Origin of the sequence: Actinoplanes sp. CA-051413 (genome assembly GCF_050955795.1) — a bacterium.
In the GTDB taxonomy this organism is placed as follows: domain Bacteria; phylum Actinomycetota; class Actinomycetes; order Mycobacteriales; family Micromonosporaceae; genus Actinoplanes.
Map to the genome: position 1 here is coordinate 2730838 of NZ_CP192100.1, position 112181 is coordinate 2843018.

Below are 112181 nucleotides of genomic sequence, written 5' to 3' on the forward strand. Positions count from 1 at the left end.
GAGCGCCGCGATCTCCGGCGGGGCGCCCTGTTTCACCAGAGCGTCGAGCCCTCGATTGGTGAGTCCGTCGATGTCCAGCGCGGCGAAGACCTCGGCGGTGATCCGGTCGGCCACGGCGTCCTGAACGGCCGCGTTGCGGGCCAGGGGTGCGACGGTCTGCACGTACCGGTCGGTGTCGAAGACGACAGCCCGCGCCCACAACGCGACCGCTCCGACCGGCAGCAGCAGACAGCCGATCACCAGGAACACGGTCGCCGCACTCCACCGGGCGGCCCGCCGGGCCCGGTGCGGTCTGACCTGCGGGGTTTCCGGACGCGCCAGCATCGTCCTCAGACGCTCGTTCTCCGCCCGCAGTTCTCTCAGTTCCCGCTCGGCGTCGAAGACTTCGGCATCCATGGGAACCCCTTTCGGATCGGGATGAACAGGGGTTGACCGTAGGTCCGGGGTAGATGGCCGCTCTTCCTCCCGTGCGGATGGGAGCGCGCTGGGCGCGACCGGCAGGCCGTCCGGATTTCATCCGCTCGTGGTGAGCCGCGATGATCGGCGCCGATGCGACATTGGCTTCCGGTCAGGCGTTCTGTCGTGACCTCACCACCGACTCCACAGGAGGGGCGATGTCCGCTTCAGCTCCCTACCCGCCTGAGACGTACCCGGCTGAGCCGCTTCGGCCGGACGCCTCCACCGCGGCTTCGCCGGTCGTCCTGGATGCCGGGGAACGCTCCGTCCTGTGGCTGGCTCTCAGCGCATCCGTCCTCGGTGTGGTCATCGGCATCATGATGATCGCGTGGCCGGAGGCGACGCTGAGGGTCGTCGCCGTCCTGTTCGGTCTGTGGCTGCTGGTCCACGGTCTGGTGCGGATCGTGCAGGCGATCGCGGGCCGTGGCGGACGCGACGGTGCCGAGCGGGCCATTCTCGGCGTCATCGGGCTGTTCTTCGTCATCTCCGGTGTGGTGGCCCTGCGCAACCTGCTCGCCTCACTCGCGCTGATCATCACGGTGATCGGGTTGATGTGGCTGATCGGCGGGCTGATGGAGCTGATCTCGGCGTTCGGCGGTGCCCGCGGCTCGTACCGGATGTGGCACGTGGCTCTGGGCGCCCTGAGCATGCTCGCCGGCATCGTCGTGCTCGTCTGGCCGGAACTGTCGCTGAGCACGCTGGTCTACGTCACCGGCATCTGGATGATCGTCATGGGCCTGATGCAGGTGATCATGGTGTTCATGGTCCGCCGCGCGGTCACCGCCTCGGCGAGCTGATTCATCACCGACCTCGACGGCCGGTCCGCTCACGTCGACGCGGGCCGGCCGTCCTCGTACCGTGTGGTGCTCCTAGTGATGCAGTGCCGTCTTGAGCAGCACGATCACCAGCCCCAGCAGCAGGTTGACCACGGCGCTCAGCACCACCAGCGGGGCACCCGCGCCGGTCCGGATGGTGGTGATCGTGGCCCAGCCGACCTGGCCGGCGATCGCCACGATGAGCGCCGCCCAGGCGGCCGCCGCGTTGCTCGCGCCCAGCAGGCCGAAGAGCAGTGCCGCGGCCGCCGGTGGCAGCGCCGCTTCGAGCAGCGGCCATTCACGGCGGACGACCCGGCGGATCTGCCGGAAGTCGAGAGCCGAGTGCCGGATGCGCTGACCGACCAGACGGGCGTACCCGTGCGCGAGCCAGAACACCAGACCCGTGACGACCAACAGAATCGCCAGCCGCAGGGGCCGGAGGTCGGATTCGTCATGCGCGCCGACGGCTGCCCCGACGATGACGGACGCAGCCAGGAGCGAGCCATAGATGGCGCCGGTGTAATCCGGCTGCTGCGCCTGCGTGGTTCCCTCGGCGGCTCCGACGTCACCCGTTCTGGTCATCTGTGATCCCCGATCATCGTCAGCCACCTGTGGTGCACGGATTCTCATCCTGCTGCTGCGCCGGCATCCGGCTCCTCACCCGCTCCGGGTGAGCCGGGTGTCGCGCCGTCGCGACCTCGGGTCGGGCCCGGCGCGCTCATGCGGAGGGGATGAGTCGCTCAGGGGCCGCGGTGGGCTTCGCTCAGGCCGAGGACCCGCGAGACACCCGTGGGCCGTGGGCCTGCTCGTCGGCACAAGCCGGGCGAGTGACGGGAATGGGAAGGACTGTCATGGCTACTCTGGTCGCGATCGGCTATCCGGACGAGACGACCGCCACCGCGGCGGCGGAAGAGGCGCATCGCCTGGCCCGGGATCTGATCATCCAGCCCGACGCCATCGCCGCGATCCGGCGCGATGCCGACGGCAAGTTCCACGTGCAGACGAGCCACAACGCGATGGGCGCGGGCGCGTCGTGGGGGATGTTCTGGGGTCTGCTCTTCGGGGTGATCTTCTTCATTCCGTTCCTGGGCATGGCCCTCGGCGCCGGCCTCGGCGCCCTGATGGGCAAGGTCGCCAAGAGCGGCATCGACAAGAATTTCCAGGACCAGGTGCGCGACCTGGTGCAGCCGGGCACGTCGGCCCTGTTCCTGATCCTGGAGAGCGTCACACCGGACAAGGCCGTCGAGTCCCTGAGCCGTTTCGGCGGTACGGTCCTCAAGTCCTCGCTGTCCAAGCAGGCCGAGACGGAGCTGCAGGAAGCGCTGCACGGCTCGCCCGACGCCACCGCCCGCACCGCCGTCTGATCGGTCGGGCCGGCGCTCTCGTGGCCCACCCGGCCACGGGAGCGTCACTGCATCGCCGAGGGTGTCCGCAGGTGACGGCGCTGCCCGATCTCTTCCAGCCAGCGCACCAGCTGATGATGCACCGCATCGGCGCCGATCAACGGGGTCTCGGCGAGCGGCCAGTCGGCCGGGTGGATGAGCACCGCCTCGCTCTGCCAGCCGCCGAGGCCGCCGTGGCAGCCGACGAGTTCCTCATAGGCGGCGACCTCGTCCGTCCCGGGGTCGATGGGGCTGTTGATGACCAGATCGCCGACGTGCGCCAGCGTGTCGTGACGCCGCACGTCGGCGATCGCCTGCGGGCCGAACGCAGCGAGCGGGTCGTCGCCCTCGACACGATCCTCGTCGAGGTAGCGCCGCCCATTCTGGCCGAGCACCACGGCGCCGTGGTCACGGGTGCGGACCACGATGAACCCGATCCCGGCATGCGCCGTGAGCGTGCCGACCAGTCCCGGATAGAGCTGCTCGATCTCGTGCAGGAAAAGCCGTCCCGGTTGCCGGGTGAAGTAGATCATCGACAGATTTCCCGAGGCGATCAGCACCAGGTCCCCAGCGGCGGGTTGCCGGGCAACCCGCCGTCGCGCCCCGACATCCACTTGACCGTCGTGGGTCCGGGACCGGAACGTGCGCCTGGTGATCCGGCCCGCCGTGCCGCCCTGCTGCTCGATCTGGGTGAGGAACGTGTTGACCGGGCCGACGGTCTCGTCCAGTCCCGTCGCTGCGGTCACCTCCCCGGCGGCCATCGTCCGGCGGACGAGATCTTCCAGGGTCATGCCGTAGCGCTGCCGGAAGGTCGCGCCCTGACTCTGCCCGTGGTCGGAAAGCACGACGAACCGATAGGGGCGCGGCGCCCGGGCGGCGAGGTTCTCGAGGACCCCGATCAGGCGGTCGATGCCGGCCAGCGAGGCCAGCGACTCGGGGCGCGTCGGCCCGGCGTGGTGTGCGATCTCGTCGTAGTCGGTGAAGTCGCAGAAGATCGACGCGGTACCGGCCATCATCTGGTCGGCGATCAGACCGGCGTTGAGGTCGCGCAGCAGCACGTTGGTCACCCCGCGCAGCAGGACGTACGAACCGTGCCGGCGGATCCGGGGTTCCACGCCGCGTACCCGCTGCAGACGGGACTGGTGCAACTCCTTGATCATCTCGGCCGCGGTGAGCACCACCGACCGGGTCAGCCCGTAGGGATTGATGAAGAACGTGGCGAAACTGCGCGACGGTCCGCGCCGTGCGGCCCGGTTCACCAGGCCGCTCATGGTCAGCAGGCTGGTGGCGGCGTCGCCGGAGAAGATGTTGGAGATGCTGACCCCGCCGTCGGCGAGCAGCCCGCGGCCGTCGCTGAGGCGCGCCTGGATCACCGCGGCATCCTTCGGGCGATTGGCGACCAGCAGCGTTCCGCTCTCCTTCTCGTACCAGCGGAAGGCCGGGACCTGGTCGCTGCGGCCGTGCAGCAACCCGGCCTGGCTAGCCGGCGTGGTCGCCGGTAACTGCGCGTGCCAGTCCGTCAGGTGATGCCCGCCGGAGCGGATCCACCGGCTGAGCGTGGGCAGATCGCCGGAGCGCACCGCCCAGCGCAGCAGCGGTGCGGCCAGCCCGTCGATCTGCAGGAACACCACCCCGGGCCCGGTAGCCGGCGCTCCGGCGGCCTGGGACGACTGGCGCACCAGGTGGGTCAAAAAAGCGGCGCTGTCGCCGGCGGTCGCCAGCCAGGTGATGATGCTCATCAGGAAGGCGAAGAGCCAGGACGCCCAGAACGCGTTCCAGAAGCCGTCCACGTGAATGCCGGGAGTAAGGCTCAACGCCAGGTAGAACAACAATGCCTGCGCCCCGAAGCCGGCCGCCAGGACGCCGGCCCAGCCCAGGAGCAAGGCGAAGGACGTCATCAGCGGGCGCAGCCCGGCGGCCAGCAGGCCGAGCAGCGCGGTCGCCACCAGCACGTCCGCCGCCACCCCGGCCGACACGCCCGGCACAACCCGGATCGTGAACGCCATCGCCAGCCAGCCGAAGATCAAGGTCATTGTCCACCGGCGGAGTTCGGCCCAGCTCAACCGGCGACTCCGGAGCAGCTGAAGGCTGCTGCGGGCTCGCGATCTGTCGCCTTGTACGTCCACGTTGATCGCCCGTCTCCGAGGTGTCCGGCAATGCCGCCATTGCACGCGATCCGGCCACGGAGCTGAACCATCCCGGCCGGGTGAACCTCGGCCGCGCGGGTTCATGCGCCGGGGGTGATGGCAGCGCGGCACGGACGGCGCAGCGTGATCTGATGACTCGCTCGAAGATCGCACCGTTCGCGGACCGCACCGTGGCGGATCGGGTCCAGCTCGGCAAACACGCGCGCAAGGCCACCCCCTTGGACTCGCATGCCGATCTGACGATCCGCTCCGACCGGGATCCGGTCACCATGCTGGTGGCCGAGGACGCCACCCGGGTACCGGAACTCGTCCCGATCCGCTACGGCCGCATGCTCGTCACGCCGTTCACCTTCTACCGGGGCGCGGCCGGTGTGATGGCCGCCGACCTCGCCGGCACGCCGATCTCCGGCCTGCGCACGCAGACATGCGGGGACGCCCACCTGTCGAACTTCGGCCTCTTCGCCTCGGCGGAGCGCACTCTGGTGTTCGACATCAACGACTTCGACGAGACTCTGCCGGGTCCGTGGGAGTGGGACGTGAAACGGCTCGTCGCCAGTCTCGCCATCGCGGGCCGCAACAACGGCTACTCCGCGAAGCAACGCCGCCGGGTGGCGGTCGCGGCGGGCGCCGCCTATCGCACGGCGATGCGCGATTTCGCCCGGCGGACCAACCTGGAGGTCTGGTACGCACAACTCGCCATCGAGTCCCTCGTCGAGCAGTTGGGCACGGTCCTGGAGCCCAGCCAGGTGAAGCGCACGAAGGAAGCGCTGCAGAAGGCCCGGACCCGGGACAGCCTGCACGCCCTGGACAAGCTCTCCTCCGTGATCGACGGCGAGCGTCGCATCACCGCCCTGCCTCCGATCGTGGTGCCGGTCGAAGATCTGCTCCCGGACGCCTCGGCGGACAAGCTGTTCAAGGAAATGCAGGACCTGCTCCACGGTTACAGCCGGACGCTGCCGCCGGAGCGCCGGCAACTGCTCGCCCAGTTCCGCCTGGTGCACATGGCCCGCAAGGTGGTCGGGGTCGGCAGTGTGGGCACCCGCTCGTGGATCCTGCTGCTGCTCGGCCGCGACGACTCCGACCCGCTGTTCCTGCAGGCCAAGGAGGCCGAGGCGTCGGTGCTGGAGGAATACGTGGGCGCGAGCGAGTTCGCCCATCACGGCGAGCGGGTGGTCGCCGGCCAGCGCGCGATGCAGGCCAGCGGCGACATCTTCCTCGGTACCCGCCGGGTCCAGGGCATCGACGGGCAGGACCGCGACTTCTACGTGCGGCAGTTGCGCGACTGGAAGGGGTCGGCCGAGGTCGAGAAGATGCGCCCGAGCGGCATGGCTGCCTATGCCTCGCTCTGTGGCTGGACACTGGCCCGGGCGCACGCCCGGTCCGGGGACCGGGTCGCGATCGCGGCCTATCTCGGCTCGAGCGACCGTTTCGAGCAGGCCGTCGCCGCATTCGGCGAGTCCTATGCGGATGTCAACGAGAAGGACTACGCGCTGCTGATGGCAGCCGCGCGAGACGGCGTGGTCCCGATGCAGACGGGGATGTGACGGTGCTGACGGGACCGGTCAGCTCGACGCCGGAGCGCTGGGTCCGAGGTCGGCACAAGCGGGGGCCGCACCGAAGGCGCTTCGGACGACCTGAGTGCGACTGTCCACCGAGCTGCGTACGGCGTTCAGGTAGGCGCCGACGTCGGCGCCCGTGGCGGACAGGGTCGCGGTCAACGACAGCAAGGCTGTGGTGGTCTGCGTCGCCGTAGTCGCCGCGGTCACCTTGCCCGCGGCCACCCCGAGCTGGTCCACCGCCTCCCGCGCACGCTGCGACGCCGTCTGCAGTTGCTGTTGCTTGGCGACCAGGTCGGGGTCGGCGCCGGCCGGGAGCGAGGTCAGCGCCGTCTGCACGGAGGCCGCGGACTCCTGGACGGCGCCCACCCGGACGCCGACCTGTGCGCGGATCTGCTCCGCGGTGGTCGAGGAGCTCGACGGGTCGGTCGGCACGGCCGCGGACAGCTGCTGGACCGACTCGCGCAAGCCGGTCGATGTCACGCAGACCTGCTGAGCCCAGGCGACGGACGCGCCGGCGGGCACGGCTGCCGGTGCCGTCGTCGAGGCCGGTGCAGGGGCACTCGACGAGCCCTCCGGGTGGCCGCATCCCGCGAGGGACACAGCCGAGGACAGGGTGGCGATGATGATGGTGGTACGACGGAAAGCCATGCGGCGAGCTTCGTGCGGCCTTCCCCGCCCGGCATCATCCGAGCCGGGTGAAGGGCGGCGGTAGTTCATCCGTACCGGACGATCCGCGGTTGCGGTCCCAGGACTGAACTGGTTTCCGTGACGACCACCGATCCCACCACTCACCTGGTCCCGGCGGACGCCGGGCAGGTAGCCGCGGCGCCGGCGCCGGCGCTGCACGCCGGGATCCCGCGCTGGGTCATCAGGTCCGGCATGACCGGATGGCTGCTCCTCGGCCTGGCGGGCTTGGCCGCCGTCATCATCCTTCTGCTCGCCTACGCCAACCGGCTCGTCACCCCCTTCCTCGCTGCCATCGTGCTGGCGATCGTCTTCTCGCCGGTCGTCGACGCACTCCAGCGGCGTCACGTGCCGCGGATCGTCGGTGCCACGGCCGTGCTGCTCGGCCTGCTGGGCTGCACCGTCGGTCTCGTCTGGGCGATCGGGGCGGCCCTGGTGGACCAGGCGCCGGAGATCGCCGCGCAGTTCAAGGCCGCGCTCGTCGATGTGGCCGGGCGGCTGACGAGCCTGGGGCTGAGTACCCGGACGGCCACGCAGGCGACGTCCGCCGCGCAGGATGCCGGGACATCCACCACGTCGTTGTTGCTCGGCGGGGTGTTCTCCGGGCTGCGCGGGTTGTCCTCGCTGTTGTTCGGGCTCTTCATCGGCAGCGTGATCTTTCTGTTCATGCTGCTCAACGGCCGGCGGTACGCCGACTGGGCGGCCGGGCGCAGCGGCCTGGCGCCGTCGGTCGTCGACCCGGTGATGTCCGACTTCGGGTCGGCGATCCGCGGCTACTTCCGTGGCACGACCATCATCGCGGCCAGCAACGCCGTCCCGGTCGCGATCGCGGCCTGGGCCCTGAACGTGCCCCTGATCGGCACGATCGCGCTGATCACCTTCATCACCGCTTACGTGCCCTTCTTCGGAGCGATCATCGCCGGCGTCTTCTGCTGCCTGATCGCCTTGGGTGCACAGGGGCTGCCCGCGGCGCTGATCCTGCTGGCCGTGCTGCTCTTCGTGAACAACGTGCTGCAGAACTTCTTCGCACCGGTCGCCTACGGTTCCTCGCTCAACCTGGATCCTCTCGTCGTGCTGCTCGTCACGACGGCGGCCGGGCTGGTCGGCGGGGTCGGCCTCATCGTGCTGGCCGCACCCCTGACCGCGGTGATCAGCCGGACCACGCGGCGGCTGGCAGCCGCCCGCCAGCTGCACCAGGACCGGGCGGGCGGCCCGTCGCCCGCCTGAACGCATCCATCCATCCACACTGCCTCGAGGTGATGATTCATGACGAATGCCAGACCAGCCCCTGCCCGGGTCGACGCCGGCACGCTCTGGGCCGGCGGCGCCGCCGCCGGGGTCGTGGCGGCGCTGATCGTGGTCGTCGGCATCCTGATCTGTCGGGGAATCCTGGACATCGCGGTCCTGGCGCCCAAGGGCGAAGGTGTGTGGGGAGACGCGGACACGGTCACGTACGCCGCCGGCGCCTTCCTCGTCGCCCTGGTGGCCACCGGGGTCATGCACCTGCTGATGCTGGCGACACCACGACCCGCCACGTTCTTCGGCTGGATCGTGGTGCTCGCTACGGCCATCGCGGTCTTCGCGCCGTTCGCGGTGAAGGCCTCGACCGAGAGCCGGGTGTCCACCGCCGTGATCAACTTCGCGGTCGGCCTGGCCATCGGCACACTGGTCGCCGCCTCCGCCCGCAGCGCGGCTCGCAAGGCCGCGCTCGCCGGACGTCCGCCGCTCGCACCGCCTACCTATCGGACCAGGTAGCGGGAGGGGACCGTGCCGACAACCTCTGATCGGGTGCGCGCCGAGCCGGCGCAACCCAGCACCACGGCCCAGAGATGGCTGGCCCGCGCCGCCTTCGCGCTGGCCGCCGCCTCGGTGACGGTGCTGCTGGGATTCGCCGGGCTGCGGGGGCTGTCGATCGTCCTGGTGGGTGCCGCCGGGCTCGTCGTCCTCGTCGCCGGCGGGTACTGGTTTCTGGCCGAACGCGGCCTGCTACGGCTCGGTGCGGCCGCGCTGCTGATACTCGCGCCGGTGACCGTGCTCATCCTCTACATCCGGGCCGAGCTGTTGTGGGTGGCGCTGCTGTCACTGGCGTTCTTCCTGCTCGCCGGCGTCGCGGGGGTGTCCGCGCTCGCCGCCGACCGGGAGGAGACCGGCATGGCGACGTACGACGCACCGCCGGCCCAGCGACCCTTCCTGGTGATGAACCCCCGCTCGGGCGACGGAAAAGTGGTCCGGTTCGGGCTGCAGGCCAGAGCGGAGGCCATGGGGGCGGAGGTCGCCCTGCTGGACGGCCCGGGCATCGTGGACGTCGCCGCCCTCGCCCGGGACGCCGTCGCGCGCGGTGCCGACCTGCTCGGCGTCGCCGGCGGTGACGGCACGCAGGCGCTGGTGGCCGGGATCGCCGCGGAGCACGATCTGCCGTTCGTCGTGGTGAGCGCGGGCACCCGCAACCACTTCGCGCTGGACCTGGGGCTGGACCGCGAGGATCCCGCCACCTGCCTGCAGGCTCTGGTGGACGGAGTGGAGACCCGGGTCGATCTGGGGCTGATCGGTGGCCGTACGTTCGTCAACAATGCCTCGTTCGGGGCGTACGCGGAGATCGTGCAGAGCCCGCAGTACCGGGGCGACAAGACCCGTACGACGTTGGATCTACTGCCGGACCAGCTCGCCGGGCATCGCGGCGCTCGGCTGTCCGTGCACGTCGCGGACGTGACTGTCGAGGGGCCCCAGGCGGTGCTGGTGAGCAACGACCCGTACGGCTCCACCGATCTCGCCGGGCTCGGCCGCCGGTCACGCCTGGACAGCTGCGTGCTCGGCGTCGTCGCCGTCTCCGTGGCCAGCGCTCGCCAGGCGGTCGGGCTCCTGCGCCGCAGTCGTCAGCAGGGCCTCGTGCGATTCACCGCGGCGGAGGTCGTGATCGACGCCGACGCGGCCGAGATCCCGGTCGGGATCGACGGCGAGTCGGTGCTGCTCCGCACGCCGGTGCGCTGCTGTACGGTGCCGCGCGCGCTACGGGTCCGATTGCCGAAAGGCCGTCCCGGTGTGCCGCCGGCCAAGCCGGCCCTCGACTGGGTCCGGTTACGCCAGTTGGCGTTCACCCGGCCGCACCGGGCGATCACCCCGGGCGGGTGAGGACGCCGACGGCACCGGACACGAGGCTGGGAAACACGATCGCCGGGGTCACTCCGGCACCGAGAAGAGAGGTCGGGCGATGGCCGGCGTGGAGATCAAGAGGAAGATCAGGATCAGCCGCAAAGAGGCGGGGGCGCGCCTGATCGAGCTGGGCAAGGCCCTGACCGCGGCACCCGAGGCCGAGCTGGAACTCGACGGTGACTCGATCAAGTTCACTGTCGCCGACGACCTGGCCTGGGAGTTCGAATTGGAGGTCGACGGCAACGAGGTCGAACTCGAGATCGAGCTCAAGTGGTCGCAGGCGCCGGTCGCCTCGCCGGCGCCCGACCCCGCGCCGCCAGCGAGGCGTGCCCGCAACTCCCACCGCGGTAACACCGGCTAGCGCAGCTGGTCGAAGGCGGTCTCCCGGGCGGTGCCGGCGGCGGCCAGCGCGAGTGCAGCCACCCCGGCCAGATAGGCCGGCACGGCCCACCACGCGCCGGCCTCCGCCAGCAGCGTCGCGACAAGCGGTGCCGTCCCGCCCGCGACGGCCGTCGCGACGCCGTAGGTGACGGCGATCCCGGTGGCCCGCACCGACGTCGGGAACAACTCCCCGATGACCGCGGTCACCGTGAGCATCCCGATCACACAGCCCATCACGATGTCCGATACCAGTAGCCCCAGGCCGGAGTGGCCGGCGAGCAAGAAACCGGGGAAGGCGAAGCCCGCCAGGGCGAGCGTCGACGCCACCAGCACCGGGCGACGCCCGACCCGGTCGGAGAGCCGGCCGGCCAGCGGGGCGGTCACCGCGGCGCTGGACAACCCGAGGATGCTGATGCCGAGAGCCTGGTAGAGCGGCATCGCCCCGGTTGCGGCGAGATGGCTGGGCAGGAAGACGAACCACAGGTTGAACGCCACCGAGAGGGCCGCCACCAGCACCAGGCCCCGCGCGATCCGCCGGCCGCGTCCACGGAGCACATCGCGGACGACCCGCGGCGAGGCCGGATCCACCACCGCCTCGAACATCCGGGTCTCGTCCAGCCGGCGCCGGATGAAGCGGGCCACCAGGCCCAGCGGCGCGGCGATGAGGAAGGCCAGCCGCCAGCCCCAGTCCCGCAGCGCCGGTCCCGAGCAGAGCGCGGTGAGCAGTGTGGCGATCCCGTAGCCGGTCGCCATGCCGATCGCGATGCTGGCGGTGTGCCAGCCGCCGTACCAGCCGCGCCGGCCGGGCGGCGCGGACTCGAGCAGGAACGTCACCGAGCTGGGGACCTCACCGCCCGCGGAGAATCCTTGCAGGAGCCGCAGAAGCAGCAGCAGGACGGGCGCCAGCACGCCGATCATCGCCCACGTCGGCAGCACCGCGATCGCGGCGGTCGCCACCGTCATCAGCGCGATCATGCTGCTGAGGGCGCCGCGCCGCCCGAGCCGGTCCGAGCGTCGTCCCACGATCGTCGCGCCGAGCGGCCGGACGATGAACGACGTCGCGAAGATCGCGAAGGTCACCGCCAGCGCGGCCCGGCTGCCGTTCGGGAAGAAGACCTGGGCCAGCACGGTGGAGAACGCGCCGAAGATCGCGAAGTCGTACCATTCCACGGCATTGCCCACGCACGCGCCGATCAAGGTCCGTCGCGAGCTGCCGACATCTGCCCTGGTCACCATCTTGATCACCGTACGGAGGGGTGACGCTCGCCGATGTCCCGGGCGAACGTCGAAGAGCCGGTTCCGGCTAGCCGATCGGGTCGTGCCAGGTGGCACCCTCGGGCAGCAGCTCGTCGGCGTCCTTGGGACCCCAGCTGCCGCGGACGTACGGCTGCACCGGCACCACGTCATCGAGAATGGGGTCGACGACCCGCCAGGCCGCCTCGACCGTCTCCTGGCGGGCGAAGAGCCAGCGTTCGCCGGTCAGCGCCGCCTCGATGAGCCGGTCGTACGGACGCATGTCGGAGCCGGGCAGCTGGGCGAACGCCAGCTCGTTGGCCTGCGGGACCCAGCCCGCCCCCGGCCGCTTGCCGTTGAGGCGCAGTCCCGTCTCGGTCTCCGGCCAGATCCGGAACCGCAGCACGTTGGGCAGCAGGGGTGCGTCGAAGCGCGGATGCTGCTGCTCCGGCCGGTGGAACCGGATGGTCACCTCGGTCGCGGTGACCGGCATGCACTTTCCGGCCCGGATCGCCACCGGGACCCCCGCCCACCGTGGCGAGTCGATCATGAGCCGCAACCCGACGAAGGTCTCGGTGCCGGACCCCGGGGCGACACCCTCGACATCGCGGTAGCCGTCGTACTGCCCGCGGACGACATCGTCCGCAGCGGGCGGCCGGATCTGACCGATCAGCCGGCCCTTGCCCGCGCGCCAGGAGTCCTGGCCGCTCACCGTGGGCAGGTCTGCCAGCACGCTGGCGAGCACCTCCAGCATGTGGTTCTGCACCACGTCCCGGATGGCTCCGGTGCGGTCGTAGAACGCGCCGCGGCCGGCGACGTCGAACGCCTCGGCCATGGTGATCTGCACACTGTGCACGTGGTCGCGGTGGAGCAGCGGTTCGATCACCGTGTTGGCGGTCCGGGTGAACAGCACGTTCGCCAGGGCGTCCAGCCCCAGCCAATGATCCACCCGGTAGACGTGATCCTCCGGGAAGTACATGTTCATGGTCCGGTTGAGCTCCTGGGCGCTGCCGAGGTCGGAGCCGAACGGCTTTTCCACCATCACACGTGCGCCGGCGGCCCGTCCGCAGCCGGCGATACCCTGGGCGATCCGCGCGAACAGCGGTGGTGGCACCTCGAGATAGAACAGCGCTGTGCCGTCGCCGCCGATCTGCTCGGACATGGCCGTGTACGTGGCGTCGTCGCCGAGGTCCCCGTCGACATAGCGGAGCAGCGCCAGCAGCTTCGACGCCGCGGGAGTGGCCGCATCGATGCCGTTGAGACGCAGCGAGGCCGCGGCGTAGTCACGGAACTGCTCCAGGCTCCAACCGCTGTTCGCGACGCCGATCACGGGAACGGTCAGCACACCGCGCGCGACCAGGCCCACCAGGGCGGGAAACGTCTCCAGTTTGGCCAGGTCGCCGGTGGCCCCGAAGATCACCAGGGCGTCCATCCGATCGGTCATGGTCACGAGAACTCCTGCTGGAACTCGGTGAGGATGATCCGCGCCGCCGCTTCGATCAAGGCGAGGTGGGAGAATGCCTGGGGGAAGTTCCCCAGGTGGCGACCGGTCTCCACATCGAATTCCTCCGCGTACAGCCCGAGCGGCGAGGCGACCCGCAGCAACCGCTCCATCAGGTCACGGGCCCGCTGTTCCTCGCCGGCGATCGCCAGCGCCGAGACGAGCCAGAACGAACAGATGAGGAAGGTGCCCTCCCGGCCGGCCAGGCCGTCGTCAGTCTCCTCGGTGCGGTAGCGCAGGACGAACCCGTTCTCGGTGAGCCCGTCCGCGATCGCGTTCACGCTGGCGAGCAGCCGCTCGTCGCCGTGCGGGAAGAAGCCGAACATCGCCGCGAGCAACGTGGACGCGTCCAGCGAGTCGGTCTCGTAGTGCTGGCGCAGGACGCCCGCGTCGGTGACGCCGTGGGCCAGGATGTCCTGCTTGATCTCCTCGGCGGTCGCCCGCCACTGCTCGGCGAGCGCACGGTCGGAGCGGATCTCGGCGAGCTTGGCGGCCCGGTCGAGGGCGACCCAGCACATCAGCTTCGACGAGACGTAGTGCTGGGGTTTGCCCCGCGCCTCCCAGATCCCCTGGTCCGGCTCGCGCCAGACGGCCGTAGCGCAGCGGGCCTGGGACTCGACGATGGCCCACAGCCGTCGCGGCAACCGCTGGCTGCGGCGGTTGTGCAGCAGCACCGAGTCGAGGACCGCGCCGAACACGTCGTTCTGGCGCTGGTCGAAGGCCCCGTTGCCGATCCGCACCGGGTGAGCCCCGGCATAGCCGGACAGCTCCTCGCGGATCGACTCGGTCAGGTCGCGACGGCCGTCGATGCCGTACATGATCTGCAGCGATCCGTCGTCGTTCGGTTCGAGGTCGGCGACGAACTGCATGAACTCGTTCGCCTCCCAGTCGAGGTTCAGATAGTGCAGCGCCTGCAGGGTGAAGGTCGAATCGCGCATCCACGTGTAGCGGTAGTCCCAGTTGCGCTCGCCGCCGGGCGTCTCCGGCAGCGATGTGGTCAGCGCGGCGACCGTGGCGCCGGTCGGCATGTAGGTCAGCCCCTTGACGACCAGGGCGGCGCGCTGGATCGGGTCGCGCCAGCGATGATCGGGCAGGCGGGCGCGGTTCAGCCAGGACCGCCAGTACCGCGTGGTGGCGGCCAACCGGCGGCGGGCGTCGTCGAGGTCGGGCACCTCGTCCGCGCCCCAGGACAACGCGCAGTAGATCTCGTCGCCGACGGTCAACGCCCGGCGGCCCCGTACCCGGTCGCCTTCCTGTCCGAGCGCCAGGTCCGTCTGCAGCCGGAGCGTCTGCCCGGCACCGGTCGCCTCGGCCTCGTGCCGGCCGCCGTCGGCCTTGACGGACCATTCCGCCGGTGTCCGGCCGTAGTCGAAGGCCGGCTCGCACACGAGCTCGACCTCGACGGTGCCCTCCAGACACCGGGCGGTACGCACCAGCAGGTGGTCGGCGTCGTCATCCGCCGGCGGACGGGTGTGCGGAGTCACCATGTCCTCGTCGGTGTGCGGACCGACGGTCAGGGCGTCGCGTACCTCGATCCACCCGGTCGGTGTCTTCCACGTGGTGACCATGACGTTGGTTCCCGGCTCGTAGGCACGCGCCGCGGGATGGTGGATGCCGAAGGGACCGAGCCGGAAGTAGCCGGCCTGCCGGTCGAGCAGCGTGCCGAACACACTCGGCGAGTCGAAGCTCGGGACGCAGAGCCAGCCGACGCCGCCGTCCGGTGCGATCAGCGCCCCGGTATGGCAGTCGGAGAGAAACGCGTGGTCGGCGATCGGCGGGAACGGCGATGGCGCGGCCGCACTCTGTTCGCGCGGCGCACGGTCGTTGGTGGCAGTCATGACGCCTCCTTCGGACGTCATCGTCGTGCCCGCCGACCGGACACCGCCTCATCCGGACAGGGTGAGGGCCGGGCGGACACTCATGGCGATGCTGACAGAGGGCCGCGACGACCTTGACGGGTCGTGAACCACGGCTGAACAACTCACGGGAGGAGGGGCTACCGATGACGCTGGTCGGACTGCCACCGCTCGACGCTGTCGTCGCCGGGGATCCGCTCTCGGAGATGATCGAGGCCTACGAGCAAGCGGTACGCGAGCTGCAGGCGCTCAAGCACGATCGCAAGCGGGTGGCTCGTAAGCTGCGCGCCGAGGAAGAGCTCCGGCCCTGGCAGGTGGAACTGCTCAAGTTGCAGAGACATCTCGAGCAGCGCCGCATGAGGATGATCGTGCTGTTCGAGGGCCGCGACGCCGCCGGCAAGGGCGGCACCATCCGGCGCGTGACCCGGTACATGAACGAGAAGCACTACCGCGTCGTGGCGCTCGGCAAGCCGACCGAGGACCAGCGCTCGGAGTGGTACTTCCAGCGGTACGCCGCGCAACTGCCGGCCGGCGGTGAGATCGTCCTGTTCGACCGCAGCTGGTACAACCGCGCGATGGTGGAGCCGGTCTTCGGCTTCTGCACGGACGAGGAGTACCAGAACTTCATGCTCGGGGTGACGGGCTTCGAAAAGGACCTGGTCCGGCAGGGCACCGTCCTCGTGAAGCTGTATTTCAGCGTCACCCGGGAGGAACAGCGGCGCCGATTCGCGCGTCGGCACACCGATCCGTTGCGGCAGTGGAAGTTCAGCGAGATAGACGCCCAGGCGCAGGACCGTTGGGACGAGTTCACCGAACGCAAGTACGAGATGATCAAGCGCACCGACACGGCGAGCGCCCCGTGGGTGGTCATCCGCTCCGGCGACAAGCAACGGGCCCGGTTGAACGCCATGAAGGTGATGCTCAACGCGGTCGACTACCAGGACCGCGACGAGAGCCTGGACTTCGCACCCGACACCAGGGTGGTGACTTCCGGGAAGCAAGAGGTCTATCTGATGGAGGCCGAGCGCGTGCGCAGCGGCAGGTTCACCAGCTGAGCACCGCGTCCTCCTGTTCATCCCGGTCGGATGAGTTCGCGGAATCCTCAGCTGGGGAGCCTTGACTCCAGAACTTCCCGCGTACGAGCGAAAAGGAGCCATCATGGTGCACACGCAGGAGCCCGCTGCCTCGGCGGCCGGCAGGCGGGAGACTCACGAGGTGACCGGATGGGTCGGCTGGATACTCTTCGCCGGCATCATCATGTTCACCGGCGGTTTCTTCAACGTGATCGAGGGCATCGTCGCCCTGGCGCGGGACGACTTCTACCTGGTCGCCTCGAGCGGTCTGGTCATCGACGTCGACTACACCGCCTACGGTTGGGCACTGCTGATCTTCGGCCTCATCCTCGTGTTCGCCGGATACAGCGTCATGGCCGGCCGGACCTGGGCGCGGGTGACGGCCGTCGTCCTGGCCGTGGTGAACGCGATTCTGCACATGGTCTTCATGCCCGCCTATCCGCTGTGGTCCATCATGGTGATCACGCTCGACGTGTTCGTCATCTATGCCCTGGTCGTACACGGCAGGGAGATGAAGGACTACAAGTCGTAGGTCCGGCCGGGGTCCGCCGCGAAGCTCGTGGTGACGTGCTGGCCCGGTACCCGCTCCTGCCGGCGCGCCAGGAGCACCAGCGCCCGCTGATCCATCGCCGTGAGTTCGGCATCCGTGAGGCCGCGTGGGGAGAGCCCTTCGGCGGCCACGGTGGAGATCTCGACACCCAGCACGAGGGCCTGGCTCATCAGATACAGCAGCGTGAAGACGCCGACCACCGTCGCGAAGCTGCCGTACACCAGCCCGGCCCGAGTGATCAGGGCAGGAAGGACGGTTGCGGCAGTGTGGAGGAGGGCGGTGACGGTGGTGGCCGCCACCGCGCCGCCCACCCACATGTCGCCCAGCCGCACCGGCCGGCAGACCAGCACCTTGTGGACCACGACGATCACGGCGAAGACCGCCACGCCGGTCGCTATCCCGCCGGCACCCCGCTGAACGGCGGGAAGCCGCAGGACCGTGTCGGTGACGACAGTCGATCCGGCGGCCAGCACGCCCGTCACGAATGACAGGGCCAGCACCAACAGCACCCTGGTCCAGCGGCTGACCAGTCCGAAACGGTCCCGCCAGGCAACCCCCCACATCTTGTTGACAGCGAAGTACACGGCCAGCACACCACCGGTGCCGGAAAACAGAAGACCGACCAGACCGACAGCGAACGGGACGCCGCTCGACGGCAGGTCGGCCAGGGCTTGCTCGACGCCGGGCCGCAGCTGCGGCCTCACGAGCCGATCGAGCACGAGGCTCCGCCACTCGGGCTGCCCGCGCAGCAGCTCGGTGACAGCTGCCGTGGCCAGCAGGAGGAGAGGGAACACGCTGAGGAACCCGTAGTAGGTCAACTGCGCCGCCAGCCGGGGGCCATCGTCGTCCGAATACTTACGAAACACCGCCCAGGGAAAGCCGAGAACGCGGTGACGGCGCTGAACCATGTCGAGCCGATGCAGGATTCGCGACATCACTTCCGCCATCCGTCGGCCGATCGCCGCCACCAGGTCTCGGCGAGGGTTTCGAAACGGTTCGCCCGCCAGCGCCTGACCCGCAGCAGCAGACGCTTGCCGGAGAGCTCGAGCACCGTGTAGGACTGGCTCTCACCCGCGCGGATCCGCCGGGAGCAGGCCGTACCGCTCATCACCCCGATCATGCGACGCCGCAGACCCGGCCAGGCCTGCGACAGATCGACCTGGGCCTGCACATGGTCGTGTCCGCACAGCACCACATCGACTCCGACTCGGGCGGCCGCATGCAGTGCCCGCTCCGCACCGCGCACGACCCGCTCACGGGGGCGTTGCCTCGACCGGAACACCGGGTGATGCGTCATCAGCACTCGCAGCCGAGCCGGCTGCGCGAATGCGGTGCCGATCCGAGCCACCTGGCCGGCGTCGATCCGTCCACCCTTCCACAGGTACGGCCGTGGAGTACTCAGCCCCAGGACCTGCAGACCACCGAGGTGGAGCAACGGTTCCGGATGGGCGTCGACGACCCAGCGATAGCCGCTGAGCGGACGCACCGCCCGGATCAGCGGCCGGTCCAGGGGCAGGTCATGATTGCCGGGAACGCTGGTCCACGGACAGCCGATCGATTCCAGCCATGCCCGTGCCGCATGGAACTGCACGGCCCGCGCGCGCATGGTCAGGTCGCCGCTCACCAGCACCCGGTCCACGTCCTGGCGGACGAGATCGGCCCGTAGGCCGGCGACCACCGCGGGATCCTCGGTGCCGAAGTGCAGATCCGTGACATGGGCGAGGCGGATCGGCTGCATCAGGGCATCATTCGGCGGACGCGCGGTGTGAGGCTGTCTGCAGCACCGTGCGCCGCGGAACCAGCGAGTGTGGGCCGAGCCGGCCACCGAACCAGGTGCTGATCCCGGCCACCGTCAACGCCAGCGCCTCGACCAGCAAGAGCCCGGAATCCGTCCCGCGGTACTCGGTGCGCAGCCGGGTCAGCACGATGACCGTAAAAACGATCAGCACTCCGAGATCCAAAAGCACTCCGAAGGTGCCGAGCCGGGCAGCGCCAACGGGCCGGGTGGCCATGACGTCGACACTGATGATCCCCACCGCGACCGCCCCACCGAGCAGACCAGCGATGATGGTCCAGTAGGCCACCGTCCCGAGCAGCCGTGGCGCCCCGGCCAAGGTGGCCACATCGAAGATGATCGCCATCGTGAAGAGCCCCAGCGGGAACATCAGCAGGAGGGGCTGCACCGCATTGTCCGCGACCCGAAATCGACTTTCCACGCGACCGTCACTTCCCTCGCCCAGCTCCGACTCTCCGAGCTTGGGCCGCCGAGGAGACCGGCACGTCATCCCCTGCGAGCGAGAAGATGTGACTCGCCGCAGACGCTGCCCCACGGCGGAAGGTCGACGTAAGGCCGGCCGAGGCCAGTCCGACGCTGTACCGATCGAACACCCGGCTTTCCAGCGAATCGGTGAGCCGCCGGTCGCGAGCGCTTCGCAGGACTGGCCCGGCGCACCGGCGCCGACATCAGCATCCCGACGGCCGAGCGCGGTCCTGCAACCGGCACACGGCCGGGGCCGGAACTGATGACCGCGGCATGCAGCCGCGGGCGTAACACTGCCAGCACAGACACTCCTGCAGCGCCGCCCGTACCGTTGAGTGCCGGAGCCCGCCCGCTCGGTTGTGCGAGAAGGTGAAGGGCAAGCATCCGGGTCTGCGGGGAGCGTGGCGGACGACGTCTGTATGTCTGAAAGCAGGGAGCGCCCGTCGACCAGCCATCCGACACGCTCGAGCTCTGGCGCGTACCGCTGACGCTATCGCCGAAACAGCTGAGGACAGCGTCCACGTCCACGACGAGGCGGTCGGACATCTGCCAGGGGCGGGCAGAACACGCCGACCGCGACCGCCGTCTCGCTGCCGCTGAACGCCTCCGCACACGCTTACCGCAACCACCAGGTCCCGTCGGACGAGGTCCGTCAAGTGATCCGCGAGGCCCGTCCCGACGGCGGCGCGCAGGATTCTCCAGAGATTAGCCACCGCGATGGCCGCTGAGCAGGTTGCCGGGTGACCTCCTCGGATTGCGAGCCATCTGGCATGCGGACCTGCCACCGAGCGTGCGCGCCGGCCGTCGAGAGCGGTCGCGCGGCGTGATCGGCGCCGGCCTGGCTCGGGCGCACGCTTGTGCCAAGAAGAGTGTGTTGCCGCGCATTTCCTATGACCGGCACCCACTGTCCCGGACTCAGGGGGTAGCGGGTAACCCGGCGCGGCACAGCTCAAGTGCGTCCCGAGCACCACGCAGGGCTGCGATCACGTTGGGCGAGGGCCGCACGTGCACCTCGGCAAAATCGAGGCCGGCTGATCCCTCGGGGATCGGGTAGGCCAGCTGCTCATGCCCCAGCCGGAACTGAGCGTCGATGCCGGTGCGGTTGCCACGCGGATCCTGGCGATGCCAGCGGCCCCCGAGGTATACGGCGACGAGGCCGTGCAGGAAGGGTTCTCGCCCGGCGGTCAGCTGTTGGTAGCACAACCCAGCCGGAACGCTGGCGGCCCGGGCCACCGCCACCAGCAGGTGCGACTTGGCATAGCAGAGGCCGACGCCGGCGCTGAGTACCTCGCCGGCGGTGACAGTGATCCGCGGATCCTGGGCGTCCACGGAATGCCGGATCCGGTCACGAACCCATTCGAAGGCGGCCCGCGTGAAGTCGACGTCATCCGGATGCGCCGCGCGCAGTTCACCAGACAACGCCCGCACTGCCGGATGGTCCACCTCGACGACCATGTCACCGACCAGGTACTCCATCGGTTCGCCCGCGACCAGTTGCATAACTGTCCCTTCCCCGCGGCTGGTCGGATCAAGGCTCTCCATCGCGCCGTGGACCCGTCAAGGCCGCCGCCGTCAGCCGATGCACCCTCTTCGGCCTTCGAACGAACATACTCATCTAATAGGTCCTGTCAGCGTCGCCCAATCTTCAGTCCTCCGGTTACGGCTCAAGCCTGCCACCGAACTCGCCGACCTGATCGCCACCGAAGAACTCGGCTGGCCAGATGCTGGCGCCGAAACTCGTTGCCGCCGTACGGCGGGGCGGGCGCAGCACCTGGCTGTACTCAGCCCTCGCAACAGTTCTGTTCCGGCGCGCTGGACGTGGCGGTAGAGGCGTTCGCCAGCGTGAAAGCGGGTTCGCCGGTGCGAATCCCCAGGGCGGGCATTCCTGACGTGGTCGCTACCCTGCTGCCGTGGCAGAGATCGACGGGGACCCCGCAGGCGACAGCGCTCGGCCACACCGGCTGGCGATGCCGGTGTCCGTCGTCGTCCTGGCGATCGTCCTCGCCACGGTGTCCATCGGGCTGCTCAGGAACGCCTTGCACGGGTCGCCGGCCGGCCCGGCCGAGCCGGCGGTTGCCGCTTCACCGGCACCCCCTGCCCCCTCGGGTACGGCACCGATGGACCAGACCGCCTTCATGTGCATCGAGCAGACGAACAACCCCCACTGCGCACGCTACGTCTCCGACCTGGCGCGGCGGAGTCCTCTTGATGGCTCCCAGCGTGCGGCTGCCGACACCGGCCGCGTCCGCATCGAGGCGGCCTTTCCGCCGGACCGCGAAGGACCCTGCGAGTACGACGAGACCGGCGAATTCTGCTCGATGGAGATCCTGCCGCCGACGATAACGCAGGTTCGTCTGGCACTACGGCGGGCGGGGATCGCTGGAGCGGTGCTCCGCACGGCTCGCGCGGACGATCCCGCCCCGGTGGGGAGTGTCCTGCTAGCGGTGCCGGCCGGCCCGGCATGCCTGCTGGCGTATGACGACGGTGACGGACTGCAGCAATGGACCGCGGGACAGCTACCGGACGGCACCTGCCTCCCTCGGTGACAGACCACCGAGCTTCCACGTCGCCGCGCGTCGGGCGGCCGCAGATAATCGACCGGGCCGACCGATCCGGCTACCCACGAGATGACCTGTCCTGCGACAACGGCATGGACCACTTCCGGAGTTGCGGCGGGAATCGCTCCAGCGCGTCACGGGCCTGCTGGAGCGCCGCGAACAGTTCGGGGCTGCACTCCTCGAGCTCGGTGAGGTCGCCGCGCAGGTGCAGCGACCGGGCCCACAACACTGACCGGCCCTGCTCGAGCAGCTGGACAGCCACCTCGGCTTTCGCTGCCGTGATGGCCGCGCCCGCCGGGGCCGACGCCAGCCCCTACCAGGCAGCCAGGTGGCCTTCCCGGGCGGTGCGGTCGAGACCGTGCCACGCGACCTGGGGAAGCAGCTCCAACGCGGCAACGGACCTGGACCGGCTCACCCACGAGGGACCTCTCGCCACGGCTCTGAGCACGCTCGACGAACCGGCGGTCCGGCGCTGACCGAGCGCCGACGCGTCACCGCCCAGCTGGCCTGAGGGAAGCGGCGACTGAGCTCCCTCGGGTAGTGCCGTCTACGAGCGGCCGGACCGTCTTCGCCGGAGGACGACGGAAACGGCCATGCCCAGCAGGATGACCCCGGCGGCCGCGACCAGCGGTAGGTGCGACCCGCCGCCGGTCGGTTGCTGCTTAGCGACGGGCGGCGCGGCGGCCGGTTTCGGTTCGCCGCAGCGGGTCGAGCCGGGCCGGTCGGGTCCGGCACGCTGCACGTCGACCAAGGCCGCGCAGTGACCGATGCCGGGTGCTGCGACGTCGATGGTGACCTGCCAATCGCCTTCGGGGAGCGTGCCTTCGTAGACGGCGGTGGAGGTGCCCTCCAGGCGGGTGAGCGCGCTCGGGCCCACTTGGGTGCCCGCGGACGACACGGCGACGAGGGTGCCGGCAACCGGTTCGATGACCGGGTGCCCGTCGGCCCAGAGAAGGTCGACGGAGACGCTGCCCCGGCCGTCGTCGATGACGGTGAGGATGATCCCGGCGTGTGCCTGCGCCGGGGCGGCCGTACCCACCGCGATCAGCACCGCCGCCAGGACGCCGCACCACCAGCTTCGCCGGTGGTGCGGCGGTGCTCCGGTCGTTCCGATCACCTGACGTCGGCCGACCATGCCTGTTGGCGTACACCTGACGGTTTCTGCAGGGCGAGCAGCGGCCGGCCTGCGTAGGTGGCGTTGCCCGGGCCGGCCACGAGGCCGCCGGTGGTCAGGGTCAAACCCGCATCGGTACGGGTGACTTGCCACGTCGCCGCCGTCGCGCAGTCCTTCTGGACCAGCACAGCACCGGCCACGGCGGACCCCAGCGGGCTGACGCACTTGCCGGTCGCCTTCGACACCAGCTTGCCCCCGTCGAGGCGCCACGACTGGCTGGCCTCGCCGGTCGCGACCTGGGTCACCAGGGGCGTGCGGTCGGCGCTGCGGGCCCCGTACACGTCGGCGGTCTCCCCGGTGAGGGCGTTGGACAGCGAGAACCATTCACCGGCCGGCGGCACGGCCGCCGCCGGGGTCGAGACCGCGACCTCGTCGGTGTAGTCGGCCGACCCCTTGGTGATCTTCATGCGGTAGGTGCGTCCGGGCGTGAGGCCGGTGATCGTGACCCCGGCCGAGCGGATCGTGCCGAGCGTACGACCGTCGACGACGACCCCGTAGCTGCTGCCCGAACCCGCCGACGGCCAGCTGAGCCGAGCCGACGTGGCGGCGAGCTGCGCGACGGTGAGCTTGGCCGGCGCGGGACCCGGATCCGCGCTGGGCCTGGTCGGGCTCGGCGCGGGCGTGGTCGGTGCCGGCTGGGAGCCGCTCGGGCCGAGCGTGGGCGGCGTGGTGCGGCTCGCGGACGGCGACGGGACCGGCACGCTCGGCGTGCCGGACGGACCGGCCGACGGCGTGGCCGAGGGTGACGGGCTGGGCGTGGGCTCCGGCGCCCCACCGGTCTCGCCGGCGATGAGGAACTCGTTGCTGGCGACGTTCCAGTGCGAGGCGAGGTAGCTGCCGGGCTGCGGATCGGTGCTGTAGTAGTCGTCGTGGTTGCAGTCGAGCCGGTTCTCCTTGGCCCGGTCCGTACACACGATCTTCACCGTGGTCTCCGGTGCGTCCTTGTAGCACATGACGTCGTAGTCGTCGACGCAGTGACCGGCCTTGCTGGAGTTCGGGGCGCTGTTACTGACCGCGCCGAGGTTGTGCCCGAGCTCGTGAGCCGCCACGCTCGCCGCCCAGCAGCCGGTGTCGCTGCGGCCGTACGACGGGCCGGCGTTGCTGCGGTTGCGCGCCGAAGCCTGGTCGTCGCCCGCGAAGGTGCCGATGCCGCAGTACACGTTCGATTCGGCGAAGATCATGTACTTGCGGTCGGTGCGGTTGAAGCCGAGAGTCTTCAGCGCGCTGATGGTCTTGCTGAAGTCGTCGAGCTGGCCGTCGGGCACCTCGACCTCGCGGACGTCCACCCGGCAGTCCGAGGTGGTGACGTAGCGCAGGTGCCGGTTTCCCCCGGTGTCCTGGGCGCTCGCGTCGTAGATGGTGTCCACGCCGGCGGCCCACGTACGGAAGGAAGCCTCGTAGGCGGCGAAGCGGCTCGCGGTGGCGGCGGCGCGGACGTACAGGACCTGGACCCGCTTGCCGCTCTGCCCGTCGCCCTCGCAGACCACGTCGCCCGCGGCGGCCGCCGCGCCGGCAGCCGTGGGGGCGGCGGCCGGCGTCAGGGCGAGCGCGTCGGGCTGGCGCAGGGGAGCCGTCCGGGACGGCAGTGCCGGTTCTTTGCGGACCGCGGCGACCGGCGGAACCCGCTTCTTCACGCTGAGGCCGGGAGGCGCCTCGTCGGGGCCGTGCGAGCACCGGCCGGTGCCGATCACCTCGTACTCACCCGCGCAGGACGTGCCTTTCCCGCCGGGGCGCAGGCCCTTGTGGATTAGGCCTTCGCCGGGATCGTCGGCGGGCACGGAGGTCAGCGGTTCGGGTTCGGACACCGCTACGGTGCGCTCGCCCTGCGACGACGTCGAGGGAAGCAGCCAGGCGCTGCCGAGGGCCGAGGGAATACCGACGAGCCCGACCGCCAGGACACCGGTCGCGATGAGCGCGACGCGGCGCAGGGGGCGTCTGCGGCGGGGAGAGGACATGAATGCGGAGCCTTCCGGGGTGGGACGGGCAGGCCTCGATCGGCGCCGTGGTGGCGGACGCCAGGAGGGGCCCCGACGGTATCGCCGCATCGACGCACGTCACCGCTCTTAACTGAGACTTAATGTCGGCCTAGGCCACGTTTGAGTCGTCTCGCGCGGCTGATGCCAATACGTCGCCAAGTCGTGATCTACGGACGTGTGCCGGTGGCGGTCACGGCAGTATCGGTCACCGCTATGACCTCGCCGACAAATAGCCAGCTTCAGACTGCCTCAATGATCGTCGGCCTTTTCGTCGGGATCATCACGATCGCCACGTGCGCACGCTGAGCGGGGCACGTGGAGTGTCTCCGTTCCGCCAGGCCGCCTTCGCCCCTCCTCCCGTCCGTCAGTTCGGCTGCTGCTCCGTTCGAGGTCGTGGCGTCGCGGGGGACTCGGGGGGTGCCGGAAGGGACGTGCCTCGGTCCGGCGTACCGGTGCAGTTTGAGCTTCTCGTGGATGACGGCTGGCGGTTTCCGGGTGGTTCGGTACGCCAGGTCCTCCAGGTAGATCCACAGGTTGCTGTTGCGCTTATCTCGTTCGGCGCGCACGAAGGGCTCGATCGTCTCCCAGATGCGTCGGGCCTGAGGGCCGTTGGAGCCAATGACCAGCTCCTCCTTGACGATGCCGTGTGCGACCAGCTTGCCGAGGTCGTCGTAGAGACCGCCGACCATGCGCAACTGGGACCGGGCCTCCAACGACAGGTCCGTGTACGGCCGGACCGGTTGCCGCGGAAGCTCGTCGAAGATGAACTGTTGAGCGTCGAAGAACTCCTGGGTCCGGAACCGGCTGAAGACCTGGAGCACGACTGGCAGGGCGTAACCGTCCATCGTGGTTCGTGTCTGCCGGAGCGCGAGCGTCCCGGAGACGATCAGGGAGCCGACGGAGATGGCGATGGAGATGAGGGAGATCGCTGTCTTGGCGTCCACCGATCCAAGGTAATCGATCCTCATGGCCGGCCTTTGTGATGGCGTCGAGCTGGTCGCGGGGCATCCGCTGAGGTGGCGCCTCGGTCAGGCCCAGCCGGTCTTGGGCCGGGTGGTGGAAGTTTCGTTCACGGCGCATCTCGATGACGTGGTCGGTGAAGGCGCTGTGCAGCGCCTCCGCGCGCCACCACGTCGGCGACGGACATCGGGGCGCCGTTGATGACGACGGGATCGGCGTAGAGCTGGGCGAAGGCCGCGCGGTCGGCGGCGACCGGCACCGCCCAGGATCGCGCTGCGCGGCCTGGCTGGAAAGGCCGCACCGCGAGACGGTTCCCTTTCGGAGATCCGGGCGTAATTTGTGGGGTAGCAGGTCGTCCCTCCGGCACTCAGCGGCGAGGAGTCACCGATGAACCAGCTGATCAACAACCCGGCGAATGTGGTCGCGGACGCGCTCCGCGGCATCGCCGACGCCCATCCCGAGCTTCACGTCGATCATGAGAACCGCATCGTCCGCCGCGGCGACGCCCCGGTCGAGGGCAAGGTCGGGCTTGTCTCCGGAGGCGGCTCGGGTCACGAACCGCTGCACGCCGGCTTTGTCGGTCCGGGCATGCTGGACGCGGCCTGCGCCGGCGAGATCTTCACCTCCCCGGTGCCCGACCAGATCATGGCGGCAACGAAGGCCGTCGACGGCGGTGCCGGGGTACTGCACATCGTCAAGAACTACACCGGCGACGTGATGAACTTCGAGATGGCGGCCGAGCTCGCCGCGGCGGAGACTGGCGTCACCGTCCAGGCCGTCGTGACCGACGACGACGTGGCGGTGCAGGACAGCCTCTACACCGCCGGGCGTCGCGGGGTCGGCGTGACCGTGCTGGTGGAGAAGATCGCCGGTGCCGCCGCCGCGCAGCGGCGGCCGTTGGCCCAGGTGGCCGACATCGCCCGCAAGGTCAACGCGAACGGCCGCAGCATGGGCGTGGCGCTCTCCTCGTGCACGGTCCCGACCGCCGGCAAACCCACGTTCGACCTGCCGGACGGCCAGATGGAGGTCGGCATCGGCATCCACGGCGAGCCGGGACGCCGCCGCGTGCCGCTGGCGCCGGCGGCCGAGATCGCCGAGATGCTCGTCAGCCCGATCCTCGGCGACCTGGACTTCACCGGCCGGGACGGCGTGATCGCCTTCGTCAACGGCATGGGCGCCACCCCACTCATCGAGCTGTACGTCATGTACCACGAGGTGGCGGCGATCCTCGCCAAAGCGGGCGTCTCCGTCGCGCGCTCGCTGGTCGGCCCGTACATCACCAGCCTCGACATGGCCGGCTGCTCGGTCACCCTGCTCAAGGCCGACGACGAGATCCTGCGGCTGTGGGACGCGCCGGTGCGGACCCCGGCCCTGCAGTGGGGGACCTGACCCGATGGACGGCACCGTGGACACCGTGGCGCTGACGAGCTGGGTGCGGGAGTTCGGCCGGCTCGTCGCGGCCGAGAAGGAGCGGCTGACCGAGCTGGATTCCGCGATCGGCGACGCCGACCACGGCGTCAACATGGACCGCGGGATGACCGCGGTCCTGGCGGTGCTCGCCGGCGAAGCGCCCACCACCCCGGCCGACGTGCTCAAGCGGACGGGGATGACCCTGGTCAGCAAGGTCGGCGGCGCCAGCGGCCCGCTGTACGGCACGGCGTTCCTGCGGATGGCCGCCGCGGCCGGGGGCGCCGACGCGCTCGACGCGCCAGGTTTCGCGAAGGTGCTGCGGGCCGGGCTCGACGGGGTGGTCGCCCGCGGCAAGGCCGAGGCCGGCGACAAGACGATGTACGACGCGCTGGCTCCGGCGGTGGACGCCCTGGACGGGGCGCTGGCCGCCGGTCAGCCGCTCGGCGAGGCGTTGCGGACGGCGGTCGGTGCCGCCGAGCGGGGCCGGGACGCGACGATCCCGATGGTGGCCCGCAAGGGCCGCGCCAGCTATCTGGGCGAGCGTAGTGCCGGCCACCAGGATCCGGGTGCGACCTCGGTGACGCTGCTGCTGAGCGCGGCCGCGACCGTGCTCGGCGGGGACTGAGGCCGTGGTCGGCCTGGTGGTGGTCAGCCACAGCCGGGCCCTGGCCCGCGCCGCGGTAGGACTCGCGGCGGAGATGATCCGGGGCGCGGCGGTGCCGATCGAGGTCGCTGCCGGGCTCGACGACACGGCGTTCGGCACCGACGCCGTCGCCATCACCGAGGCGGTGGCCGCCGCCGACCGTGGCGACGGCGTGGTGGTGCTGATGGACCTCGGCAGCGCCGTCCTCTCCGCGGAGCTCGCGCTCGAGCTGCTGGCGGACGACCTGCGCGATCGGGTCGTGCTGTGCCCGGGGCCGCTGGTCGAAGGTCTGCTGGCCGCCGCGGTGGCCGCCGCGGGCGGAGCCGGCCGCGACGAGGTCGCCGCCGAGGCCGACGCCGGGCTGGCGGGCAAGCGATCCCAGCTCGGCGTGCCGGTCACCGATGCACCGGACACCGGCGGCGGGAACGGGGACGGGCCGTCGGCCACGGTCACCGTGCTCAACCGGCACGGCCTGCACGCGCGGCCGGCCGCGCGGCTCGTCACCCTCGCCCGGTCGTTCGACGCGGAGGTGCGGGTCCGCAACGCCGAGACGGGATCGCCGTGGGTGCCGGCGTCGAGCCTGTCGCGGATCGCCACCCTGGGCGTGCTGCACGGACACCGGATGCAGGTACGCGCGTCGGGCCCGCAGGCGCGGGCGGCTGTCGAGGGGATCGTGGCGCTGGCCGGGCGCGCGTTCGATGAGACCGAGCCCGCTTCCGCCGAACCGGAGGGCCCGGCCGCGCAGGGACGGGCGGCGTCACCGGGGATCGCCATCGGGCCGGCCCGGCACCTGTCCTCCGCACCGCTCGACATTCCCGACCTGCCCGCGCGCGGACCGGCGCAGGAGAGGCAACGCATCGACGACGCCCTCGCGTCCGTGCGGCAGGACCTGGAGAAGCTCCGGGCCGGCGCCGGCTCCATCTTCGACGCGCACCTGCTGCTGCTCGACGACGCCGATCTGCTCACCGAGGTCCGATCGCGGATCGACGCCGGCGAGGCCGCGCCCCCGGCCTGGGCGGCGGCCACGGCCCGGGTCGCCGGCGAGTTCGAGGCGCTGGCCGACCCGTACCTGAAGGCGCGGGCGGCCGACGTCCGCGCGGTCGCCGACCAGATGCTGCGCGCCCTGCTCGGGGTGCCCGCCGCGGTCACGCGGGGGTCCGGCGTGCTGATCGCCGCCGATCTCACGCCGGCCGAGGCCGCGGCTCTCGATCCGGTACGGGTCGCCGGTGTCCTGCTCGCGCTCGGCAGCCCCACCGCGCACAGCGCGATCCTGCTGCGAACCCGCGGCATCCCCGCCGTCGTCGGTGCCGGGCCGGCCGCGCTCGAGGTCGCCGACGGTACGCCGGTCGCGCTCGACGGGGGCACCGGCGAGGTGCTGGTGGCCCCGTCGGAGGCGGCGCTGGCGGCATTGCGCGAACGGGCCCGCGGGCAGGCTGCGCGCCGCGAGCAGGCGGCCGGCCGAGCCTCGGCGCCGGCCGTGACCCGCGACGGCGTGCGAGTCGCCGTCGGCGCGAACGTGGGGTCGGCGGCGGAGGCACGCGCCGCTGCGGAGCACGGCGCCGACCTGATCGGGCTGATCCGTACCGAGTTCCTGTTCCTGGACCGCGACGCCGCGCCCGAGGTCGAGGAGCAGGAGGCCGCGTGGCGCGAGATCGCCCAGGCGCTCGGCGGACGCCGGATCACTGTGCGGACCCTCGACGTCGGCGGCGACAAGCCGCTGCGCTATCTGCCGGCACCGGTCGAGCAGAACCCGTTCCTGGGCGTCCGCGGCCTGCGGTACACCCTGCGGCATCCCGGGCTGCTCGCCGACCAGCTGCTGGCCGTCGTCCGGGTGGCCCGCGACGTGCCGGTCAGCCTGATGTTCCCGATGGTCAGCACCGTGGACGAGGTGGTGCACGCCCGCCGGATGCTCGACGAGGCCGTCGCGCGGGAGGGCGGCGGCGAGCCCGCCGGCCTGCAGGTGGGAATCATGGTGGAGGTTCCGGCCGCCGCGCTCAAGGCCGCCGCGTTCGCCCCGTACGTCGACTTCCTGAGCATCGGGACCAACGATCTGACCCAGTACGCGCTCGCGGCCGAACGCGGCAACCCGGCGCTGGCCGCGCTGGCCGACGGCCTGGACCCCGGCGTGCTGCGGCTGATCGAGGCGGTGTGCCGGGGCGCCGGCGAGCGGGTCACCGTCGCGGTCTGCGGCGAGCTGGCCGGAGACGAGGCGGCGGTGCCGCTGCTGACCGGGCTTGGCGTGCGGGAACTCAGCGTGGCGCCGCGGAGCGTACCGGCCATCAAGGAGGCCGTCCGCGCCACGGACCTGGCCACGGCCGCCGCGCTGACGCGGGTGGCCCTGGAGATGCCGGACGCCGCCGCCGTGCGGGCTCTGCTCGACGGCCCGGGGTGAAGGAAGCGCGGAGGGCACAGCTGTTGGTTTCGAGCGGGTGGTGGCCGCTGCCGTCGGGGACATCTACGCGGCCTCGCTGACCTAACCGGGTGGCGGACGGCAACGGCGTACCGAATGATCGGACGGTGGCTCCCGTCAGCATCCGCGCGTCTTCGCCCCGCCGCGTCGTCGTTCTGGTCAGCGTGATCGTTCTGATCGACGTGTGCTTCTTCTCGGCGGTGGCGCCTCTGCTGCCGTCGTACGTGGTTGAGCTGGGCCTGTCCAAGAGTCAGGCCGGTGTGTTGGTCGGCGCCTACGCCGCGGGGACGCTGCTGGCGTCCCTGCCGGCCGGGCGGCTGACCGCGCGGCGCGGCGCCCCGCGGGTTCTGGTCTCCGGGCTGCTTCTGCTGGCGATGGCCAGCGTCGCGTTCGGTGTGGGCTCCTCGTTCGCGGTCCTCGCCGGTGCGCGCCTGCTGCAGGGGGTGGGCGGTGCCGCATCGTGGGCCGCGGGGCTGACCTGGCTCGTCCAAGAGGCGCCACGCGAACGGCGTGGCCAGATGATCGGCACGGTTCTCGGAGCCGGCGTCGCCGGCGCGATCGGCGGTCCCGTGCTGGGTGCGCTTGCCCACGCCAGCAGCCCTCGGCTGGTCTTCGGCGTGGTCGGGGTCGTGGCGCTCGGTCTGGCCGCCGCCGTGGTGCTGACTCCCTCCAGTAAGCACACGCCGCAGACCGGGACGCTGCGCCAGGCGTTGCGTCAGCCGGCGGTACGCGTGGGGGCCTGGCTCACCGTCCTGCCGGCCATGTACTTCGGTGTCGCCGGTGTCCTGGTCCCTCTGCGCCTCGACGAGCTGGGACTCGGCGCGACTGGTGTCGCCGTGGTGTTCCTCTGCGCCGCCGCGGTGGAAGCCGCGGGCAGCCCGCTGGTGGGTCGGCTCTCCGACCGCTTCGGTCGGCTGCTGCCGCTGCGGGCCGGTCTCGGCGGCGTGCTGGGCGGCTGCCTGCTGCTGCCGCTGCCGGGCCGGGCCGTGCTGCTGGCCGTGGTGGTGGTCTTCGCGGCGGCCATGAGCGGGATGCTGATGACCCCGGCGTCCGCGCTGCTGTCCGACGGAGCCGAGGCGTCCGGCCTGCCCCAGGGGCTCGCTTTCGGCCTGTTCAACTTGGCGTGGGCGGCAGGCCAGGGCATCGGCTCGGCGGGAGGATCACGCTTCGCCGAGAGCGTCGGTGACACTGCGTCGTATCTGGCGGTTGCTGTCCTGAGCGCCGCGACGCTGGCCGTGCTGGTCGTCCGGGCGCCCACAGGAGTGCGCTGACGCTCGACGTCGTGGCGATGCGGCTTGTATTTCGCACCCTGACCACGCCGCACGGGAGGGACGGCCGTATGTCAATCGGGTGGCGTCGACCGGGGCTCTGCGGCCCCGAAATGCTCGGCGGAGTGCGGCACCCGGCCGGTCACCCGTTGCCACAGCCAACCCGACGGGACGGATCGTCCGGTCAGAACGTACTCGCTGATGGCATGGTGGGTCATGGTGTCGAGCAGGGACCGGCGCGCCGAGGGTCGTCCGACGATCAGGAGCTGGTCGCCGGGCGCCAGGATGATGTCGCCGTTCGGGCCGAGGATGCTCTCGGAGTCCCGTTGCAGCAGCAGCGGCACAGCGGCGAGGGGCCTGCTCCGGTCCTGCGGGCTGTTCAGCATGTCCCCCAGCCGGGCGTCGCCAGCACGCAGCCAAGAGACGAGGGCGGGCGCGTCGCGATCGTTCAGGGTGACCTTCCAGACGCTGCCGAGGCGCCGGCCGCACTGCTGACGAAGACGGCCGATGACTTCTGCTGCCCAGTCGTCGCCACGTGCCGGCATGTTCTGCAGGAAGCGCCACAGCAGTGGGGTGCTCAGCTGGGCGTAGACCTCCCGCGCCACCATCTCGGTCGGCACCAGCAGCCGGTCGACGTCCATCGCCGCGAACAGCGGTGCGCTGGCGGGCCGGTTCTGCCGCGAGGCGATGAACAGTGCGGGGTTGACTTGGCGGGCAGCGGCGATCAGGGACAAGTTTGTCGTGTCGTTGTCGGTGCCGGCGACGAAACCCACCGCCTGCTCCAGGTCGGCGCGCGCCAGCACGGCGGGCTCGGATGCGTCGCCCACGACGACCGTGGTGCCCGCCAGGCCGTCCGGCTGCCGGTCCAGGATGACCACGTCCAAGCCCTCGGCGCGCAGGTCCTCAGCGAGCTTCCTGCCGAAGCGGCCGTAGCCGCATATGACCCAACGTCCCGCAGCCGGCAACCGACCCGGCTCGGGCAGATCGGCGCCCGGGCCGCTCTCCAGCCAGGACATCAGCTGGTACGACGCGGGTGAGCGCACGGCTAGCCCCAGGTGGTCGCCGAAGCGGTCGAACGGGTTGACGACCGTCGGTGAGCCGAAGGCCCGCATCCGGTGCTCGATCGCGGGCGAGATGGTCCGGGCGATGACCGGTAGGTCCGGGCGGACGAGAGCGGCGGTCATCGCGACGACCAGGTTGACCTCGTCGTTGTCGGTGAGTGCCAGCACTCCTTCACACCGGGGGTGCTCCAGACCGGCGACGGCCAAGGTGTGCGGGTTGCCGGCGTCTCCGGCCAGCCCGGGTACGTCGGCGTGGTACGAGTCGACGTCCAGCGAGTCGACGCGTTCCCCGGACATGTCGAGCACGACGAAGCGCCGGCCGATGGCGTCCAGCGAGCGACCGAGCAACTGCCCGGTTTGTCCGTACCCGACGATCAGCAGGAACGGCTCGCGCAACCTGCTCACCGTACGGGTGAAGCGCTGCAACCTCAGCGCCTGCCGGAACGCCCGGTCCTGCAGCAACGTGAGCAGCGACCCGATGGCGTACGCCCACCCGATCACCGTGAGGTAGATGGCGGCCATCACCCACAGCCGCTGGGCGCCGGTGAACGGTTGGGGAATCTCGCCGTACCCGATCGTGGTGGCCGTGTAGCTCATGAAGTAGAACGCGTCGAAGAACCCCATCCGGGTGGGGTGTCCGGCGGCGTCCCGGCCGGGAATGAGGGTCAGGCCCAGCACGCTGACTGCGAAGATCGTGATCAGGACGATCAGCGGGGCCCGCATGCGGCGCAGGATCAGGAAGACCGTGGACGACGTCTCCGCTGACCGGGCGGAGAACGCCCGCCGGGGTCGCCAGTGCCGCCGGTCATCGCGGTCCCGGAACCGGTGCTGCCTCGCCGAATCAGCCACGACTCCTCCCCGTCACCGGCGGTGGAACGACACGGTCTCGATCACCAGGAGCACGACCGAGACGAGATTGGCCAGCAGTGCACCCCCGGACAGCGACACGACGCTGGCCATCGCCGCCCCGTTGAGGCCGCTAGACGCGATCTGGGAGGCGTACCCCCAGGCCAGCGCGGCGGCGATCAGCTGCAGGTCGGCGACGAGGCTGGTGGCCAGGTGCACCGCCCCGATCTGGGTACGGTCGCCGAACTTCAGCACGGTCGCGATGAGACTGACCACGATCGCCGCGAACAGCTCGTACACGTTGTGCAACGACGGGTCGGACAGGTCGCCGATGAAGAACCCGAAGTTGAGCGTCGCGGCCAGCAGCACGAAGAAGCCGAAGATCACCTTTTCGAGACTCATGCGTGCCTCCTCCGGGTCGGAAACTCACGCTAGCTCGATACCGCCTCAGCCGCTGCGCGACCACGGTGGACGTGGCGACAGCCTGACGTATCGAGCGGCGGCCCTGGAAATGCTGGAACGCCTGGACGAGGCGACCGCCGCCATCACCAGGGCTGCCGTCACCGGTGACCGGTGGGACGTAGAAGCACGGCGTACAGGTCGCGGGAGCCTGGCTCGTGGACGTTTCCGTCGGCATCACGTCCGAGCGGAGCCGACTCGCCGGTAGATGGGAAGTACCAGACCTCCTCCACATCAGCCAGCGGTGAACAGTCATCCCCTCCTGTTTCGTCCAGGCCGACGATGACGACGGCCTCGCCGGGAAGGTCGGCCAGAATGTTGCGCAATTCCGCGACGGTGATCGTCCCGAGGGTGAGCATCGGATCCACGCGCGCATTCTGATCCCGAACGTAAGTGTTGTCCTCGGGCACACTGACTCCGCTCGCTGTGACGTCACCATGATGTGTCGCTGTTTGACGATAGATGCCGAGGCTGCACGAGGTGTGCCGTAGGCGCACTCTCATGCCGCGTCAAGGGCGTTGAAACTTCCGCAGGCGGCGATGCACCGCGAGGTATGCCGCCTTCTCTGCTCCGGTCCAACCCGGCACGGGCCGTCCTTGATCGAACCAGGCCGTCACCCAGCTTTGTGATACTCCAGCAGGAGATCCGCGCTACGTCTCGGTGCAGAATCGCCACCGGCATCGTGGTGCCGGTCCTCGACCTCTGATCGTGGCTCCGTCCGGCGGACCTTTGGTGACGACCGTCCGTATGCCGGCGGACAGGCATGGCGATGCTCAGCTCCGGCAGGTACTGACGTGCCACCACCAGGCTGGCAGCCACGAAGGAGACGGCGCCGACCAGCCATGGGCTCGGGGCGGCGGCCGGCGGCCGACGACGAAAATCGCCACCACCAGCGCGAGGATCACGGCGCTGGTCCCGGCGTACTGGGCGGCCGAGGCAACGAACCCGTCCGCATCGATCTGCGCGACCGCCGGGAACAACGAGCCGAGGACGAACACCAATTTGCTGCGGACGGTGACCTGGCTGTAGCGGTCGACGCCATGCCCGAGCCAAGGCCGGTCTCGAACGCCTCGTCCGGCAGCGGCGCCAGCCGGGGCTGCTCGAGCCCGGGTGTTGAGGCTGGCTTGGGCGTACGGGGCACGGCTCTGGGGAGTCGGAGCGGTTGGTGAGCTGGTCGGACCGGTCGGCTCAGGCGTTGTCCACCAGGTAGAACAGAGTGCTGGTCAGTATCACGCCGAGCAGGCCGGTCAGCACCATCAGGATGATGAAGGCGACGGTGTGGCTGCGCTTCTCGCCCGAGGGGGGCAACGGTGCGGGCAAGGACGGAGTCGGCCGGGGCTTCGCGGCCGGGAGTGTCGATCGAGGGCTCAACGGGGGCAGGGGCGTCCGGTGTGGTCTCGGGACAGGGGCCGGCGCGATGCCGAGCAGGGTCTCGAGGAGCTGGCGTGCGGTGGGCCGGTCCTCGGGCCGCTTGGTGAGTGCCTGGGCGACCAGGTTGCGCAGTACGCCGGTGAGGCCCGTCAGGTCGGGAGGCTGAGTTGCGATACGCAGGGCTGTTGCCGGCGGCGTGTTCGCGGTGAAGGGCGTGCGCCCGGTCGCCGCGTAGGTCACAAGCACGCCCCAGGCGAAGATGTCCGCGGCTGCGGTCACCGGGCCACCCGCGGTCGTGTCGAACGACTCGGGTGCCATGTACTGAACCGTGCCGATCATCTGCCCGCTCGCGGTGTGCTGGCTCGTGTGGTCCAGTGAGCGGGCGACACCGAAGTCGATGATTTTGATACTACCCAAAGTGATCAGGACATTGTCAGGTTTGAGATCCCGGTGGACCACCCCGGCCTGATGGATCGCGACGAGCGCCGCGGTGACGCCGATGATCACACCGGGCAGCCCGTCCGAGCTGAGTGGACCGTTCTGCTGAACCTCCGCGGCGAGGCTCGGACCGGAAACATAGTCCACCACCAGGTAGGGCGGATCATGGTCGGAGTCGGCGTCGAGCACTGCCGCGGTGCAGAACGACGGCACCTGGCGCAGCCGGTTCACTTCGCTGCGGAAGCGGCCCCGCAGTGTGCTGTCCCACGCGTACTCGGTGCGGATGGTCTTCACGGCGACCCGTCGCCCGTTGTGCCCGCGGCCGAGATACACCGTGCCCATCCCGCCGGTGCCCAAGCGGCCGACCAGCTCATAGTCGCCCAGGCGGGTGGGATCGCCGGCGCGCAAGGGCGTGATCATTTCCCTCCTGCCAGTCGCGGGGCGCTGAGGTGATCGAGGCTACTCGCCGGCCGTACCTGCTACCGAGAACGGGTCGAGTCCACCGCAGGTCAGGCCGCGACAATCTGTAGCTGTTGCCGCTGCGAGACGCGATCCGCGTGTACGACGGAGAGCGGGGAAGGCCTACGCGCACGATCCGACCCACCGGGGTGTTCGTCGCCGGCTCCTCGCGCATACCATTCCGGAACGCGCCGACCAGGTCGCCCGCCGAGCTGCCAAGGGCAGCCAGGTTGGACGCCCGCCCGGTTTCGACAAGGGTCGGTAGATGCCTATCGAGCGTCAGCACTTCCGGAAAGCGCTTCGATCACGTTCGGGTGGTGTCGATCGAGGACACCGAGGCGCAAATCCACCACGCCTCTCGCGCCCCGACGTCTTCTGATGCCCCCGCAACGCCACGTACCCCTCCCGGTCGGCGGCCGTCAGATCGCAGCGCAGCAGCCGTACGTCCGCGCGGATCGCCTCCTCGTCGACGATCTCGGTTTCCGGGCGGTGCGTGACGATCCGTCCGGTCGCGCCGACAGAACCCCCTCGACACGGCCCGGATAGACCCCGAGAGGTCCCCAACGGGAAGCCACCGCTGGGGGCAGACGCGCGGAAGCCGGGCGGTTCAAGGGCTCCCAACCGCCGTTACATGGCCGGTCATGTGGCGGGCGGTTTGTTCCGGCGCCGCCGGGCCGGGGCCGGCAGAGGCGGCTTGCGGGCGGCGTGCCCGATGATCAACGCGGATGCCAGGACGAGCCCAGCGGGCAGCAACCACACCGCGACGCTGTCGTGCCGCTGTGGGGCGGCCTCGGCGGTGTTGTCGGGATCGTCGACACCGCTGGGGGTAGGTCCGGTCGTCGCGCCGGTCGCGTCGGGTTTGTCGCCGTGGCTGGTCTGGGCCAGCAGTTGCGGGTCGGGTCCGTTCGTCGGTGCGGTCCAGCCGGCGGGGGCCGGCGTGGCCGGGCCGTTGTAGTGGAACCTGACGCTGCCCATTACCGCCATGGGTCAGCCGATCCAGCGGAGCGGCACCGAAGCCGCTATGCGCGACCGACAATGAGTCACCTCAACAAGCAGCGCCGCCGGCACTTCCGCTGTCGCCTCTGCCTCGAACTTGGCAGCACCAACCAGCTGCGGCGCCCCGCACGCCCGCCTCGACGACCCGGTCCCAGATGTCACCACCGACTCCGTGCCGAGCTACGTGGCTGCGGACCAAGGGCTACCCTGGCAAGCCGGAGGTGTCGAACATGCCGCTGCTGGGCAACCTGCTCGAGCAGGGCGTCCGGGACATGGTGCGGATCTGCGACGGGCGGATGAGTGGCACGGCCTACGGCACGGTCGTTCTGCACGGCGCCCCCGAAGCAGCTGCCGGAGGACGACTCGGCAAGGCCCGCACCGGCGACATGCGCGACGCCCTGAACCGACACCTGGACGTCGACGTCTCCGCCGCGGAGCGGGAAGCCTGCGAGCTGGCCCTCGAGGCGGTGACGGCCTACTCCGCTCACCGCCGCGGCTGGGAACGGGTCCACGTCGAACACCGTCGGGCAGGCCAACACTGGCGGCGCGCTCGACGGTCTGCTCGGCTCAAGCGGCGACCGTGCGTCCCGCGAGTCCGACTGACAGACAAGGACAGCTCATGAGCGCATCCCGTACCGCTGTCGTCACCGGCGGCATGAGCGGCCTCGGCGCGGCGGCCGCTACCCGCCTGGCCGCCGACGGCATCAAGGTCATCACCCTGGACATCGCCGACGGCGCCGACCTGCACGTCGACGTCACCGACGCGGCCGCTGTGCGAGCCGCCGCGGAACAGACCGGCCCCGTCGACATCCTGATCAACTCGGCCGGCATCGTCGGCCCGAACGCGCCACTATGGGAAGTCCCGCTCGACGGCTGGGCTCGCACCTTCGCCGTCAACGTCAACGGCACCCTGCACACCTGCCAGGCCTTCGTACCGGGCATGCGCGAACGTGGCTGGGGCCGCATCGTCAACATCGCCAGCATGGCCGGCAAGGACGGCAACCCCAACATGTCGCCCTACTCGGCCTCCAAGGCCGCCGTCATCGCCCTCACCAAGTCCCTCGGCAAGGAACTCGCCACCAGCGGCGTCCTCGCCAACGCCATCGCCCCGGCGGTGATCGAGACCCCGATGAACGCCAGCACCGGAGCGGAAGCGCTCGCCCACATCACCAGCCTGATCCCGATGAGGCGGGTCGGCCGGCCCGAGGAGGTCGCCGAGCTCATCGCCTGGCTCGTCTCCGACAAGGTCAGCTTCTCCACCGGCGCCGTCTACGACATCAGTGGCGGCCGCGCCACCTACTGATCTCCGCGGCCAGAGTCCTGGGAGGCGATGATGGTGCATGATTCTCGGCTACCTGATGCACCGATCCGGACTCGGGCATCGCCATCATGCTCGGTGCCACCGGACGCGGGTCCGCACTGCCGGGCGTCGCAACGATCCCAGAATTCATCTGGGAGCTGTCGTTCGGCGTCTACCTCATCGCCAAGGGCGGCCTAAGCGTCGAGGCGTCGGGTGGCGCGTCGGCGGCACTGATCTTCGCGTCGATGGCGGTCGGGTCGTCGATCGGGTGGTGGCCCTGGTGCCCGCTCGGGAGGGCTGCGCCGGCGTCCGCGCATATGTCATGGACGTCGACAGGGTCGAGGCCGCATCATCGCTTGGTGACCGGCTCCGACCGTGACCTGTTCGCATCCTTCGCCCCGAACGAACGCGCGCTGTTGGCTTGGGTGGCCCCGCAGCTGGACGCCGCCGCCATCGAGGAGATCGCCGAAGCCGACTACGGCGTCGACGTGCCCGAGTACCGTCGGGCCCTGACCGACCTGGTGCACAGCCCCTGGCTGCCCGATGACCTCAGAAGGGATCCCGCCGAGGTCCTGGCCCTGACCCGGTGGACAACGCCGGCCGGCCGGCGCGACCACCTCCGGCGACTGTTCGCCTGCACGCTCCTGGTCCGGGCAGTGACCGCCGGCGGCAACCCGGTGGACTCTCTCGCCCCGTTGGTGGACTCGGCATGGGAACTCGGAGAACCGGCCCGCGATGCCGCAGTGCGCTTTCTGGCCTGGTGCCGGCTGAACCTACCGGGCGACTGGCGCGACGACTCGTCCGCGCCGGTGTTCCTGACCCTCGCAGTGCTGCTGCTGTCGGCGGAAACGGCGACCGCGGCAGCACTGGCGGCGGTCCTGGTCGAGGAACTGGACGCAGTGCTGACCGACCCGGAACTGCCGTGGCGGCGACGTCCCCGGTCACCCCTGTACGTCCGCCGCGACACCGACTCCGCCTCCACCCGCCGGCTGTGGTCGGCGCTGGTGACCCGCTGCCTGGTGGACAACCCCGCGGTCGTCGATCCCCGGCTGACCGCGCTGGGCAGAGCCCTCGATGGCAACGCCGCCACCCCGATCACCGAACTCCGCGCACTGTTCACCGGCACGACGTAGCGGGAGGGGTGTTGGTAAGGAATGTGCCTCGCCGGCATCACGGGCGAGGTTTCGGGCTCTTGACCGCGAGCGTCTGATTGCGTAGACATGATAGCGCAGTCATACAGGCTGTGGCCCGGCGGTGGGAGGTGCCATGACGCGACTGACGAGGCAGGGCGGAAGCCCTCCGCCGCCGCGCAGCGTGGACGTCGCGCGGCTGGCCGGCGTCTCCCAGAAGACGGTGTCCAGGGTCCTCAACGACGAGCCGTATGTCTCGGCCGACGTGCGCCGGCGGGTGCTGGACGCCGCTGAGGAGCTCGGCTACCGGCGCAACCAGGCGGCCCGGGCGTTGGCCTCGGGGCGGACCCGGTCGATCGGCGTGGTGACGCTCGGCAGCGCCTTGTACGGGCCGGCGTCGCTGCTCGTGGGCATCGGGCGGGCGGTCCGGGAGGTGGGCTACACGCTGCGGGTGGCCGACACGATCGAGGGCGACCCGGGCGGCATCGCGGGCGCCCTGGCGTCGCTGCTGGACCAGGGCGTGGACGGCGTCGTCATCTCCGAGCCGATCGACGAGGGGGTCGGCCTCATCAGCGTCGACGTGCCGGTCCTGGTCCTCGGCGCGCCGTCCACCTTCGCGGCGCCGCAGGTGGTGACCGCCAGGGTCGGCGCGGGCCTGCTCGCGCGGGCCGCGACCGAGCACCTGCTGGAGTTGGGGCACTCGACCGTCCATCACCTGGCCGGTCCGCAGCGGTGGTATTCGGCACGGGACCGTCTCGCCGGTTGGCGCGAGGCGCTGCGAGCCCACGGCGCGGACGAGCCGCCGGTCGTCGAGGGCGACTGGTCGGCCGCGTCCGGCTACGCGGCGGGCCGGGAACTGGCCGGCGACGGCACCGTGACCGCGGTGTTCGCCGCGAACGACGACATGGCGATCGGTTTCATCCGCGCGCAGCTCGAGGCCGGGCGCCGGGTGCCCGAGGACATCAGCGTCGTCGGGTTCGACGACATCCCGGTCGCCGCTTACGTCAGCCCCCCGCTCACCACCGTGCGGCAGCCGTTCGACGAGGTCGCGCGGCAGGGCCTCGCGCTGCTGGTACACGTCATCGAGAAGCCGGATGTCGAGCTTCCACCGGCGGCCGACCAACCGGTCGAGCTCGTCGTCCGCGCCTCGACGGCGCCACCACCGCTCCGGCCGATCCCGGGACGTGGCCGCCGAGCGATCCCCCATGCCCACGGCGGCCCGCACGGTCAGCCCGCCGGCAGCGAAGTCCCCTCCACCCAGCCCTGATCAGCTTCGATCTGTCCACCTACGGCGGCACGTCACCCGAGGCCCGCACCGGCCGTCGCTGACGAGCGGCGGTAACACCCGCGCGGACGCGCACCTCTCTCGGTACCCCCTGTCCTCAGCACGCCGTTGCCCGGCGCGCCGGTCCACCCTGCCCTTTGACGGGAGTTCACCATGGCCATATCGTCCCGACAGTTCCCGGTAAGCCGCCGAACCTTGCTCGCCTCGGCCGGAGCGGTGTCGTTGAGTGCCGCGCTGGCCGCGTGCGGCGGCGACGACGACAAAGGCGGCGGTACCTCCGCCGCCGCGGCGGTGAGCCAGGCCGACATCGACAAGGCGATGTCGACCGCGACCGAGCTGACGTTCTGGACCTGGGTTCCGGACATCGCGCAAGAGGTGGCGCTGTTCGAGCAGAAGTACCCGGCCGTCAAGGTCAAGGTGGTCAACGCCGGCCAGGGCGCCCCGGAGTACACCAAGCTGCGCACGGCGTTGCAGGCCGGCACCGGTGCTCCCGACGTGGCGCAGATCGAGTTCCAGTACATCCCGACCTTCACCATCACCGACAGCCTGCTGGACCTGCGCCCGTACGGCGTGGCGGCGCTGAAGGACAAGTTCGTGGACTGGACGTGGGCGCAGGTCAGCGGGCCCAACGGCGAGGTCTGGGCGATCCCGCAGGACACCGGTCCGCTGGGCATGCTGTACCGCAAGGACATCTTCGACCGGTACGGCATCCAGGTCCCGACGACCTGGGACGAGTTCGCTGCCGCGGCCCGCAAGCTCCATGCCGCCAACCCGAAGGTCTACCTGACCAACTTCGCGCCGAGCCAGCCCGCCGCGTGGCACGGGCTGGTGTGGCAGGCGGGCGGCAAGCCCTACGTGAAGTCCGGCAAGAGCACCATCGCCATCCACGTCAACGACACGACGTCCCAGAAGCTCGCCGCGTACTGGGGCGGGCTGGCCAAGGAGGGCGTCGTCGGGACCGAGCCGGACTTCACCGATCCGTGGTTTGCCGCGCTCAACAGCGGCAAGTACGCCACCTGGCTCACCGCGGCCTGGGGACCGGTCTTCCTCTCCGGCTCGGCGAAGTCCACCTCGGGCAAGTGGCGCGCTGCCCCGCTGCCGCAGTGGGACGCGTCCACGCCGCAGTCGGGCAACTGGGGCGGTTCGACGAGCGCGGTCATCAAGTCGACCAAGAACCCGATCGCGGCGGCGGTGTTCGCCCAGTTCCTCAACTCCGACCCGGACAGCGCCAAGCTGTTCGCCACCAAGCAGTTCCTGTTCCCGGCGACGAAGGCGCTGCTCGCCGACCCCGGCTACCTCGGTGACACCCCCGCCTTCTACGGCGGCCAGAAGGTCAACCAGCTCTTCGCCGGGATCAGCAGCACTGTCAACACCACGTTCCAATGGCCGCCGTTCCTCGACCGGGTGGAGACGGACTTCAAGGAGACCGTCGGCAAGTCCCTCACCGACAAGACCGACGCCGTCACCGCGCTCGACCAGTGGCAGACCCGGATCACCACCTTCGCCAAGGGCCAGGGCTTCACCGTCCAATAGCAGCCGGCGGGTTCCGCGGCCGGCGCCGGCCGCGGGACCCGGCACCCTCGACCGAAAGGCCCGACGATGAGTGTCATCACCGCACGGTCTTCCCGGCGCACGGCCGGGCCGCTGTTCGTCGCCCCGTTCCTGCTGCTGTTCGTGCTGCTCTTCCTCGCCCCGCTCGGCTACGCCGCCTACCTGAGCCTCTTCGAGCACAAGCTCATCGGGGGCACGACGTTCGTCGGGCTGGACAACTACGTCACCGCCGTCAAGGACCCGCAGCTGATCCACGGCGTGCTACGGGTCGCGACCTTCTTCCTGATCCAGGTGCCGGTGATGCTGGTCCTGGCGCTGCTCTTCGCGCTCGCGCTGGACAGCGGCCTGGTGCGGCTGGCACGCGTGGTCCGGCTGGGCATCTTCGTGCCCTACGCCGTACCGAGTGTGGTCGCCTCGCTCATGTGGGGCTACCTCTACGGGCCGGACTACGGCCCGTTCGCCCAGCTGGGCAAGGCGTTGCACGTGCCGGTCCCGCACTTTCTGAGCAGCGAGTGGATGCTCGGCAGCCTGGGGAACATCGTGACGTGGGAGTTCGTCGGGTACAACATGATCATTCTCTACGCCGCACTGCGCGCCATACCGCAGGATCTCTACGAGGCGGCGGCGGTCGACGGCGCCGGCGCGTGGCGGATCGCCTGGTCCGTCAAGATTCCCGCGTTGCGGCCGGCGCTCATGCTCACCCTGGTGTTCTCGGTCATCGGCAGCTTCCAGCTCTTCAACGAGCCGAACCTGCTGCAACGCCTCGCCCCCGGGGTCATCGACAGTGCCTACACCGCCAACCTGTACGCCTACTCCCTCGCCTTCATCAACCAACAGATCAACTATGCGGCCGCGGTGTCGTTCCTCCTCGGGCTGGTCATCGTGATCGTCTCCTACGCCGTCCTGCTCACCGCGAACCGCAGGAGGACCTCATGACCACCACCGCCCCGGCCGTTCCGAGCGTCGCGGCGACCGGCCGGGCACGCACCGCCAGGCGGCGCCGGTCGCCGGGCAGGCGGCGCAGCACCCCGCTGACCATCGCCATGCTCGCCGCCCTGGCCTACTTCCTGCTGCCGCTGTTCTGGTTGGCGGTGGCCTCGACGAAGAGCACGCAGGACCTGTTCAGCACATTCGGACTGTGGTTCTCCCGGTCACCGCAACTGCTGTCGAACATCCGGGCGACGCTGACCCACGACCACGGGGTCTTCCTGCACTGGATGCTCAACACCATGCTGTACGCGGTCGTCAGCGCGGTCGGGGCCGCGCTGCTGGCGGCCGCCGCCGGGTACGGGTTCGCCAAATTCCGGTTCCGTGGCGACCGCGCCGGATTCAACCTGGTGCTCGGCGCCATCATGGTGCCGACCACCGCCCTGGCGATACCGACGTACCTGCTGTTCGCGAAGGTCGGCCTGGTCAACACGCCTTGGGCCGTGATCCTGCCCTCGCTGGTCAGCCCCTTCGGCATGTACCTCATGCGCGTCTACGCGCAGGACGCCGTCCCGGACAGTCTCATCGAGGCCGCCCGCATCGACGGCGCCGGCGAGGCTCAGATCTTCTTCCGGATCGCCCTGCGGCTGCTGGCTCCCGGGCTGGTGACCGTGGTGCTCTTCACCCTCGTCACGACCTGGAACAACTACTTCCTCCCGCTCATCATGCTCAGCGACCCCAGCCTGTACCCGATCACCGTCGGCCTCTCCTCCTGGGCCTCCCAGACCGCAGGGGGCGGATCCGGTGCGAACAGCGACACGGTCGTGCTCGTGGTGACCGGGTCCATGCTCTCGATCGTCCCGCTCGTCGTGGCCTTTCTGCTGCTGCAGCGGTACTGGCAGAGCGGGCTGGCCACCGGCAGCGTCAAGCAATGACCAACCGCTCCACTTCGGAGGTTCCCCCATGGCGGTGCTCCCCGCCCGCGTCCTCTTCGGCGCCGCGTACTACGTCGAGTACCAGCCCTACGAACGGCTCAAGACCGACCTCGACCTGATGGTCGACGCCCGCTTCACCGTCATCCGGGTCGGCGAGTCGGTCTGGTCGACCTGGGAACCGGAGAACGGACGGTTCAACCTCGAGTGGCTCCAGCCGGTGCTCGACGGCGCACACGAACGCGGCATCTCCGTCATCCTCGGCACGCCCACCTACGCCGTGCCGCCGTGGCTCGCCCGGCAGTACCCGGAGATCGCCGGCGAGCGGGCCACCGGGCAGCGCATCGGATGGGGCGCGCGGCAGGAGGTCGACTTCACCCACCCGGGCTTCCGGTTCCACGCCGAGCGGGTCATCCGGCAGATCGTCGGCCGGTACGCCGGCCACCCCGCGGTCATCGGGTTCCAGGTGGACAACGAGCCCGGCAACGAACTGCTGCACAACCACGGCGTCTTCCAGCGATTCGTGGACCACCTGCGCACCACCTACGGCGACGTCGAGACCCTCAACCGCGAATGGGGCCTGGTCTACTGGTCGCACCGCCTCTCCACCTGGGCGGACCTGTGGACCCCGGACGGCAACGCCCAGCCCCAGTACGACGTCGCCTGGCGGGCGTTCCAGGCCCGCCAGACGACCGAGTTCATCGGCTGGCAGGCCGGCATCGTCCGGGAGTACGCGCGTGGCGACCAGTTCGTCACCACGTGCCTCTCCTACGGCCGGCCCGCGATGCACGACGACGAACTGACCGAACGCCTCGACGTCGCCGCCGGCAACCCGTACTACGTCATGCAGGACGCCCTGGCGCTGCCGGACCGCGACCACGACGACGTCGAACAGCGCTGGAAGACCACCGGGGTGTGGGCGCTGTACCAGACCGCGGACCGGATGTTCTCGTCGCGCCAGGCGCCGTTCCTGGTCACCGAGACCAACGCCATGTCCATCGGCATGCCGTGGGACAACCGGCCGGCGTACGACGGCCAGTGGCGGCAGGCGGCTTGGGCGCTCGTCGCGCGCGGTGCACGGATGATCGAGTACTGGCACTGGCACACGCTGCACTTCGGCACGGAGACCTACTGGGGCGGGATCCTTCCGCACAGCGGCCGGCCGGGCCGCACGTACGCGGAGCTGTCCCGCCTCGGCGCGGAACTGGACGCCGCCGGCTCGCTCGTGGCCGCCCTCGAACCCGACGCCGACATCACGATGGTCTACTCGATGCCGAGCAAGTGGCTCATGCAGAAGTACCCGCCGCTGTCGGCCGCGGACGGTGGGCCGGACGCCGCGGCGTACCACGGCATCTTCGATCCCTTCTACCGCGGCGCATTCGACGCCGGCCGCCAGGTGCGCATCGTCCACGCCGGGCAGTTGCACGACCCGAGCGGTGAGCGGGCCGGCTCGGCGCCGGAGTCAGCCGCGCGACGGCATCCGGTCCTGGTCGTCGCGGCGCTGTACGTCGCCGACGACGCGACGCTCGACTGGCTCGCCGCCTACGCGGCCGCCGGCGGCCACCTCGTGCTCGGCCCGCGGACCGGCTACGCCGACCACGAGGCCCGCGCGCGACACGAGCCGGCGCCCGGACGGCTCGTCGAGGTCGCCGGAGTCCGCTACGAGGAGTTCAGCAACCTGGTGCGCGACGTCCCGGTCCGGGCCGCCCCGGGCGGGCCGCTCGACCTGCCGGAGCGGGCGGCGGCGACGCGCTGGGCCGACGGCCTCACCGTCGTGGACGCCGATGTGCTCGTCGAGTACGACCATCCGCACTTCGGCCGCTGGCCGGCGGTCACCACCCGCCGCCACGGCGCTGGCCGGGTCACCTGCGTCGGCACGGTACCCGGACGCGACCTCGCCCAGGCCCTCGCCGCATGGCTCGCGCCGGTGCCTTCCGGCGGATGGCGCCGCCTCCCGGCCTCCGTCACGGCCACCACCGCCACCTCCCCGGACGGGCGCCGGGTCCACGTCGTGCACAACTGGAGCTGGGAACCCGTCGCGGTCGAGGCGCCGGTGCCGCTGACCGACGCCCTGACCGGTGCCGCGGTCGCGCCGGGCACGGCGGTGCACCTCGGCGCGTGGGACGTACGCGTCTTCGCGTCGGCCGGAACCGAAGCTTCTGGCTGACCAGCCGCGGATGAACCGGTGAAACCAGCCAGGTCGCGTCCCGGGGCGGTCCAGCAGCTGAGGCGGCTGACGTGCCGGCGGCGTGCCGGTCGTCTGCTCGTGATCTTCACAGTCGCGCCGGTCGCGGCTACTGCGACGCGTCCACGGCTGTTCCCGGGGTTCTGCGGGACACCGCGAACGGCAGTTTGCTCGAGTTCGCCGCGACGGCATGCAACAAAGCCGGTCCCCGGCGTGTAATCAAGGTATGAGAGGTGCGGACTTCGAGGCGTACGTGCGTGAGGTCAGCCCTGGGCTGCTTCGTTTCGGGCACGTCCTGACCCTCGATCGGTCCGAGGCCGAAGATCTCGCGCAGGAGACGCTCATCCGGGTGGGACTGGCCTGGTCGCGCGTGCGGCAGGACGGCAACCCGGTCGGCTACGCCAACCGGACCATGGTCAACCTGTTCCTCAACCGGCGCCGCGGACGCGTTGACATTCCCGTCGCGGCGATGCCGGAGCGGGGCCAGGAGGATCTCGGCATTGCCGCCGTCGATGCCGCGGGCGCCCTGCGCGACCTGCTGGCCGGGCTGCCACCGCGGCAGCGGGCAGTGGTCGCGTTGCGGTATGTCCACGACATGCCGGACGACGAGATCGCCGCGCTGCTCGGATGCAGTCCGCAGACCGTGCGCTCCCAGGTGTCCCGGGGCCTGGCCACCATGCGCTCCCACCGGCCCGACGAGGAGGTGACGTCATGACCGACCGTGAGCTGGCCGAGTTCGACATCCCGGTGCCCCAGGATTTCGTGCAGCGCGTGCAGCGGGGCGTGCGTCGCCGCCGCCTGCTGCGGGCCGCGGCGGTCGGGAGCGCCGCGCTGGCCGTCGCCGGGGTTGTTGTCGGCGGCTTCGCGCTGGCGCAGGGCGGCTCGCCGCAGGCGCCGGTCACGCCGCCGGCCGCCGCGTCGTCGGGGAGGAGCGGGCCGGCCGGCTCCGCCCTGGACGGCTATGTCGTCACCTCGCTGCCGCAGGGCGCGGTCCGAGCCGGTGAGGACAGCTTCTATACGGCCCGGGTCACCGACAAGGGCATGGTCAACGACGGTACGGGACCAGGGCCGGGTGACCCGAGCGCGTCGGTGACCATGCGGCGCTACGACCGGACCGACGGCGCCAGCTTCTTCGTCACGGTGATGCGGCCGGTGACCGGTGACGCCGCCACCGTCGGGGCTCAGCTGTTGGCGGGTGCGACGGCCGGCGTGACGCCGGCCGCCGCCAGGTTCGACACGTCGGTCGGTACAGCTCAGATGTTCCGGAGCGTAGGTAACGAGATCACCACGTATCGGGCGGTCGTCGCCACCCCGGAGCACGTGGTGATCACGGTCGAGGGCAACGGGAAGGCCCGCGCCCCGGAGATCCAGGACGTGGCCCAGAGCATCGACCGCTGAGCTAACAGCGGGGGATCGTTCCACTCGTGACGCTGATCTGACCGGAATGGCTGTACCCGGTCACGCCGGTGGCCCGGTTGCGGTGGTAGTACCAGATGTTGGTTCCGCCGGTCTGTTCGCCCAGTTTGTAGCAGGTGATGCTGGCGCCCTGGCCGGGATACCCGAGGCCGTGCACCGCGCAGCCGGAGGTCGTCTGCGGACATTTGCGGATGCGTACGCCCGAGCCGGTGTAGTCGCCGCTGGCGGCCGCGAAGGCCGGGGTGGCCGGAATCAGCGCGACCCCGCTCAGCAGCACACCGGCCGCGGCCGTGCCCAGTATTCTCCTCGTTCTCATGGCATCTCCTCTTCGCTAGGTCACTGCATGGATCACGCCGGCGACGGCCAGCAGCGTCGTCGCCACCGTCGTCAGCCGGAACGGCCGGCCGGCGACGCTGTACCGCCTGTCCCAGTCGGAGCCGTCGCTCCAGCCGAGCCGGACCAACGGCATCACCGCCCGGCCGGCCCCGAACGCGGCACCGGCCAGTAGTGCATAGGGCCACCAGGCCAGCAGAGCCACGGTCAGCGCGGCCAGGTGCGGCACACTGCTGGTCATGAACGTGCGCAATCCGGTGCCCATCTCGAAACCGAACTGCCAGGCGCCGATCCGGCCGCCCTCCTGAATCACGGTGGACGGCACCTGCCGGCCGTTCTGAGGCAGCCACACCCGTACCAGACCGGACTCGTTGCCGACCACCACGACCGCGAGCAGCCCGATCAGGACCAGGCGCAGCCAGGTGGGCAGCACCGGCCGCAGCAGCGACCCGAGCAGCACCAGCAGCGCGCCGGTCGTGACGCCACCCAGTACCTCTCCGGCGGCGAAGTGCCACCGTGCGTTTCCCCGCCAAACTGACGAGCTCAGCAGATCTGCCGAGTTCAGGCTTCAAACGGAGCCGGAGATGGCGTACCCGGACACCAGCCCGAGCAGCAGCCACCACATGACAGCGACCGGCGGCCCGCCGGCCAGGACCGATGCCGCGGCGGCGGATGCCGCCGCGGCGAGGACGACGGCCGGTGTCCACGGATGGAACAGGGGCCGGACCAGGAGCATCAGATGGCCGTCCGGCAGATGCTGAACGTGTTGCGGGACGTGCTGCCGTCGCGATAGACGGTCCAGCCGTCGGAGCACTTGCGGTGGACGCCGCCACCGGTCCAGCGCCACGCGTTCCGGCTACTGCAGCTGGTGTTGTCAAAGGTGTAGTTGTAGGTCACGGAACTGCCGGAGTAACTGTCGTTGCGGTGCCAGGAGCCGTTGCAGGTGCTGCTGTACCAGGCGCTCGCGGGGACGCACGTGGACGGGGAGCCGGAGTAGTAGCTGCGGCAGTCGTTCCACACCGACAGCACCGGGTTCGGGTTGGTGGCGCGGCTCGGCAGCACCCGGGTGACCAGGTCCAGGGCGGTCAGGCCGAGGCCCAGCGCGCCACCGCCGGCCAGCCGCAGCAGGGTGCGCCGGCCCAGGCGGGAGCCGCGGATCGTCGCGGTCACCACGCTCGGGGTGGCGTCCGGGGGCGCGGTGTGGAAATCGGGCAGGGCGGCTGCGGTGATCGTCATGACGGGACCTCCGTGGTGGGCGTGGATGTGGGGTCGAGGGCAGCCTGGAGCGGTCTCAGGTCACCACCGGGAACCGCCTCGATGACAGTGCCGTCGGCGGCGATGACGACGATGCCGGGCGACCAGGAGGGGGCGAGGTCCCGGTACGCCTGCGCGTCGACCAGCACCTCCACGCCGTCCGACCGCTGGTAGTCACCGGACGCGGCGAGGACGGCGAACTCGGCGACGCCCGCGTACGTCGCGGCCAGCTTCCGGAACTCCGGCAGGACCTCGGCGCAGATGCTGCACCCCGGCTCGGCCGTGAACACGTACCGGCGGGAGGTGGTGAGCGGGCGCAGTGACCGCGCGGACTCGGGCAGGCCGGCGCGGGCGCCGGCCGGCAACCGCAGGGCCGCCTGCAGAATACGGACCTGTTGCAGCAGTGCCGCAAAGCCGAAGGCGAGCACGATGATCGCCAGCCAGGCGAGGATCAGGGCAGCGGTGGTGAAGTTCATCTCAGAGTGTCCTCCGGGGTATCGGAGCGGCGACGGCGGTCAGGATGAGGGCCGCGCCGGCACCCACCATCGCGGTGAGCGCGGCGAGCAATCGCCAGCCGGCGATCTCGGTCAGGGCAGGCGCCAGCCACGGCGAGGCCACGGCCGCGCCGGCGGCGACCATCGCGACCGCCCGCAGCAGCGACCGGCCGGCCCGTTCGCCGGTGGTGCCGAGGCACCCGCAGGAGGCGGCCGGGTCGCGGTAGGTCAGGACGGCCAGGTAACCGGCGAAGATCAGGTAGACGAGCGCGACCGCGGCGCCCGCCAGCCGCGCCGCACCGGCGGAGTGCACCGGCGCGATGGCGGAGGCGACGCCGATCCCGACCGACCCCGTCGGCAGCAGCCGGGCGACCGCGTCGATCCACCGGCGGGGAACGATCCGGTGCGCGCGCAGGTGGTGGCGCAGCATCGCGGGGTCACGGTGGTGCCGTAACCCGGCCACGACCAGCAGAGTCGCCCCAGCCTGAACGACGATCAGCAGGACCAGGGCCGCGAGCGCCGCCACTACTTCCAGTGCAGTGCGCTGAGTCCGGTCAGGAAGGCGAGGGCCTCGTCCTCGGAACTCTCCCGTGGATTCAGCGTGGCCACCGCGGTCGGCGTCGCGCACACCAGCACGGGCTTCGGTGCGGCCTCCTTGGCGTCACTGATCTGCCGCCACACCTCGCCGACCGCCACCCGGTGACCGGACCAGGCCGGGAGGCTCGCCTCTTCGGTCGCCGCCTTGCGGACGGTGAGGTAGCCGACCGGTGGCAGGTGCTTGAACGCGGTGATCCGCTGCCACGACTGCCCGGACGGCAACTCCACCTGGAGCCCCGCCGGGGCGTCGGCGAAGGTGAGATCGTCCAGCTTGCTCAGCATCTGCGCGTGGGTCGCGCGCGGTTCGTTGACCCAGCAGTACGCCTCATGCCAGCGGCCCTGCCACGCGACGAGGCCGACCGATCCGTCGACGTTGGCAGCGAGCAGAAAGGTGCCGCCCTGGGCCGGGTACTCGGCGATGTACTTTCCGTTCAGCAGCACCGCGACGTGACCGTCCACAGTGCCCACCGGGCCGGTTTCGAACGCGCGTCCCCCGATGTTGCTCGCCTCGGGAGTTCCGCTGAACCGGACCCGGTTCTCGGTGAACCACGGTTCGACCAAGCCGGAGTCCGCGTGTTTGACGGTCAGCGTGCTGCCGTCGGGCGCGACGAGTCGTCCGCCGGATCGTGGGCGCCACGCTCGGACCGCGTCGCGATCGATCGTCCGCACTGCCATAGATCCCCCGCTCACTCTTGGTGTGACACACGTTACGGAGCGGAAAGATCCTTATCGATCCCCGGGCGGACATCATCCACAAACGACAAAGCCGCGCACACCGACCGATCCCCGCGTTGTTCGGATCGGACGCGTGGCCGTAGTGCTTCCGTTCGGATCGAGCGCGATGTGACTGTCGGGCTCGCGGATGCGTTTCGCTGGGATACGTGCGCGATGCCTGGCGGAAGACGCTGTGCTCAGCTGTCGTCAGCCGCGTGTGTTGTCCAACGACTCAACCCACCGGCCAGCCCGGTGACGCCGGTTGTATCGGCATTGTCATGATCGGCCGCTGCCGGGTCCCGGCTGCCTATAGTCGCTGCTGTGCGTGCTCATGTGCTGGTCGCTGAGGATGACGCCCGGCAGGCCGAGGTGGTCCGGCGGTACCTGGAGGCGAGCGGGTATCGCGCCTCCGTCGTGCACGGCGGCCGGGATGCGATCGAGCAGGTTCGGCTGTCTCCGCCGGACCTTCTCATCCTGGACGTGATGATGCCGCAGCTGAACGGCGTCGAGGTCTGCCGGGTGCTGCGCCGGGAGAGCAACGTGCCGGTGCTGATGCTGACCGCCCGGCGCGACGAGGACGACCTGCTGCGCGGCCTGGACGTGGGTGCGGACGACTACCTGATCAAGCCCTACAACCCGCGGGAGTTGATGGCGCGCGTCCGCACGATGCTGCGCCGCAACCAGTGGGCGCCGGCCGAGCGGGATGCCGCGCTGCGGGTCGGCGAGATCGTGGTCGACGTCCGGGGCCGGCATGTGACCAGCGGCGGGCTCCGGGTGGACTGTACGCCCGGTGAGTTCGAGATCCTGGCCGCGATGGCCGCCGCGCCGGACCGGGTGTTCACCCGCGCGCAGCTGCTGGAGCGGACCCGTGGTTTCGAGGCCGCGGCCACGGACCGTACCGTCGACATGCACGTCATGCGGCTGCGCCGCAAACTCGAGCCGAATCCGCGCCGCCCGGCCTACCTGCTGACCGTCTACGGCGTCGGCTACCAGCTCACGGACGGGTCGCGGTGACGCGCGTCCCGCTGCACCGCAGCCTGGTCGCACGGCTGCTGGCCCTCTCGCTGGTGGTCATGCTGTGCGCCGTGGCGGCCACCGCGTGGCTCGCGGCGCAGAACACCACGCGCGCGATCGTGCAGGCGCAGTACCACGGGATCTCCGACGACGAGGCGATGATCTACGACGAGGTGGTCGCCTACGCCGCGTCGCACACCGACTGGTCCGCGGTGCGGCCGCTGCTCGTCGAACTCGCCGCGCGGACCGGCCGGCCGATCTCGCTGTCCTACCCGGAAGGCGAGTTCCTGGCCGGCTCGGAGACGTCGACGGTCCTGCCGGCCCGGCGGTCGGCGCTGGTCGACCCGCTCTACCTCGAGGGCTACCTTTCCCCCGAACCGGCCGGGCGCGGTATCGACTGGCGCGCGGTCGGTCCGTACCGGCTCACCGAGGCCGAATTGACGACCGTCTCCGCGCGCATGCTGGCGGCAGAGTCGTGCCTGCTCGGCAAGGGCCTCGACGCATGGGTCACCCGTGAGACCGGCGGCCGGCCGACGCTGCACTCGGACGGCGCATCGGACGCTCAGCTGGCCGACTGCGCGCGCGAGTCCGGCGCCGACGTCCCCACCGCCACCGAGCAGCGGGCGCTGGACGAGCTGACCGCCCTCACCAACGCCTGCCTGGGAGACGGCACGGTCACCGTGCTGCTCGGCTTCACCTGGACCGGGGCCCCTGCGGGTTCGGACACGCGGACCTGCATCGATGATGCCCTCCGGATGCAGCTCCGGCCGTACGTGGCCCCGCGCGCGATCCTCTACATCCACGACGCGGCATCGGTGACCGGCCCGGTTTTCGACCTCTCCCGGGCCAGCACGATGGGGATCGCCGGCGTCTCGGCGCTGGTGCTGGCGGTCGCCGTCGCGATCACGCTGCTGGTCGGCGTACGGATGTCCCGGCCGCTGCGCGCGCTCACCCGCGCCGCGGAGCAGGGTGCGGCCCGCCTGCCGATCCGGGGCCGGGACGAGATCGGCCGGCTCACCGCCGCGTTCAACGACCTGACCGAGCGCCGGGAGGCCGGGGAACGGCAGCGGCAGGCCATGGTCAACGACATCGCGCACGAGCTCGGCACGCCGCTGACCAACATCCGTGCCTGGCTGCAGGCCGCCCGGGACGGGGTGGCGGACCCCGACCCCGAGCTGCTGGATCTGCTCGCCGATGAGGCCGACGTGCTCCAGCACATCATCGACGATCTGCGCGACCTCGCCGCGGCCGACGCCGGGCAGCTGCGCCTGCACCCGGAGCTGGTCTACGTCAACGAGCTGCTGGACCAGGTCGCCGCCGTGCACGGCAGCCGCTCCGGGGACGTCACGATCGTGACCGAACCGGTCGGCGATCCCGAGGTGATGCTCGACCCGCTCCGGATGCGCCAGGCCTTCGGCAACCTGCTCTCCAACGCGGTCCGGCACTCCCCGCCGGGCGCCACCGTGACCGTCCGCTCCCGTCTCGACGGCGACGATCTGGTGATCGAGGTCGTCGACGCCGGCGACGGGATCAGCGAGGACGATCTGCCGCACGTCTTCACCCGCTTCTGGCGCGCGGACCGGTCCCGCAGCCGGCACACCGGCGGCAGCGGCCTCGGCCTGGCCATCGTCCGCGATCTCGTCGGCGCGCACGGCGGCACCGTCACCGCGACCAGCCGCGCCGGCCACGGCAGCACCTTCACCATCCGCCTGCCCGCCCGGGACTGACCCACCGCTTTACCCCCTTCCGCACCGTCGGTGGCTGCGCCACTCGCGGCGATGGACTTTACGCAGAAACAGACAGGAGGCGGCCGATCATGGCTGCGACGAAGGATCGCCTGCTGGCCCTGGACGGGCTGCGGCTGCTGTGCGCGCTGGTGGTGGCCGCCCATCACCTCGGCATGGCTCGGTCGGTGGACGGGGTACGGCCGACCAGCACGCATCTGCCGCAGGCGGTGAACTCGGTGCTGATCTACGGCAACCTCGGCGTGGAGGTGTTCTTCATGATCAGCGGTTTCGTCATCTGCATGAGCGGCTGGGACCGCAGCCCGCGCGCCTTCCTCGCCTCCCGGGCCGGCCGGCTCTACCCGGCGTTCTGGGCGTGTGTGCTGATCACCACGGCCGTGATGACCTGGTTCCCGCTCACCGAGGGCATCCCGCTGCCGCACGACCTGACCGGCGGTGACGTGGCCGTCAACCTCACCATGCTCGCCGCGCCGCTGAACGTGCCCTACGTCGACACCATCTACTGGACGCTCTGGTACGAGTTGCGTTTCTACCTGCTGTTCATGGTCATGATCGCGCTGGGCCTCACCCGTGGCCGCGTGCTCGCGCTGGGCGTCGGCTGGCTGGCCGCCTCCGTCGTCGTACCGGCCGGGGTGCCGCTCGCGGAGCTGGTCATGCCGCAGTACGCGCCGTACTTCGTGGCCGGCATGACGTTCTACCTGATCCGCCGGCACGGGATGACCCTGCCGCTGGGGTTGCTGCTTGCCGCGTCGTGGGTGCTCAGCCTGGTCCGCGTGCGGGAGCGCGTGCTGATCGCCAACCCCGGCTTCGCGGTGCCGGTCGGGCCGGGGCTGCTGATCATCACGCTCGGGTTCGCGGTGCTGCTGGTGATCGCGCTCGGGCACACCGACCGCTGGAGCTGGCGCTGGCTGGCCGTGGCCGGGGCCGTGTCGTACCCGTTCTATCTGCTGCATCCGCGCATCGGCTACACGATGATCCGGTACGCCTACGATCGCACCGGTCTCCCGGTGCCGCTGCTCGTCGCCGGCGCCATCCTGGTGCTGCTCGTCGCCGCCTGGCTGGTCCACCGCCTGGTCGAACGCCCGCTCGGCCCGGCGCTGCGCCGCCTGATCGCCACCGGACCGGTGCGGTCCCCGGCCGGCGTGTCGATGGCCGATGGACCCAGCTCGCCGGGCGGCGCGCTGGGCCTGCGGATCGGCGCGCCGGGAGAGGACGGCGGGGGTGTCCGACGGGCCCACGGGTAACGGCCCGTCGAGCGCCGCGGGCGAGGCGCGTGTGCGCGGCGATCCGGCAGAGCCCGTCAGCGAAGGCACGGCAGGTGCTCGATGCGCGGCCGCGTTGTCAGCGTGTGGTACCCGTATGGGGACATCGGGCGGGATGATTGCCCGGCACAACGGGGGAAACAGTATGGATTTGCAACAGGGCGCTGCGCCGGGTGACTTGACGCCCAGGCTGCTGCGGGAGTCGCAGTGGTCCGACGCGATGGTCGAGGAGTCCGGCATCGAGGTCCGCGACATCCCGTTCGTCAGCGTCGGCGGCGGCATCGGCTCCTTCGTCACCGTCGACTATCTGCGCATCGCCGGGGTGCCGACGAACCGGATCGCGGTGCTGTCGAACATCGACCATCCGTGGCAGACGTACCAGTATCTGACCCGGGTGTCGCAGATCCCGAAACCGGAGCGGATCCGCTCGGACTCCTCCTCGCGGCCGGACAACATCTGGGGCTTCCCCTCGTACGCGCTGGCCGAGGCGTGGCGGGACCGGACGCTGCGACCGCTGGTGCACGTGCTCGGGGAGCCGATCTTCGCCGACTACTGGACCCCACGGGCCGGCGCCGTCTTCGCCAGCCTGGAGCGCGAGGCGGCGCGGATCGCCTACCCGGAGATGCTGGTCAAGGGTGTGGTCCGGATGGTGCGTCGCCGGGTCGGCGGCGGCTACTTCACGATCGTGACCCCGCCGGCGGGCACGAGCGCGACCAAGCGGATCGCGTACCGGTCCCGGTTCGTGCACCTCGCGGTCGGCTATCCCGGGCTGCGGTTCCTGCCTGACCTGCAGGCCTTCCGCGAGAAGTACCGCGACTTCCACCACGTGGTCAACGCGTACGAGCCGCACGAGCACGTCTACGAGTTCCTCAAGACCTCGCCCGGCACGGTGATCGTGCGGGGTGGCGGGATCGTCGCGTCCCGGGTGCTGCAGCGGCTGATGGACGACCGGGAACGGCACGGGCTGCAGACCGAGATCGTGCACATCTTCCGCACGTTCGTGACCGGCGCGCACGGCCCGCACCTGTGGTCCCGGCGCCGGGGCGGCCACGGCTTCGCCTACCAGGGCTTCAACTATCCGAAGTCGGTCTGGGGCGGGCAGCTCAAGGCCAGGATGCGCCGGCTCGAGGGCGACGAGCGGGCTGCCGAATACCGCCGGATGGGCGGCACCAACACGCCGAAACGACGCCGCTGGCAGCAGCAGATGCGGTCCGGCCGCAACGCCGGCTGGTACCGCGCCTTCCAGGGCACCGTGGAAGAGGTCCGGCCGGGCCCGGAGGGCACCGTGCTGAGCATCGTGCGGCGCGAGGACGGCCTGCAGAACATCCAGTCCGACTACATCATCGACTGCACCGGGCTGGAGGCCGACATCGCGGAGCACCGGGTCCTCGACGACCTGCTCACCCACGGCGGCGCCGGGCGTAACCCGCTCGGCCGGCTCGATGTGGAGCGGACCTTCGAGGTCAAAGGCACGGCCAACGGTGACGGGGCGGTCTACGCCTCCGGCACCGCCACGCTCGGCGGCTACTTCCCCGGCGTGGACACCTTCCTCGGGTTGCAGGTGGCCGCCCAGGAGATCACCGACGACCTGGCCCGCCGTGGCTGGTGCAAGCGGCTCGGCCCGGTGCGGTCGACCGCACAGTGGATCCGCTGGAGTCTCGGCCGCCCGGTGCAGGGGAGTGCGCAATGGTCCCGATCCTGATCGGCCGCATCCAGACCCGGCTGTTCCTGCTGGCGCTGGTCGGCTCGCTGGTCACCCTGGTGCTGATCCCGCTGTTGCCGGTGCCGGGATCGTTGTCCGAGCGGTACCGGGTGGCGTTCGTCGTGCTGGCCGCGGTGGCCGTGCTCGGCATCGCCTGGGAAGCGCTGTACCACCTGCTCATGCAGTTCCGCTGGGAGAAGGACTGGCCTTCACTGTTCGGGCTGCTCACCGGCGTACCCGAAGGGGTGTTGCTCTGGTTGCTCCTGCGCGCCGGCGCGGTCCCGCTGATCGACACCGTGCCACCCGGATGGGCCTTCGCCACGCACTTCGCCGTGGTCTGGGTGGTTGTCTGGCTGGTCGCCAACGGACCGATGCGGGTGCCGTTCCTGCGGTGGCGCTTCCGCGGCGGGAGGCTGGTATGAGCATGCGTGTACAGCCCCTGCCCGGTGCCGGGCTCGTGGTGCGCGCCGGTGATCTGCTCGCCGTCTGCGCGGACGCCGGTGCGGAGACCGACGAACTGGTCGCGCTGGTGCGCCGGGCCGCCGCCGACGACGGCGGCGACGGGGCCGGCCTGATCGCCCGTCTGGCCGGGCAGCTTGGCTCCGACGGCGTCGCGTGTGCCGTGGCCGCGTTCGGCGGCACGCCCGCGATCCTGGTCCGCGGCGCCGCGGCCGCCGAAACCGACGGCGGGCACGGTCGCGTCCACATGCACGGACCGGCGCTGACCCACCGGACCATCGAAAGTCCACTGCGGACGGTGCGGCTCAGCCTGCCGGGCAGCGGCGCGCCGGATCCGCGGACCGCCCTCGACGCCGGCGTGGTCAGCGGGGCGGGGCTCGTCGCCCAGCTCGGCGCCCCGTCGCCGCCGGCTCGCCGATTCGACCGGGCGGCACCCTTCGAGGCGGTCATCGTGCTGCCCGGGTATGCCCCGGCGCCCAGCCCGCCGCCCCAGCCGCCCGCCGACGAGGCCGCGACGCACCCCCTCATCGAGGGGGTGTACTGCCGCGACGACCACTTCAACGATCCGGATCAGCGGTACTGCCAGATCTGCGGCATCTCGATGGCCCAGCTGACCCAGGTGACCCGGCTCGGGCCCCGCCCGCCGCTGGGTGTGCTGTTGCTCGACGACGGCAGCACCCTGCGCCTGGACATCGACTACGTGGTGGGCCGCGAACCCGACGCCGACCCGGACGTCGTCGCGGCCCGGGCCAGGCCGCTGCGGATCTCCGGCCCGGTCAGCGGGGTCTCCCGCCGGCATGTCCGCGTACGGCTGGCGGGCTGGCGGGTCGAGCTGGTGGACCTGCACTCGGCGAACGGCACCTTTGTGCACCGTCCCGGCACGGCGGAGCCCGCACAGCTCACCCCCGGCGTACCCGTGGTGATCGCGCCGGGGGCCCGCATCGACGTGGGCCGGCGCTGGTTCCGCTACGAGTCGCACCGCAATCCGTAGACGTGAAGGGACCAGATCAGGTGCAGGGCATCGCCGACTACGACTTCATCCGTCCCCTGGGTTCGGGCAACCATGGGCACTTCTTCCTGGCCCGGCGCCCCCGCCGGCTGCCGCTCGACATCGAGTTCGTCGCCGTCAAGGTGCTGCACGCGGAGTCGACCGATGTGGCGTTCCGCCGGGCCACCCGGGAGCTGGCCGCGTTCGCGGCGGTCCGCTCGCCCTACCTGGTCATCCCGATCGACGCGGGGCAGCAGGACGGTGCCTTTTTCTACTCGATGGAGTATCTGCCCGCCGGCTCGCTCGCCGAGCCGGCCCAGCCGTACTCCCCGGCGCAGGCCATGCGGGCCCTGGCCGCCGCGGCTCGGGCGGTCGCGGCACTGCACGCCGCCGGCATCGCGCACCGGGACATCAAACCCGGCAACGTGCTGCTGCATCCCGACGGCGGGAAGCTGTCCGACCTGGGCCTGTCGCAGGTCTTCACCGAAGGGGTCACGGTCACCGGGATGGGTGCCCTCGACGCGATCGAGTACGTCGACCCCGCCCTGCTGCTGGGCGGGCCTCCCGGCCCGGCGACCGACGTGTGGTCGCTGGGCGTCCTCCTGCACCGGGTGGTCAGTGGTGCCGGCGTCTACGGTGACCTGCCGGAATCCGACGGTCTGCTGGCTCTGCGCCGGATCCTGTCCACCCCGCCCCGGGTCAGTGACACGCTGGCGGCCCCGATCGCCGCCCTGGTGCGGGACTGCCTCGGCCCGGCGGCAGAGCGGCCCTCCGCCACCACCGTGGCCAACCGGATCGAGGCACTGCCGTGACCTCGCACGCCGTGGGTCAGCTCCTGCTCGGGCTGGCGGTCATCATCGTGCTGGCCCGGGCGCTGGGCGCGCTGGCTCGCAAGGTCGGCCAGCCGCCGGTGGTCGGGGAAATCATCGCCGGGATCCTGATCGGCCCGAGCATCTTCGGCACCCTGGTCAGCGACCGGTTCTTCCCGGTCGACATCCGGCCCGCGCTGGCGGGGCTGGCCAACGTCGGCCTGGTGCTGTTCATGTTCATCGTCGGCTACGAGCTGGACCAGACTCTGGTCCGCGGGCGGCAGCGGATCGCGGCGAGCGTCTCGATCGGCTCCATCCTGGCCCCGCTCGGGCTGGGGGCCGCGCTGGCGTGGTGGCTGGCCGATCGCCACGGCGTGACCGACGTCCTGCCGTTCGCCCTGTTCATCGGCGCCGCGATGGCGGTCACCGCGTTCCCCGTCCTGGCCCGCATCGTGGCGGACCGCGGCCTGGTCCGTTCCGAGGTGGGCGGTCTCGCGCTGGCCAGCGCGGCCGTGGACGACGTGATCGCGTGGTCGCTGCTCGCCGTGGTGGTGGCGGTCGGCACGGCTGACGGCAGCCTGCCCTGGCTCGTGCTCGCGGTCGCCCCGTACCTGTTCGTCATGTTCCGCTGGGTCCGGCCGCTGCTGCGGCGCCTGGCCGCGGCCCGGGAGCGGGCCGGTCGGTTGACCCCCGACGTCCTCGCCGTGATTCTCATCGGGCTGCTGGTCTCCTGCTACCTCACCGAGATCATGGGGCTGCACGCGATCTTCGGCGCGTTCGTGTTCGGCGCGGTGATGCCCCGGGCCGGCGGTGAGGCGTTGCGCCACGAGATCCTCGAACGCCTCGAGCAGGTCAGCGTGCTCCTGCTGCTGCCGGTGTTCTTCGTGGTCGCCGGGCTGCAGGTCGATCTGTCCACCGTCGACGGTGGCGCGCTGCTCGAGCTGGCGCTGATCCTGGTGGTCGCCATCGGCGGCAAGTTCGCCGGCGCCTACGCCGGTGCCCGGCTGAACCGCGTCGGTGCCCGGCAGGCCGGGGCGCTGGCGACGCTGATGAACACCCGGGGCCTGACCGAGATCGTCATCCTCTCCGTCGGGCTGCAACTGGCCATCATCGATCAGCAGATCTTCTCCATGATGGTCGTCATGGCGCTGGTCACCACCGTGATGGCGGGCCCGTTGCTGGCACTGATCTACCCGCGGCGGGTGCTGGAGCGCGACATCGCCCAGGCCGAGCGGGCCGCGCTGGGCGGTGCGGCGGGGTATCGGGCACTGGTGCTGGTACCCGCGGCGGCGCCGGCGGCCGCGGCGGTGGCCGACCTGGCCGCCGCGCTGATCGGGTCGCGCCGGCCGGCGACGCTCGCGCTGGCCCGGCTGGTGCCGTATCCGGCCGCGCCGCTGGAGATCGGCAGCGGGCTGATCGGCGGCCTGCTGGAGATGAATCAGGCGATGGGGGAGCTGACCCGGCTGTCGGCGGAGGTACGGGCCGATGGTCTGGAGGTGCCGGTCCTGGCCCGGTTCACCGGTGACCCGGGGGCGGAGCTCGCCGAACTGGTGCGCACGGGCGAGCCCGACCTGGTCGTCGTGACCGGGGATGGAGCCCGGCCCACCGCGGTGCTCGAGGAGACGCCGGTGACCGTGATCACGCTCGCCGGGCCACCGCCGGCGCCGGTATGTGCGATCATCGCTCGGATCACCGGCGACGCGTCCGCGAACGCCGTCCTGCGGACGGCGGCCGAGCTGGCGTCGGCGTACGGGGTCGAGCTGGTCGTCGACGCGGGGCCGCGGGTCTCCCGCAGTGTCGCGGGGGCCCTGCGTGAGCTGCGCCGCCATGGTGTGGCTGTGCGGGCCGAGCCGGCGGACAGCGACTCCGGTGCCGCGCTCGTGGTGGCCGCCGGGGGCGGGCCCGGCGACGGGTCGGACGGCGCGCACGTCGTCGTCCGCACCGGAGCGGACCAGGTCGAGGAAACCCCGGCGCAGTGGGTGCCCCGACTGCGCAGCCCGGCAGGCATCGGATCGGATGGGGAAGCGACGCAGGTGACGAGAGCATGACCGGTGGTGCGGGCCCGGCGGGCGGGCGGCCGCTGCTGCCTGGCGACCCGCGGCAGCTGGGCCGCTACGAGCTGATCGGCCGGCTCGGTGAGGGCGGCATGGGTACGGTGTACCTGGCGTCGACGCCGGAGGGCCGCCGGGTCGCCATCAAGATCATCAAGTCCGATCTGGCCGACGACCCGCAGTTCCGGCAGCGGTTCCGCACCGAGGTGGAGCGGGCCCAGGACGTCCCGCCGTTCTGCACCGCCGAGGTCCTCGACGCCGACCCCGACCACGCCCAGCCGTACCTGGTCGTCGAGTACGTCGCGGGGCCCAGCCTCGCCTCGGTCGTCGCCGAGCACGGGCCACTGACCCCCTCGAACCTGCACGGCCTGGCGATCGGGGTGGCCACGGCGCTCACCGGGATCCACGGCGCCGGCGTGATCCACCGCGACCTCAAACCGAGTAACGTGCTGCTCGCTCCCGGCAGCCCGAAGGTCATCGACTTCGGGATCGCGCGGGCCGTCGAAGGGGCCGTGAACCACACCCGGACCGACCAGATGGTCGGCACCGTGACCTACATGGCGCCGGAGCGCTTCGACTCCAGCACCGGCCGCAACCTCACCCCGGCCGCGGACATCTTCGCCTGGGGTGCCGTGATCGCCTACGCCGGCACCGGCCGCACGCCGTTCGCGGCGGACATGCCGCACATGGTCGCGGTGCGCATCCTGACCATGCCACCCGTCCTGGAGGGGCTCACCGGACCCCTGCGGGACCTCGTCGAGCAGGCGCTCGCCAAGGATCCCGCCGATCGGCCCACCGCGCGGGAGCTGCTCGACCGGCTCCTGGCCACCGGGCCGTACCGGGCCGGCAGCGCCGCCGCCGTCCTGGAGCGGCAACCCGCGCTGCGCGAGGCGGTCGCCGACGCGCGTGCCGCCGACGACGTGCAAGCCCGCGAGCGTACGGCCGCAATGCAGCTGCCTTCGCCGGGGGAGGCGGGCTCGCCGACGACCCGGTTCAACCTGCAGGGCCGAGCCGCCGCGGAGGAGGCCCCGGCGCGAGCAGAGCCGACGGTGGTGATTGCGCCGCAGATGGTCCCTGAGCCTGCGGCAGCCCCGCGGCGCGGATTCCGGGGGGCGGCCACCGCCGTCCTCGCGGGCACCGCCGTGATCGCGGTGACCTTGCTCGTCGGCATCGTGACCGGGTTGATCCCGGTGAATCGGGGCAACGACGAGAATCCCCGGGCGATCGGGCCGGGTGCCACGCCGAGCGTTTCGGCTGCGGCACCGTCGGCCGCGCCGGACGGCGTCACCGTCATCGCCGACCCGCTGACCTCCGAACGGGACTGGCGGGTCGTGCAGGATCCGGCGAACAAGGCGAGCTGTGAGTTCGACGGCGCGCTGGTGGTGGAGAAGCGGTCGGCCGGACCGTACAGGTGCCCCGGGCCGCGGCGGCTGCTCACCGACTTCACCGCCACCGTGACGGCCAAGCTGCTCACCAAGGGCGCGTGCGCGGCCGTCTGGCTCCGCTTCGACAAGGTCGATGCCACGGCGAACCGGGAGGCCGGCTACGTGCTGGCGATCTGCGCCGACGGCTACACGCTGATGACCCATGGTGCCACCGGGGTGAGCGACATGGCCGAGCTGGCGTCGTTCCCGTTCGCCGAGCCGGTAGGGCTGGGCGAGCCGATCACCGTCGCCATCACCGCCGACGGGCCCAAGCTGTCGTTCAGCCGCGACGGCACCGAGGTCGGCAGCTGGAAGGACTCCCAGTTCCCCAGCGGGCGAGTGGTTTTCGGCCTGCTCAACAAGTCAACAGGGTCGTCGCCCGCGCAGGTGTCGTTCAACGACGTGGAGATCCGCGCCTGACCTACTGCCGCAGGAAGTCGAGCAGCAGCGGGTTCAGCCGGTCGGGACGTTCCAGGCTGGGCAGATGGCCGGCCCAGTCCAGCTTGACCAGGCGCGCGCCGGCGATCCGGCCGGCCGGCTCGGCGGCGATCTGCCGGAAGCTCGCGTCGCTGGCCGGCCCGGCGGGCATGGGTTGCCCGAGCAGAGGGGTCGCACGCGGAACCCTCGTGTGAACGGGCTCAGCGGTTCGCGTACACGGACCGCACGGCGTCGATGAACGCCTGTCCACGTGTGGAGGGCGGTCCGTCCCTGGTGGGAAACAGCAGCATGCGAAGGTCGGTTGTCAGCTCGAACTGGACCCCGGCACCGTCGGCGTCCTTGTTGACGAAATTGTCGATCGACGTGCCGGCGATGTCGGCAGGCGCGGGCTGTTGAACGCTGAAACCGGCCGATCGCAGAGCCGTCGCCAGCTCGGCACCCGTGGCGGTGTCGCGTCCACCGATGTAGGCGACCTCGCCCGGCTTGTTCGCGCCGTGGATCGACAGGGCGTGGGGCCGCTGACGGATCAGGATCAAACACTCTTCGGTATCCCAGTTCTCGCTGGTCACATGCAGTCGAGGGGAGTTCTGCCCCGCGGGCAGCTTGCCCTTGAACTGACACTGCGTGTGGTCCGCACCTGCGATCGCGCTCGTGAGCTCGCTGGTGCGCAGTTCGATCGCGCCCCCGTGCGGAGCAACGACGATCAGCGGCGAGTCGGTGATCGCCCATGTGAGGTCATAAGCGACGCCGGCCTGCTCGACCTTGCGCAGCGCCGTCATCGACGGGTATTCCCCGACCTTGCCGGACGTGGCGGCCGCCGGGAGGCCCGGGGCCTGCTCAACCGGTGCGACACCGCATCCGGTCAGGATCCCCAGCGCGACGGCGATCCCGCCCAAGGCCCATCCTGCGTTCCTCACGTGGTTCCCCCGTTCGATGGTCGATCGATCCAGCGCTGCCGACGCTGTCCTGGATCCTACGCAGTCCCCGTCTACCGAATCCGCCCGCTGCTGGCGCGCTTCAGTAGTCCGAACTCTTGGACACTTCTGGATGTGGTGCAGCGCGCCATCTGTTCACCGTCGGCAAGGGCAGCTGCCGCAACCTGCGATCGGCGGCCCCGTGTGTAGGTCAAGCCTCGGGGGGTCGATCACGCGTCCGCAGCTTGACTGTACGGAGGGGTAACGCTTCCAGTGCGCCGATCAAGCGTTCAATTACTACTGCATTGTTCTCGACGCCACGTCTCGGCGAGCACGGCGTATGTGCAGCCGTCGAGCCAGCCCAGCTCGGCGTGCCAGGAGTCGCCGACGCCGTGCTGCTCACGACGCATGCCGACCTTCTCGAGGATCCTGACCGAGGCAAGGTTGTCGGCGAAGCAGCCAGCAGTGATCCGCCGCATGCCCAACCGGTCGAACGCGTACGCCACCATTGCCGTCGCCGCCTCGGTGGCGTAGCCATGGCCGTTGTACGCCGGATCGAAGATGTAGCCGAGTTCGGCCTCCGTCCGCGGTGGCATGCCGGGCTGACCCATACCGTCGACCGCATCAAGTGAGACGGTTCCAATGACCACACCGCCAAGCACGACCGCCTTGCTGTGGTCGTCGGGGTCTTCCGTCGCGTGCCGCCACGCCGCCCGGAAGGACGCAGGGTCGACCTCCGTGCGTAGTAGCCAACGAGTGACTTCGGGCAGATTGCGGTACTGCAGGATCCGGTCGACGTCCTCGTCACGCACTGGGCGAAGCTGAAGGCGTTCAGTGCGAAAGGTGGTGCTGTCCATGAACTGGGAGGCTAATGGGCGCAGAACGGCGACACACGCAATTTCCGGCTCGGCCGGGGTGCAGCTCACCTCACCCAACCTCGTACCGTTCTGCCGCTGGTAAGGCGAGCCCCGGTTGCAGGGCGGTCACATGCGCAACTGCAGTGCCCGTTCGCACGAGTGCTACGCCCTAACTCGGTGTGTAGTGCGGCATACCGGCGTCCGAACCGCGGCGTTCTGTCCTACTGTCGAAGGAGAGTCGGTCAGCGAGCACCCATCGTGGCTTCGATGGCAGCCGCGATCTGTTCGGCGCCCATCTCCTCAGAGTTGAACGCTCGGTCAGCCGGGATCGCTGGTAGCAAGTCGCGGAAACGGCGATACGCGGCGTGGTGAAACTCCGGCTCGCGTGACAGCCCGCGCCCTGGATCAGCCTGTGCACGCGCGAACGTCACCGCCACTGTGGCGTCGATGACAACCCATAGCACCGCTGCATCATTCGCAAGGGCACAGGTGAGGGCCGCCTGTTCCTCTGCGGTGTAGATCGGTCCGACGACCACGACGTAGTCCACGCTCGAGCGCATCCACTGGCCGACGAGTGCGCCATGAGCCTCGTGGGCGGCGAACCACAATCCGGCCTGGGCAGCTCCGGGCGTCGCTACCATCGCCGCGACGTCGTCGACGTCCGCCACCACTACGGTTTTGCCGCGGCTGGTCAAGCGCTCGGCGAGCTTGCTGGCGACGGTGTTCTTGCCGGCTGCGATCGGGCCTGTGAGAACCACCAGGTGAGGCATCATCCGAATCTGCCGCACCGCCAGCACGATCGCCAGTACGCAAGGACCTCGGGAGTGCCTTGCCTATCCCGGCGGCCGCCCTCGGCCTCACCGACATCCGGCGGGTTGCCCGGCCGGGACAGCGGCGCGGTGACCTGCCATGCCGGCGCTGGAGCCTGCGCATCGTGTGGGAGCTGCGGCTTCTGCGTCCGTGGTGTCCGACGGGTAGCGGCGGACTCGACCGCTGGGCAGGTGATCAACAGACACGGAAGCTGTGGTGGATGCGCCGGCTCCACCCTGACGAGCGCCTACCGCTGAGGTTCGGAGTTGACATCTCGCCTGCTACCGCTGGCCGCAGGGTCGAGCGGCCGGGGTAGCAGGCGAGAACCGGGTCGTTCGGTCAGGCGGGGTTCAGTTGCCACTGCTGGTTGGTTCCGCCGTTGGCGGTCCACTGCACGACCTGCGCCCCGTCGCTGGTCGACGCACCGGAGACGTCGGCTGCCAGTCCGTTGCTGCGGGCGACGATGGTGTAGTAGCCGTTGCCGGTGGGCCGCAGGTACCACATCTGGTTGGCGCCGCCGTTGGCCGTCCACTGCTGCAGTTGCAGCCCGGCCGTGCTGCTGCCGGCGTTGACGTCGAGCACCTTTCCACTCGGGACGTACCGGAGGGTGTAGGAGCCGTCGGAGGTCGTGGCGATGGTCCAGGTGCCGGTGCCACTCTGCTGGACCACCTTGGCCCCGTCCGCGGTGGAGTTGCCCGCGACAGCGAGCGGCTTGCCGCTGTTGCGGTTGACGATGCGGTAGGTGCCCGGTGCGGGTCCGGTTCCGCTGCCTCCGCCGAGGTTGAAGTACTCCACCGTGTCGGTGAAGACGGGGCTACCGGACTTCGTGGTCGACAGCTGCAGGTACACGCGGTTGCCGGTGGCCGGGGCGGTGAAGGACACCGGCTGGGTGACCCGCGAGCCGAGCGGGACGGTCAGGGTCGTGCTTCCGGACGCGACGACCGCGCCGTCCGGCGCGTCGAGCCGCGCCGTCCAGGTGAAGCCCACCGAAGTGTCGGCGAAGTCGTCGTTGAAGACGGTGATGTTACGGGTGACCGTGGCGTTCCGGGCGTAGGTGGGCACGGCCTGCGGCAGCGGGAAGGTGCCGTTGGAGTCCGAGGCGCCGGAGGCCGACCAGTACGGCAGGTCGACCGCGGCCACCGGGTTGAACGCCGCCTGCACGCGCTGGATCTGCGGGTTGCTCCACGGGTCGGGCAGGTTGTCCGCTCCGTAGATCGGGTGACCGCCCTCCTCCGGGGTGAAGTCGGTGGACCGCACTCCGGGCACGACGCTGGCCCAGGCCGACAGCAGCGTGTACGGACGCAGGTCGGTGGCGCCCTTGCCCCGCTTGGCCAGGGTTGCCGTGGCGAACCACTCGAAGCCCTGCTTGTTGTTGCATGCCGGCCAGATGAACTCGCCCTCGCCGTCGGGCCGCCCGTTCACGCTGACCAGGCCCTCCCCGTACCGGCCGAAGCCGTCGACGTAGTGCGGGATCACCGCGAAGTTGGCGTACGTCATCCCGGGATACAGGCTGACATTGTTGCCGACGCCCACCTCGACAATGATCGGCCGGGTTCCGTCGGCGCCGTTCATCGCCGCGTACAGGTCCTTCTCGAACTGTTCGGAATCCTGGCCGCTCTGGTTCGGCTCGTTGTTCTGACTCCAGCGGATGATCGCGGGGTGGTTGCGGTCGCGTAGGACCAGCGCACGGGCGTGGTTGATCATGTTGTCGCGTCCGACGGAGTTCTGCCACTCCTGCGAGGATTGGGAGCCGCGAATCGCGACCTCGTCGATGATCATCAGGCCCATCTCGTCGGCGACATCCAACATGTACGGGCTGCCGGGCTCCTGGTGGATGCGCACCACGTTGTAGTTCAGCCGCTGGTAGTTGTCCACCGCCTGCGGCCAGCCGCCGTTGCCGGACGACGGGGGCAGGAAGCCGGGCAGGGTGTGGTACGCGTCGCCCTTGCCGCCGTTGTTGATCCGGTCGTAGTCGCCACCCTGGAGGTTGTCGCCGCGGAAGTTCACGCGCACGCCGTTGAGGTAGTAGTAGTCACCGTTCTGGGTGGCCTCCCGGAACCCGAACCGGTACTCGGCGTCGCTCGTCCGGCCGTCGTCGGTGACGGCATGCACCGTCAGCCCGTGCAGCTGCGCCCGGTACCCCGACCGGTACGGCACGTTGGGCCACCAGTACGAGGTGCTGTCGAGGTTCCACGCGACCGGCCCGACGGTCACGGTCGCGGTCGAGTGGGCCGCCACGGTGACCGTACGGCTGGGCAATGCCGGGTAGCTGAAAGCCGTTCCGTTGGTGGACGACAGCGACCCGGTCAACGTCACCGACCGGGAACTGCCCGACGTGTTCCGCACCGTCACGTCGTAGGTCAGCGTCTTGTTCGCCACCGACGTACGCACGAATGTGTCGCTGACGTACACCGCCGGGTACACCCGCAGGAACGCGGACCCGAAGATCCCCTGCGGTATCGCCTCGGACCACGTGGCGGCGTCGGGCACCAGGTACCGGCCGTTGGATGCCTTCAACGCACCGCGGCCCTTCACGTTCACCGTGATCGTGTGGGTGGTGCCCGGCGCCGCGTAGGCGCTGATGTCGAAGTTCGACGGCGTGAACGCCGTGGTCTGCGTCGCGACCACCCGGCCGTCGACCGACAGCGTCGCCTGGTGATTGACCGCCCCGAACTCGATCCACGTCGACTGCGGCTGACCCGAGTCGGGCACGGTGACGGTGCGCGAGTACACCGCCTCGTTCACGTCGGTGAAGCCCTGCTTGTACCAGCCGCCGCCGGGCACGGTGATCGAGGTCGCCCCCCGACCCGCCGGCGTGAAACTCCAGGTCCCGGCCAGGTCGACCGAGGCGACCGCGGCGTTCCCGGCCGCCACACCGTCGACACCGGCGGCCGCCACGGCCCTCATCGCACTCGGCGCGGCCAGGGCCGGCCCGTCGATCGCCAGGGTCAGGACACCGAGGACCACGGCTGCGGCCAGCCCTCCAGCCGCTGTCGGCAACCAACCGCGCCGGCGGGCGTTCGAACGATGCATGCCAACCTCCTCTGACTCATCCGCCAGCTCCGCAACGCGTGACACGTCGAAGGCGTGGTTCATCTCGATGCCCCTCTTCCGCCGGTCAGGCAACGGTGCACGCCGCGCCGTTGAGCGTGAATGCGGTCGGGGTGGCGGTGTTGCCGGTGTGGCTGGCCTGGAATCCGATGACCACCGGTGCATTCGGGGCGAGGGTGGCGTTGTAGTTCACGTTCCGGGCGGTCACCTGACCGGACGCCGGCGAGTACGTGGCGCCCCATCCTGAGGTGATGCTCTGGCCGCCGGGCAGGGTGAACGCCAGGGACCAGCCGTTGATCGGGGCGCTTCCGGTGTTGGTGATGGTGAGGTTCTCGGTGAGGCCGGTGTTCCAGGGGTTGATGGCCGCGCTGACCCGGCAGGGTCCGCTCGCCGGACTCGAGGGGCTCGGGTCTGGCGAGGAGGGGCCGGGCGAGGAGGGGCCGGGCGACGAGGTGCTCGCGAACTGGGTGAAGAACTTCCACACCTCCTGCTTGACCCAGCTCCGCGCGCCACTCTCACAGCCGGCGCACCCGTCCACCGGACCCTGCTGGTGGCCGCCGTCGAACGGCGCCCAGACGACCGGGTACCCGGCGCGGCACCCCGAGTAGGTGGTGATGATGTGGGTGCGGCTGCCGGGCGCCGGCTCGGGGGCGTTCTGGGCGGTGCAGCCGTTGTTCCGGACGAACCTGTCGCGCAGGGCCCGGCCATTCTGGATGCCGTCATTGACCCCGTGGATGCCCAGGTACGCCACCGGCCCGGTGCCGCCGCTGCATCCGCTGATCGGCCCGGGGGCCGCGATCGCCGCGACCGCACGGAACACGTTCGGCCGGGAACACGCCAGCGAGTAGCTCATCGCGCCGCCGTAGCTGAAGCCGACGGAGAAACGCTGGGTCGTGTCGACACAGAGCGCGTTGTCGATCAGGCGGATCATGTCGTCGGTGAACGTCACGTCCTCGCCACCGGAGTTGGCCCAGCCGTTGTTGATGCCCTGCGGGGCGACGAAAATGGTGGTGTTGTTCGACTGGGAGAGCATGCCGTAGTAGGCCCAGGGCTGTCCGTCGGTCCCGCCCGTCGCGACCTGGCTGGCGGTGCCACCCAACCAGTGGAACCCGAAGGCCAACCGGTGCGGATAGTTGTTGTTGTAGGTGTCCGGAAGCCGGAGGGTGAAACTGCGGCTCTTGCCACCGCTTTGGATCGTGTGGTTGCCACTGTTCAGCCCCGGGGCCTTGCCGCATCCGGCGGTGGGCGCGAGGGCATTGGCGGCCAAGGGGGAAGTGCCTGCCGACGCCACGTGGGCGCCGGTCACAGCCAGGCCGACGACCAGAAGTCCGGTGGCGACGGTGGCGAGCAGTCCCTTGCGCCGAGAAGAGGGTTCGGCACGAAGCACGAGGTACTCCAGTCCTGAAGTAGTGCGCGATGGGGGTCGCACCACCCCATTGTGCAAACATCATACGTCTCATGTCAACGACGATCATCGATGTCTACGGCTGACTGCCACGGTGGATGAAGACGCGAGGGAGCCGACTGGCCGGAGCCGCGCCGACGCTGAGCTTCGCCGCGCTCGGCGCTTTGTCAAGACAGCGTTCGCGACTGATGACGGCGGCTCAGCGGGGCAGATCGCGGGTCAGGACCTTGCCCGTCGCGTTGCGGGGCAAGGACGGGAGAAACACCACGTCGCGCGGTACGCAGAAGCGGGCCAGGTGACGGCGCACATGGTCGCGGACCTGCTCCGGGCCGAGGATCTCACCCGGCTGCGGCACCAGGTACGCGGCCAGCCGCTCGCCGTACCGGTCGTCGGGCACGCCGATCACCGCCACCTCACGAATCTGGGGGAGGTCGGCGAGCAGGTTCTCCACTTCGGCGGGGAAGACGTTCTCGCCGCCGGACACGATCATGTCGTCCTCGCGGCCGTCGACGAAGACCCGCCCGGCCGCGTCGAGGTCGCCGGTGGCCAGCAGGCCGTCGTGCCGTTCCCGGGAGGTGCCGTTGGAGTAGCCGTCGAAGAGCATCTCGTTGCCGACGAAGAGCCGCCCGACCGTGCCGGTGGGTAGCGGCCGGCCGGCCTCGTCGAGCACCACGGTCCGGGTGCCGTGCAGCGGCCGGCCCGCCGTGTTCGGCGCTGCCCGCAGGTCGGCCGGGGTGGCGATGGACGCCCAGGACACCTCGGTGGAGCCGTACACGTTGTAGAGGACGTCGCCGTACCGGTCCATGACCCGGGTGGCCAACCCGCCGGGCAGCGCGGATCCGCTGACGGCGACCACCCGCAGCGGCGGGCGGGGGCCGGCCGGGGCCTGCTCCATCAGCTGCTGCAGCATCACCGGGACGGCGATCATGGCGGTGCACTGTTCCCGCACCATCGCGGCCGACACGGCGACCGGCTCGAAGCGGCGGCGCAGCACGACGGTGGCCCGCAGCGCCAGCGCGATCTGCAGGCCGGCGTACCCCCAGGTGTGGAACAGCGGCGCGGCGATCAGCACGCGGTCGCCGGCGCGCAGCGGGATCCGGTCGATCATCGAGCACAGCGGACCGAACCCGCCGGGCGTACGCCGCAGGGCGCCCTTGGGCGCGCCGGTGGTGCCGGAGGTCAGCACGATTGTCCGTCCGGCGCGCTCCGGTGGGGTCAGCTCACCGGGCGGGGCCCCGTTGATCAGTTCGTCGAGCCGCGCCTCGCCGATGCCGTCGAGGCCCTTCGGCAGCTCGAACTCGTCGTCGTGGATCAGCGCCCGGAGCTCCTGCTCCCGGGCGACGGTGCTGAGCTGAGGTCCGGACAGCCCGGTGTTGATCAGCACCGCGTCGGCGCCGAGCGAGGTGACCGCGACCAGGGTCTCGATCATGGTGGCAGAGTTGCGGCAGAGCACTCCGACCCGGTCGCCGGGCTCGACGCCGACCGTGCCGCACAGGGCGCGGGCCAGCCGCCCGGCCCGATCGAGCAGGTCGCGGTAGGTCACCGCGCGCCGCTCGTCGACGACGGCGACCCGTTCCGGGTCGCGGGCGGCGGCCTGCCGGAGCTCGCCGGCGAGGCCGAAGCCCCACCGGCGCAATGCGGTGAGCTGCCTGATCAGGTCGGCCGGTGGGCCGGGACGGAGCAGCCCGCGCCGGGCCAGGGTGGCGAGGACGAACGGGACGGCCATTCCGGTGCACCTCCAGGGGCGGGTCAGCGGATCGGCATCCCGGAGATCGCCCGGGCGATGACCAGCCGCTGGATCTCGGACGTGCCCTCGAAGATGGTGTAGATCTTGGCGTCCCGGTACATCCGCTCGACCGGGTGATCGCGCAGGTAGCCGGCGCCGCCGAGGATCTGCACCGCCTTCTCCGTGACCGCGACGGCCACCTCGCCGGCCTTCAGCTTGGACATCGACCCCTCGCCGGCGGTGAACGGCCGGTCGTTGCGGCCCATCCACGCGGCCCGCCAGACCAGCAGCCGGGCGGCGTCGATCTCCATCTTCATGTCCGCGAGGGCGAACGCGATCGCCTGGTTCTCGATGATCGGCCGGCCGAACTGCACCCGCTCCTTGGCGTAGCCGAGCGCGTACTCGTAGGCGGCACGGGCGATCCCGATCGCCTGGGCGCCGACCGCTGGGCGGGACAGCTCGAACGTGCGCATGGCGGCCTGCTTGCTGGCCCGCTGTCCCGAGCGGGCGCGGGCCAGGCGCTCGTCGAGTGCCTCCTTGCCGCCGAGCAGGCAGCTGCCGGGCACCCGTACGTCGTCCAGGAAGACGTCCGCGGTGTGCGAGGCCCGCAGACCGAGCTTCTTGAGCTTCTTCGTCCCGACCAGGCCCGGCGTGCCGGGCGGGACGATGAACGCGGCCTGGCCGCGCGAGCCCAGCTCCGGGTCGATCGAGGCGGTGACCACGTGGATGTTGGCGATGCCGCCGTTGGTGGCGTACGCCTTCTGCCCGTTGAGGACCCACTCGTCCTTGGCCTGGTCGTAGACGGCCCGGGTGCGCATCGAGGCGACGTCCGAGCCGGCCTCCGGCTCGGTGGAGCAGAACGCGCCGACCTTCGGGTCGGCGGTGTCACCGAAGCACTGCGGAACCCACTCGACGAGCTGCTCGGGGGTGCCGGAGCCGTAGATCGCCGCGACCGCGAGCGAGGTGCCGGAGATCGCCATGGCGATGCCGCCGTCACCCCAGAACAGTTCCTCGTTCGCCAGCGGCAGGGAGAGCCCGGTCGGGTCGGACCACGTGTTGATCAGGAACTCGAAGCCGTAGAGGCCGATCTTGGCCGCCTCCTGGATCACCGGCCACGGGGTCTCCTCGCGTTCGTCCCACTCGGAGGCGGCCGGACGGACGACGCCTTCGGCGAAGCCGTGTACCCACTCGCACAGATCACGCTGCTCCTCGTTCAGATCGAGCCAGAACTCCACGGCAGATCAGCCTTTCCTCGGAGGAACCTACTGGCGCGTTAAGTTACGGGGAGGATGCGTAGGCTGACAAGGGTGTCGACCACTCGCACCTTCAAGCGACTGCCCCGTGAGATCCGTGAGCAGCAGGTGCTCGACGCCGCGGTGCGGGTCTTCTCCCACCACGGCTTCCACACCGCGTCGATGGACGAGATCGCTGAGGTCGCCGGCGTCTCCAAGCCCATGGTCTACGCCTATCTGGGCACCAAGGAAGAACTGTTCATCGCCTGCCTGCGCCGGGAGGCCACCCGGCTGATGGAGGCGATCGCCGAGGTGGTCGACCCCACCCTCGGCCTGAGCGACCAGCTGTGGTCGGGCCTGCGGGCGTTCTTCGCCTTCGTCGGCGCACACCGCGACGGATGGGCCGTGCTCTACCGGCAGGCCCGCGGGCAGGAGCCGTTCGCCGCCGAACTGGCCGCCATGCGCCGGCGCATCGTCGACGTGATCGCCGACATGCTGGACCGGGCCGTGCGGGCCGAGGGGCGCCAGATCCACGGCATTGATCTCGAGGTCAGCGCGTACGCCCTGGTCGGTGCCGGGGAATCGCTCGCCGACTGGCTGGCCGATCACCCGGACGCCGACCCGGACAAGACCGCCGGCCGGCTGATGAACGTCGCCTGGCTGGGCGCCGCGCAGCTGCTCCGCGGCGATGTCTGGGCCCCGGGCGGCTCCGAGCCGCCGGTCACGTCCCGGGACGCGGCGTGACCCCGGTGACCGAGCCGGTCAGGTGGGGGCGGCCGGAGTCCGCCGCACGCAGGGTGAAATCCCAGCCGCCGCCGGCGGTTCGCGCCGCGGCGAAGTCGACCGTCGCCGGCAGCAGGATGGGCAACTTGAAGGCGACATCCACGCTGTAGGCCGGCGGCAGCCGCCCGTCGAGGGCGGCCAGACATCGTGCCTTGGTCCACATCCCGTGCGCGATCGGGCGGGGGAAGCCGAACAGGCGCGCGCCCAGCCACGAGGTATGAATCGGGTTGTGGTCGCCGGAGACGGCGGCGTAGTCGCGACCCACCCGGACCGGGACCCGCCGGCGCGCGGTGGCGGCCGGCCCGGGCGGTCGGTCGCCCCGGCTGCCGCCGCCCTCGCCCGGTCGATCTTTGCGGAGGTACGTGGAGACGCCGCGCCACGCCTCCTCCCCGTCGACAGTCGCCGAGCTGATGACGTCGAACTGCTGTCCCCGGTCGTGCGGGCGCAGGCCGGCCGCCCGCACGGACAGGTCGAGCCGGCTACCGGCGTCGATCGGCCGGCGCACCGTGATCCGGTTCGCGACGTGCACCAGCCCCGCGAGCGGGAACGGGAAGTCGGGGGCGGACATCAGCCGCATAGCGAGCGGCGTGGCCAGCACGTGCGGATAAGTGGCCGGCAGCGCGTCGGCGAGTCGGAAGCCGCAGACCCGGTCGTAGCGAGCGAGGTGCTCGCGGTCGATGACCGCCTCGCGGCGGATCGCTGTCCGGTCGGGCAGCGCGGTGCCGCGGCGGCGGGGGAGCAGGCCAAGAGCGATCCGGGCGTACGAGGGTCCGGGCCGCCCGGTCAGATCAACCACCATCTCAAGCTCCCAACAGGCTCTGGCCGCAGACTCTGACCACGTTTCCGGTGACCGTGCCGGAGCCGGGCGAGGCAAGCCAGGCGACGGTCTCCGCCACGTCGATCGGCAGGCCGCCCTGCGTCATGCTGTTCATCCGCCGGCCGGCCTCGCGCAGCAGCACCGGCATCCGGGCGGTCATCGCGGTCTCGATGAAGCCGGGCGCGACCGCGTTGATGGTGATCCCCCGACCGGCCAGGTCCGGGGCGCACGACTGCACCAGGCCGATCACGCCTGCCTTGGAGGTGGCGTAGTTGGTCTGGCCCCGGTTGCCGGCGATCCCGGCGATCGAGGCCACGCCGACGATCCGGCCACCGTCACCGATCAACCCGCGCTCCACCAGGACGTCGTTGATCCGCTCCGGGCCGGCCAGGTTCACGTCGAGCACCGAGTCCCACCGGGCGGCGTCCATCCGGGCGATCGTCTTGTCGCGGGTGATCCCGGCGTTGTGCACCACGACGTCGACCCCGCCGGTCAGGTGGGCGGCCAGTCGCTCCCCGGAGTCCGGCGCGGTCAGGTCCAGTTGCAGGGCCCGGCCGCGTACCTCGTTGGCCACGTCGGCCAGAGCGTCGCCGGCGGCCGGCACGTCCAGCGCGATCACCTCGGCTCCGTCGCGGGCCAGCACCCGCGCGGTGGCCGCTCCGATGCCCCGGGCCGCTCCCGTGACCAGGGCGATCTTGCCGGCCAGCGGCCGGTCCCAGTCGGCCGGCGCGGTCGCCGGGCCGGCGCCGACCCGGATCACCTGACCCGAGACGTACGCCGAACGCCCGCTGAGCAGGAAGCGCAGTGTCGACTCGATGGCCTCCTCGCCGCCCGGTGCCACGTAGACGAGTTGCGCGGTGACACCGCGGCCGAACTCCTTGCCGATGCTGCGGACCAGCCCTTCCAGCGCACGCTGCGCGGTCGCCTCCCGCGCCGAGCCGCACAGCTCGGGCGCCGTGCCCAGCACCACCACCCGGCCGGAGCCGAGCACCGAGCGGGCCGCCGGGTGGAAGAAGTCGTAGAGCGCCCGCAGCCCGGCCGAGTCGAGGATCCCGGTGGCGTCGAAGATCAGCGCGCCGTAGCGGGTGCCGCCCTCGATGCCGCCGCGCACGTCGGTGCCGGCCCGGTCGAGCAGGTCGCGGACCGGGCAGCCCAGCCGCCCGCCGGGCGCCGCACCCAGCAGCACCGGGCCAGGCGCGAGGGGAGCATCCGGTTCGTGGCGGCGCAACCGGGGCGGATCGGGAAGCCCCAGCCGCCGCACCACGGTTCGGCCCAGGCCGGTGTTCGTGAAGGTCGCGTATGTGTCACCCATGCGAGTAACCTACTCGCCAGTAGATTACTGACAAGCTCCCGGAGGAGTGCCGTGCAGAACACGCGCCGCGTCGCCGTCCTGGGTGGAAACCGGATCCCGTTCGCCCGGTCCGGCAGCCGCTACGCCCACGCCACCAACCAGGACATGCTGACCGCCGCCCTGGACGGGCTGGTCGCCCGGTTCGGGCTGGCCGGGCAGCGGGTCGGCGAGGTGGTCGCCGGCGCGGTGCTCAAGCACTCCCGCGACTTCAACCTCACCCGCGAGGTCGTCCTCGGCTCCCAGCTCGACCCGCACACCCCGGCGTACGACATCCAGCAGGCCTGCGGCACCGGGCTGCAAGCCGTCATCCTGGTCGCCAACAAGATCGCGTTGGGTCAGCTGGAGGTCGGTATCGCCGGCGGGGTGGACACCACCTCGGACGCGCCGCTGCAGCTCAACGAGGACATGCGGCGGGCGCTGCTGGAGCTCAGCCGGGCCCGCGGCCTCGGCGCCCGGCTCCGAGCCGCCGCCAAGCTCCGTCCCCAGCAGGCCTTCCGTCCGGAGATTCCGCGCAACGCCGAGCCGCGCACCGGGCTGTCGATGGGCGAGCACGCCGCCCTCACCGCGTTGCGCTGGAACGTCGACCGCGAGTCGCAGGACGCCCTGGCCCTCGCCTCGCACCAGCGCCTCGCCGCCGCGTACGACCGGGGCTTCTTCGACGACCTGGTCACGCCGTACCTGGGGCTGACCCGGGATCAGAACCTGCGCCCGGACACCAGCCTGGACCGGCTCGCCGCGCTCAAGCCGGTCTTCGGCGCCGGCGGGGCCACCATGACCGCGGGCAATTCGTCGCCCCTGACCGACGGCGCGTCGACCGTGCTGCTGGCCTCCGAGGAATGGGCGCGGGCGCAGTCGCTGCCGGTGCTGGCCTACTTCACCGACTGCGAGACCGCCGCCGTCGACTTCGTGCACGGCGACGAGGGCCTGCTGATGGCACCCACGTACGCCGTACCCAGGATGCTCGCCCGTCATGGCCTGACCCTGCAGGACTTCGACTTCTACGAGATCCACGAGGCGTTCGCCTCGCAGGTGCTGGCCACCCTGGCCGCCTGGGAGTCGCCCGAGTTCAGCAAAGAGCGGCTGGGCCTGGACGCGCCGCTCGGCTCGATCGACCGGGACCGGCTCAACGTCAACGGCTCATCGCTGGCGGCCGGCCACCCGTTCGCCGCGACCGGCGGCCGGATCGTGGCGAACCTGGCCAAGCTGCTCGCCGAGAAGGGCTCCGGCCGTGGCCTGATCTCCATCTGCGCCGCCGGCGGCCAGGGCGTGGTCGCCATCCTGGAACGCTGACCCGCGGCTGGGCTGCGTCAACGGCAGCTGGAGGTCCGCGCCTCCCCGCTGAAGGTGTCGATGTTCTCCACCTTCCAGGATCCGTCCTGGCGCACCGCGTTGACGGAGAACATCGCGCCCGCGGTGGAGGTCTGTTTCGTGGTGGTGCTGGTGTCGCTCTGGGTGGCGAAGACGAGCACCCGCGCGCGGTTGCCGGTCAACATCTGCACCCCGCTGTTGGTGACCGTGACCGTGACGACCAGACGCTGCTGGGGTGCATGTTGCCGTACCACCGCGAAAAGCTGGTCGTACTGGCAGACGGCCTTACCGGTCAGCAGGCTCCGGGCGGCCTGCTGGGTCTTGTCGAGGTCGTTGTAGTTGTACGAGAAGAGCGTGTTGACCGCGGTGGCGACCTGACCGTTCGCCTCACTGGTGGCGGCGTTGTCGGTCAGCGCGATGTTGGTGCCCGCCGCGGTGCGCACCTGGTGGGCCTGCTGGGCGAACCACGCGGCCAGTCCACTCAGGACCACGGCGCACGCGCCGAGCACCAAGACCTGTGTCATGGGCCGCCGGAGGGCAGATTGTGCAGCCGGGGGCTCCGGTGGTGTCGCGGAGGATTCCGGTTGCGCGGGTGGGGTTTGCGGTGGCGGCGGGGTGGGATCGGTGAGCGGCCGGCGTCGCACCATCCGCCGGGAAACGGTCCGCCGAGGTGGGCGGGTGGGTGTCGGCATGCGTGCTGGTTCCTTCCGTACGCGGGCTCAGGCCGCGGAAACCGGTACTTGTCCGATGGAGCTGAGCTTCCAGGTCGACCCGGTCCGCGTGAGCTGGCCCGCCAGCCGTTCCCGCTTGGTGGTCGGCTGGCCGGTCGCCGGGGTCACCGTCAACTCGATGGCCACGATGACGCTCGCCTTGCCGGCCCGTTCGTCCAGCTCGGTCACCGCGCCGTCGAGGATCTTCGCCGTGGTGATGGTCTTCGCCTTCTGGATCTGCGTGAGGAAGTTCTGGCGGCCCTGGTTGAGCTGATCGTGCAGGGTGCCGGTGGTGGAGTCGATCCAGAGATTGATGCCGCTCTCCGCCGTGCGGTAATCCAGCGTGTTGAGATTCTGGATCGCCTGCTCGGCGGCGCGCAGCACGTCGTCGCGGGTCTGCGAATACCGCAGCGAGTCGTCGTGCGCCGCCGACCACCACGACCAGCCGGTCCACCCGGCGGCGCCGGCGGCGACCAGGGCGAGGACGAGAGCCAGCACCACCAGCAGGTGGCGGGGACGCTGGCGGGTAACGGTCATTTGACAACTCCGTGGGCTCGCTCGTGCAGCCGGCGGGCCCGCAGCACCAGTTCCATGGCGAAGCGGGAGTCGGGATCGTCGAGCTGCTCGCCGAGACTCTGCTCGAGCTGACGCATGCGGTAGCGGACGGTCTGCGGATGCACGCTCAGTCGCTCGGCGATCTTGGCCGCCGACCCGCGCGCGTCCAGCCAGGCCTCGAGCGTCTCGACCAACCGCTCCCGGCGGTGCGGGCTCATCGTCCGCACGGCGGCGAATTCGCGGTCGGCGAGCTGCTCGACAAGCGCCCAGTCGGAGACCAGCAGCATCTCGCAGAGATGTTCCTCGCACAGAATCACCGGCCCGGTATCGATCGCGCCGGACTCGGCCAGCGCAAGCGCCTGCCGGGCCCAGCGCAGAGAGTCCGCTGCCGCGCTCAGCCGCACCGTGGGACCGACGGCCAAGCGACTGCCGGGGAACTCCGCGACCAGGCGGGTCCGGCGGTCCGCCGAAGGCCGACCGGGCACGAGCAGGTATGGCTCGACGCTGTCCAGGTCGGACAACACGTCATCCTTGGGCGGCGTCGCATCCCGGTTGCGGAGGCACACCGCGATCATGGTGACTTCGTCGGGCACCGTCCAGCCGGCCAGGTTGGCCAGGTCCTTCACCGCGCTCTCGGGGGCGGGCGGGGACTCCAGGATCAGCCGGAGCAGCCGACGGCGCCATTGGTTCAGCGCGTCGGCGTTGCGTGCCTTCGCCTCCATGTACCCCTCGACGGACAGCGTGGCCAACTGGTCGATGTAGCCGAGCAACGTGTCGGCGAGCTGGAACATGGTCGACGACAGCAGGCCTTCCCGTCGGCCCACCTTCACGGCCCGTTGCCAGGCCAGCCGGGCGCCGACCCGGTATGCCGCCTGGAGGCTGTCCAGGCTGCGGTCCTCGTTCGCCTCGTACCGGCCGAGCCGCCGGAACACCCCGTCCCAGCCCTCGTGGGACGCGGACGGGTCCGCGATCTGGTCGATGAAGGACTCGAGCGCGTGCTCGACGCCCAGCCGCATGGCCTGGCCGTACGGGCCGTCCATGGGGCGGGCGTACTCGGGAATGGTCTCGCGGATCTCGGTGATGATCTCGGTGGCCAGGCTCGGCAGTTCGGCCCGCATGATGACGGCCAGGTGGCGGGGGAGCACCTCCGGAGGCTTCGCCCGGCTGCTCCTCGTGGCGTGGCTGTCGGCCTGCAGTGGACGGGTCATCGACGTCTGCCCCTTTCCGACACCGGGCGGCCGGTTCGACGTGGCATCGAACATAGTCCATGTCGGTCGACTTGGCGCAAGTTGCCCTCTATACCGGTCATAGCTAACAAATCCGACAGGCTGCTCCGGACCCCGTCCTGGGGCTGAATTGCGCGTGCCGTGACAATCCGCGTCGGCACTTCGTGCTGGAAGTGATAAGAAACGGCGGCTCGCCGGGCACCCGAGCAATTCATCGGCGTCTCTGCTTGTGGCCCTTTGTAACCCGTCAGTAACATACCGCCGAGGCCGACTTCGAGCTACTGACGGCCCGCCATCCCAGGTCCTGCCGACGGCGCCGGGCGGACTCGGGAAGGGGCCGGCGGAGCGGGCTACAGCCAGGCCCGGCGACCATTCGGTCGCGGGCATTTCCCCAGGAGAGTGCCAATGCGCGTACGGAAAGCAAGTGTTCTCCTCGTCGCGGCGATGGCCGCGTCGGCAGTCGGCGTCAGCGCCTCACCAGCCGCCGCCGCAGCCGACATCAACGCCACCTATCCGATCAACGGCGTCAGCCACATCAACTCCAACGACTCCGACCTGCCGCTGGGTCCGGGCAGTCTGAAGGCGACCGTCAACCTGGACAGCGGCGCACTCACCGCCAGCGTCTCCCTGCCCCCGGCCATCGGGAACTTCAAGGAACTCGGCATCATCCCGGTGAGCGCGACGGTCGAGTTCATCGAGGCGGAGCCGACCACGGGGTCGCTGAACCTCAACACCGGCGCGATGCAGAGCACGTCGCACATCACCCTCCGGCTGACTCGCCTCACCATCGCGGGCCTGCCCGCTCTGGTCGGCAGCCGCTGCCAGACCGTCCGGCCGGCCGAGATCCCGTTGGCCTCGCAGTCCGGGTTCAGCGTGCTGCGCGGTGGCGTCGTCTCCGGGACGTACACCATCCCGCCGTTCGAGCACTGCCTGCTGAACACCGGACTGATCAACCTGACCATCCCGGGGCCGGGTAACACGCTCACCCTGACCCTCGGCCCGGCCGTCCTCGGCTGAGCCGGCAGTGCATCCCCCACTGAGGAGGCAAAGATGAGAATGCGCACCCGCGTGACCCGCATCCTGTTCTCGAGTGCCGCTGCGACCAGCGCGGCGGTCCTGATCGGCGCCGGCGCGGTCCACGCCGCCGACACCGCGGCCACCATCACCGTCACCAACCCGGCGGCGGGCGGCTCGTACACCGCCGTCACCTCGCACAGCTCGTTCCTGGATCTCACCACCGGCATCTCGCTGACCTGTACGAGCGGCGGCGGCCAGAACTACGGCTCGCAGGCCACCGGAGCGCTGCCCAGCCAGTCGGGCGTCGCGCTGCCGGCCACATTCGCCGCCGGCGTCGGGAGCCTGCTGTTCAACACCGCCGGCGGCTGCACCAGCCTGCTCGGCTCGGTGACCTCGATCGCGACGGACACGCCGTACGAGATCGTCATCCAGAACTACCCGGGCGTGAAGTCCGACGGCGTCACCCCGGCGAACGGGGACGGCTACATCCACATCAAGAACGTCAACGTGTCCATGCCGGCCTGCTCGTTCACCGTTTCGGGCGACGCGCCGGTGTACTACGACAACGCGACCCAGTCGTTGAACGTCACTCCGGACATCGCGCCGGAGTACGGCACCTCCACCACCGGCGACGTCACGCTGCCGGACGGGCCGTTGACGATCAGCAACGTCAGTGGCTGCCTCGGTGAGGTGCAGAACGGTGACATCGGCGCCTACTACGCCACCGCTGACGCCGAGAACCCGTTCGGCAACGACACGCCGTACGTGCTCGACTCTGCCCTGCAGATCACGTCGCCGTAGTCCGGATCGGAACCGCCGCCGCGCCCCGGTCGCCCCGGCGACCAGGGCGCGGCCCCACCGACGGGGGAGACTCCTTGCTGGGTAACAGCATCCGCTGGCTGACCCGCGCGGCCACAGTCGCGGTGCTGCTCGCGGCAGCGGGCACGCTGACCTCGGCCGCGCCGGCCAGCAATCACCGGGCCGGTCGCGCCGCTCCGGCCGGTCTGCTCACGGCGGCCCGGGCCGCGCCACCCACCCCGCCCGCATGCAGCGCGTTCCAGGTGCCGGGCCAGGTTCAGCAGCTGGGTTGCGCGTACGTGGTCGGCTACTCCAACGTCACCAAGCTGGACGGCGCCGCGCTGCTCGGCTCGCCCGACCCGGCCCTGGCCAGCGTGGTCATCACCGCGAACCGGAGCTTCTGCGTTCCGTCCACCATCCCGCTCGGCCTGTGCGTCATCCGCGGCGGCGTCCGGCACACCGTGACCGACTACCGGTTCATGCTGGAGCCGAACGGCATCACCCCGGGCCTGTCCGAGGGGGAGTTCCCGCCGGCCACCGCGACGTTCCTGACGTTCGGTTTTGTGCCGGTCAGCGCGACCATGCACCTCAGCCTGCTCGGTCCGATCACCGGCTCGGCGGAGACCACGCAGGCGAACGGCCAGCACACCCTCGTCTCGACCACGCTGTCCGGCCGGATCTCTATCCGGCTCACCGACGTCAAGGTGAACGGCGTGCCGCTCGCCGCGGGCGCGGACTGCCACACGACCGAGCCGGCGACCGACAACTTCACCCTCGTCGGATCGGGTGACAACAGCACCATCCCGCCGGCCGGCTACACCGTCGCCCGCGGTGGACCGCTCACCGGTACGACCACCATCCCCGCGTTCACCGGCTGCCGGGGCGCCGACGGGGAGGATCTGAACCCGTTGTTCACCGCGCCGCTGTCGGGGCCGAACAACTACGTCAAGATGATCCAGGGGAACCTCTGCTCCCCCGGGACCGCCGGCGCCAACGGATGTCCGCCCGAGATACCGGCGCCGCAACGATGACGCCTTTGTCGTCGATTGACAATCTTGGCATTGGCTCTTGTCAATCTGTGACAAGTTTGGCCGGGCAAAAGCCGACCGGCGGGTGTCGTCTTGTGCCGTGATGTTGCCGGAAGTAACGTGCCGGCCAGAACGTACTGCCGAGTAACCTTGCTCCCCGATAGGCCGGAGACTGTAATGGGCATCGAAGTGGAGGCCGACGGTCTGACGAAGTCCTTCGGCCGGCACACGGTGTGGCGAGACGTCTCATTGACCCTGCCGGCCGGCGAGATCTCGGTCATGCTCGGTCCGTCCGGCACCGGAAAGACGGTCTTCCTCAAAACCCTCGTCGGCCTGGTCCGGCCCGAGCGCGGCCGGGTCGTGATCAACGGCGTGGACATCGTCTCCTGCCGGGAGCGCCAGCTCTACCGCACCCGGCGGCTGATGGGGGTGATGTTCCAGGACGGCGCGCTGTTCGGCTCGATGAACCTGTACGACAACATCGCCTTCCCACTGCGCGAACACACCCGCCGCAACGAACGGCAGATCCGGTCCATCGTCGAGGAGAAGATGGCGATGGTCGGCCTGAGCGGAGCCGAGTCCAAGCTGCCCGGCGAGATCTCCGGGGGTATGCGCAAGCGCGCCGGCCTGGCCCGCGCGCTGGTCCTCGATCCCGAGTTCATCCTGTGCGACGAACCCGACTCCGGGCTGGATCCGGTGCGCACCGCGTACCTGTCACAGCTGCTGATCGACCTCAACGCGCAGATCGACGCGACCATCCTGATCGTCACCCACAACATTCAGATGGCTCGGACTGTGCCGGACAACATCGGCATGCTGTATCGCCGGCAACTGGTCACCTTCGGCCCTCGCGAGGTGCTGCTCACCAGCGACGAACCGGTGGTGGCGCAGTTTCTCAACGGCCGGCGCAGCGGGCCCATCGGTATGTCCGAGGAGAAGGACGCGGCGGCCACCGCCGCGGAGGCGATGACTGAACCCGACCTGGACGATGTCCGCGGCGTCGTACCGCAGCTGACGCCGACTCCGGGCCAGCCGTACCGGCAGGCGGTCGCGCGTCGGCAGGAGCGGGTGATGCGGATCCTGCACCAGCTGCCACCCGCGGCCCAGCAAGGCATCCTGGCCGGCCGCAATGAGGTGTCCCATGAACGCACTGGCTGAAACCGGCCGGGTGTTCACGCTGGCGGCTCAGGTGGCCCGCATGTCGCTCACCACCCGGCCGCAGGTCCGCGAGACCGTCGAGCAGTTCTGGTTCATCGCCAGCGTGACGATCCTCCCGGCGGCGCTGGTCTCGATCCCGTTCGGCGCGGTCATCGCCCTGCAGGTCGGTTCGCTGACCCGACAGCTGGGTGCGGAGTCGTTCACCGGGGCGGCCAGTGTGCTGGCCATCGTTCAGCAGGCCAGTCCACTGGTCACCGCGCTGCTCGTGGCCGGCGCCGGTGGCTCGGCCATCTGCGCCGACCTGGGCGCTCGCACCATCCGGGAGGAGATGGATGCGATGGAGGTGATGGGCATCTCGCCGGTCCAGCGCCTGGTCGTGCCCCGGGTGCACGCCGCCATGGGCGTCGCCGTGCTGCTCAACGGGCTGGTCTCCACCGTCGGTGTCGTCGGCGGGTACTTCTTCAACGTCATCATGCAGAACGGCACGCCAGGGGCGTACCTGGCCAGCTTCTCCGCCCTGGCGCACCTGCCCGACCTGTGGGTCAGCGAGATCAAGGCGCTCATCTTCGGCTTCATCGCCGGGGTGGTCGCGGCCAACCGGGGCATCTCCGCCAAGGGTGGCCCCAAGGGGGTGGGTGACGCGGTGAACCAGTCCGTCGTAGTGGCCTTCCTCCTGCTGTTCTTCGTCAACCTGGTGATCACGGCCATCTACCTGCGCGTCGTACCGCCGAAGGGTGCATGAGGTGACACACGCATCGGGCACGCGGCGACCGTCGTTAGTGGACCGCGCCCTGTCTCCTGTGGACATACTGGGCGACTCACTCGTCTTCTACGTGCGGGTCGCGCTGTGGGTGCCTCGCGCGTTGTTCCGGTATTCGAGGGAAATCCTGCGTCTCCTGGCCGAGGTCGCCTTCGGCAGTGGCGGCCTGGGCGTGATCGGCGGCACGGTCGGCGTGATGGTCGCGATGACCATGTTCACGGGCACCGTCGTCGGACTTCAGGGGTACGCCGCGATGGATCAGATCGGCACCTCTGCCTTCACCGGCTTCATCTCGGCGTATTTCAACACCCGGGAGATCGCGCCCCTGGTGGCCGGCCTGGCCCTGTCCGCCACGGTCGGCGCCGGCTTCACCGCCCAGCTCGGGGCGATGCGCATCTCCGAAGAGGTGGACGCGCTGGAGGTGATGGGTATCCCCAGCCTGCCCTACCTGGTCACCACCCGGATGCTGGCCGGGTTCGTCGCCATCATCCCGCTGTACGGCATGGGTCTGATCAGCTCGTATGCCGCCTCCCGGTGGACGACCATCCTGTTCAACGGCCAGTCCGCCGGCACCTACGACCACTACTTCGCGCTGTTCCTCCCGCCGCAGGACGTCCTGTGGTCGATCGGCAAGGTGCTCGTCTTCAGCGTGCTGGTGATCCTGACCCACTGCTACTACGGCTACCGGGCGAGCGGTGGCCCGGCCGGCGTGGGAGTTGCCGTGGGTCGCGCCGTCCGCAATGCCATCGTGCTGATCAGCCTGACCGACTTCTTCCTCAGCCTGGCGATCTGGGGAGCCACCACGACGGTGAAGGTGACCGGCTGATGATCATGCTGAGCCGCCGCCTGGCCGGGCTCGCGTTCCTCGCGGTCATCGTGCTGCTGGTGTGGCTGGTCGTCGCCCGCTATCAGGGGCGGTTCACCCCCGCGGCCATGGTCTATGTGGAGACCACCAGCGCCGGCAACAACATGCACCCCCGTGCCGAGGTGAAGGCACGCGGCGTCGTGGTGGGCGAGGTCCGCCGGATCACGTCGACCGGCGACGGCGCCCGGCTGGAGCTGGCGCTGCGGCCCGACCAGTTCCCGCTGCTGCCGGCCGACGTGTCGGCCCAACTGCTGCCGACCACACTGTTCGGCGAGCGATACGTCGCCCTGGTCCTGCCCAGCCGGCCCGGCCCGGCCCGGCTGGCCGAGCACGCGGTCATCCCGCAGGACCGCTCGGCCAACGCGATCGAGCTGGAGCGGGTCCTCGCGGACCTGCTGCCCCTGTTGCAGGCGGTGCAGCCGCAAAAGTTGTCCGTGACGCTCACCGCCGTCGCCCAGGCCCTGGACGGCCGTGGCGCCCAGCTCGGCACGACGCTGCGTGACCTCAACGCCTACCTGACGGAGCTGGAACCTTCGCTGCCACAGCTGAACGAGAACATCAGCCGGCTGGTGGAGGTGATGAACAGCTACGCGGACGCGGTACCCGACCTCACTGATGCGCTGACCCACCTGAGCGTCACCAGCCGGACCCTGGTCGAGCAGCAGAACAATCTCCGCACGCTCTTCGCCTCGGTGACCTCGGCCGGAGCTGACCTGAACTCGTTCCTGGCGGACAACCGGGACACCGTCATCCGGCTGTCCGCCGACAGCCGGCCGACGTTGGCCGTGCTGGCCAAGTACGCGCCGGAGTTTCCGTGTGTCCTGCAACAGCTCTCCGACACGGCGTCTGACATGGACAAGGCTCTGGGGAAGGGTACGTCGGAGCCGGGACTGCACGTGAGGCTGCACGTCACCCCTTCGCGTGGGGCGTACCTGCCCGGGAAGGACGACCCCGCGTACCAGGACAAGAGCGGACCCGCCTGCTATCCCACGCCGTACACGCCGACCATGTCCCGCCCGGACAGCCTGGCCAACGCCCCACAAGAGAGCGCGTACCTCAACGAACTGATGGCCGCCTCGCTCGGCGTCGCACCGCGGTCGCTGCCACCCTGGAGCAGCCTGCTGGTCGGCCCGGTCTTCCGCGGCAAGGAGGTGACGCTGACACCATGACGAAAAGCATCGCCGGCCCGGCGATCAAGGGCACCGTGTTCGCCGTCGTCACCGTGATCACCACGGCCATTCTCGGCCTGAGCATCGCCAACACGAGCCTTGGCGAGACCCGGACCTACCGCGCCCAGTTCACCGATGTGACCGGCCTGTCCGACGGCGATGACATCCGCATCGCCGGGGTACGGGTCGGCCAGGTGACCGGCATCCGGGTGGTCGACCGCCGGGTGGCCGAGGTGCGGTTCACCGTCGACGTCGCGCGTACCCTGCCGGCCTCGGTGACCGCCGCCATCAAATACCGCAACCTGGTCGGGCAGCGCTACATCACACTGGCCCAGGGCGTGGGCCCCGTCGGTCAGATCCTGGCGCCCGACCAGACCATCCCGCTCGGGCGCACCACGCCGGCGCTGGACCTCACCGCGCTGTTCAACGGCTTCCAGCCGCTGTTCCAGGCGCTGGCCCCCGAGGACGTCAACCAGCTGGCCAACGAGGTCGTCCAGGTCCTGCAGGGAGAAGACACCACCGTCGACAGTCTGCTGGCCCACACGGCGTCACTGACCTCCACCCTGGCCGCCAAGGACGAGGTGGTCGGCAAGGTCATCGACAACCTCAACGCGGTCCTGAATACCGTCAACGCACGCGGCGACAAGCTCTCCACACTGATCCGCACCCTCCAGGAGCTGGTCTCCGGGCTGGCCCAGGACCGGAAACCCATCGGCCAGGCGATCGACGCGATCGGCGATCTCACCACCACCACGGCCGGCCTGCTCCGAAGCGGACGCGAGCCGCTGCGCCAGGACATCGTGTCGCTCGGCAAGGTCTCGGCCACCCTGTCGGAGGGCTCCGAGCTGGACACGTTCCTTCAGCGCCTGCCGGTGAAGATGGAGAACATCGGCCGGATCGCCTCGTACGGCTCGTGGCTCAACTTCTATCTCTGCTCAGCGACGGTCAGCGGGGTCTCCACCTCGGACGGCAGTCCGCCGCCGACCGGGCTCCCGGTGACCGAGGCGAGGTGCCAATGAGCCGCCCCAGCCGCCATCCCGTCCTCGCCGGCGTACTCGGCCTCGTCCTGGCCGCCGCGCTCGCGCTGCTCGCGTTCAACGCCGACAACCTCCCGATCATCGGAGGCGGCACCACGTACACCGCCGACTTCACCGAGGCGGCCGGACTGCGCACAGGCAACGAAGTGCGGGTCGCCGGAGTGAAGGTGGGCACCGTTACGCGCGTGGCGCTGCACGGCGGCGTGGTGCGGGTCGATTTCCGGGTCAAGGACACCTGGGTCGGCGACACCAGCACCGTGGCCATCCGGATCAAGACCCTGCTCGGCGACAAGGTGCTCGCTCTCGACCCGCTCGGTGGGGCATCGCAGAACCCGCGGACCACCATCCCGGTCAGCCGGACGACCTCGCCGTTCGACGTCACCGAGGCGTTCGGGCAGCTGTCGGACACCGTCGGCCAGATCGACACGGACGCGCTGGCCCGCAGCTTCGACACGATGGCGCAGACCTTCCGCAACACGCCCGATTCGGTGAAGGGGGCGCTGCGGGGACTGTCCGACCTCTCGCGCACCATCTCCTCCCGGGACACGCAACTGGCCCAGCTGCTGACGGCGACCAGGCAGATCACGGGGCGACTGGCCGACGACAACGCGCAGTTCCAGGCGCTGCTGACCGACGGCAACCTGCTGCTGGCCGAGGTCCAGCGACGGCGCGACGCGATCGGCGCGCTGCTGAGCGGCACTCAGCAACTGGCCGTGCAGATCTCCGGGCTGGTCGCCGACAACACCGCGACCCTGGGCCCGGCGCTGGCGGCTCTGGACCGGGTCACCGACGTGTTGCAGCGCAACCAGGACAACCTCACCCGGGCACTCGCCCTGGCCGGCCCGTACTACCGGATGGTGGGCAACGCCATCGGCAACGGTCGCTGGTTCGACGCGTACCTGTGCGGCCTCGTGCCCGACTCGTACCTGCCGGCCGGCACCGCGCCGTCGAGCGGATGTGTGCCGCCGAGGACAGGGAGCACACGATGAGTCCGACGTCGTACCGGGCGGGTCGCATCCTCGCCGCTGGTCTCGCGGTGCTGGTCGTATTCACCGGCTCGCTGGCCTGGCTCGTGATGCGCGACTTCGGCACCAAGCACATCGTCGCGTACTTCGGCGAGGCGGTCGGCGTGTACGCCGGCTCGGACGTGCGGGTGCTCGGCGTACCGGTCGGTACCATCACCTCGGTCAGTCCGCAGGGCATGCGGGTACGGGTGGGGATCACGATCGACCGCGATGTCGAGGTGCCGGCCGGCGCGCTGGCCGCGGTTGTCGCGCCCAGCATCGTCAGCGACCGGTACGTCCAGCTCAGCCCGGCCTACACCGGGGGTGCGAAGATGACCGACGGCGACGAGATACCGGTGGAGCGCACCGCAACGCCGGTCGAGCTCGACCAGCTCTACGAGAGTCTCAACCGACTGGCCACGGCGCTGGGACCGAACGGCGCGAACCGCGCCGGCGCCCTGTCCGATCTCCTGGAGACAGGCGCCGCCAACCTGGACGGCAACGGTAGAGCACTGGGAAGCAGCATCGCCGACCTCGGCAAGGCAACCCGTACGCTTTCGGGTTCTCAGGCAGACCTGTTCGACACCATCGCCAACCTCGAGCGCTTCACGGCCATGCTCAGGGACAACGACGGCCAGGTACGCAAGGCGGAAACCCAGCTGCGCGACGTGGCCGGCTTCCTCGCCGACGACCGGCAGGAACTCGCCGCTGCGCTCCGCGAACTCGCCACCGCCCTGCTCCAGGTGCGCGACTTCATCCGGGACAACCGCGGCCGGATCAAGTCGAACGTCGACAAGCTGGCCTCGATCACCGACACCCTGCTCCGGCAGCGCACCTCGCTCGAAGAGGCACTGGACGTGGCGCCGCTGGCGCTCACCAACGTGCTCGGCGCCTACAACCCGGCCACCGGGTCCTTCGAGGGAAGGGGGAACCTGAGAGAGCTCGGTCCGGACCAGCCACCCGTAGCGGTGCCGTCCCCGACGGCGCCCGCCCTGCCCCTACCCCCGGTGGGCACCGTCCAAGGCGCCCCGGGAGGCCGCTGATGAATCGTCGCCCCCGCTTGCTCGTCCTGCCCGCCGTGGTGATGCTGCTCTTCGGCTGCGGCCCGGGCGCCTTCTCCGGCGCTTCCGACCTGCCGCTGCCCGGCGGCGCCGATCTCGGCCCGCACCCGTACCGGGTCGTCGCCGACTTCGCCGACGTGCTTGATTTGGTAGCGCATGCGGCGGTACGGGTGAACAACGTGCCGGTCGGGCGGGTGGCGAAGGTCGAGCTGCCCGACGGGAGCTGGACCGCGCGGGTCACCATGCTCGTCAACGGATCCGTCCGCCTCCCGGCCAACGCCGTGGCCCGCCTGCACCAGTCCAGCCTGCTGGGCGAGAAGTACATTCAGCTGGCCGCACCCACCGACGGCTCCGGCGCCGGGACGCTGAGCGACGGCGCCGAGATTCCGTTGGCCCGGACGAACCGCAACCCGGAGGTGGAGGAGGTCCTCGGCGCCCTCTCCATGCTCCTGAACGGCGGCGGGATCGCCCAGCTGCGCACCATCACCGTGGAGCTGAACAACGCGCTGGACGGCAACGAGCCAGAGATCAAGGCGCTGCTGAAGAACATCGACACACTCATGTCCAGTCTGGACAACAATCGAGCGGACATCACCGCCGCGATCGACGCCCTCAACCGCTTCGCGGGCGCGCTGGCCCAGCGAGACCAGCAGATCGGCGCCATTCTGGACGACCTCGCCCCAGGGTTGCGGGTGCTGGAACAGCAGCGCGGTGAGCTCGTCACGATGCTGCAGTCGCTCGACTCCCTGTCCCACACGGCGGTCGACACCATCGAGCGGAGCCAGGCCGACCTCGTGGCCGACCTGAAGTTGCTGGACCCGGTGCTGCGGCAGCTCAGCAACGCCGGGCAGGCCCTGCCGCAGGCCCTGCAGATCTTGTTGACCTACCCGTTCACCGACGCCACCCTCGACACGATCAAGGGTGACTACCTCAACGTGTATCTGTCGCTGGTCGCTGCGCCCGGCACGACCGTGATCCCGCCGCTGACGCCCGGCGACGCCATCGCTGCCGCAGCGCAGAAGGTTCAGGGCCGCCACCCGCCGGCCTCGACCACGCCGAGCACACCCGGAGCCAGCGCTCCACCACTCCCGCTGCCCATCGTCAGTTCGACTCCGCCGTGGGGGACTACGCCCTCGACGGCGACCTCACCTTCGCAGATCGGCCCACCCTCGCAGGCAGTCCCGCCCTCGGCGTCCGCACCGGAATCGCCGCCGGCCAGTTCCTCGCCACCCAGTGCCTCGACGCCCGAGCCCTCGACGCCCGAGCCCTCGACACCTTCGGCCTCGTCGGAACCATCCGCAGGAGGTACCGGCTGATGCTCACGCTCGGTGCGAAGCTCAAGATCGTCCTTTTCGCCGTCCTCGGTGTGCTCGTGGTCGGCTTCATCGGGCTGCGCTATGCCGACCTGGGCCGCTATGTCGGCCACAGCGGCTACTACGTGGTCCGCCTCGAACTGGGCGAGTCCGGCGGCATTTTCACCAATGCCGAGGTGACCTACCGGGGGGTGACGGTCGGACGCGTCGGCGCCATGCGGCTGACCGCCGACGGCATCGAGACCGACCTCAAGATCGATGATTCCGCGCCGCGCGTCCCGGCCGCGGTGCAGGCCGTGGTGGCCAACCGGTCGGCGGTGGGAGAACAGTACGTCGACCTGCGCCCGAAGAGCGACGGCGGACCGTACCTGGCCGCCGGAGCGCGCATCGAGCGCGCCGACACCCGGCTTCCGCTGCCGGTCACCACGATGCTGACCTCGGCGGCGGGCCTGGCCGCCTCCGTACCCAAGGACGACCTGCGCACCGTGGTGGACGAGCTGGACCGGGCACTGGCCGGCCAGGGCGGAAACCTGCAGATCCTGCTGGACACCGCCGGGGACCTGACCCGGGCCGCGTCGGACAACATCGGTCCCACGACTCAGCTCCTCGAAAACGGTCAGGTGGTGCTCCGGACGCAGCAGGAGTCGAGCGATGCGCTGCGCTCGTTCAGTCACGACCTGAACCTGCTCGCCACCCAACTGGACAGCTCCGACCCGGACCTGCGGCGCCTCATTCTCGCCGCCCCGGCGGCCGCGGACCAGCTGAGCGGGATGCTGAACGACACCGATCCGGGCCTCGGCGTGCTGCTGAGCAACCTGCTCACCACCTCGGACATCGCGCTGGTCCGCCGCGACGGGCTGGAGCAGGCACTGGTGACGCTGCCGGCCGTGGCGGCGGCCGGATCGACGGCCATCACCCCGGACGGCATCGACATGGGGCTGGTCACCACGTTCTTCAAGCCGCCGCCATGCGTCAGTGGGTACGGCGCAACGACGTACCGCAACGGGCTCGACGTGACGCCCGCCCCCAAGCTGAACACCGCGGCGTACTGCTCGCTGCCGCCCAGCACCGGCGTCGGCGTGCGCGGCTCGGCGAACGCGCCGCGGGGGAAGAGATAAGCGCCGGGCCCCGCGCTCTGTGCCACCCCGAATCAGGTCTCCTTCGCCACGTAGATTGCGGCGGCCGAGGATTACTGGCCACGCAGAGTCGGATCCACCGACGTGAATCGACGCCTCGATCTCGACCAGCGTTTCTTGGAGTGCGTGCAGCTCGAACACCAAATCGTCCACGTCCTCCTCCACCTGCTCGGTCCGCGCATGGACAGCGATGTACAGGAAGATCGGCCCGGCTCGGTGCGAACCGAGATGGCACGTACTTCACGGGATCAGCACCCGGCGCAGCCTGGACCCCATCAAGCACCGTACGGTTCTCCCGCGCCAATGACGTGCGTCGCTGGACGGTGACGGCCAACGCTTGCGGACTTTCCTGACAGGCCAAGGGCCAGCAGGCGACAGCTGGAGTCGGTCACTCAATGCATTGTCATGCCGCGATCCGCGTGCAGTGTCAAGGCTGTAGGGCTTGATTGTCGTGGGGTTTGGGGTACCCGAGTAGGGCCATCGCCGCCTGGTTGTCGATCCGCGACCAAAAGAGCTGGTGCAGCTCGTTGGGCAGTTCGTCCTGATGGCTGTCGGTGCGGCCTCGGCGGAAGAACAGGTCGTCGTGCCCCCGCAGCTCGTCGAGAGACGGAATGGCGGCCTCCGGTCGCGGACCAAGCGTGGGGGCCACCGTGGCGATGATCGGAGTTACCGCCGCATGCGGGTCACGGATCAGGTCCTCGTATCGGAGGACGACACGGTGCGGCACTGATGGTCGTACCCAGCTGAGAACGTTGGTTCCCCAACTGCCGGTTCCGACCGTACTCACCCGCAGAATCATTGACCGTAGTTCGTCCTCGTAGGTGCTCGGGTCTTCCTCGCTCGTCTGGCGGGCCCACGAGACCAGGGCGTCACGGCCGTCTCGCACCAGGCATATCGCCCGATCGTCCTCGTCGACGTCGGCATCACGCCGCCGGTGGGTTTTGACGTCGTAGACAGTCGAGGTCCTGACGCCATACAGCCGGTGGAGGACGATCCGTAGGAAGGTGTTGCCGGAGCGAGAAAACGACGCAACCCACACAATCATCTCTGAACGGTAAAGCACCGAACCGTCTGAGCCAGCTAGCGCGTTTGTCGGCATCCTCATCTAGCCGCTGACCGTGTGTCAGCTGCTGCACGTAGATCAGCATCCAGTCCGATCAGCGTGCACCGTGGCCTTCTCGGCAGCGGTGACCTGGTTCTGGATCGGGTAGTGTGCCGCTTCGTGTCGAAGTCCGTATCGCTAGCCCTCGCGCGGGTCCTGGCGCATTGCGGTGGCTCGCCGGCCGAGGCGGCGGCGTATTCCGCCGGGGCGATCGCGGAGGACCCCAGTGACCCGGAGCCGTACGAGTTTCTCGCCGAACTGCGTCGGGAGTTTCCCGGCGAAGTGGCGGCGGCCGTCGCGGCGCCGAGCGATCTCTGGCAGTTCGTGCTCGATGCGTACGTGCGTTTCCTTGACGGCGACATGGATTCTGCGGCCGGGCGGTTGGGATCGGTGATCGGCTATCGTCCCGGCGTTGCGTGGGCGTCGGCGCCCTGGTTCGGCGATGAGCGGTTCCTCGCATCGGTGACGGCGGCCGGCTTCTCCGATGCCTGCTTGAACATCACCGACTACGGCGCTGACCTCGACAACGACGTGGTTCGCGAGCATCTGCGGCCGTGGCTGCGGGCCATCAACCTGGTGTGTGACCGGGAGCCGCGGGCTGAAGCGATGGCGCGCATGGCGATTCTGTTGCGCTTGTGTGGGCGTACGGATGAGTCGTTGGCCCTGTGTGACCGTGCGGACTCGGTGGAACGCGTGATGCTCACCGAGGTTGTCCGCGCGGGGACCTGGCGCTTTCTCGGCGATCGGGGGCAGGCAGTGGCTGCTTTCGAGCGGGCGCTGCGGCTCGATCGGGTCTGCTGCACCGATAGGTGACAGGTTCAGTCACGCGGCCTGACTGGCCGGTGCTGTCATGATGGTTTCGTACTCGATAGGGGTCAACCGGGACAGGGATCGTTGGCGTCGGCGGCGGTGGTAGGTCCGTTCGATCCAGGTCACGATCGCGGTCCTCAGCCGCTGCCGGGTCGGCCAGGTGTGGCGGTCGAGGACGTTGTTCTGCAGCAGGCCGAAGAACGATTCCATGGCGGCGTTGTCGCCGGCGGCGCCGACTCGACCCATCGACCCGATCATGTGGTGCTGTTTCAGAGCGCGGACAAACTTGTTTGATCGAAATTGCGATCCGCGGTCGGTGTGCAGCACGCAGCCGGCCACCTCACCACGCCGGGCGACGGCGTGGTGCAGCGCGTTGACCGCCAGCCGCGATTTCATGCGCGAGTCGATGGAGTAGCCGACGATCCGGTTCGACCACACGTCCTTGATCGCGCACAGGTAGAGCTTGCCCTCACCGGTGCGGTGTTCGGTGATGTCGGCCAACCACAACCGATTCGGGCCGTCCGCGCTGAAGTCGCGGCGGACCAGATCGTCGTGGACCGGCGGGCCCGGCCTACCACCTTTGCCCCGCCGTTGTTTGCGGCTGAACGCGCTCCACCAGCCCATGCCGGAGCAGATCTTCCACGCGGTGCGCTCGACCATCGACTCTCCGGCGGCGCGGGCCTCATCGGCCAGGAACCGATAGCCGAACTCCGGATCATCGCGGTGGGCGTCAAACAACGCGTCCGCCCGATACGCCTCGGCCAGTTCGGCGTCGGTGACCGGACGGGCAAGCCACCGGTAGTAGGGCTGTCGAGCGATGTTCAACACCCGGCACGTCACCGCCACGGGGATCCCGTCCGCGGCCAGCTCGTTCACGAGCGGGTAGAGCCTTTTCCCGGCAGATTGGCCTGTGACAGATACGCCGCGGCCCGGCGCAGGACTTCGTTCTCCTGCTCCAGCAGCTTGATCCGCTTACGCGCCTCACGCAGCTCGGCCGACTCCGTGCCACTGACACCGGGCTTGACGCCTTCATCGATGTCGGCCTGGCGCAGCCATTTGAACAACGTCATCGGATGGACCCCGAAGTCCTTGGCGATCTGCTCGACCGTTACGCCGGGCTCACGGTCACGGGTCACCCGCACAACATCATCGCGGAACGCACGAGGGTAGGGCTTGGGCACAGCAACATCCTTCCAGCCCGCCTGCACGGCAAGCCATCTCAGATGTCACCTATCGGTGCAGCAGACCCATCCGGGCAACTGGTCGCTCTATCTCGATCTGGCTGATCTGGAGGCGGAGCGCGGCGACTTTGCCGCGGCCGTCGCTTTGGTCGGCCAGGCGCTCGAGCACGAGCCGCAGGAGATCACGCTGCGGGCGGCGGGCGCTGCGTACCGGACCCGGGCCGCAGGCTCGGTCACGGACCTGGACCTACTGCTGGAGCTGGCACCGCAGGTCCCACATGCGGGCTATCGGAACGAACTTGTCAAATACGCTTTGGGCGCCGAGCAGCTACCGTCCGACCGGATCGCGGCGGCCCGCCAGCTGCAGGCCTCCGACTGACGCAGAGTGCTGCTGGGTCATGCTGATCGCGCCACCGACCCGTCCACGTTGCGGCGTCTCGACCAAACCCTCAGCGCCGTCCCCGTACGGCCCGCCGTGGCCAGGCTTCAGCAGCGCGCCGGGAGAATCCTTAACTCAGCGACGACCGCTCACGCGTAACTCGGTCAGAACTGGATCGAGTCTGGCGAACAGAGCGGGATCGGTGCGTTCGAACTCAGCTGCGAGCGCGATGGCCGCCGCCTGAAGTGCACGGTGCAACTCGGCATGGTCGAGCGTACGGACCAGAGTGGCGGCCAAAGAGGACGTCACCTCAGCGGGCAGCAGGTGGGCGCCCTTCGCGTTACTGGCGGGCAAGCCGAGCCGCACGCAAGCCAGGGCGATCACCTGACCGCGGAGGGCGCCGATCCAGTGCTCCGCCTGCCAGAGCCGACCGCGTTGAAGGCACACCCGGGCGTGCAGGGCGTGATGCCACGCCAGGCCTGCAAGGGTATCCCGGTCAGGGACGGCAGCAGGGAACGAGACGGCTGGGTCGCCGAACACGGTACGCCAGCTCGGACCGCGAGGACCGAAATCCGCGCTCGGGGTGAATGCGAGGTCCACTTCGAGGAGCCCGGCCAGCAGGAAGACGCGGTACGTCGTTGGGCCCGACGACAGGTCCCAGTGATGCACCGCGGCGAAGTCGTCATATAGCGAATCGGTCCAACGTCGCATGGCCTCGTCAACCGAACCATCAATCCCGAATGCGAGGTCGATGTCCGACCATCGGTCACCGCTGCCGACGGCCTCCGAACCCGTGATCGCAGCACCAACCACAGCAGGATCGCGGTCCGCCAGATCGAGCAAACGGCCTCGGATGGAATCACGGTCACCGGCACTGAACATCGCCTGACCTTATCGAACGCGAATCTGATGCGGTTGCGCTCGGCCTTGCTCATGCCGCCGTAGAGCGCCATGACGAGATCGTGGGCGTCGCTGCCGGGGTCGATCGCGCCGCCTACCTCCGGCACCCAGAGGCCGACACCGTAGTGAATGAAGACGGGGAACATCATGCCGAACTGGCTGCCGTAGAAGGCGCGTTGTGGCTCGCCGATGACGACTGCCTCGAAGTCACGTGCCGGGCTCTTGATCGTGTTGAGCAGGCGCAGCGCTTTGGGTCGGCGCTTCCCATGGCAGCGAGCGGGACAGCCCGATGTCGAAGAACTCGGCGACGACCTCGCCGCCGGCAGGCTCGATCAGGCTGAAGCCCGCGAAAGTGCCTGTGGGTCCTGTTGGTCTCGGTCGATACGCGTCCGTGGAAAGTGAACCGTCTTCGGGGTGCGCGCCGGTGCCAAGCGTCATCCGTGCCGGATGAGCCGCCCGGCGCCGGAGGCGGGTGGGATGGCCTCAACTGATCCATAACGCATGGGAGGAACCCCGATGGCCGACGTCGACAAGGCATGGGCCGGTTGGATCTCCTTTGCCGGCACGCTGCTCGGACTGGTCGGCATGCTGAACGTCGCGCGGGGTGTCGTGGCGTTGATCTCGGACAATGAAGTGGTGCAGTTCTCCGACAACGTCGTCGTCGACAACGTGACCGCCTGGGGATGGACAGTTCTGCTGTCCGGCGTGCTGTTGATCGCCATCGGTGCCAGCGTGTTCGCCCGGCGAACGTGGGCGCGGATCGCGGCGATCGTGCTGATCCTCCTGCATGCCACCTCACAGGTTGCCTGGCTCGACGCGTACACGATATGGGCGTCGCTGATGATCGGGCTGGACACAGCGATGCTGTTCGCGTTGACGGCCCGGTGGTCGCAGGACCGCGACGACCTGCCCGGCCTGCGGAATGCTGCCGGCGGCACGCCGCGCAGCGCAGGGAGGTTGGTCGAGGAGACGGATCTGCAGCCCAGGGTGAGGTGATTCAGACGCCGTACGCCGGTACGGGTCTCACCCGCTATGACGGCTCTGGCTTGGAGTCCCTCGTCGGAGCCGTGGGGCCCGCCGGGATCGAAATCGCCATGTGGGCGTACCGGACGGACAGCATCACCCTGACGCCCGTCGCAGGCGTGTCAGACGTCGCCAGGCACGACGAGCCGGCCCAGCGGTGGCGCTCGTCTTGCATACTGTTAATCCCTCTAGTGTGGAGTGTGTAACGAATGATCCGCAAAGCCCTGTCAGCCGTCGGTATCGGCCTTGCCATGGTGCTGGCCACCACGATCCCGGCCTCCGCGGCGCCGGCGATCGAGCGTGACTACGCCCCCGCGACGGGCTCCATCACCAACCCCACTGCCTGCGTGTATGTCGAGGACCACGATCTCAATCCCGGCACGGGCTGCTTTGCGGCGGCCGGAGACATCCTCTACGCGGCGGACAGCAAGTCCGACGGACACTCGGTCGCCCTGCACTGGCTCAACTATCGGGACGGCTCGCTCTACCGGGAGGGCTACTGCATCCAGACCCACGGCAAGGACACCGGAGGGCGATGCAACAAGAACTTTCTCGAGGGTTCCAGTCTCTGGATCAGGGCGTGCACCTACGAGTCGAGCACGAACAGGGAGGTCTTCTGTAGCTCTTACGAGAAGACGTACGCCTGATCGGTTCTAGGCAACTGCTACCGGGGCCGGGGCGGTTGGCAGACATTGTTCGGGTTTTCACGTGGTCACCGGCGCCAACGGCCCGAGACGGGCCGTGAGGATACGTGGGGTGACTCCGAAATCTGGCGCGACCGACCTGGTCCCCATGGCCGGCACACCTAAGAAACAATCCTCATGGTTGATATAGGGGAGTCAGGTAAGTGCACTGCGGCTTCGCGTCCGCCCGCCGCCGCATCGCAGCGCCCCCGGCCAGGGCCGGACAACGTGTATGTCACCGGCTGTGAAATTAACAGGCTTGGCTGACGTGCCTCAGTAGGACGAAGGGCTCGGTCGTGAAACTGGGCATGACCTCGATTCGTCCGGGGCGCGAGTCTACGGCGCAGTGCTGTAGGGGCCGACACGCGGCAGAAACCGTTCGACGTCGATGCCGACCGGCTACCCACGCACCGACTCACCATGCGATCGTTCGGCTCAGTGTGAGGTCGTCGGCGCGCCGAACACGTGACTGCACCGCGAAGTCGGTCTTACCGGCTGTGACGGGTCGGGTCGGGTCCTCGTCGCAGCTGTCGGGCCCGCCCGGTTCTTCGCCCGCGGCTTACGGGTCGCAGCGCGGGCACTCGTCCGCATCGTCCGGCGGACTGCCGAGTGCCTCCGGGTTGATGCTCATGGCAACTCCTTGCTGTTCATCAGCGGGCGGCGTCAGGGTGGCCCGGCATGCTGGAGCCGCCACCGCTGCTTCCCGAGGCGCCGCCTGCCGTGCCCGAGCCGTCTGGTTCGGTGACGATGTCGCTCTCCGGCAGGCCGGCCGGCCGGCGATCGGTCTCGACCTGGGTGAGCGGGGCACCGTCCTCCTGCTTGACGGCCGTGTCGATGGGCAGTTCGCCGTTGCGATTTCCTTGATTTGTCGTCATGGCGTGCGCGTACCCGTGCGACAGCGCTTCATGCAGGCACCTCGTTACGGTACGCACCATTGGGGTAGGCGGGCGTTCCACCATCCCGGCCGAAGGAGCACCCGATGACCGTGCCTAGCCCCGAGGACGCCTTCCTGTTCGACCTGTCGCGGGCGTATGCCGGCGAGCGCACCGCCCTACAGATCCTCGAGCAGGGCGCCGGCGAGGTCGTCGACGAGCGGGCGGGTGCCGTGCTCACCCGGCACGCCGAGGAGACCCGCGCGCAGCTCCGGGGCCTGGAGCAGGTGTTCTCGCTGTTCGATGCTCAGCCGCAGGCTCTGAGCTGCCCGGCGCTGGAGGGCATCCGGCACGAGCTCGACCTGTTCCGGCAGCAGGATCCCGCTCCAGAGTTGTTGACCGTGACGACCCTGTTCGCCAACCTGAAGATCGAGCACAACGAGATCGCGACCTACGGTTCGCTCATCGACAAGGCCGTCCTGCTGGGTCAGCTCGAGGCGGCGCGGATCCTGACCATGATCGCCGAGCAGGACGAGGAGACCGCCGCGACGATCGGGCGGCTGATCCACGAGCTGCTGCTCGAGATGGTTCGCGACAGCGGGTCGGCCACAGAGATCGCAGCGGCCGGTGGCAGGGCGGCGCCGCACGCGACGAGCTGATCAGCAATGCCGGCGGCCCGACGCCGAGGGCGCCGGGCTGCCGCAGGCGAAGGCCGGTGTACGGGTCACCGACTTCCGCCACCTCAGTCCTGGGGCTTGAGCGGTTCGTCGGGCAAGGAGCGTGCCGGCTGATACCCGGCGGCGTCGCCGTGGGTAGGTCGCGCGTTGGCCTCAGGAATGGTGGTGGGCTCACCCTGGACTCGTTCCGGATGAGCGTCGCTGCCGGCACCGCCCGGCAGCTGGTTTCACCGACACTGCACCGGGTATGCAGGGCCGTCTGCGGCCGGTGCCCCACGTCGGCGAGCCAGCGTCAAGAAGCGGCGCGTCCCGGACCACATGAACGTGGTCCTGCAGTGACCCGAGCTTCAGCCCCGCACCTCACCCCCGTGCGGCGGCATGTCGGAAGGACGCCTTCCATGACAGACCCGCGACCCACCGAGCCGACCGACGCGTTCGCCGAACTTGGGCGGATCAACTTCAGAAAAACGGACGTCGCCACGGCCTTGACCAAGGTGGCTGACCTGGCGCGGCGCAGTATCCCGGGCGCGGACGACGTGTCGATCACTCTCGTCGGCGCCGGCGGTGCGCACACCGCCGCGTACACCGGGCACCCGGCCAGGTCCTCGGTCTGCTCCCCGCGGTTGCGGTAGCGCCGGGCCAGCCGGCCGGCGAACGGCAGCGCCGCGCTGATCATCTCCTCGCGGAGCCGGGCTCTCTCGGCCGCGGCCGCTGCTCCCGCGTCGTGACATACAGCTCGGCGATGGCGTCGAGGTCCTCCAACGGTGCTCTGGTCCGCATGATCCCCCCAAGGTCACCGTCAGGTGCCAGTGGCGATGGTTATGCCTCGACGCGAACCGATCATGCACCGAGGGCCGCGGCAATCGCGGATCCTTCCGGATCGTGCCCGATTTCGCAGGCACGCCTATCGGGCGATCGACCGGGTAGCCGTCGGTGCGCGGGTCGTGCAGCAGTGCGGAAACCGAGGAGGCGCCGTGCGTTCCCAGCGACAGAACGGCGCCGGGCACACCGCGAAGATGTTGTTGCTCCTGCTGGCCGTGCTGGCCGGCGCCGCCGCACCGGTGACGGCCGAACTGGTGGGCCCGTCCGTCAGGCTGGCGTCGGCGGCGGACCTCGCGGAGGCGGCGGCCCGGTCCGGCTACCCGGGCGTCATTGTGGACGGCGGGGAACTGCTCAGCCGGGCGCACCTCGCCCGCGCACTGCTCGGGCGTGCGGACCTGTCCGGACAACAGCGGGCCGAGCTCGACGTGATCCTCACCTCCGCCGCACCGCCGGCACAGCTGTACCTGACCCGGGCCTTCGCGGCCGGGCACCCGGTGGCCGAGCTGGCCACGTTCGCCGCCCTGCTGGCCCGGCGGGACCGCAGCTGGCTGAGGACCCGGTTGCAGCTGATCGATGCGGACGGGACCGGGCCGGTGCGGCACCGTCAGCCAGTACGACGACACCACCTGCGGTCCCACGACGATCCTGGCCGCCCGGGCGTGGGTGGACCCGATCTACGCGTTCGACCTGACGACGGACGGCCGGCCCGGCGGCGAGGAGGAGTCCGGCAGCCGGTTCCGGCACCGGCTGCGGGTGGAGGAACAGAGCATCCACGACCAGACGGACGTCCTCTGGCCGCAGACCGCCGGCACCCCGCCGTGGGGGCTGACCGAGATCCTTAACCGGCAGCCCGGGGGTCTCGGCGTCCGGTACCGCTGGATCGCCGTGGCGCGTACGCTGCCAGCTCTCGCCGATGCCGTGCTCCGGCGGTCGCTGGCCGCGGCGGAGCAGGGCTACCCGGTCCCGATGCTCATCGGTGACCTGATCCCGCGCCACTACGTGCTGCTCGTGGGCCACGACCCCGAGGGCGCCGTGTTCTACGAACCCTCGGCCGGTGAGCTCGTCCGGGTGCCCGCCGCCGAGGTGGAACGCCAGGACTTCAGCCGGCTGGGTTTCCGGCACCTGCACGGCGCGATCCTGCCGGGCGGACCGGTCACCGGGTGACCGGGCGCGTTCGCAGGGAGGACGGCGTGAGGTCGTGCCTCTTGGGTGTGCAGGCACGAGCCACGCTCCGAACGGAGCGACATGCCGCCGTCGTCCAGGCCCGCCTTGCGCGACAGCACCGGCACGGCGGTTACGCCGACTTCCGCGACCATCCACGGCACGCCGAGGATTCGCATGGCGTGCGTCCGTTGTCGGCCGTTGGAGCCGGCCAGGTAGCCCGGCCCGACGGGACCTGGCACGCGGGTCAGGTCGGCGGACTTGTGGACATCGTCGGCCTGGGCCTGCAGCACGGCTCGTCCCGGATCCGCGGTCCGTGCGTTCGATGCTCGCCGGCGAAGGCCCTGGCTCGGGTCTGGTCGCGGGTGATGTCCGAAGTGTTAGGTTCAAACGATGAGCGCAGGCGAGCCGGCGCCGGATCGGCAATACGGTCCGGGCCGGCCCGGTCTGCTCCGGGCACTCAACGAGCAGGCCGCACTCCGGGCGCTGCTCGCCGAGGGGAGCGTGACGCGCGCCCGGATCGCGCAGCTCACCGGCCTGTCCAAGGTGACCGCTTCGAGCCTGATCGAGCGGCTGGAGACACGGGGCCTGGTGACGAGCGTCGGCACCACCGACGGCTCGCGCGGCCCCAACGCCGTGAACTACGCCCTGGTCCCGGACGTCTGCTACGCCGTGGGCCTCGACGTCGACCCTGACCGAATCGTGGCTGCGACCGTGGACATGACCGGGCGAGTCGCGGGCCGTGTCGAGCTCGACGTCGTTTCGGGCGATCCGGCGGCGGCGGTCTGCCTCGCCGTGCAGACCACCATGGAGGAAGCCGGTGTGCCGCTGGGCCGGGTCGGACAGATCGTCGTCGGTGTTCCCGGCCTGGTCGACCCGGTCACGCGCGACCTGCGGTTCTCCTGGGATCTGCGCGATTGGCGTGAAGGGCTGGTGGATGCCCTACGTGAGCGTCTGGGTCGGCCGGTGGCGTTCGAGAACGACGCGAACGCTGCCGCGCTCGCCGAGGCGCGGCTGGGCGCGGCCGCCGGCGTCGCAGACTTTCTGCTGGTCTCGCTGGGCCGTGGGATCGGCCTGGCCCTGGTGATGGGTGGTGTCATCTATCGGGGCGCTACCGGTGCCGCCGGTGAGCTGGGGTTCATGCCGGTTCCTGGGGCGCCCGCGGAGATGACCACCATGAGGGACGGCTCCCTGGGTGGCTCGTTCCAGTTCCTGGTGGGCGCCGCGAACGTCCTGGAGATCGCGCGCGACGGCGGGATCGTGGCCGGCAGCGCCGCCGCCGCCGTACGCCGGGCCTCGGCGATGGGCCCGGCCGGGGCGCCGGTTCTCGAGGAATTGGCCCGGCGGGTGGCCCTGGGCATCGGCGGACTCAGCGCCGCGCTCGACCCGGCACTGGTGATCCTCGCCGGCGACGTGGGTCGGGCCGGCGGACAGACGCTGGCCCGACGAGTCGAACTGGCGGTTGCCCGCATGGTGCCGGTCGCGCCCAAGGTGGTGACCACGGCCGTGCGTACCGATCCCGTGTTGCACGGTGCGTTGCTTTCCGGCCTGGACATGGTCCACCAGAAGGTGCTGGGCCTGGACGGCAATTCGTCCATCGTCATCGATTCGCCCTGACCGGCGCGGCGCATTGCGCATGATCAGCCCGCCGCGGCTCACTACTTCGCCGGTGTGCGGATGCCCCGGAGATGGAGGGTGTCGGGCGGCCTCAGGTCGATCGGGTGGGGGCCGGTCAGCACGCCACCCTCGACGGGCAGGGTGTGGCCGGTGATCCACGCGGCGTCGTCGGAGCCGAGGAAGGCGACCGCCGCGGCGATGTCTTCCGGCTCGCCGACGCGGCCGAGCGGGTACATCGACGTGAGGTTCTCCAGCGCGCCCGGCTGGGACTCCCAGTTCGGTGTCCGGACGGTGCCGGGGGCGACGACGTTGAAGCGCACACCGAGCGGACCGTATCGGGCGGCGTAGTTCTGGGACATCGCGATCTGACCGGCCTTCGCCGCGGCGTACTCCACGTTGCCGAAGGCGGCGATACCGTTGACCGAGCTGATCGTGACGACGTTGCCGCGGTTCTTCACCAGGTGCGGGATGGCCGCCTGGATGCAACGGGCGGCGCTGAGCAGAGTGAAGTCGAGCTGACGGTGCCAGTCTTCGGCCGAGGTGTCCTCCGGCATCGAGGTGACGATGCAGCCGCCCGCGTTGTTCACCACCAGGTCGAGCCGGCCGAACCGCCCGACCGCCGCGGCGATCCCGGCGTCGATGTCGGCGCGTGAGGTGACATCGACCTTGACCCCGAGCGCGTGCTCAGTGCCGAGTTCGTCGGCCAACTCTGCCGCCGCGCCCTGCTGCAGATCCGTGACGACCACCGCGCCGCCCTCGGCGGCGATCCGCCGGACGACGGCCTGCCCAATGCCCTGAGCCGCCGCCGTGGCGAACGCGACCTTGCCCTCGAACCGCCGCATCACCGTTCCTCCGGATCGTTGCCGCCATTCTCCGCAACTCAGGCCGACCTGGGCGCCGAAACCCGAGCCGAGCATGTCGACCGCCCTCGGCGGCCTACACCGCACGAGATCGACTATCGACAGAGGCCCTCGCTAGAACACTATCTTCGCGACATCCACGCATGCCGCCCACAAAGCGATCGTCGGCACGACAGCGCGTTGTCTCCCGTGCGGGGCGGCGCTCTACGAGCTACCTCCTGGGACGTTGCGCGGAGAAGTCACGGGAGCGATGACGATGTCAACGATCCATGGGAGCGCGCCATTGCGGCCGTTGACTTTTGGAAGTCGGTAGCCTCCGTACCTGGCGCGGCGACCTAACCGAAGGTTCTGCCGACGGCTTACCCAGTGGCGACCGACTGCCGCCCGGCTGATCTACTTTTCGTGTGGGCAGCTCGTACGTGGACTACCGGGAGTCCGGTTTCTGGGTCCGCGACTACCAGGCAGAAGTGTGGCTCTACCTGCTGGCGCAAGAGGCCGAACGGATCTCCGCGCCCCCGGCGTGGCTCATTGATGCCTGTGCTGACTGGGAGGCGCAAGCCACGGCCGGCTTCATGGGATGCGTGTCATCCTGTCTGGATGACCATCTCGGAACGGAATCCGAGCGTGTCGCGGTGGTGCTCGACCTGTCCGAGCGGGTCCTCCGGCAGCTGCGCGAGTGGTCTCCGGCCATCCCGAAGGCTCTCGTGAATTCCTTCGGCACGGGAGGCGAACAGGAGTCGTTTCACTCCGACCCGCCTACTGACCCATTGTTGGCATGTGGCCACGCCTTCATCCGTCTGCTCCGTGGAGAATTACCGCCCGGCTATACCGGATGGGCATCGGCCTTCGCATAAGTAACTGCGTAGATGATCGAGGAGACGATCCTATGAAAGCGATCGTGGTGACGGACCAGGCTGCCGGAACGGCCGGGATGACGCTGGTGGAGCGCCCCATGCCGGCGGCAGCAATCAACGACGTCGTTGTCGAGGTTCATGCGTCGGGATTCGTCCCGACCGAGATGGCGTGGCCTTCGACCTGGACTGATCGCCGTGACCGGGACCGGACACCGTCGATCCCCGGGCATGAGATGGCCGGAGTGGTCAGAGCCCTCGGTTATGGCACGACGGGGCTGTCGGTGGGGCAGCGGGTGTTCGGCCTCACGGACTGGCATCGCGACGGCACCCTCGCGGAGTATGTGGCCGTCGAGGCCCGCAACCTGGCGCCGCTGCCTGGCGACGTCGACTTCACGGTGGGCGCGAGCCTGCCGATCTCGGGTCTGACGGCGTGGCAGGGACTGTTCCAGCACGGCCGCCTCCGGGCGGGGCAAAGCGTGCTGGTGCATGGCGCGGCCGGCGCGGTCGGGACGATGGTGACGCAACTGGCACGTGAGTCGGCGCGTACGTCATCGGCACCGGACGCGCGGCCGACCGGCAGAAGGCCCTCGAGTTCGGCGCGCAGGAGTTCGTCGACCTCGAGAACGACGCGCTGGAAGACGTGGGCGGTGTCGACCTGGTTTTCGACGTCATCGGCGGAGACATCCAGAAGCGATCCGTGCGTCTGATCCGACCTGGAGGCACACTGGTGTCGATCGTGGGGCCGCCCGAGGCGCGGCCCGCCGGCGGCTTGGCCGTCGACTTCGTCGTCGAGGCTGACCGGGTCCAGCTGAATGAGGTCGTCCAGCGCGTCCGCGACGGACGGCTGCGGACGAACATCGGCACCGTTGCAACACTCGACGATGCCGTCGCCGCTCTCAATCCGACCGAGCGGACCAAGGGCAAGACGGTCATTCTCGTGCGTCCATAAGGACTGGCCAAACGGCGAGGCGGCTCTGCGACCCTCGGGGCCGCTCTGGCCTGGCGAACCTTCGGGGGAAGCAGGCGCGGTCCTGGGCGACGTTCTGCCGCTCGGGCTGGTCGTTGAAGGGGTTCGCCACCCTCCATGCCGGTTCCCGCGGCGACGGGCCGCGCGGGACCTGGGATACGCGGGGCGTCAAGAGCGCTGTGAGGTCACCGACACTCCGGTAGGGCGGTCTCGCGGCTGGTCCTGGCACCGATGGTGCTGGTGATTCGGACGGCTTGCTGGGCGTGCGGGAACGCGATACCACCGGGCGTGTGCCTGGTGACGGCTTTGACGGTGCAGGTCTCATTGCGGCCGTGACCGGTCTCGCGGGTGCGGATCTGTCCCCAGGTCACGGCCTTGAGCCGATGGACCAGAAAGGTCAGCAGGCGGGAACCTGCTGACCTTTCCGGCGCTTACCGATGACTCAAGCCCGTGTCCATTTTTGGCTGCTCGCGCCGGAGCAGTCCCAGAGGTGGAGCTGCGAGCCGTTGGCGGTGCCCCGGTTCACGATGTCCACGCAGCGGTTGGCGGCCGGATTGACCAGGTCGCCGGCTGCCGAGAGGGTGAACTTCTGCGCGTTCGTGCCGTTGCAGGTGTAGAGCTGGATCGCCGTACCGTTGGCGGTGCCCGCGGCCGCGGCGTCCATGCACTTGCCCAGCGCGCGGACGCTGCCGTCGCTGTTGAACGACCACTGCTGCGCGGCGGTGCCGTTGCAGTCGTAGGTCTGCAGCCGGGCGGCGTCCACCGGGTTGGCACCCGGGATGTCGATGCAGCGGCCGCTGAGGCTCGACTTGAGCGCGGTGCCACCGCTGGGCGGCGGCGTGGTCGGGCCGGTGTTCGAGGTGCTGACATGCACGTAGTCGATCAACATCCGGCTCTCGGCGGGCAGCCCGGCGGGGTTGCCCTGGCCGAAGTTACCGCCGACCGCCAGGTTGAGGATGATGAAGAACGGGTGGTTGAAGACCCAGCTCACGTTGCCCTTGGCGGCCGACAGCGAGGCCGGGGTGGCCCGGAAGTACTCCTGGCCGTCCACGGTCCAGACGATCAGGTTCGCCGACCAGTCGACGGCGTAGTTGTGGAAGGCCTGGTACCACGGCGAGCCGGCGACGAGGGTGTTGCCGTACGAGCTGCCGCCGGAGTAGCCGGGACCGTGCAGCGTGCCGAACAGCCGGTTGGGGTCCCGGCCGACGACCTCCATGATGTCGATCTCGCCGTCGGCCGGCCAGTTGCCGCCGCCGAGCATCCAGAAGGCGGGCCAGAGGCCGGAGCCGTTCGGGACTTGGATACGGGCCTCGATGTGGCCGTACTGCTGGGTGAACTTGCCGGCGGTCTGGATCCGGCCGGAGGTGAACTGGCAGGTGCCGTTCCAACAGTCGTTGTGGCCGCCGCTGCCCTTACGAGCCGTGATGACCAGGTGGCCCTGCCCGTCCATGGCGACGTTGTTGGTGCCGCTGGTGTAGTACTGCAGCTCCTGGTTGCCGAAGCCGCTGCCGCCGGTGTCGAAGTTCCACTTCGACGAGTCGACGCCGGTGCCGGCGCCGCCGTTGAACTCTTCGTTCCAGACCACGGCTGCTTCGGCTGTGTCGCCGCGTGATACGACGGCGAGGCCGCCGCTGAGTGTCACCACGACGGCTGCCGCGGCGATGAGGAACCTGGACTTTCGCATGGGGGATGCCCTCCGGGGGAGAGGTGTTACATGTGTTAACAGTCTTGTTAGATCGATTGGCGTCAGTCAAGCGAAACCGGTTCCGGAACCGTTCCAGCAGCTGGAAGATGAGCCCCAGTGATCCCCTCCAGGACGACTCCTCGTTCCTTGGGCCCTTGTCCGCGTGCCTGGGCCGGCCGATTCACGTTGACCGGCTGACATCGCGTGCTGCTCGTCGGACGGCCACAGGCTGCCGCCAGCCCAGCGGGCCGCACGTTTGTCACGGCGTGGCTGGCGCGTGGTCGTCCGGGGCCCGGCTGGATCGTTGAGCCGATCCGCACGTGCAGCTCGCGCGGGGGATTTGAAGGACTGTCGCGCGGCCCGTGGCGCGGGCTGGGCGAGGCGACGACGGCCATACGAAGGCAGCGCCGTCGACGCACTTGATGAGCTCGGCGACTGCCTCGGCCGGGCCGATCTGGCGTAGACCGGCGCGGATCTCGAGGGTTTCGAGCTGCGCTCGGACGGTCTGCGCGGCCGCCACGCGCTCGTCGAGCTGGTGGGAGTTCAGCAACTGGGTGGCGATCGTCGCCGCCAGGGAACAGACCGCCGCGGCGGCGCACAGCAGCTGCCACGCCGGTGACGACAGGCCGAAGACGCCGGTCAGCCACTTCGCGAACGACTGGCCGCCGAACGCCGGGGCAGCGGTCAGGAAGGTCGCGAACGCGGCGGCGACGAGGGTGACGTTGACCAACAGCCGTCGGCGGGCGCCGGCTGAGCGCAGGTAGGTGTCGGTGCGCTCCCGGCGTTCCCGTATGACGACCAGCAGGTCGACGGGGGTGGCGGGCACGAGCTTGGCGTTGTCCATCAGGTCCTCCCGAATGTCCTGGCGCCCGCGCGGGCGGCGGTCGGACCGCCCGCGCCGAGCGGAAGTCAACCGTCGATCACACCTGGGCGGGTAGCGAGTAGAGCCGCGTCCTCGACGTAGGGCACCGGCATTCCCGCCAGAACAGTGCGGTCGTGTGAACACATCAATTGGACAAAGCCGGAGGTCGATGTGTGCACCACGGCGACATTGGCCAGCGGACCGACGTAGGTTCCACCGCCGCCGAGGTGTGTGCCCAGGTGAATGGTGCTGCCCACCGAGGCCGGGATGGGCCGGAAGTTGAAGAAGATGCCGCAGCGGATGTAGTCCTCGGGCCGCCCGAAGTAGACGCCGTTGGCCTTGGCTTGGACGACCCAGTCACCCGCCGGCAGCGGTATTGAGACGACCGTGTTGGCCGGGCCACCGGTTGTCGGTAGGTCCACGTTCGTGGCCGCGCGACGGAACACCGCGCCGGGCGACGCCGCGGCCTCGGCCGAGCTCTGGGTCGCCGAGACGGCGGCCAGCGCACCGGCAGCCACGCCGGCGGCCAGCAGAATGCGTGCGGTGGTGGAGGAGATGTTCATGAGCTGCGCTCCTTCGATGGTTTCCAGGGGTTGCGGTTGCCTGTGACAGTGCGCCGCCCATGCGGCCGGGCGCATGAGACGGGCGTCCCGCACCGGCCGGGCGTCGCGCCCGGTGGCCGGCGCGGGACCGCGGGGTCACCGTCCCGGGTGAGCCGGGACGATTGCCCGTCCGGACGGGACATTCGTACTGGAAGGTGGCCTGCGTCGAGCACAGACTGGCGGGGTGAGGTTCGCCAGGTTCGGTGCGGCAGCGGCAGCGACGTCCTCGATCGTCGTTGTCGCCTTGGCGTGGGGCAAGATCGTGCGGCCGAGCGAGGAGACCTGGTTCTTCGCGCCGGAGCCGTTCACCGGGCCGGTCTTCGTTCTGGCCTGCGGCGTGCTGGCGCTGGTCTGGTCGATCACCGGCGCGGTGCTTGCCTGGATCCGTCCGCGAAACGCGGTCGGCTGGTCGGTTCTCGGGGTGGGCCTGTCCCAGGCGGCGGCGGTGTGTATCACCGCATACAGCGGCTACGGCCTGCTCGGCAGCTCGCCGTCGTGGGGCGCGTACTTCGGGCCGGCTCTGTACCTGCCCGGCTGGCTCATCCCGCCGACCCTGCTGCTGGCCCTCTACCCGGACGGCCGGCTGCCGGGCGCGTGGTGGCGCTGGCCGGTCGGCACGGCCACCGTGTCGATCGTCGTCCTGATGCTCTGCATCCCGTTCCCGGTCGTCGATCCCGGCTCGGCGTCGGGTTGGGGCATGGTGCCCCGTTTCCCCGAGCGGCTGGCCGACCTCCTGGTCCCCGGTCCGCGCGTCTACGACCTCACCGTTTTTCTTTCGACCGACGTGGACGCCACGATTCCCGCTCTGCCGGCGGTGTGGGCTCAGTGGAGCCGGTTCAGCTCCTGGGTGTTCACCCCACTGCTGGTGATCTCGATGATCGTGATCTGGGTCGGTACCGTCATGCGGCTCTTCCGCGCGCAGTTCCCCCGCCGCCAGCAGTTGGCGCTGCTGATCTGCGTCGTGATGCCGTTCCTCGCGGCGTCGTTCTTCGTCACCGCCACGTTCGCCAACGTCCTGATGTTGCTGCCGCTGCTGCTGGTCCCGATCGCCGTGGCGGTCGGCGTTCTGCGCTACCGCCTGTTCGGCATCGAGACCGTGCTGCGGCGCGGCCTGGTCTACGGCATGTACACGTCGGTCGTGGTGGCCGCGTATCTGGGCGTCACGGCCGCTGTCGGCGCGGTCGTCGGCGCCGCGCTCGACAGCCGGCCGCTTCTCGGCGTGATCGCCGCCGCGTGCGTGGCGCTCGCGCTCACACCCGCGCGGGACCGGCTGCAACGCGCCGCCGACCGTCTCCTCTACGGCCACCGGAGCGACCCGATCCGGGCGCTGACCTCGCTGGGCGAGCGAGTCGCAGGAACGGGCCAGGGCGAACCGCTGGACGCGGCGCTCGCCAGTCTCGTAGCCGCCGTGCACGCGCCGGGCGCCAGCCTGATCGGTGTCGACGGCCGGCGGCTGGCCGGGGTCGGCGCGGAGGAGGACGCGACCCCCACCACCAATCTGCCCCTGCAGTTCGGCGGCGCGGCGCTCGGCGAGGTCCGGGTGCTGCCGCGCCGGCCCGGCGAGACCTACACCGCCGCCGACGTACGGCTTTTGGCCGTGCTCGCCCTGCAAATGGCTCTGGTGGTCCGGGCCTATCAGCTCGCCGAGCAACTGGAGGCGGAACGGGACCGGGTGGTCACGGCGGCCGAGGCCGAACGCGACCGGCTCCGCGCCGACATGCACGACGGCCTCGGCCCCTCGCTCTCCGGCATCGGTCTCGGCCTGGAAGCCCTGGCCGACACCGACCGCAGCCCCCTGCTGCGCCGGATCCAGGACGAGGTCGCGGTCGCACTGGCGGAGGTCCGCCGCATCCTCGACGACCTGCGCCCGGCCGCGCTCGACACGATGACGCTGTCCGAGGCGATCCGCCGGCACGCCGCCACGATCTCCTCCAAGGTCCCGGTGTCGCTGAGCACTTCCGTCCTGCCCGTCCTGCCGGCCGACGTCGAGAACGCCGCGTACCGGATCACTACCGAGGCGCTCACCAACGTCGCCCGGCACGCCGGCGCCCGCCAGGTGCGGGTGAGCGTCGGCGTGCCCCACGGCGCGCTGCGCATCGTGGTCGCCGACGACGGGCACGGCACCCGGTCGGCCGTCGCCGGCATCGGCCTGACCTCCATGCGCCGCCGAGCCGAGAACCTGGGCGGACGGCTGGAGATCAAATCGGGCAGCACCGGCACCATCATCACCGCCACCTTGCCGCTGGAGCCGTCATGACCCATCCCGTTCGAGTCGTCCTCGCCGATGACCACCCGATGTTCCGCTACGGGCTCGTCTCCGCCATCGCCGGCAATGCGGAGATCGAGATCGTCGGCGAGGCGGCCGGTGGCCGGGAGCTCCTGGCCCTGGTCGACGACGCCCAGCCCGACGTCGTGATCACCGATCTGACCATGCCCGGCATGGACGGCGCCGCGGCCACGCGCGCGATACTGGCGCGCCACCCGACGATCAAGGTGCTCGTCCTGACCATGCACGACGAGAACCAGTCGCTGATCGGCGCCCTTCGGGCCGGCGCCCGAGGCTACCTGCTGAAGGGCGCAGACCGGACGGAGATCACCCGGGCGATTCTCGCGGTTGCGGCGGGCGAGTCGGTGTACGGCACCGGCGTCGCCCACCGGATCAGCGACTTCTTCATCGGAGCCGACCAGGATCGGACCGCGACCGTGTTCCCCGAGCTCACCGACCGCGAACGGCAGGTGCTCAAGCTCCTCGCCGAGGGGCGCGGCAATCACGAGATCGCGCGTCGGCTCGCGCTCTCCGAGAAGACGGTGCGCAACCACGTCTCGGCGATCCTGTCCAAGCTGCACGTGAGCGACCGGGCCGCCGCGGTGGCCCGGGCGCGCGACGCTGGTCTCGGTGATCCGCAATGAGACCGCTCCTGGCCGTCGTCCTCGCCGGCGTCCTGCTG

Annotated in this window: 110 protein-coding genes and 2 pseudogenes (2 of these 112 only partly in view); 62 read left to right on the forward strand and 50 right to left on the reverse strand. The window is 70.2% G+C overall.

The features are described 5' to 3' along the window. Positions 1 to 396, reverse strand: the beginning of a protein-coding gene (locus ACQP2Y_RS13000) for a hypothetical protein (protein WP_433727671.1). 969 nt of this gene lie to the left of the window's left edge; only the first 396 of its 1365 coding nucleotides appear in the window; it begins with the start codon at positions 394 to 396; the stop codon falls past the left edge of the window. Between the two features lie 218 nt (positions 397 to 614). Here ACQP2Y_RS13000 and ACQP2Y_RS13005 point away from each other — a divergent pair, with 218 nt between their 5' ends. Continuing rightward, positions 615 to 1253, forward strand: a complete 639-nt coding sequence (locus tag ACQP2Y_RS13005; RefSeq protein ID WP_433727673.1) for an HdeD family acid-resistance protein — start codon at positions 615 to 617, stop codon at positions 1251 to 1253. 72 nt (positions 1254 to 1325) lie between these two features. Here ACQP2Y_RS13005 and ACQP2Y_RS13010 read toward each other — a convergent pair whose 3' ends face one another. Continuing rightward, entirely contained in the window at positions 1326 to 1853 is a 528-nt protein-coding gene (locus tag ACQP2Y_RS13010) for a hypothetical protein (protein ID WP_433727675.1), read from the reverse strand. Between the two features lie 269 nt (positions 1854 to 2122). Here ACQP2Y_RS13010 and ACQP2Y_RS13015 point away from each other — a divergent pair, with 269 nt between their 5' ends. After that, on the forward strand, positions 2123 to 2635 hold the full coding sequence (locus ACQP2Y_RS13015) for a DUF1269 domain-containing protein (RefSeq protein ID WP_433727677.1): 513 nt from the start codon (positions 2123 to 2125) through the stop codon (positions 2633 to 2635). A gap of 44 nt (positions 2636 to 2679) precedes the next feature. On the opposite strand, the gene ACQP2Y_RS13020 is transcribed toward ACQP2Y_RS13015, so the two are convergent. Next, a complete protein-coding gene (locus ACQP2Y_RS13020) occupies positions 2680 to 4686 on the reverse strand; it encodes an alkaline phosphatase family protein (protein ID WP_433727679.1) in 2007 nt (668 codons plus the stop codon). Positions 4687 to 4931: 245 nt separating this feature from the next. Between ACQP2Y_RS13020 and ACQP2Y_RS13025 the strand changes: the two genes are divergently transcribed. Then, positions 4932 to 6344: a DUF2252 domain-containing protein gene (locus ACQP2Y_RS13025; protein WP_433727681.1), complete on the forward strand. Its 1413-nt coding sequence runs from the start codon at positions 4932 to 4934 to the stop codon at positions 6342 to 6344. Positions 6345 to 6362: 18 nt separating this feature from the next. Here the strand turns inward: ACQP2Y_RS13025 and ACQP2Y_RS13030 are convergent, their stop codons facing one another. After that, a complete protein-coding gene (locus ACQP2Y_RS13030) occupies positions 6363 to 7007 on the reverse strand; it encodes a hypothetical protein (RefSeq protein ID WP_433727683.1) in 645 nt (214 codons plus the stop codon). Between the two features lie 117 nt (positions 7008 to 7124). Here ACQP2Y_RS13030 and ACQP2Y_RS13035 point away from each other — a divergent pair, with 117 nt between their 5' ends. The 4 genes from ACQP2Y_RS13035 to ACQP2Y_RS13050 all read left to right on the forward strand — a co-directional run bounded on the left by ACQP2Y_RS13035 (position 7125) and on the right by ACQP2Y_RS13050 (position 10554). Beyond that, a complete protein-coding gene (locus ACQP2Y_RS13035; RefSeq protein WP_433727685.1) occupies positions 7125 to 8270 on the forward strand; it encodes an AI-2E family transporter in 1146 nt (381 codons plus the stop codon). A 39-nt stretch (positions 8271 to 8309) separates the two neighbouring features. Beyond that, positions 8310 to 8798: a DUF6069 family protein gene (locus ACQP2Y_RS13040; RefSeq protein ID WP_433727687.1), complete on the forward strand. Its 489-nt coding sequence runs from the start codon at positions 8310 to 8312 to the stop codon at positions 8796 to 8798. Between the two features lie 12 nt (positions 8799 to 8810). Beyond that, on the forward strand, positions 8811 to 10172 hold the full coding sequence (locus ACQP2Y_RS13045) for a diacylglycerol/lipid kinase family protein (protein ID WP_433727689.1): 1362 nt from the start codon (positions 8811 to 8813) through the stop codon (positions 10170 to 10172). 79 nt (positions 10173 to 10251) lie between these two features. Continuing rightward, positions 10252 to 10554, forward strand: a complete 303-nt coding sequence (locus ACQP2Y_RS13050) for an amphi-Trp domain-containing protein (RefSeq protein WP_433727691.1) — start codon at positions 10252 to 10254, stop codon at positions 10552 to 10554. Here the strand turns inward: ACQP2Y_RS13050 and ACQP2Y_RS13055 are convergent. The 3 genes from ACQP2Y_RS13055 to ACQP2Y_RS13065 all read right to left on the reverse strand — a co-directional run bounded on the left by ACQP2Y_RS13055 (position 10551) and on the right by ACQP2Y_RS13065 (position 15146). Next, positions 10551 to 11810, reverse strand: a complete 1260-nt coding sequence (locus ACQP2Y_RS13055) for an MFS transporter (protein WP_433727693.1) — start codon at positions 11808 to 11810, stop codon at positions 10551 to 10553. The genes ACQP2Y_RS13050 and ACQP2Y_RS13055 overlap by 4 nt on opposite strands. 67 nt (positions 11811 to 11877) lie before the next feature. After that, positions 11878 to 13251, reverse strand: a complete 1374-nt coding sequence (locus tag ACQP2Y_RS13060) for a glucose-6-phosphate dehydrogenase (RefSeq protein WP_433731927.1) — start codon at positions 13249 to 13251, stop codon at positions 11878 to 11880. Between the two features lie 2 nt (positions 13252 to 13253). Further along, positions 13254 to 15146: a glycoside hydrolase family 15 protein gene (locus ACQP2Y_RS13065; RefSeq protein WP_433727695.1), complete on the reverse strand. Its 1893-nt coding sequence runs from the start codon at positions 15144 to 15146 to the stop codon at positions 13254 to 13256. A gap of 164 nt (positions 15147 to 15310) precedes the next feature. On the opposite strand from ACQP2Y_RS13065, the gene ppk2 reads away from it, so the two are divergent. Together ppk2 and ACQP2Y_RS13075 are read left to right on the forward strand one after the other, a co-directional pair. Further along, the gene (gene ppk2, locus ACQP2Y_RS13070) at positions 15311 to 16219 is read left to right on the forward strand and encodes a polyphosphate kinase 2 (protein WP_433727697.1); all 909 of its coding nucleotides are present in this window, start codon (positions 15311 to 15313) and stop codon (positions 16217 to 16219) included. A 103-nt stretch (positions 16220 to 16322) separates the two neighbouring features. Beyond that, positions 16323 to 16769, forward strand: coding sequence for a DUF7144 family membrane protein (locus tag ACQP2Y_RS13075; RefSeq protein WP_433727699.1), 447 nt, complete (start codon positions 16323 to 16325; stop codon positions 16767 to 16769). Here ACQP2Y_RS13075 and ACQP2Y_RS13080 read toward each other — a convergent pair. The 4 genes from ACQP2Y_RS13080 to ACQP2Y_RS13095 all read right to left on the reverse strand — a co-directional run bounded on the left by ACQP2Y_RS13080 (position 16757) and on the right by ACQP2Y_RS13095 (position 20547). Continuing rightward, the gene (locus ACQP2Y_RS13080; RefSeq protein ID WP_433727701.1) at positions 16757 to 17755 is read right to left on the reverse strand and encodes a YihY/virulence factor BrkB family protein; all 999 of its coding nucleotides are present in this window, start codon (positions 17753 to 17755) and stop codon (positions 16757 to 16759) included. The genes ACQP2Y_RS13075 and ACQP2Y_RS13080 overlap by 13 nt on opposite strands. Further along, positions 17722 to 18525: a metallophosphoesterase family protein gene (locus tag ACQP2Y_RS13085; protein WP_433727703.1), complete on the reverse strand. Its 804-nt coding sequence runs from the start codon at positions 18523 to 18525 to the stop codon at positions 17722 to 17724. The genes ACQP2Y_RS13080 and ACQP2Y_RS13085 overlap by 34 nt, the downstream gene beginning before the upstream one ends. Before the next feature lie 7 nt (positions 18526 to 18532). Next, complete coding sequence (locus ACQP2Y_RS13090) at positions 18533 to 18970, reverse strand: DUF2231 domain-containing protein (protein ID WP_433727705.1); 438 nt, start codon at positions 18968 to 18970, stop codon at positions 18533 to 18535. A gap of 992 nt (positions 18971 to 19962) precedes the next feature. Further along, positions 19963 to 20547 (reverse strand): transglutaminase-like domain-containing protein, encoded by a 585-nt coding sequence (locus ACQP2Y_RS13095; protein ID WP_433727707.1) that lies wholly within the window; start codon positions 20545 to 20547, stop codon positions 19963 to 19965. 410 nt (positions 20548 to 20957) lie between these two features. Here ACQP2Y_RS13095 and ACQP2Y_RS13100 point away from each other — a divergent pair, with 410 nt between their 5' ends. Next, complete coding sequence (locus ACQP2Y_RS13100) at positions 20958 to 21593, forward strand: hypothetical protein (protein ID WP_433727709.1); 636 nt, start codon at positions 20958 to 20960, stop codon at positions 21591 to 21593. A gap of 70 nt (positions 21594 to 21663) precedes the next feature. Here ACQP2Y_RS13100 and ACQP2Y_RS13105 read toward each other — a convergent pair whose 3' ends face one another. The 4 genes from ACQP2Y_RS13105 to ACQP2Y_RS13120 all read right to left on the reverse strand — a co-directional run bounded on the left by ACQP2Y_RS13105 (position 21664) and on the right by ACQP2Y_RS13120 (position 25699). Further along, a complete protein-coding gene (locus ACQP2Y_RS13105; RefSeq protein WP_433727712.1) occupies positions 21664 to 21867 on the reverse strand; it encodes a hypothetical protein in 204 nt (67 codons plus the stop codon). A 285-nt stretch (positions 21868 to 22152) separates the two neighbouring features. Next, positions 22153 to 22740 (reverse strand): hypothetical protein, encoded by a 588-nt coding sequence (locus tag ACQP2Y_RS13110; RefSeq protein ID WP_433727714.1) that lies wholly within the window; start codon positions 22738 to 22740, stop codon positions 22153 to 22155. Further along, positions 22719 to 24734, reverse strand: coding sequence for a zinc-dependent metalloprotease family protein (locus ACQP2Y_RS13115; protein WP_433727716.1), 2016 nt, complete (start codon positions 24732 to 24734; stop codon positions 22719 to 22721). The genes ACQP2Y_RS13110 and ACQP2Y_RS13115 overlap by 22 nt, the downstream gene beginning before the upstream one ends. 260 nt (positions 24735 to 24994) lie before the next feature. Next, positions 24995 to 25699 (reverse strand): DUF4760 domain-containing protein, encoded by a 705-nt coding sequence (locus tag ACQP2Y_RS13120; protein WP_433727718.1) that lies wholly within the window; start codon positions 25697 to 25699, stop codon positions 24995 to 24997. A gap of 403 nt (positions 25700 to 26102) precedes the next feature. Here ACQP2Y_RS13120 and dhaK point away from each other — a divergent pair, with 403 nt between their 5' ends. The 4 genes from dhaK to ACQP2Y_RS13140 all read left to right on the forward strand — a co-directional run bounded on the left by dhaK (position 26103) and on the right by ACQP2Y_RS13140 (position 31449). Continuing rightward, a complete protein-coding gene (dhaK, locus tag ACQP2Y_RS13125) occupies positions 26103 to 27104 on the forward strand; it encodes a dihydroxyacetone kinase subunit DhaK (RefSeq protein WP_433727720.1) in 1002 nt (333 codons plus the stop codon). 4 nt (positions 27105 to 27108) lie between these two features. Then, positions 27109 to 27750: a dihydroxyacetone kinase subunit DhaL gene (gene dhaL / locus ACQP2Y_RS13130; RefSeq protein ID WP_433727722.1), complete on the forward strand. Its 642-nt coding sequence runs from the start codon at positions 27109 to 27111 to the stop codon at positions 27748 to 27750. 4 nt (positions 27751 to 27754) lie between these two features. After that, a complete protein-coding gene (ptsP, locus tag ACQP2Y_RS13135) occupies positions 27755 to 30160 on the forward strand; it encodes a phosphoenolpyruvate--protein phosphotransferase (protein WP_433727724.1) in 2406 nt (801 codons plus the stop codon). A gap of 125 nt (positions 30161 to 30285) precedes the next feature. Beyond that, on the forward strand, positions 30286 to 31449 hold the full coding sequence (locus ACQP2Y_RS13140; protein ID WP_433727726.1) for an MFS transporter: 1164 nt from the start codon (positions 30286 to 30288) through the stop codon (positions 31447 to 31449). A 71-nt stretch (positions 31450 to 31520) separates the two neighbouring features. On the opposite strand, the gene ACQP2Y_RS13145 is transcribed toward ACQP2Y_RS13140, so the two are convergent. From ACQP2Y_RS13145 to ACQP2Y_RS13165, 5 genes are all read right to left on the reverse strand, one after another. After that, positions 31521 to 33356 (reverse strand): potassium channel family protein, encoded by a 1836-nt coding sequence (locus ACQP2Y_RS13145; RefSeq protein WP_433727728.1) that lies wholly within the window; start codon positions 33354 to 33356, stop codon positions 31521 to 31523. Between the two features lie 12 nt (positions 33357 to 33368). Then, positions 33369 to 33755: a DUF6394 family protein gene (locus ACQP2Y_RS13150; RefSeq protein ID WP_360553786.1), complete on the reverse strand. Its 387-nt coding sequence runs from the start codon at positions 33753 to 33755 to the stop codon at positions 33369 to 33371. A gap of 158 nt (positions 33756 to 33913) precedes the next feature. Beyond that, on the reverse strand, positions 33914 to 34180 hold the full coding sequence (locus ACQP2Y_RS13155) for a hypothetical protein (protein ID WP_433727730.1): 267 nt from the start codon (positions 34178 to 34180) through the stop codon (positions 33914 to 33916). Positions 34181 to 34585: 405 nt separating this feature from the next. Continuing rightward, on the reverse strand, positions 34586 to 34813 hold the full coding sequence (locus ACQP2Y_RS13160) for a hypothetical protein (protein ID WP_433727733.1): 228 nt from the start codon (positions 34811 to 34813) through the stop codon (positions 34586 to 34588). A gap of 187 nt (positions 34814 to 35000) precedes the next feature. After that, on the reverse strand, positions 35001 to 36029 hold the full coding sequence (locus tag ACQP2Y_RS13165; protein ID WP_433727735.1) for a serine/threonine-protein kinase: 1029 nt from the start codon (positions 36027 to 36029) through the stop codon (positions 35001 to 35003). A gap of 163 nt (positions 36030 to 36192) precedes the next feature. Between ACQP2Y_RS13165 and ACQP2Y_RS13170 the strand changes: the two are divergent. Next, positions 36193 to 36336: pseudogene (locus tag ACQP2Y_RS13170) on the forward strand (IS5/IS1182 family transposase); the annotation flags it as partial. 383 nt (positions 36337 to 36719) lie between these two features. Here ACQP2Y_RS13170 and ACQP2Y_RS13175 read toward each other — a convergent pair. Then, positions 36720 to 37055, reverse strand: a complete 336-nt coding sequence (locus ACQP2Y_RS13175; protein WP_433727737.1) for a hypothetical protein — start codon at positions 37053 to 37055, stop codon at positions 36720 to 36722. A 251-nt stretch (positions 37056 to 37306) separates the two neighbouring features. On the opposite strand from ACQP2Y_RS13175, the gene ACQP2Y_RS13180 reads away from it, so the two are divergent. The 10 genes from ACQP2Y_RS13180 (at position 37307) to ACQP2Y_RS13225 (ending at position 47784) form a co-directional block, all read left to right on the forward strand. Beyond that, entirely contained in the window at positions 37307 to 37699 is a 393-nt protein-coding gene (locus ACQP2Y_RS13180) for a dihydroxy-acid dehydratase domain-containing protein (protein WP_433727739.1), read from the forward strand. Beyond that, positions 37696 to 38379: an SDR family NAD(P)-dependent oxidoreductase gene (locus tag ACQP2Y_RS13185; RefSeq protein WP_433727741.1), complete on the forward strand. Its 684-nt coding sequence runs from the start codon at positions 37696 to 37698 to the stop codon at positions 38377 to 38379. The genes ACQP2Y_RS13180 and ACQP2Y_RS13185 overlap by 4 nt, the downstream gene beginning before the upstream one ends. A 356-nt stretch (positions 38380 to 38735) precedes the next feature. After that, entirely contained in the window at positions 38736 to 39509 is a 774-nt protein-coding gene (locus ACQP2Y_RS13190) for a hypothetical protein (protein ID WP_433727744.1), read from the forward strand. 133 nt (positions 39510 to 39642) lie between these two features. Next, complete coding sequence (locus ACQP2Y_RS13195) at positions 39643 to 40773, forward strand: LacI family DNA-binding transcriptional regulator (protein ID WP_433727746.1); 1131 nt, start codon at positions 39643 to 39645, stop codon at positions 40771 to 40773. A 171-nt stretch (positions 40774 to 40944) separates the two neighbouring features. Next, the gene (locus tag ACQP2Y_RS13200; RefSeq protein WP_433727749.1) at positions 40945 to 42324 is read left to right on the forward strand and encodes an extracellular solute-binding protein; all 1380 of its coding nucleotides are present in this window, start codon (positions 40945 to 40947) and stop codon (positions 42322 to 42324) included. A 66-nt stretch (positions 42325 to 42390) separates the two neighbouring features. Continuing rightward, on the forward strand, positions 42391 to 43278 hold the full coding sequence (locus tag ACQP2Y_RS13205) for a carbohydrate ABC transporter permease (RefSeq protein WP_433727751.1): 888 nt from the start codon (positions 42391 to 42393) through the stop codon (positions 43276 to 43278). Beyond that, positions 43275 to 44204, forward strand: a complete 930-nt coding sequence (locus ACQP2Y_RS13210; protein WP_433727754.1) for a carbohydrate ABC transporter permease — start codon at positions 43275 to 43277, stop codon at positions 44202 to 44204. Before ACQP2Y_RS13205 ends, ACQP2Y_RS13210 begins: the two co-directional genes overlap by 4 nt. 28 nt (positions 44205 to 44232) lie before the next feature. Continuing rightward, positions 44233 to 46368, forward strand: coding sequence for a beta-galactosidase (locus ACQP2Y_RS13215; RefSeq protein WP_433727756.1), 2136 nt, complete (start codon positions 44233 to 44235; stop codon positions 46366 to 46368). Positions 46369 to 46612: 244 nt separating this feature from the next. Then, positions 46613 to 47101 (forward strand): SigE family RNA polymerase sigma factor, encoded by a 489-nt coding sequence (locus ACQP2Y_RS13220; RefSeq protein WP_433727759.1) that lies wholly within the window; start codon positions 46613 to 46615, stop codon positions 47099 to 47101. Beyond that, complete coding sequence (locus ACQP2Y_RS13225; RefSeq protein ID WP_433727762.1) at positions 47098 to 47784, forward strand: hypothetical protein; 687 nt, start codon at positions 47098 to 47100, stop codon at positions 47782 to 47784. The genes ACQP2Y_RS13220 and ACQP2Y_RS13225 overlap by 4 nt, the downstream gene beginning before the upstream one ends. Position 47785: 1 nt before the next feature. Here the strand turns inward: ACQP2Y_RS13225 and ACQP2Y_RS13230 are convergent, their stop codons facing one another. The 7 genes from ACQP2Y_RS13230 to ACQP2Y_RS13260 all read right to left on the reverse strand — a co-directional run bounded on the left by ACQP2Y_RS13230 (position 47786) and on the right by ACQP2Y_RS13260 (position 51149). Next, positions 47786 to 48118: a hypothetical protein gene (locus ACQP2Y_RS13230; RefSeq protein WP_433727764.1), complete on the reverse strand. Its 333-nt coding sequence runs from the start codon at positions 48116 to 48118 to the stop codon at positions 47786 to 47788. Positions 48119 to 48133: 15 nt separating this feature from the next. Further along, positions 48134 to 48595 (reverse strand): hypothetical protein, encoded by a 462-nt coding sequence (locus ACQP2Y_RS13235; RefSeq protein WP_433727766.1) that lies wholly within the window; start codon positions 48593 to 48595, stop codon positions 48134 to 48136. 108 nt (positions 48596 to 48703) lie between these two features. Then, complete coding sequence (locus ACQP2Y_RS13240) at positions 48704 to 48871, reverse strand: hypothetical protein (protein WP_433727768.1); 168 nt, start codon at positions 48869 to 48871, stop codon at positions 48704 to 48706. Next, positions 48871 to 49371 (reverse strand): hypothetical protein, encoded by a 501-nt coding sequence (locus tag ACQP2Y_RS13245; protein ID WP_433727770.1) that lies wholly within the window; start codon positions 49369 to 49371, stop codon positions 48871 to 48873. Before ACQP2Y_RS13245 ends, ACQP2Y_RS13240 begins: the two co-directional genes overlap by 1 nt. Continuing rightward, positions 49368 to 49865, reverse strand: a complete 498-nt coding sequence (locus tag ACQP2Y_RS13250; protein ID WP_433727773.1) for a hypothetical protein — start codon at positions 49863 to 49865, stop codon at positions 49368 to 49370. Before ACQP2Y_RS13250 ends, ACQP2Y_RS13245 begins: the two co-directional genes overlap by 4 nt. Before the next feature lies 1 nt (position 49866). Next, on the reverse strand, positions 49867 to 50409 hold the full coding sequence (locus ACQP2Y_RS13255; RefSeq protein WP_433727775.1) for a MauE/DoxX family redox-associated membrane protein: 543 nt from the start codon (positions 50407 to 50409) through the stop codon (positions 49867 to 49869). After that, positions 50409 to 51149 (reverse strand): hypothetical protein, encoded by a 741-nt coding sequence (locus tag ACQP2Y_RS13260; protein ID WP_433727777.1) that lies wholly within the window; start codon positions 51147 to 51149, stop codon positions 50409 to 50411. The genes ACQP2Y_RS13255 and ACQP2Y_RS13260 overlap by 1 nt, the downstream gene beginning before the upstream one ends. A 366-nt stretch (positions 51150 to 51515) precedes the next feature. On the opposite strand from ACQP2Y_RS13260, the gene ACQP2Y_RS13265 reads away from it, so the two are divergent. From ACQP2Y_RS13265 to ACQP2Y_RS13305, 9 genes are all read left to right on the forward strand, one after another. Next, positions 51516 to 52208: a response regulator gene (locus tag ACQP2Y_RS13265; RefSeq protein WP_433727779.1), complete on the forward strand. Its 693-nt coding sequence runs from the start codon at positions 51516 to 51518 to the stop codon at positions 52206 to 52208. Then, the gene (locus ACQP2Y_RS13270; protein WP_433727781.1) at positions 52205 to 53935 is read left to right on the forward strand and encodes a sensor histidine kinase; all 1731 of its coding nucleotides are present in this window, start codon (positions 52205 to 52207) and stop codon (positions 53933 to 53935) included. Before ACQP2Y_RS13265 ends, ACQP2Y_RS13270 begins: the two co-directional genes overlap by 4 nt. Positions 53936 to 54024: 89 nt before the next feature. Next, complete coding sequence (locus ACQP2Y_RS13275; protein WP_433727783.1) at positions 54025 to 55197, forward strand: acyltransferase family protein; 1173 nt, start codon at positions 54025 to 54027, stop codon at positions 55195 to 55197. Between the two features lie 163 nt (positions 55198 to 55360). After that, positions 55361 to 56917: a hypothetical protein gene (locus tag ACQP2Y_RS13280; RefSeq protein ID WP_433727785.1), complete on the forward strand. Its 1557-nt coding sequence runs from the start codon at positions 55361 to 55363 to the stop codon at positions 56915 to 56917. Next, positions 56902 to 57339, forward strand: a complete 438-nt coding sequence (locus ACQP2Y_RS13285; RefSeq protein ID WP_433727787.1) for a hypothetical protein — start codon at positions 56902 to 56904, stop codon at positions 57337 to 57339. Before ACQP2Y_RS13280 ends, ACQP2Y_RS13285 begins: the two co-directional genes overlap by 16 nt. Next, entirely contained in the window at positions 57336 to 58367 is a 1032-nt protein-coding gene (locus ACQP2Y_RS13290; RefSeq protein WP_433727789.1) for an FHA domain-containing protein, read from the forward strand. Before ACQP2Y_RS13285 ends, ACQP2Y_RS13290 begins: the two co-directional genes overlap by 4 nt. A gap of 2 nt (positions 58368 to 58369) precedes the next feature. Then, positions 58370 to 59176 (forward strand): protein kinase domain-containing protein, encoded by an 807-nt coding sequence (locus ACQP2Y_RS13295; RefSeq protein ID WP_433727791.1) that lies wholly within the window; start codon positions 58370 to 58372, stop codon positions 59174 to 59176. Beyond that, positions 59173 to 61221, forward strand: coding sequence for a cation:proton antiporter (locus ACQP2Y_RS13300; protein ID WP_433727793.1), 2049 nt, complete (start codon positions 59173 to 59175; stop codon positions 61219 to 61221). Before ACQP2Y_RS13295 ends, ACQP2Y_RS13300 begins: the two co-directional genes overlap by 4 nt. After that, positions 61218 to 63068, forward strand: coding sequence for a serine/threonine protein kinase (locus ACQP2Y_RS13305; RefSeq protein WP_433727795.1), 1851 nt, complete (start codon positions 61218 to 61220; stop codon positions 63066 to 63068). Before ACQP2Y_RS13300 ends, ACQP2Y_RS13305 begins: the two co-directional genes overlap by 4 nt. A gap of 1 nt (position 63069) precedes the next feature. Here ACQP2Y_RS13305 and ACQP2Y_RS13310 read toward each other — a convergent pair whose 3' ends face one another. The 8 genes from ACQP2Y_RS13310 to ACQP2Y_RS13345 all read right to left on the reverse strand — a co-directional run bounded on the left by ACQP2Y_RS13310 (position 63070) and on the right by ACQP2Y_RS13345 (position 73084). After that, entirely contained in the window at positions 63070 to 63237 is a 168-nt protein-coding gene (locus ACQP2Y_RS13310; RefSeq protein WP_433727797.1) for an alpha/beta fold hydrolase, read from the reverse strand. A 49-nt stretch (positions 63238 to 63286) separates the two neighbouring features. Continuing rightward, on the reverse strand, positions 63287 to 63982 hold the full coding sequence (locus ACQP2Y_RS13315) for a poly-gamma-glutamate hydrolase family protein (RefSeq protein WP_433727799.1): 696 nt from the start codon (positions 63980 to 63982) through the stop codon (positions 63287 to 63289). Positions 63983 to 64290: 308 nt separating this feature from the next. After that, a complete protein-coding gene (locus ACQP2Y_RS13320) occupies positions 64291 to 64857 on the reverse strand; it encodes a GNAT family N-acetyltransferase (RefSeq protein ID WP_433727801.1) in 567 nt (188 codons plus the stop codon). Positions 64858 to 65099: 242 nt separating this feature from the next. After that, positions 65100 to 65654, reverse strand: a complete 555-nt coding sequence (locus ACQP2Y_RS13325) for an AAA family ATPase (RefSeq protein WP_433727803.1) — start codon at positions 65652 to 65654, stop codon at positions 65100 to 65102. Positions 65655 to 66006: 352 nt separating this feature from the next. After that, positions 66007 to 68700, reverse strand: a complete 2694-nt coding sequence (locus ACQP2Y_RS13330) for an RICIN domain-containing protein (RefSeq protein ID WP_433727806.1) — start codon at positions 68698 to 68700, stop codon at positions 66007 to 66009. Between the two features lie 85 nt (positions 68701 to 68785). Further along, a complete protein-coding gene (locus ACQP2Y_RS13335; protein ID WP_433727808.1) occupies positions 68786 to 70105 on the reverse strand; it encodes a cellulose binding domain-containing protein in 1320 nt (439 codons plus the stop codon). A gap of 217 nt (positions 70106 to 70322) precedes the next feature. After that, complete coding sequence (locus tag ACQP2Y_RS13340; RefSeq protein ID WP_433727810.1) at positions 70323 to 71849, reverse strand: AMP-binding protein; 1527 nt, start codon at positions 71847 to 71849, stop codon at positions 70323 to 70325. 23 nt (positions 71850 to 71872) lie between these two features. After that, positions 71873 to 73084: an acyl-CoA dehydrogenase family protein gene (locus tag ACQP2Y_RS13345; protein WP_433727812.1), complete on the reverse strand. Its 1212-nt coding sequence runs from the start codon at positions 73082 to 73084 to the stop codon at positions 71873 to 71875. Positions 73085 to 73156: 72 nt separating this feature from the next. Here ACQP2Y_RS13345 and ACQP2Y_RS13350 point away from each other — a divergent pair, with 72 nt between their 5' ends. Continuing rightward, positions 73157 to 73825 carry a TetR/AcrR family transcriptional regulator gene (locus ACQP2Y_RS13350; protein ID WP_433727814.1) on the forward strand — a complete coding sequence of 223 codons (669 nt, stop codon included), beginning with the start codon at positions 73157 to 73159 and terminating at the stop codon, positions 73823 to 73825. On the opposite strand, the gene ACQP2Y_RS13355 is transcribed toward ACQP2Y_RS13350, so the two are convergent. Both ACQP2Y_RS13355 and ACQP2Y_RS13360 read right to left on the reverse strand, forming a co-directional pair. Then, positions 73803 to 74663 carry a MaoC/PaaZ C-terminal domain-containing protein gene (locus ACQP2Y_RS13355; RefSeq protein WP_433727816.1) on the reverse strand — a complete coding sequence of 287 codons (861 nt, stop codon included), beginning with the start codon at positions 74661 to 74663 and terminating at the stop codon, positions 73803 to 73805. The two genes, ACQP2Y_RS13350 and ACQP2Y_RS13355, sit on opposite strands and share 23 nt — an antisense overlap. A 1-nt stretch (position 74664) precedes the next feature. Further along, a complete protein-coding gene (locus ACQP2Y_RS13360; RefSeq protein WP_433727818.1) occupies positions 74665 to 75993 on the reverse strand; it encodes a 3-oxoacyl-ACP reductase in 1329 nt (442 codons plus the stop codon). Between the two features lie 51 nt (positions 75994 to 76044). Here ACQP2Y_RS13360 and ACQP2Y_RS13365 point away from each other — a divergent pair, with 51 nt between their 5' ends. Beyond that, a complete protein-coding gene (locus ACQP2Y_RS13365) occupies positions 76045 to 77322 on the forward strand; it encodes an acetyl-CoA C-acetyltransferase (RefSeq protein WP_433727820.1) in 1278 nt (425 codons plus the stop codon). Positions 77323 to 77339: 17 nt separating this feature from the next. Here ACQP2Y_RS13365 and ACQP2Y_RS13370 read toward each other — a convergent pair whose 3' ends face one another. The 3 genes from ACQP2Y_RS13370 to ACQP2Y_RS13380 all read right to left on the reverse strand — a co-directional run bounded on the left by ACQP2Y_RS13370 (position 77340) and on the right by ACQP2Y_RS13380 (position 79813). Beyond that, positions 77340 to 77864, reverse strand: a complete 525-nt coding sequence (locus ACQP2Y_RS13370) for a hypothetical protein (protein ID WP_433727822.1) — start codon at positions 77862 to 77864, stop codon at positions 77340 to 77342. Between the two features lie 195 nt (positions 77865 to 78059). Beyond that, complete coding sequence (locus ACQP2Y_RS13375; protein WP_433727824.1) at positions 78060 to 78587, reverse strand: hypothetical protein; 528 nt, start codon at positions 78585 to 78587, stop codon at positions 78060 to 78062. Continuing rightward, on the reverse strand, positions 78584 to 79813 hold the full coding sequence (locus ACQP2Y_RS13380; protein ID WP_433727826.1) for a helix-turn-helix domain-containing protein: 1230 nt from the start codon (positions 79811 to 79813) through the stop codon (positions 78584 to 78586). The genes ACQP2Y_RS13375 and ACQP2Y_RS13380 overlap by 4 nt, the downstream gene beginning before the upstream one ends. Before the next feature lie 423 nt (positions 79814 to 80236). On the opposite strand from ACQP2Y_RS13380, the gene ACQP2Y_RS13385 reads away from it, so the two are divergent. The 12 genes from ACQP2Y_RS13385 to ACQP2Y_RS13440 all read left to right on the forward strand — a co-directional run bounded on the left by ACQP2Y_RS13385 (position 80237) and on the right by ACQP2Y_RS13440 (position 92159). Then, positions 80237 to 80848, forward strand: a complete 612-nt coding sequence (locus ACQP2Y_RS13385; protein ID WP_433727828.1) for a hypothetical protein — start codon at positions 80237 to 80239, stop codon at positions 80846 to 80848. Between the two features lie 33 nt (positions 80849 to 80881). Beyond that, positions 80882 to 81649, forward strand: coding sequence for a hypothetical protein (locus tag ACQP2Y_RS13390; protein WP_433727830.1), 768 nt, complete (start codon positions 80882 to 80884; stop codon positions 81647 to 81649). 74 nt (positions 81650 to 81723) lie between these two features. Continuing rightward, positions 81724 to 82677 (forward strand): hypothetical protein, encoded by a 954-nt coding sequence (locus ACQP2Y_RS13395; RefSeq protein WP_433727832.1) that lies wholly within the window; start codon positions 81724 to 81726, stop codon positions 82675 to 82677. Between the two features lie 174 nt (positions 82678 to 82851). Then, on the forward strand, positions 82852 to 83832 hold the full coding sequence (locus tag ACQP2Y_RS13400) for an ABC transporter ATP-binding protein (protein WP_433727834.1): 981 nt from the start codon (positions 82852 to 82854) through the stop codon (positions 83830 to 83832). Continuing rightward, positions 83816 to 84574: an MlaE family ABC transporter permease gene (locus ACQP2Y_RS13405; protein ID WP_433727836.1), complete on the forward strand. Its 759-nt coding sequence runs from the start codon at positions 83816 to 83818 to the stop codon at positions 84572 to 84574. The genes ACQP2Y_RS13400 and ACQP2Y_RS13405 overlap by 17 nt, the downstream gene beginning before the upstream one ends. A 58-nt stretch (positions 84575 to 84632) precedes the next feature. Continuing rightward, positions 84633 to 85418, forward strand: coding sequence for an MlaE family ABC transporter permease (locus ACQP2Y_RS13410; RefSeq protein ID WP_433727838.1), 786 nt, complete (start codon positions 84633 to 84635; stop codon positions 85416 to 85418). After that, entirely contained in the window at positions 85418 to 86626 is a 1209-nt protein-coding gene (locus ACQP2Y_RS13415) for an MCE family protein (protein WP_433727840.1), read from the forward strand. Before ACQP2Y_RS13410 ends, ACQP2Y_RS13415 begins: the two co-directional genes overlap by 1 nt. Then, positions 86623 to 87645, forward strand: coding sequence for an MCE family protein (locus ACQP2Y_RS13420; protein ID WP_433727842.1), 1023 nt, complete (start codon positions 86623 to 86625; stop codon positions 87643 to 87645). Before ACQP2Y_RS13415 ends, ACQP2Y_RS13420 begins: the two co-directional genes overlap by 4 nt. Further along, complete coding sequence (locus ACQP2Y_RS13425) at positions 87642 to 88652, forward strand: MCE family protein (RefSeq protein WP_433727844.1); 1011 nt, start codon at positions 87642 to 87644, stop codon at positions 88650 to 88652. The genes ACQP2Y_RS13420 and ACQP2Y_RS13425 overlap by 4 nt, the downstream gene beginning before the upstream one ends. Beyond that, positions 88649 to 89710 carry an MCE family protein gene (locus ACQP2Y_RS13430; protein WP_433727847.1) on the forward strand — a complete coding sequence of 354 codons (1062 nt, stop codon included), beginning with the start codon at positions 88649 to 88651 and terminating at the stop codon, positions 89708 to 89710. Before ACQP2Y_RS13425 ends, ACQP2Y_RS13430 begins: the two co-directional genes overlap by 4 nt. Beyond that, complete coding sequence (locus ACQP2Y_RS13435) at positions 89710 to 91044, forward strand: MCE family protein (RefSeq protein WP_433727849.1); 1335 nt, start codon at positions 89710 to 89712, stop codon at positions 91042 to 91044. Before ACQP2Y_RS13430 ends, ACQP2Y_RS13435 begins: the two co-directional genes overlap by 1 nt. After that, complete coding sequence (locus tag ACQP2Y_RS13440) at positions 91044 to 92159, forward strand: MCE family protein (RefSeq protein ID WP_433727851.1); 1116 nt, start codon at positions 91044 to 91046, stop codon at positions 92157 to 92159. Before ACQP2Y_RS13435 ends, ACQP2Y_RS13440 begins: the two co-directional genes overlap by 1 nt. Positions 92160 to 92604: 445 nt before the next feature. On the opposite strand, the gene ACQP2Y_RS13445 is transcribed toward ACQP2Y_RS13440, so the two are convergent. Continuing rightward, positions 92605 to 93222: a sulfotransferase domain-containing protein gene (locus tag ACQP2Y_RS13445; RefSeq protein WP_433727854.1), complete on the reverse strand. Its 618-nt coding sequence runs from the start codon at positions 93220 to 93222 to the stop codon at positions 92605 to 92607. 177 nt (positions 93223 to 93399) lie between these two features. On the opposite strand from ACQP2Y_RS13445, the gene ACQP2Y_RS13450 reads away from it, so the two are divergent. After that, positions 93400 to 94092, forward strand: a complete 693-nt coding sequence (locus tag ACQP2Y_RS13450; RefSeq protein WP_433727856.1) for a hypothetical protein — start codon at positions 93400 to 93402, stop codon at positions 94090 to 94092. Between the two features lie 9 nt (positions 94093 to 94101). Here ACQP2Y_RS13450 and ACQP2Y_RS13455 read toward each other — a convergent pair. Continuing rightward, positions 94102 to 95270 (reverse strand): IS3 family transposase gene (locus ACQP2Y_RS13455; protein WP_433731921.1). Its coding sequence is split into 2 segments (ribosomal slippage): positions 94102 to 94983 and positions 94986 to 95270, totalling 1167 coding nucleotides; the frame shifts between segments, so codons are not numbered across the junction. Between the two features lie 55 nt (positions 95271 to 95325). Here ACQP2Y_RS13455 and ACQP2Y_RS13460 point away from each other — a divergent pair. Continuing rightward, positions 95326 to 95649: a hypothetical protein gene (locus ACQP2Y_RS13460; protein ID WP_433727858.1), complete on the forward strand. Its 324-nt coding sequence runs from the start codon at positions 95326 to 95328 to the stop codon at positions 95647 to 95649. A 135-nt stretch (positions 95650 to 95784) separates the two neighbouring features. Here ACQP2Y_RS13460 and ACQP2Y_RS13465 read toward each other — a convergent pair whose 3' ends face one another. Both ACQP2Y_RS13465 and ACQP2Y_RS13470 read right to left on the reverse strand, forming a co-directional pair. Then, the gene (locus ACQP2Y_RS13465) at positions 95785 to 96531 is read right to left on the reverse strand and encodes a hypothetical protein (protein WP_433727861.1); all 747 of its coding nucleotides are present in this window, start codon (positions 96529 to 96531) and stop codon (positions 95785 to 95787) included. A 225-nt stretch (positions 96532 to 96756) separates the two neighbouring features. Then, positions 96757 to 96987, reverse strand: a complete 231-nt coding sequence (locus tag ACQP2Y_RS13470) for a hypothetical protein (RefSeq protein WP_433727863.1) — start codon at positions 96985 to 96987, stop codon at positions 96757 to 96759. Between the two features lie 78 nt (positions 96988 to 97065). On the opposite strand from ACQP2Y_RS13470, the gene ACQP2Y_RS13475 reads away from it, so the two are divergent. Continuing rightward, complete coding sequence (locus ACQP2Y_RS13475) at positions 97066 to 97545, forward strand: DUF7144 family membrane protein (protein ID WP_433727865.1); 480 nt, start codon at positions 97066 to 97068, stop codon at positions 97543 to 97545. Between the two features lie 236 nt (positions 97546 to 97781). Then, positions 97782 to 98219 (forward strand): hypothetical protein, encoded by a 438-nt coding sequence (locus tag ACQP2Y_RS13480; protein WP_433727867.1) that lies wholly within the window; start codon positions 97782 to 97784, stop codon positions 98217 to 98219. A gap of 686 nt (positions 98220 to 98905) precedes the next feature. On the opposite strand, the gene ACQP2Y_RS13485 is transcribed toward ACQP2Y_RS13480, so the two are convergent. After that, the gene (locus ACQP2Y_RS13485) at positions 98906 to 99130 is read right to left on the reverse strand and encodes a preprotein translocase YidC (RefSeq protein ID WP_433727870.1); all 225 of its coding nucleotides are present in this window, start codon (positions 99128 to 99130) and stop codon (positions 98906 to 98908) included. Between the two features lie 104 nt (positions 99131 to 99234). On the opposite strand from ACQP2Y_RS13485, the gene ACQP2Y_RS13490 reads away from it, so the two are divergent. The 4 genes from ACQP2Y_RS13490 (at position 99235) to ACQP2Y_RS13505 (ending at position 103404) form a co-directional block, all read left to right on the forward strand. Continuing rightward, the gene (locus ACQP2Y_RS13490; RefSeq protein ID WP_433727872.1) at positions 99235 to 99786 is read left to right on the forward strand and encodes a ferritin-like domain-containing protein; all 552 of its coding nucleotides are present in this window, start codon (positions 99235 to 99237) and stop codon (positions 99784 to 99786) included. A 416-nt stretch (positions 99787 to 100202) separates the two neighbouring features. Next, positions 100203 to 100436 carry a hypothetical protein gene (locus ACQP2Y_RS13495; protein ID WP_433727874.1) on the forward strand — a complete coding sequence of 78 codons (234 nt, stop codon included), beginning with the start codon at positions 100203 to 100205 and terminating at the stop codon, positions 100434 to 100436. 763 nt (positions 100437 to 101199) lie between these two features. Beyond that, positions 101200 to 101790 carry a hypothetical protein gene (locus tag ACQP2Y_RS13500; RefSeq protein ID WP_433727876.1) on the forward strand — a complete coding sequence of 197 codons (591 nt, stop codon included), beginning with the start codon at positions 101200 to 101202 and terminating at the stop codon, positions 101788 to 101790. 390 nt (positions 101791 to 102180) lie between these two features. Beyond that, the gene (locus ACQP2Y_RS13505; RefSeq protein ID WP_433727878.1) at positions 102181 to 103404 is read left to right on the forward strand and encodes an ROK family transcriptional regulator; all 1224 of its coding nucleotides are present in this window, start codon (positions 102181 to 102183) and stop codon (positions 103402 to 103404) included. A 41-nt stretch (positions 103405 to 103445) separates the two neighbouring features. Here the strand turns inward: ACQP2Y_RS13505 and ACQP2Y_RS13510 are convergent, their stop codons facing one another. Next, positions 103446 to 104246 carry an SDR family NAD(P)-dependent oxidoreductase gene (locus ACQP2Y_RS13510; protein ID WP_433727880.1) on the reverse strand — a complete coding sequence of 267 codons (801 nt, stop codon included), beginning with the start codon at positions 104244 to 104246 and terminating at the stop codon, positions 103446 to 103448. A 437-nt stretch (positions 104247 to 104683) separates the two neighbouring features. Between ACQP2Y_RS13510 and ACQP2Y_RS13515 the strand changes: the two genes are divergently transcribed. The 3 genes and pseudogenes from ACQP2Y_RS13515 (at position 104684) to ACQP2Y_RS13525 (ending at position 106067) form a co-directional block, all read left to right on the forward strand. Further along, positions 104684 to 105118, forward strand: coding sequence for a hypothetical protein (locus ACQP2Y_RS13515; protein WP_433727882.1), 435 nt, complete (start codon positions 104684 to 104686; stop codon positions 105116 to 105118). Between the two features lie 164 nt (positions 105119 to 105282). Then, positions 105283 to 105435: pseudogene (locus ACQP2Y_RS13520) on the forward strand (alcohol dehydrogenase catalytic domain-containing protein); the annotation flags it as partial. Between the two features lie 233 nt (positions 105436 to 105668). Next, on the forward strand, positions 105669 to 106067 hold the full coding sequence (locus ACQP2Y_RS13525) for a zinc-binding dehydrogenase (protein WP_433731929.1): 399 nt from the start codon (positions 105669 to 105671) through the stop codon (positions 106065 to 106067). A 460-nt stretch (positions 106068 to 106527) separates the two neighbouring features. On the opposite strand, the gene ACQP2Y_RS13530 is transcribed toward ACQP2Y_RS13525, so the two are convergent. The 3 genes from ACQP2Y_RS13530 to ACQP2Y_RS13540 all read right to left on the reverse strand — a co-directional run bounded on the left by ACQP2Y_RS13530 (position 106528) and on the right by ACQP2Y_RS13540 (position 109287). Continuing rightward, entirely contained in the window at positions 106528 to 107769 is a 1242-nt protein-coding gene (locus tag ACQP2Y_RS13530; protein WP_433727884.1) for a ricin-type beta-trefoil lectin domain protein, read from the reverse strand. A 259-nt stretch (positions 107770 to 108028) separates the two neighbouring features. Next, positions 108029 to 108613 carry a hypothetical protein gene (locus ACQP2Y_RS13535; RefSeq protein ID WP_433727886.1) on the reverse strand — a complete coding sequence of 195 codons (585 nt, stop codon included), beginning with the start codon at positions 108611 to 108613 and terminating at the stop codon, positions 108029 to 108031. A 65-nt stretch (positions 108614 to 108678) separates the two neighbouring features. Beyond that, the gene (locus ACQP2Y_RS13540) at positions 108679 to 109287 is read right to left on the reverse strand and encodes a hypothetical protein (RefSeq protein ID WP_433727888.1); all 609 of its coding nucleotides are present in this window, start codon (positions 109285 to 109287) and stop codon (positions 108679 to 108681) included. Between the two features lie 130 nt (positions 109288 to 109417). Here ACQP2Y_RS13540 and ACQP2Y_RS13545 point away from each other — a divergent pair, with 130 nt between their 5' ends. The 3 genes in view from ACQP2Y_RS13545 to ACQP2Y_RS13555 are tightly spaced (each overlapping or abutting the next) and all read left to right on the forward strand, a layout consistent with a single transcriptional unit that may run on beyond the window. Beyond that, positions 109418 to 111490: a sensor histidine kinase gene (locus ACQP2Y_RS13545; protein WP_433727890.1), complete on the forward strand. Its 2073-nt coding sequence runs from the start codon at positions 109418 to 109420 to the stop codon at positions 111488 to 111490. Continuing rightward, positions 111487 to 112143, forward strand: a complete 657-nt coding sequence (locus tag ACQP2Y_RS13550) for a response regulator (protein WP_433727892.1) — start codon at positions 111487 to 111489, stop codon at positions 112141 to 112143. Before ACQP2Y_RS13545 ends, ACQP2Y_RS13550 begins: the two co-directional genes overlap by 4 nt. Beyond that, positions 112140 to 112181, forward strand: partial view of a glutamate ABC transporter substrate-binding protein gene (locus tag ACQP2Y_RS13555; RefSeq protein WP_433727894.1) — the beginning only. 804 nt of this gene lie beyond the right edge of the window; only the first 42 of its 846 coding nucleotides appear in the window; its start codon is at positions 112140 to 112142; its stop codon lies off the right edge, out of view. Before ACQP2Y_RS13550 ends, ACQP2Y_RS13555 begins: the two co-directional genes overlap by 4 nt.

Coding starts and splice junctions, on each gene's coding strand:
- ACQP2Y_RS13005 (WP_433727673.1), top strand. CDS start 615: ATGTCCGCTTCAGCTCCCTACCCGCCTGAGACGTACCCGGCTGAGCCG.
- ACQP2Y_RS13010 (WP_433727675.1), bottom strand. CDS start 1,853: ATGACCAGAACGGGTGACGTCGGAGCCGCCGAGGGAACCACGCAGGCG.
- ACQP2Y_RS13015 (WP_433727677.1), top strand. CDS start 2,123: ATGGCTACTCTGGTCGCGATCGGCTATCCGGACGAGACGACCGCCACC.
- ACQP2Y_RS13020 (WP_433727679.1), bottom strand. CDS start 4,686: ATGACCTTGATCTTCGGCTGGCTGGCGATGGCGTTCACGATCCGGGTT.
- ACQP2Y_RS13025 (WP_433727681.1), top strand. CDS start 4,932: ATGACTCGCTCGAAGATCGCACCGTTCGCGGACCGCACCGTGGCGGAT.
- ACQP2Y_RS13030 (WP_433727683.1), bottom strand. CDS start 7,007: ATGGCTTTCCGTCGTACCACCATCATCATCGCCACCCTGTCCTCGGCT.
- ACQP2Y_RS13040 (WP_433727687.1), top strand. CDS start 8,310: ATGACGAATGCCAGACCAGCCCCTGCCCGGGTCGACGCCGGCACGCTC.
- ACQP2Y_RS13050 (WP_433727691.1), top strand. CDS start 10,252: ATGGCCGGCGTGGAGATCAAGAGGAAGATCAGGATCAGCCGCAAAGAG.
- ACQP2Y_RS13055 (WP_433727693.1), bottom strand. CDS start 11,810: ATGGTGACCAGGGCAGATGTCGGCAGCTCGCGACGGACCTTGATCGGC.
- ACQP2Y_RS13060 (WP_433731927.1), bottom strand. CDS start 13,251: ATGACCGATCGGATGGACGCCCTGGTGATCTTCGGGGCCACCGGCGAC.
- ACQP2Y_RS13065 (WP_433727695.1), bottom strand. CDS start 15,146: ATGACTGCCACCAACGACCGTGCGCCGCGCGAACAGAGTGCGGCCGCG.
- ppk2 (WP_433727697.1), top strand. CDS start 15,311: ATGACGCTGGTCGGACTGCCACCGCTCGACGCTGTCGTCGCCGGGGAT.
- ACQP2Y_RS13075 (WP_433727699.1), top strand. CDS start 16,323: ATGGTGCACACGCAGGAGCCCGCTGCCTCGGCGGCCGGCAGGCGGGAG.
- ACQP2Y_RS13085 (WP_433727703.1), bottom strand. CDS start 18,525: ATGCAGCCGATCCGCCTCGCCCATGTCACGGATCTGCACTTCGGCACC.
- ACQP2Y_RS13095 (WP_433727707.1), bottom strand. CDS start 20,547: ATGCAACTGGTCGCGGGCGAACCGATGGAGTACCTGGTCGGTGACATG.
- ACQP2Y_RS13110 (WP_433727714.1), bottom strand. CDS start 22,740: ATGGTCGGCCGACGTCAGGTGATCGGAACGACCGGAGCACCGCCGCAC.
- ACQP2Y_RS13115 (WP_433727716.1), bottom strand. CDS start 24,734: ATGTCCTCTCCCCGCCGCAGACGCCCCCTGCGCCGCGTCGCGCTCATC.
- dhaK (WP_433727720.1), top strand. CDS start 26,103: ATGAACCAGCTGATCAACAACCCGGCGAATGTGGTCGCGGACGCGCTC.
- dhaL (WP_433727722.1), top strand. CDS start 27,109: ATGGACGGCACCGTGGACACCGTGGCGCTGACGAGCTGGGTGCGGGAG.
- ACQP2Y_RS13150 (WP_360553786.1), bottom strand. CDS start 33,755: ATGAGTCTCGAAAAGGTGATCTTCGGCTTCTTCGTGCTGCTGGCCGCG.
- ACQP2Y_RS13175 (WP_433727737.1), bottom strand. CDS start 37,055: ATGGGCAGCGTCAGGTTCCACTACAACGGCCCGGCCACGCCGGCCCCC.
- ACQP2Y_RS13180 (WP_433727739.1), top strand. CDS start 37,307: ATGCCGCTGCTGGGCAACCTGCTCGAGCAGGGCGTCCGGGACATGGTG.
- ACQP2Y_RS13185 (WP_433727741.1), top strand. CDS start 37,696: ATGAGCGCATCCCGTACCGCTGTCGTCACCGGCGGCATGAGCGGCCTC.
- ACQP2Y_RS13195 (WP_433727746.1), top strand. CDS start 39,643: ATGACGCGACTGACGAGGCAGGGCGGAAGCCCTCCGCCGCCGCGCAGC.
- ACQP2Y_RS13200 (WP_433727749.1), top strand. CDS start 40,945: ATGGCCATATCGTCCCGACAGTTCCCGGTAAGCCGCCGAACCTTGCTC.
- ACQP2Y_RS13205 (WP_433727751.1), top strand. CDS start 42,391: ATGAGTGTCATCACCGCACGGTCTTCCCGGCGCACGGCCGGGCCGCTG.
- ACQP2Y_RS13210 (WP_433727754.1), top strand. CDS start 43,275: ATGACCACCACCGCCCCGGCCGTTCCGAGCGTCGCGGCGACCGGCCGG.
- ACQP2Y_RS13215 (WP_433727756.1), top strand. CDS start 44,233: ATGGCGGTGCTCCCCGCCCGCGTCCTCTTCGGCGCCGCGTACTACGTC.
- ACQP2Y_RS13220 (WP_433727759.1), top strand. CDS start 46,613: ATGAGAGGTGCGGACTTCGAGGCGTACGTGCGTGAGGTCAGCCCTGGG.
- ACQP2Y_RS13225 (WP_433727762.1), top strand. CDS start 47,098: ATGACCGACCGTGAGCTGGCCGAGTTCGACATCCCGGTGCCCCAGGAT.
- ACQP2Y_RS13230 (WP_433727764.1), bottom strand. CDS start 48,118: ATGAGAACGAGGAGAATACTGGGCACGGCCGCGGCCGGTGTGCTGCTG.
- ACQP2Y_RS13240 (WP_433727768.1), bottom strand. CDS start 48,871: ATGCTCCTGGTCCGGCCCCTGTTCCATCCGTGGACACCGGCCGTCGTC.
- ACQP2Y_RS13245 (WP_433727770.1), bottom strand. CDS start 49,371: ATGACGATCACCGCAGCCGCCCTGCCCGATTTCCACACCGCGCCCCCG.
- ACQP2Y_RS13250 (WP_433727773.1), bottom strand. CDS start 49,865: ATGAACTTCACCACCGCTGCCCTGATCCTCGCCTGGCTGGCGATCATC.
- ACQP2Y_RS13275 (WP_433727783.1), top strand. CDS start 54,025: ATGGCTGCGACGAAGGATCGCCTGCTGGCCCTGGACGGGCTGCGGCTG.
- ACQP2Y_RS13280 (WP_433727785.1), top strand. CDS start 55,361: ATGGATTTGCAACAGGGCGCTGCGCCGGGTGACTTGACGCCCAGGCTG.
- ACQP2Y_RS13285 (WP_433727787.1), top strand. CDS start 56,902: ATGGTCCCGATCCTGATCGGCCGCATCCAGACCCGGCTGTTCCTGCTG.
- ACQP2Y_RS13290 (WP_433727789.1), top strand. CDS start 57,336: ATGAGCATGCGTGTACAGCCCCTGCCCGGTGCCGGGCTCGTGGTGCGC.
- ACQP2Y_RS13305 (WP_433727795.1), top strand. CDS start 61,218: ATGACCGGTGGTGCGGGCCCGGCGGGCGGGCGGCCGCTGCTGCCTGGC.
- ACQP2Y_RS13310 (WP_433727797.1), bottom strand. CDS start 63,237: ATGCCCGCCGGGCCGGCCAGCGACGCGAGCTTCCGGCAGATCGCCGCC.
- ACQP2Y_RS13320 (WP_433727801.1), bottom strand. CDS start 64,857: ATGGACAGCACCACCTTTCGCACTGAACGCCTTCAGCTTCGCCCAGTG.
- ACQP2Y_RS13330 (WP_433727806.1), bottom strand. CDS start 68,700: ATGCATCGTTCGAACGCCCGCCGGCGCGGTTGGTTGCCGACAGCGGCT.
- ACQP2Y_RS13340 (WP_433727810.1), bottom strand. CDS start 71,849: ATGGCCGTCCCGTTCGTCCTCGCCACCCTGGCCCGGCGCGGGCTGCTC.
- ACQP2Y_RS13355 (WP_433727816.1), bottom strand. CDS start 74,663: ATGGTGGTTGATCTGACCGGGCGGCCCGGACCCTCGTACGCCCGGATC.
- ACQP2Y_RS13360 (WP_433727818.1), bottom strand. CDS start 75,993: ATGGGTGACACATACGCGACCTTCACGAACACCGGCCTGGGCCGAACC.
- ACQP2Y_RS13370 (WP_433727822.1), bottom strand. CDS start 77,864: ATGACACAGGTCTTGGTGCTCGGCGCGTGCGCCGTGGTCCTGAGTGGA.
- ACQP2Y_RS13375 (WP_433727824.1), bottom strand. CDS start 78,587: ATGACCGTTACCCGCCAGCGTCCCCGCCACCTGCTGGTGGTGCTGGCT.
- ACQP2Y_RS13380 (WP_433727826.1), bottom strand. CDS start 79,813: ATGACCCGTCCACTGCAGGCCGACAGCCACGCCACGAGGAGCAGCCGG.
- ACQP2Y_RS13385 (WP_433727828.1), top strand. CDS start 80,237: ATGCGCGTACGGAAAGCAAGTGTTCTCCTCGTCGCGGCGATGGCCGCG.
- ACQP2Y_RS13390 (WP_433727830.1), top strand. CDS start 80,882: ATGAGAATGCGCACCCGCGTGACCCGCATCCTGTTCTCGAGTGCCGCT.
- ACQP2Y_RS13400 (WP_433727834.1), top strand. CDS start 82,852: ATGGGCATCGAAGTGGAGGCCGACGGTCTGACGAAGTCCTTCGGCCGG.
- ACQP2Y_RS13405 (WP_433727836.1), top strand. CDS start 83,816: ATGAACGCACTGGCTGAAACCGGCCGGGTGTTCACGCTGGCGGCTCAG.
- ACQP2Y_RS13415 (WP_433727840.1), top strand. CDS start 85,418: ATGATCATGCTGAGCCGCCGCCTGGCCGGGCTCGCGTTCCTCGCGGTC.
- ACQP2Y_RS13420 (WP_433727842.1), top strand. CDS start 86,623: ATGACGAAAAGCATCGCCGGCCCGGCGATCAAGGGCACCGTGTTCGCC.
- ACQP2Y_RS13425 (WP_433727844.1), top strand. CDS start 87,642: ATGAGCCGCCCCAGCCGCCATCCCGTCCTCGCCGGCGTACTCGGCCTC.
- ACQP2Y_RS13430 (WP_433727847.1), top strand. CDS start 88,649: ATGAGTCCGACGTCGTACCGGGCGGGTCGCATCCTCGCCGCTGGTCTC.
- ACQP2Y_RS13435 (WP_433727849.1), top strand. CDS start 89,710: ATGAATCGTCGCCCCCGCTTGCTCGTCCTGCCCGCCGTGGTGATGCTG.
- ACQP2Y_RS13440 (WP_433727851.1), top strand. CDS start 91,044: ATGCTCACGCTCGGTGCGAAGCTCAAGATCGTCCTTTTCGCCGTCCTC.
- ACQP2Y_RS13445 (WP_433727854.1), bottom strand. CDS start 93,222: ATGATTGTGTGGGTTGCGTCGTTTTCTCGCTCCGGCAACACCTTCCTA.
- ACQP2Y_RS13465 (WP_433727861.1), bottom strand. CDS start 96,531: ATGTTCAGTGCCGGTGACCGTGATTCCATCCGAGGCCGTTTGCTCGAT.
- ACQP2Y_RS13470 (WP_433727863.1), bottom strand. CDS start 96,987: ATGACGCTTGGCACCGGCGCGCACCCCGAAGACGGTTCACTTTCCACG.
- ACQP2Y_RS13475 (WP_433727865.1), top strand. CDS start 97,066: ATGGCCGACGTCGACAAGGCATGGGCCGGTTGGATCTCCTTTGCCGGC.
- ACQP2Y_RS13480 (WP_433727867.1), top strand. CDS start 97,782: ATGATCCGCAAAGCCCTGTCAGCCGTCGGTATCGGCCTTGCCATGGTG.
- ACQP2Y_RS13485 (WP_433727870.1), bottom strand. CDS start 99,130: ATGACGACAAATCAAGGAAATCGCAACGGCGAACTGCCCATCGACACG.
- ACQP2Y_RS13490 (WP_433727872.1), top strand. CDS start 99,235: ATGACCGTGCCTAGCCCCGAGGACGCCTTCCTGTTCGACCTGTCGCGG.
- ACQP2Y_RS13495 (WP_433727874.1), top strand. CDS start 100,203: ATGACAGACCCGCGACCCACCGAGCCGACCGACGCGTTCGCCGAACTT.
- ACQP2Y_RS13500 (WP_433727876.1), top strand. CDS start 101,200: ATGCGGACGGGACCGGGCCGGTGCGGCACCGTCAGCCAGTACGACGAC.
- ACQP2Y_RS13505 (WP_433727878.1), top strand. CDS start 102,181: ATGAGCGCAGGCGAGCCGGCGCCGGATCGGCAATACGGTCCGGGCCGG.
- ACQP2Y_RS13510 (WP_433727880.1), bottom strand. CDS start 104,246: ATGCGGCGGTTCGAGGGCAAGGTCGCGTTCGCCACGGCGGCGGCTCAG.
- ACQP2Y_RS13530 (WP_433727884.1), bottom strand. CDS start 107,769: ATGCGAAAGTCCAGGTTCCTCATCGCCGCGGCAGCCGTCGTGGTGACA.
- ACQP2Y_RS13535 (WP_433727886.1), bottom strand. CDS start 108,613: ATGGACAACGCCAAGCTCGTGCCCGCCACCCCCGTCGACCTGCTGGTC.
- ACQP2Y_RS13550 (WP_433727892.1), top strand. CDS start 111,487: ATGACCCATCCCGTTCGAGTCGTCCTCGCCGATGACCACCCGATGTTC.